At 64.8% G+C, this 113,110-nt stretch carries 102 protein-coding genes and 2 tRNA genes (1 of these 104 cut by a window edge); 81 read left to right on the top strand and 23 right to left on the bottom strand.

What is annotated here, in order from left to right; genetic code table 11:
- Positions 1-64: 64 nt before the first annotated feature.
- From ACW17U_RS10850 to ACW17U_RS10780, 15 genes are all read left to right on the top strand, one after another.
- Complete coding sequence (locus ACW17U_RS10850) at positions 65-409, top strand: DUF2190 family protein (RefSeq protein WP_492052405.1); 345 nt, start codon at positions 65-67, stop codon at positions 407-409.
- A gap of 67 nt (positions 410-476) precedes the next feature.
- Entirely contained in the window at positions 477-902 is a 426-nt protein-coding gene (locus tag ACW17U_RS10845; protein WP_492052404.1) for a hypothetical protein, read from the top strand.
- Positions 903-904: 2 nt separating this feature from the next.
- Complete coding sequence (locus tag ACW17U_RS10840) at positions 905-1,228, top strand: head-tail joining protein (RefSeq protein ID WP_492052403.1); 324 nt, start codon at positions 905-907, stop codon at positions 1,226-1,228.
- Between the two features lies 1 nt (position 1,229).
- Entirely contained in the window at positions 1,230-1,907 is a 678-nt protein-coding gene (locus tag ACW17U_RS10835; protein ID WP_492052402.1) for a DUF6441 family protein, read from the top strand.
- Between the two features lie 3 nt (positions 1,908-1,910).
- A complete protein-coding gene (locus ACW17U_RS10830; RefSeq protein ID WP_492052401.1) occupies positions 1,911-2,345 on the top strand; it encodes a hypothetical protein in 435 nt (144 codons plus the stop codon).
- 14 nt (positions 2,346-2,359) lie between these two features.
- The gene (locus ACW17U_RS10825; protein ID WP_492052400.1) at positions 2,360-3,649 is read left to right on the top strand and encodes a phage tail tube protein; all 1,290 of its coding nucleotides are present in this window, start codon (positions 2,360-2,362) and stop codon (positions 3,647-3,649) included.
- Between the two features lie 54 nt (positions 3,650-3,703).
- Positions 3,704-4,183 (top strand): hypothetical protein, encoded by a 480-nt coding sequence (locus tag ACW17U_RS10820; RefSeq protein ID WP_492052399.1) that lies wholly within the window; start codon positions 3,704-3,706, stop codon positions 4,181-4,183.
- A gap of 29 nt (positions 4,184-4,212) precedes the next feature.
- On the top strand, positions 4,213-4,362 hold the full coding sequence (locus ACW17U_RS10815; protein ID WP_492052398.1) for a DUF7697 family protein: 150 nt from the start codon (positions 4,213-4,215) through the stop codon (positions 4,360-4,362).
- A 452-nt stretch (positions 4,363-4,814) separates the two neighbouring features.
- Positions 4,815-7,043: a phage tail length tape measure family protein gene (locus tag ACW17U_RS10810; protein WP_492052397.1), complete on the top strand. Its 2,229-nt coding sequence runs from the start codon at positions 4,815-4,817 to the stop codon at positions 7,041-7,043.
- Between the two features lie 2 nt (positions 7,044-7,045).
- The gene (locus tag ACW17U_RS10805) at positions 7,046-7,636 is read left to right on the top strand and encodes a DUF2460 domain-containing protein (protein ID WP_492052396.1); all 591 of its coding nucleotides are present in this window, start codon (positions 7,046-7,048) and stop codon (positions 7,634-7,636) included.
- Positions 7,633-8,520 (top strand): phage/gene transfer agent baseplate hub protein, encoded by an 888-nt coding sequence (locus tag ACW17U_RS10800; protein WP_492052395.1) that lies wholly within the window; start codon positions 7,633-7,635, stop codon positions 8,518-8,520. Before ACW17U_RS10805 ends, ACW17U_RS10800 begins: the two co-directional genes overlap by 4 nt.
- The gene (locus tag ACW17U_RS10795; RefSeq protein WP_492052394.1) at positions 8,517-8,954 is read left to right on the top strand and encodes an NlpC/P60 family protein; all 438 of its coding nucleotides are present in this window, start codon (positions 8,517-8,519) and stop codon (positions 8,952-8,954) included. The genes ACW17U_RS10800 and ACW17U_RS10795 overlap by 4 nt, the downstream gene beginning before the upstream one ends.
- A gap of 1 nt (position 8,955) precedes the next feature.
- Positions 8,956-12,864 carry a baseplate multidomain protein megatron gene (locus tag ACW17U_RS10790; RefSeq protein WP_492052393.1) on the top strand — a complete coding sequence of 1,303 codons (3,909 nt, stop codon included), beginning with the start codon at positions 8,956-8,958 and terminating at the stop codon, positions 12,862-12,864.
- A 344-nt stretch (positions 12,865-13,208) separates the two neighbouring features.
- Positions 13,209-14,066, top strand: coding sequence for a hypothetical protein (locus ACW17U_RS10785; RefSeq protein WP_492052392.1), 858 nt, complete (start codon positions 13,209-13,211; stop codon positions 14,064-14,066).
- A 134-nt stretch (positions 14,067-14,200) separates the two neighbouring features.
- Positions 14,201-15,283 (top strand): hypothetical protein, encoded by a 1,083-nt coding sequence (locus ACW17U_RS10780; RefSeq protein WP_492052391.1) that lies wholly within the window; start codon positions 14,201-14,203, stop codon positions 15,281-15,283.
- 64 nt (positions 15,284-15,347) lie between these two features.
- Here ACW17U_RS10780 and ACW17U_RS10775 read toward each other — a convergent pair whose 3' ends face one another.
- A complete protein-coding gene (locus ACW17U_RS10775; protein ID WP_492052390.1) occupies positions 15,348-16,868 on the bottom strand; it encodes a DUF2779 domain-containing protein in 1,521 nt (506 codons plus the stop codon).
- A gap of 184 nt (positions 16,869-17,052) precedes the next feature.
- Here ACW17U_RS10775 and ACW17U_RS10770 point away from each other — a divergent pair, with 184 nt between their 5' ends.
- From ACW17U_RS10770 to ACW17U_RS10760, 3 genes are read left to right on the top strand one after another with little or no spacing between them, the layout of a single operon-like run.
- Positions 17,053-17,757 carry a DUF2793 domain-containing protein gene (locus tag ACW17U_RS10770; protein WP_492052389.1) on the top strand — a complete coding sequence of 235 codons (705 nt, stop codon included), beginning with the start codon at positions 17,053-17,055 and terminating at the stop codon, positions 17,755-17,757.
- 46 nt (positions 17,758-17,803) lie between these two features.
- Entirely contained in the window at positions 17,804-18,163 is a 360-nt protein-coding gene (locus tag ACW17U_RS10765; RefSeq protein ID WP_492052388.1) for a hypothetical protein, read from the top strand.
- Positions 18,160-18,453, top strand: coding sequence for a hypothetical protein (locus ACW17U_RS10760; protein WP_492052387.1), 294 nt, complete (start codon positions 18,160-18,162; stop codon positions 18,451-18,453). The genes ACW17U_RS10765 and ACW17U_RS10760 overlap by 4 nt, the downstream gene beginning before the upstream one ends.
- Before the next feature lie 91 nt (positions 18,454-18,544).
- On the opposite strand, the gene ACW17U_RS10755 is transcribed toward ACW17U_RS10760, so the two are convergent.
- Positions 18,545-18,832, bottom strand: a complete 288-nt coding sequence (locus ACW17U_RS10755; RefSeq protein WP_492052386.1) for a hypothetical protein — start codon at positions 18,830-18,832, stop codon at positions 18,545-18,547.
- 515 nt (positions 18,833-19,347) lie between these two features.
- On the opposite strand from ACW17U_RS10755, the gene ACW17U_RS10750 reads away from it, so the two are divergent.
- The 12 genes from ACW17U_RS10750 to ACW17U_RS10695 all read left to right on the top strand — a co-directional run bounded on the left by ACW17U_RS10750 (position 19,348) and on the right by ACW17U_RS10695 (position 36,959).
- Complete coding sequence (locus tag ACW17U_RS10750; RefSeq protein ID WP_492052385.1) at positions 19,348-19,479, top strand: hypothetical protein; 132 nt, start codon at positions 19,348-19,350, stop codon at positions 19,477-19,479.
- Positions 19,480-19,892: 413 nt separating this feature from the next.
- The gene (locus ACW17U_RS10745; protein WP_492052384.1) at positions 19,893-21,161 is read left to right on the top strand and encodes a DNA cytosine methyltransferase; all 1,269 of its coding nucleotides are present in this window, start codon (positions 19,893-19,895) and stop codon (positions 21,159-21,161) included.
- Between the two features lie 2 nt (positions 21,162-21,163).
- Positions 21,164-23,278 (top strand): DEAD/DEAH box helicase family protein, encoded by a 2,115-nt coding sequence (locus ACW17U_RS10740; RefSeq protein ID WP_492052383.1) that lies wholly within the window; start codon positions 21,164-21,166, stop codon positions 23,276-23,278.
- A complete protein-coding gene (locus ACW17U_RS10735; protein ID WP_492052382.1) occupies positions 23,275-24,789 on the top strand; it encodes a hypothetical protein in 1,515 nt (504 codons plus the stop codon). Before ACW17U_RS10740 ends, ACW17U_RS10735 begins: the two co-directional genes overlap by 4 nt.
- Entirely contained in the window at positions 24,786-30,254 is a 5,469-nt protein-coding gene (locus tag ACW17U_RS10730) for an ATP-binding protein (protein WP_492052381.1), read from the top strand. The genes ACW17U_RS10735 and ACW17U_RS10730 overlap by 4 nt, the downstream gene beginning before the upstream one ends.
- Before the next feature lie 221 nt (positions 30,255-30,475).
- Positions 30,476-32,176, top strand: coding sequence for a DUF6538 domain-containing protein (locus ACW17U_RS10725; RefSeq protein ID WP_492052380.1), 1,701 nt, complete (start codon positions 30,476-30,478; stop codon positions 32,174-32,176).
- A 12-nt stretch (positions 32,177-32,188) separates the two neighbouring features.
- Positions 32,189-32,917 carry a hypothetical protein gene (locus ACW17U_RS10720; RefSeq protein ID WP_492052379.1) on the top strand — a complete coding sequence of 243 codons (729 nt, stop codon included), beginning with the start codon at positions 32,189-32,191 and terminating at the stop codon, positions 32,915-32,917.
- Between the two features lie 782 nt (positions 32,918-33,699).
- A complete protein-coding gene (locus tag ACW17U_RS10715; RefSeq protein WP_492052378.1) occupies positions 33,700-34,260 on the top strand; it encodes a recombinase family protein in 561 nt (186 codons plus the stop codon).
- A 144-nt stretch (positions 34,261-34,404) separates the two neighbouring features.
- Positions 34,405-34,776, top strand: a complete 372-nt coding sequence (locus ACW17U_RS10710) for a hypothetical protein (RefSeq protein ID WP_492052377.1) — start codon at positions 34,405-34,407, stop codon at positions 34,774-34,776.
- Between the two features lie 96 nt (positions 34,777-34,872).
- Positions 34,873-35,271 (top strand): BRO-N domain-containing protein, encoded by a 399-nt coding sequence (locus tag ACW17U_RS10705; RefSeq protein WP_492052376.1) that lies wholly within the window; start codon positions 34,873-34,875, stop codon positions 35,269-35,271.
- Between the two features lie 949 nt (positions 35,272-36,220).
- A complete protein-coding gene (locus tag ACW17U_RS10700) occupies positions 36,221-36,487 on the top strand; it encodes a hypothetical protein (RefSeq protein WP_492052375.1) in 267 nt (88 codons plus the stop codon).
- Positions 36,488-36,569: 82 nt separating this feature from the next.
- The gene (locus ACW17U_RS10695) at positions 36,570-36,959 is read left to right on the top strand and encodes a hypothetical protein (RefSeq protein WP_492052374.1); all 390 of its coding nucleotides are present in this window, start codon (positions 36,570-36,572) and stop codon (positions 36,957-36,959) included.
- A 333-nt stretch (positions 36,960-37,292) separates the two neighbouring features.
- Here ACW17U_RS10695 and ACW17U_RS10690 read toward each other — a convergent pair whose 3' ends face one another.
- Positions 37,293-37,988 carry a hypothetical protein gene (locus ACW17U_RS10690; protein ID WP_492052373.1) on the bottom strand — a complete coding sequence of 232 codons (696 nt, stop codon included), beginning with the start codon at positions 37,986-37,988 and terminating at the stop codon, positions 37,293-37,295.
- A gap of 921 nt (positions 37,989-38,909) precedes the next feature.
- Complete coding sequence (locus ACW17U_RS10685; RefSeq protein WP_492052372.1) at positions 38,910-39,698, bottom strand: hypothetical protein; 789 nt, start codon at positions 39,696-39,698, stop codon at positions 38,910-38,912.
- A 350-nt stretch (positions 39,699-40,048) separates the two neighbouring features.
- Between ACW17U_RS10685 and ACW17U_RS10680 the strand changes: the two genes are divergently transcribed.
- Entirely contained in the window at positions 40,049-40,219 is a 171-nt protein-coding gene (locus tag ACW17U_RS10680; RefSeq protein ID WP_492052371.1) for a hypothetical protein, read from the top strand.
- Between the two features lie 13 nt (positions 40,220-40,232).
- Here the strand turns inward: ACW17U_RS10680 and ACW17U_RS10675 are convergent, their stop codons facing one another.
- The 4 genes from ACW17U_RS10675 to ACW17U_RS10660 all read right to left on the bottom strand — a co-directional run bounded on the left by ACW17U_RS10675 (position 40,233) and on the right by ACW17U_RS10660 (position 43,401).
- Positions 40,233-40,598, bottom strand: a complete 366-nt coding sequence (locus ACW17U_RS10675; protein WP_207205015.1) for a MazG-like family protein — start codon at positions 40,596-40,598, stop codon at positions 40,233-40,235.
- 1 nt (position 40,599) lies between these two features.
- Positions 40,600-41,208: a TetR/AcrR family transcriptional regulator gene (locus ACW17U_RS10670; protein ID WP_492052370.1), complete on the bottom strand. Its 609-nt coding sequence runs from the start codon at positions 41,206-41,208 to the stop codon at positions 40,600-40,602.
- Positions 41,209-41,272: 64 nt separating this feature from the next.
- The gene (locus ACW17U_RS10665; protein WP_492052369.1) at positions 41,273-42,295 is read right to left on the bottom strand and encodes a glutathione S-transferase N-terminal domain-containing protein; all 1,023 of its coding nucleotides are present in this window, start codon (positions 42,293-42,295) and stop codon (positions 41,273-41,275) included.
- 11 nt (positions 42,296-42,306) lie between these two features.
- Positions 42,307-43,401, bottom strand: a complete 1,095-nt coding sequence (locus ACW17U_RS10660) for an MBL fold metallo-hydrolase (protein ID WP_492052368.1) — start codon at positions 43,399-43,401, stop codon at positions 42,307-42,309.
- A gap of 106 nt (positions 43,402-43,507) precedes the next feature.
- Here ACW17U_RS10660 and ACW17U_RS10655 point away from each other — a divergent pair, with 106 nt between their 5' ends.
- Positions 43,508-44,413, top strand: a complete 906-nt coding sequence (locus ACW17U_RS10655; protein WP_492052367.1) for a haloalkane dehalogenase — start codon at positions 43,508-43,510, stop codon at positions 44,411-44,413.
- A gap of 160 nt (positions 44,414-44,573) precedes the next feature.
- Here ACW17U_RS10655 and ACW17U_RS10650 read toward each other — a convergent pair whose 3' ends face one another.
- On the bottom strand, positions 44,574-46,241 hold the full coding sequence (locus ACW17U_RS10650; protein WP_492052366.1) for a sulfatase-like hydrolase/transferase: 1,668 nt from the start codon (positions 46,239-46,241) through the stop codon (positions 44,574-44,576).
- A 123-nt stretch (positions 46,242-46,364) separates the two neighbouring features.
- Here ACW17U_RS10650 and ACW17U_RS10645 point away from each other — a divergent pair, with 123 nt between their 5' ends.
- Positions 46,365-46,778, top strand: a complete 414-nt coding sequence (locus ACW17U_RS10645) for a hypothetical protein (RefSeq protein WP_492052365.1) — start codon at positions 46,365-46,367, stop codon at positions 46,776-46,778.
- Here the strand turns inward: ACW17U_RS10645 and ACW17U_RS10640 are convergent.
- Positions 46,735-47,388 (bottom strand): 2-hydroxychromene-2-carboxylate isomerase, encoded by a 654-nt coding sequence (locus tag ACW17U_RS10640; protein ID WP_492052364.1) that lies wholly within the window; start codon positions 47,386-47,388, stop codon positions 46,735-46,737. The genes ACW17U_RS10645 and ACW17U_RS10640 overlap by 44 nt on opposite strands.
- 95 nt (positions 47,389-47,483) lie before the next feature.
- Here ACW17U_RS10640 and ACW17U_RS10635 point away from each other — a divergent pair, with 95 nt between their 5' ends.
- From ACW17U_RS10635 to ACW17U_RS10625, 3 genes are all read left to right on the top strand, one after another.
- The gene (locus ACW17U_RS10635) at positions 47,484-48,623 is read left to right on the top strand and encodes a glutathione S-transferase C-terminal domain-containing protein (protein ID WP_492052363.1); all 1,140 of its coding nucleotides are present in this window, start codon (positions 47,484-47,486) and stop codon (positions 48,621-48,623) included.
- An 82-nt stretch (positions 48,624-48,705) separates the two neighbouring features.
- Positions 48,706-49,089: a DUF4345 family protein gene (locus tag ACW17U_RS10630; protein ID WP_492052362.1), complete on the top strand. Its 384-nt coding sequence runs from the start codon at positions 48,706-48,708 to the stop codon at positions 49,087-49,089.
- Positions 49,090-49,105: 16 nt separating this feature from the next.
- Positions 49,106-51,490 carry an arylsulfatase gene (locus tag ACW17U_RS10625; protein ID WP_492052361.1) on the top strand — a complete coding sequence of 795 codons (2,385 nt, stop codon included), beginning with the start codon at positions 49,106-49,108 and terminating at the stop codon, positions 51,488-51,490.
- Here the strand turns inward: ACW17U_RS10625 and ACW17U_RS10620 are convergent.
- The 3 genes from ACW17U_RS10620 to ACW17U_RS10610 form a co-directional block, all read right to left on the bottom strand.
- The gene (locus tag ACW17U_RS10620; protein ID WP_492052360.1) at positions 51,487-52,602 is read right to left on the bottom strand and encodes a hypothetical protein; all 1,116 of its coding nucleotides are present in this window, start codon (positions 52,600-52,602) and stop codon (positions 51,487-51,489) included. The two genes, ACW17U_RS10625 and ACW17U_RS10620, sit on opposite strands and share 4 nt — an antisense overlap.
- Before the next feature lie 140 nt (positions 52,603-52,742).
- Positions 52,743-54,260, bottom strand: a complete 1,518-nt coding sequence (locus tag ACW17U_RS10615) for a tryptophan halogenase family protein (RefSeq protein WP_492055722.1) — start codon at positions 54,258-54,260, stop codon at positions 52,743-52,745.
- Between the two features lie 99 nt (positions 54,261-54,359).
- On the bottom strand, positions 54,360-57,128 hold the full coding sequence (locus ACW17U_RS10610; RefSeq protein ID WP_062145455.1) for a TonB-dependent receptor: 2,769 nt from the start codon (positions 57,126-57,128) through the stop codon (positions 54,360-54,362).
- Between the two features lie 312 nt (positions 57,129-57,440).
- Here ACW17U_RS10610 and ACW17U_RS10605 point away from each other — a divergent pair, with 312 nt between their 5' ends.
- Positions 57,441-59,276, top strand: coding sequence for an alpha-amylase family glycosyl hydrolase (locus tag ACW17U_RS10605; RefSeq protein ID WP_492052359.1), 1,836 nt, complete (start codon positions 57,441-57,443; stop codon positions 59,274-59,276).
- Positions 59,252-60,895 carry an alpha-amylase family glycosyl hydrolase gene (locus ACW17U_RS10600; RefSeq protein ID WP_166504324.1) on the top strand — a complete coding sequence of 548 codons (1,644 nt, stop codon included), beginning with the start codon at positions 59,252-59,254 and terminating at the stop codon, positions 60,893-60,895. The genes ACW17U_RS10605 and ACW17U_RS10600 overlap by 25 nt, the downstream gene beginning before the upstream one ends.
- Positions 60,896-61,073: 178 nt before the next feature.
- On the opposite strand, the gene ACW17U_RS10595 is transcribed toward ACW17U_RS10600, so the two are convergent.
- Complete coding sequence (locus ACW17U_RS10595; RefSeq protein WP_062145460.1) at positions 61,074-62,087, bottom strand: LacI family DNA-binding transcriptional regulator; 1,014 nt, start codon at positions 62,085-62,087, stop codon at positions 61,074-61,076.
- Between the two features lie 113 nt (positions 62,088-62,200).
- Here ACW17U_RS10595 and ACW17U_RS10590 point away from each other — a divergent pair, with 113 nt between their 5' ends.
- From ACW17U_RS10590 to ACW17U_RS10530, 13 genes are all read left to right on the top strand, one after another.
- Complete coding sequence (locus tag ACW17U_RS10590; RefSeq protein ID WP_492052358.1) at positions 62,201-64,243, top strand: glycoside hydrolase family 97 protein; 2,043 nt, start codon at positions 62,201-62,203, stop codon at positions 64,241-64,243.
- 277 nt (positions 64,244-64,520) lie between these two features.
- A complete protein-coding gene (locus ACW17U_RS10585; protein WP_492052357.1) occupies positions 64,521-66,023 on the top strand; it encodes an MFS transporter in 1,503 nt (500 codons plus the stop codon).
- Positions 66,023-66,967 (top strand): alpha/beta hydrolase, encoded by a 945-nt coding sequence (locus tag ACW17U_RS10580; protein WP_492052356.1) that lies wholly within the window; start codon positions 66,023-66,025, stop codon positions 66,965-66,967. The genes ACW17U_RS10585 and ACW17U_RS10580 overlap by 1 nt, the downstream gene beginning before the upstream one ends.
- Positions 66,968-67,002: 35 nt before the next feature.
- The gene (locus ACW17U_RS10575; protein ID WP_492052355.1) at positions 67,003-69,381 is read left to right on the top strand and encodes a glucan 1,4-alpha-glucosidase; all 2,379 of its coding nucleotides are present in this window, start codon (positions 67,003-67,005) and stop codon (positions 69,379-69,381) included.
- Positions 69,382-69,488: 107 nt separating this feature from the next.
- Entirely contained in the window at positions 69,489-71,819 is a 2,331-nt protein-coding gene (locus ACW17U_RS10570) for a methyl-accepting chemotaxis protein (RefSeq protein WP_492052354.1), read from the top strand.
- A 316-nt stretch (positions 71,820-72,135) separates the two neighbouring features.
- Entirely contained in the window at positions 72,136-72,591 is a 456-nt protein-coding gene (locus ACW17U_RS10565; RefSeq protein WP_492052353.1) for a helix-turn-helix domain-containing protein, read from the top strand.
- A 146-nt stretch (positions 72,592-72,737) separates the two neighbouring features.
- Positions 72,738-73,232 carry a GAF domain-containing protein gene (locus tag ACW17U_RS10560; protein WP_492052352.1) on the top strand — a complete coding sequence of 165 codons (495 nt, stop codon included), beginning with the start codon at positions 72,738-72,740 and terminating at the stop codon, positions 73,230-73,232.
- 67 nt (positions 73,233-73,299) lie between these two features.
- Positions 73,300-74,445 (top strand): GNAT family N-acetyltransferase, encoded by a 1,146-nt coding sequence (locus ACW17U_RS10555; protein ID WP_492052351.1) that lies wholly within the window; start codon positions 73,300-73,302, stop codon positions 74,443-74,445.
- 17 nt (positions 74,446-74,462) lie between these two features.
- Entirely contained in the window at positions 74,463-75,365 is a 903-nt protein-coding gene (locus ACW17U_RS10550; RefSeq protein ID WP_492052350.1) for a glycosyltransferase family 2 protein, read from the top strand.
- The gene (locus ACW17U_RS10545; RefSeq protein ID WP_492052349.1) at positions 75,320-76,285 is read left to right on the top strand and encodes a hypothetical protein; all 966 of its coding nucleotides are present in this window, start codon (positions 75,320-75,322) and stop codon (positions 76,283-76,285) included. The genes ACW17U_RS10550 and ACW17U_RS10545 overlap by 46 nt, the downstream gene beginning before the upstream one ends.
- Before the next feature lie 38 nt (positions 76,286-76,323).
- Positions 76,324-76,848, top strand: a complete 525-nt coding sequence (locus ACW17U_RS10540) for a flavin reductase family protein (protein ID WP_062145483.1) — start codon at positions 76,324-76,326, stop codon at positions 76,846-76,848.
- Between the two features lie 76 nt (positions 76,849-76,924).
- Positions 76,925-78,421 carry a CoA-acylating methylmalonate-semialdehyde dehydrogenase gene (locus tag ACW17U_RS10535; RefSeq protein WP_492052348.1) on the top strand — a complete coding sequence of 499 codons (1,497 nt, stop codon included), beginning with the start codon at positions 76,925-76,927 and terminating at the stop codon, positions 78,419-78,421.
- Between the two features lie 38 nt (positions 78,422-78,459).
- Entirely contained in the window at positions 78,460-79,434 is a 975-nt protein-coding gene (locus ACW17U_RS10530) for a M15 family metallopeptidase (protein WP_492052347.1), read from the top strand.
- A gap of 64 nt (positions 79,435-79,498) precedes the next feature.
- Here the strand turns inward: ACW17U_RS10530 and ACW17U_RS10525 are convergent, their stop codons facing one another.
- The gene (locus ACW17U_RS10525) at positions 79,499-79,801 is read right to left on the bottom strand and encodes a DUF6506 family protein (RefSeq protein WP_492052346.1); all 303 of its coding nucleotides are present in this window, start codon (positions 79,799-79,801) and stop codon (positions 79,499-79,501) included.
- A 166-nt stretch (positions 79,802-79,967) separates the two neighbouring features.
- Here ACW17U_RS10525 and ACW17U_RS10520 point away from each other — a divergent pair, with 166 nt between their 5' ends.
- Positions 79,968-80,855 (top strand): LysR family transcriptional regulator, encoded by an 888-nt coding sequence (locus tag ACW17U_RS10520; protein WP_492052345.1) that lies wholly within the window; start codon positions 79,968-79,970, stop codon positions 80,853-80,855.
- A gap of 48 nt (positions 80,856-80,903) precedes the next feature.
- On the opposite strand, the gene ACW17U_RS10515 is transcribed toward ACW17U_RS10520, so the two are convergent.
- Together ACW17U_RS10515 and ACW17U_RS10510 are read right to left on the bottom strand one after the other, a co-directional pair.
- Entirely contained in the window at positions 80,904-81,635 is a 732-nt protein-coding gene (locus tag ACW17U_RS10515; RefSeq protein WP_492052344.1) for an endonuclease III domain-containing protein, read from the bottom strand.
- A gap of 66 nt (positions 81,636-81,701) precedes the next feature.
- On the bottom strand, positions 81,702-82,259 hold the full coding sequence (locus ACW17U_RS10510) for an NUDIX hydrolase (protein WP_492052343.1): 558 nt from the start codon (positions 82,257-82,259) through the stop codon (positions 81,702-81,704).
- A gap of 361 nt (positions 82,260-82,620) precedes the next feature.
- Here ACW17U_RS10510 and ACW17U_RS10505 point away from each other — a divergent pair, with 361 nt between their 5' ends.
- The 3 genes from ACW17U_RS10505 to upp all read left to right on the top strand — a co-directional run bounded on the left by ACW17U_RS10505 (position 82,621) and on the right by upp (position 85,997).
- Positions 82,621-83,082, top strand: coding sequence for a (2Fe-2S)-binding protein (locus ACW17U_RS10505; protein ID WP_492052342.1), 462 nt, complete (start codon positions 82,621-82,623; stop codon positions 83,080-83,082).
- A 2-nt stretch (positions 83,083-83,084) separates the two neighbouring features.
- Entirely contained in the window at positions 83,085-85,262 is a 2,178-nt protein-coding gene (locus ACW17U_RS10500; protein ID WP_492052341.1) for a xanthine dehydrogenase family protein molybdopterin-binding subunit, read from the top strand.
- Between the two features lie 105 nt (positions 85,263-85,367).
- Positions 85,368-85,997, top strand: a complete 630-nt coding sequence (upp, locus tag ACW17U_RS10495; protein ID WP_492052340.1) for a uracil phosphoribosyltransferase — start codon at positions 85,368-85,370, stop codon at positions 85,995-85,997.
- Here upp and ACW17U_RS10490 read toward each other — a convergent pair.
- The gene (locus tag ACW17U_RS10490) at positions 85,994-86,896 is read right to left on the bottom strand and encodes a 5'-methylthioadenosine/S-adenosylhomocysteine nucleosidase (RefSeq protein WP_492052339.1); all 903 of its coding nucleotides are present in this window, start codon (positions 86,894-86,896) and stop codon (positions 85,994-85,996) included. The two genes, upp and ACW17U_RS10490, sit on opposite strands and share 4 nt — an antisense overlap.
- A 220-nt stretch (positions 86,897-87,116) precedes the next feature.
- Here ACW17U_RS10490 and ACW17U_RS10485 point away from each other — a divergent pair, with 220 nt between their 5' ends.
- On the top strand, positions 87,117-89,927 hold the full coding sequence (locus ACW17U_RS10485) for a PAS domain S-box protein (RefSeq protein WP_492052338.1): 2,811 nt from the start codon (positions 87,117-87,119) through the stop codon (positions 89,925-89,927).
- Between the two features lie 9 nt (positions 89,928-89,936).
- Here ACW17U_RS10485 and ACW17U_RS10480 read toward each other — a convergent pair whose 3' ends face one another.
- Positions 89,937-90,317, bottom strand: a complete 381-nt coding sequence (locus ACW17U_RS10480; protein WP_492052337.1) for a DUF423 domain-containing protein — start codon at positions 90,315-90,317, stop codon at positions 89,937-89,939.
- Positions 90,318-90,427: 110 nt separating this feature from the next.
- On the opposite strand from ACW17U_RS10480, the gene ACW17U_RS10475 reads away from it, so the two are divergent.
- The 3 genes from ACW17U_RS10475 to ACW17U_RS10465 are packed head-to-tail and all read left to right on the top strand — an operon-like array spanning position 90,428 to position 92,972.
- A complete protein-coding gene (locus tag ACW17U_RS10475) occupies positions 90,428-91,534 on the top strand; it encodes an Rv3169 family protein (protein WP_492052336.1) in 1,107 nt (368 codons plus the stop codon).
- Complete coding sequence (locus tag ACW17U_RS10470; RefSeq protein ID WP_492052335.1) at positions 91,531-92,541, top strand: phosphotransferase family protein; 1,011 nt, start codon at positions 91,531-91,533, stop codon at positions 92,539-92,541. The genes ACW17U_RS10475 and ACW17U_RS10470 overlap by 4 nt, the downstream gene beginning before the upstream one ends.
- Positions 92,538-92,972 (top strand): hypothetical protein, encoded by a 435-nt coding sequence (locus ACW17U_RS10465; RefSeq protein WP_492052334.1) that lies wholly within the window; start codon positions 92,538-92,540, stop codon positions 92,970-92,972. Before ACW17U_RS10470 ends, ACW17U_RS10465 begins: the two co-directional genes overlap by 4 nt.
- A 3-nt stretch (positions 92,973-92,975) precedes the next feature.
- On the opposite strand, the gene ACW17U_RS10460 is transcribed toward ACW17U_RS10465, so the two are convergent.
- From ACW17U_RS10460 to rlmB, 3 genes are all read right to left on the bottom strand, one after another.
- Positions 92,976-93,719, bottom strand: coding sequence for a TerC family protein (locus ACW17U_RS10460; RefSeq protein WP_492052333.1), 744 nt, complete (start codon positions 93,717-93,719; stop codon positions 92,976-92,978).
- A gap of 41 nt (positions 93,720-93,760) precedes the next feature.
- Positions 93,761-95,869, bottom strand: a complete 2,109-nt coding sequence (gene stpX / locus ACW17U_RS10455) for a stalk-specific protein StpX (protein ID WP_492052332.1) — start codon at positions 95,867-95,869, stop codon at positions 93,761-93,763.
- A 122-nt stretch (positions 95,870-95,991) separates the two neighbouring features.
- On the bottom strand, positions 95,992-96,816 hold the full coding sequence (rlmB, locus tag ACW17U_RS10450; protein WP_062145516.1) for a 23S rRNA (guanosine(2251)-2'-O)-methyltransferase RlmB: 825 nt from the start codon (positions 96,814-96,816) through the stop codon (positions 95,992-95,994).
- A 169-nt stretch (positions 96,817-96,985) separates the two neighbouring features.
- Between rlmB and ACW17U_RS10445 the strand changes: the two genes are divergently transcribed.
- From ACW17U_RS10445 to tuf, 3 genes are all read left to right on the top strand, one after another.
- Positions 96,986-97,071, top strand: a tRNA-Tyr gene (locus tag ACW17U_RS10445).
- Positions 97,072-97,151: 80 nt separating this feature from the next.
- A tRNA-Gly gene (locus tag ACW17U_RS10440) sits at positions 97,152-97,225 on the top strand.
- A 54-nt stretch (positions 97,226-97,279) separates the two neighbouring features.
- Positions 97,280-98,470, top strand: coding sequence for an elongation factor Tu (gene tuf / locus ACW17U_RS10435; RefSeq protein ID WP_492052331.1), 1,191 nt, complete (start codon positions 97,280-97,282; stop codon positions 98,468-98,470).
- Between the two features lie 71 nt (positions 98,471-98,541).
- Here tuf and ACW17U_RS10430 read toward each other — a convergent pair whose 3' ends face one another.
- Positions 98,542-99,909, bottom strand: coding sequence for a serine hydrolase (locus tag ACW17U_RS10430; protein WP_492052330.1), 1,368 nt, complete (start codon positions 99,907-99,909; stop codon positions 98,542-98,544).
- A 200-nt stretch (positions 99,910-100,109) separates the two neighbouring features.
- On the opposite strand from ACW17U_RS10430, the gene fdhD reads away from it, so the two are divergent.
- The 19 genes from fdhD to rplE form a co-directional block, all read left to right on the top strand.
- Positions 100,110-100,925 (top strand): formate dehydrogenase accessory sulfurtransferase FdhD, encoded by an 816-nt coding sequence (gene fdhD / locus ACW17U_RS10425; protein ID WP_492052329.1) that lies wholly within the window; start codon positions 100,110-100,112, stop codon positions 100,923-100,925.
- Positions 100,925-103,201 (top strand): FdhF/YdeP family oxidoreductase, encoded by a 2,277-nt coding sequence (locus ACW17U_RS10420; protein WP_492052328.1) that lies wholly within the window; start codon positions 100,925-100,927, stop codon positions 103,199-103,201. Before fdhD ends, ACW17U_RS10420 begins: the two co-directional genes overlap by 1 nt.
- Before the next feature lie 54 nt (positions 103,202-103,255).
- Positions 103,256-104,404, top strand: a complete 1,149-nt coding sequence (locus ACW17U_RS10415) for a GNAT family N-acetyltransferase (protein ID WP_492052327.1) — start codon at positions 103,256-103,258, stop codon at positions 104,402-104,404.
- Between the two features lie 9 nt (positions 104,405-104,413).
- Entirely contained in the window at positions 104,414-105,340 is a 927-nt protein-coding gene (locus ACW17U_RS10410; RefSeq protein WP_492052326.1) for a transcriptional regulator, read from the top strand.
- 92 nt (positions 105,341-105,432) lie between these two features.
- Positions 105,433-106,272, top strand: a complete 840-nt coding sequence (locus ACW17U_RS10405; RefSeq protein WP_492052325.1) for a GIN domain-containing protein — start codon at positions 105,433-105,435, stop codon at positions 106,270-106,272.
- 640 nt (positions 106,273-106,912) lie between these two features.
- Positions 106,913-107,221: a 30S ribosomal protein S10 gene (gene rpsJ, locus ACW17U_RS10400; RefSeq protein ID WP_004616952.1), complete on the top strand. Its 309-nt coding sequence runs from the start codon at positions 106,913-106,915 to the stop codon at positions 107,219-107,221.
- Positions 107,222-107,235: 14 nt separating this feature from the next.
- Positions 107,236-108,006 (top strand): 50S ribosomal protein L3, encoded by a 771-nt coding sequence (rplC, locus tag ACW17U_RS10395; RefSeq protein WP_062145530.1) that lies wholly within the window; start codon positions 107,236-107,238, stop codon positions 108,004-108,006.
- Positions 108,006-108,644 carry a 50S ribosomal protein L4 gene (gene rplD, locus ACW17U_RS10390; RefSeq protein WP_492052324.1) on the top strand — a complete coding sequence of 213 codons (639 nt, stop codon included), beginning with the start codon at positions 108,006-108,008 and terminating at the stop codon, positions 108,642-108,644. The genes rplC and rplD overlap by 1 nt, the downstream gene beginning before the upstream one ends.
- Complete coding sequence (locus ACW17U_RS10385; RefSeq protein WP_062145534.1) at positions 108,644-108,940, top strand: 50S ribosomal protein L23; 297 nt, start codon at positions 108,644-108,646, stop codon at positions 108,938-108,940. Before rplD ends, ACW17U_RS10385 begins: the two co-directional genes overlap by 1 nt.
- Positions 108,941-108,944: 4 nt before the next feature.
- The gene (gene rplB / locus ACW17U_RS10380; RefSeq protein ID WP_062145536.1) at positions 108,945-109,784 is read left to right on the top strand and encodes a 50S ribosomal protein L2; all 840 of its coding nucleotides are present in this window, start codon (positions 108,945-108,947) and stop codon (positions 109,782-109,784) included.
- 3 nt (positions 109,785-109,787) lie between these two features.
- Positions 109,788-110,066, top strand: coding sequence for a 30S ribosomal protein S19 (rpsS, locus tag ACW17U_RS10375; RefSeq protein WP_062145538.1), 279 nt, complete (start codon positions 109,788-109,790; stop codon positions 110,064-110,066).
- A gap of 3 nt (positions 110,067-110,069) precedes the next feature.
- Complete coding sequence (rplV, locus tag ACW17U_RS10370) at positions 110,070-110,450, top strand: 50S ribosomal protein L22 (RefSeq protein WP_012285670.1); 381 nt, start codon at positions 110,070-110,072, stop codon at positions 110,448-110,450.
- Positions 110,450-111,199, top strand: coding sequence for a 30S ribosomal protein S3 (gene rpsC, locus ACW17U_RS10365; RefSeq protein ID WP_062145540.1), 750 nt, complete (start codon positions 110,450-110,452; stop codon positions 111,197-111,199). Before rplV ends, rpsC begins: the two co-directional genes overlap by 1 nt.
- A gap of 12 nt (positions 111,200-111,211) precedes the next feature.
- On the top strand, positions 111,212-111,652 hold the full coding sequence (gene rplP / locus ACW17U_RS10360) for a 50S ribosomal protein L16 (protein ID WP_035049360.1): 441 nt from the start codon (positions 111,212-111,214) through the stop codon (positions 111,650-111,652).
- Positions 111,649-111,843: a 50S ribosomal protein L29 gene (rpmC, locus tag ACW17U_RS10355; protein WP_035049361.1), complete on the top strand. Its 195-nt coding sequence runs from the start codon at positions 111,649-111,651 to the stop codon at positions 111,841-111,843. Before rplP ends, rpmC begins: the two co-directional genes overlap by 4 nt.
- A gap of 10 nt (positions 111,844-111,853) precedes the next feature.
- Positions 111,854-112,093, top strand: a complete 240-nt coding sequence (rpsQ, locus tag ACW17U_RS10350; protein WP_062145542.1) for a 30S ribosomal protein S17 — start codon at positions 111,854-111,856, stop codon at positions 112,091-112,093.
- An 18-nt stretch (positions 112,094-112,111) separates the two neighbouring features.
- On the top strand, positions 112,112-112,480 hold the full coding sequence (gene rplN, locus ACW17U_RS10345; RefSeq protein WP_035049365.1) for a 50S ribosomal protein L14: 369 nt from the start codon (positions 112,112-112,114) through the stop codon (positions 112,478-112,480).
- Positions 112,480-112,794: a 50S ribosomal protein L24 gene (gene rplX / locus ACW17U_RS10340; RefSeq protein ID WP_062145544.1), complete on the top strand. Its 315-nt coding sequence runs from the start codon at positions 112,480-112,482 to the stop codon at positions 112,792-112,794. The genes rplN and rplX overlap by 1 nt, the downstream gene beginning before the upstream one ends.
- Positions 112,787-113,110, top strand: the 5' portion of a protein-coding gene (gene rplE, locus ACW17U_RS10335; RefSeq protein WP_062145545.1) for a 50S ribosomal protein L5. Its footprint extends 234 nt past the window's final position; 324 of the gene's 558 nt are visible here — the first part of the coding sequence; it begins with the start codon at positions 112,787-112,789; the stop codon falls past the right edge of the window. Before rplX ends, rplE begins: the two co-directional genes overlap by 8 nt.

The following is a 113,110-nucleotide window of genomic DNA, read 5'->3' as shown; positions in this document are numbered from 1 at the left end:
CCGCTCCAAGCGATTGGGCGGCCCTTCGTGTTTCTGCGGCTCCAGCCAGAGAGGACCATGAGCCATGAAGACCATGATTTCCGAAGACCACGTCATTGAAGTCACCGCCCCTTCGGGTGGCACGACGTCCGGCCTGGGCGTGCTGATCGGCTCGATCTTTGGGATCGCCGTCACCACCAACCTGGTGGGCGAGATGGTGGCCCTGCGGACGCGCGGCATTTTCGACCACACCAAGGAAGCCGCCGGCTCCGGCCAGGCCTTCGTTCCGGGTGACACGATCTACTGGGACAACACTAACAAGCGTCTGACCAAGACGTCGGCCAGCAACACCAAGGTCGGCTATGTCACCGCCGCCGCCCTGACCACGGACACCGTCGCGCGGTTCCGCCTGGTCCCCTTCGCGCTTTAGCGGCCCGTCAGGCGGCACGGGGTCCCTGCCGCCACCCCTTCTTCCATTATCAATGCGGAGGCCCGCAATGCGCGCCCATCTGGCCTTGGCGGCTTGCACCGCCCTCACCACCCTGTCACCGCCCAACGACCAGGGCGGCCCCGATCTGCTGTCTGGCCCCGGCGGCAACCCCGACCCGGCCCAGGCCGAAGCCGACGGCGACGCGAAGGCCACCGCCGAAGCTGCCGCAGCCGAGGCGGAAGCCGCCCCCAAGGCTACCGCCACAGCCGCCGCCGCGAAGCCCGCCAAGCGGGCCAAGGCCGCGAAGGCGACCACTGCCCCGACCGAAGACGCGCCGGACAAGCACACCGCCATGATCTGGGTCCAGCCGGGCCACGACCGGTTCGCGATCGGGGAACTTATCTGGGCGGCGGATGCCGACGCCGAAGGCCTGCGGGCCGCTGGCCGCGCCCGTGAAGCCACGGCCGAAGAGCTGAAGGCGCGGGTCGGCTAGCCATGACCCCGCTTGCCGATCGTCGAGCCCGTCTTCTGGACGCGGTTTACCGCGCCTATGGCGAAGCGTCGGATTGGACGCCGGTGGGCGGCGGGGTCTCTTCGACTCCCGTCGTCCGCCGGCAGGCTGGCGACCAGGTGGTGAGTTGGGGCGATAACGAAACGGTTATGCGGACCCTCGTCTTGCGCGTGCGGCGGTCTGAAGTTGCTGAACCCGCCGAAGGCGACTTGGTCGCCATCGCGTCGGATGTCTTCAAGGTGATCGCGGAGCCCAGACTCGAGCCTATCGGGCTAGAATGGCTTTGCGAGGCTGCGCCGACGTCCTGACATGCGCCACCAGCTCGAATTCACCGACGTGGTGGGCCTGCTGAAGGGCGAGGAAGAAGAGATCGCCAAGACGGTCACGGAAGCCATGGGCGAGGCCACCCAGCTTCTGAAATTGGACCTTCGCGACGATGTAGAGGCGGCGGGTCTGGGCCACCGCCTTGGCATGGCGTGGCGGTCGAACGTCTATCCGCAGGGCCACAACAGCATCGATGCGGCGGGCTACGTCTGGACCAAGGTCCCCAAAATCATCGACGCCTTCGACCGGGGCGTGACCATCCGGTCCAAGGAAGGCCGCTGGCTGGCGATCCCGACCGACGCGGCGGGCAAGCGGGCGCCGATCGCTGGCGCCGCACCGGCCTTCGGATCTGGACCGGGAAAAACCGCCCGCGTCACACCTGGCGGCTTCGAACGCCGCACCGGCCTGAAGCTTCGCTTCATCTATCGGCCCGGGAAACCCAGCCTTCTGGTGGTTGACGCAGCCCAGCGCGACAGGCTGGGCCGGGCCGCGCCCTACCTGGGTCGGGGGCGCGGGGCCAAGCTCTACGGACCCAAGGGAATGACCATCGTGGTCTTCATCCTGGTCCCGCAAATCACGCTGCGGAAGCGGCTGAAGGTCGAAGCGCTGGCGCACGTCGGCGCCGATCGCTTCACGGCCATCCTGGGCCGGCGTTGGAGGTAGGCCATGGCCAGCAAGCGCGAACAAGTCCTGGACGCGGTGAAGGCCTTGGTGGCGGCGGTCCTGCCGAACGCCGAGGTGAAGCGGAACAAGCCCAAGCCGGACCGCATCCCGCCTGGTGGAATGGCCATCATCCGCGACGGCGACCCGGGCGAACCGGACGTGACGCTGTCGCCCCTAACCTACACCTATAGCCACCGGATCAGCGTGGAGCTGGCGACCTACGAGTCGGCCAGCCAGACGCGGGAACAGGTCCTGGATGGCATGCTGTCCGTGATCGGCGTGGCCGTCGCAGCCAACCGTACCCTGGGCGGGCTTTGCGAATTCCTGGAACCCGAAGCGCCGTCCCCGGATGACATCGAAGTCGTCGGCGCTGTTGCGGCCCGCTGGGCCGATTGCGTGATCACGGCGGTCTATTCGACCCGCAACCCCCTGACCTAGACCGGAGGACTATCATGGCCCGCGCGCGTGGGGCCAATGCCGTCATGGCGTTGGCCTATGAGACTACTTACGGCGTTCCGCCGGGTGCCGGCGGTTATCGCAAGCTCCCCTTCGTTTCGGCCGCCTTGGGTGAGGAACAGGGCCTGGTGGAAAGCGATCTGCTGGGCTACGGCCGCGACCCGCAGCAGCCTTCGCGCGATGTCATCAACAATGAAGGTGACGTCGTCGTCCCGCTGGACCTGCGGAACTTCGGCTATTGGCTGAAGCTACTGCTGGGCGGCCCGACGTCCACGGTCGGGCTTCCCGCCGTGGGCAGCTACACCTTTTCCGCCCTGCCGGTGACGAATTCGATCCTCACCGTAAACGGCCAGGCGATCACCCTTGTTACCGGCGTTCCCACGGCAAACCAGGTGAAGATCGGGGCGACGCTGGCTGAAACGGTCGCGAACATCGTGATCGCGCTGAACACCAGCGTGGTCGCGGGGGTCGCCGCCGCGACCTACGCGGCCGACCTGGCGGGGACCACGGTCCTGATCACCCACGACACGATCGGGACGGCCGGGAACACTTTCACGATCGTCGCCGGCAGCGCGCCGGCCACGAACGCGGTCGCCTCGGGTGCGACCCTGACCGGCGGCCTGGCCAGCGGTCCGACGAACCACGTCTTCGTCGCCGGTGCCCAGACCTTGCCGTCCGCCGCCATCGAAATCGCCATGCCGGACGTTCCATCGTTCGGTATGAACTTCGGCGCCATGGTCAACACGCTGGCGATCCAACTTCAGCGGTCGGGATTGCTGAACGCTACGCTCGGGATCATCGCCCAGGGCGAAACTCGCGCCGGGGCCACGGGAGTAGGCACGCCTGCCGAAGCCGCGATCGAGCGCTTCGCCCAGTTTTCCGGGCTGATCGCCCGCGACGGCGTTCCGATTGGCAACGTGGTTTCGGGCCAGTTCAACCTGTCCAACAACCTGGACAAGGTCGAAGTGATCCGCCCGGACGGACGGATCGCAGGCGCAGACCCGGCCATGCTGGCCGTGACTCTCGAAATCGGGGTCCGTTTCGCGGACACCACCTTCCTCGACCTTGCGACGTCCGGAACGCCGATCGAGGTGGTGGTTCAATGGCAGATTTCGGCCACCAAGTTGCTCCGTATCGTGGTCCACAACGTCTATCTGCCGAAGGTCAAGTTTCCGATTACCGGTCCCGCCGGTGTCCAGGCCTCCTTCCCGGTGCAGGCCTCGGAACACCCGACCCTGGGCAAGACCGCCACCCTCATCCTCATCAACGACGTCGCCAGCTACTAGCCGGCCCGCAAATGACCGATGCGAACGGCGTTCGCATCGGTGCGGAGGTCCATCATGCTCAACCTTGCTCCCGATTTGACGCCGACCTGGCTAGAGGTGGCTCCAGGCGTCCGAATTCACCTAAAAGCGGCGGAGTCGGCCATGCTGTTGGCGGGGCGCGCCGCCACAGGCGCCGTGATCCTGGAAGGCGGTTCCCAAGAGGACGCCGAATTCGCCTTTACTGCGGCGTGCGTGGTTTGGGGCGCTTTGGAGTGGGAAGGCGTCGGCGATGAGAACGGCCGGCCCGCCGACTTGACCGCCCAGAACCTGAAGCGGCTCCTGAAGCAGAACTTCACCGTGTTCGAGAAGGTGGACCGGTCCTACGTCCTGCCGATCCTGCTGCGGGACAACGAAAAAAACGGATTATCGCCCTCGCTGAATGGCACTACGGCGGCGGCGAAACCTACTGCGAAGCGTGCCCGCAACGCTGCGAAAAGTGTCCCTACGACGAGAACCGGTGCGAAACGGACGAAGGCGCGCGCGTCTGGGAAGTAGTCCGCGACTGCACCGGCCAGGTTCGGGCCGTGTCGAAGGGCGTGATCGGATTGGACTTCGGCGCCGTGATCCTGACGGCCGCTCTGACCGGCGCGGCTGGCCCGCTGCTGGCTGAAGTCCTCCGCCCCATCGAAATCCTGCTGTTGAACGCCTACGCCAACCGGAGGGGGGACGGATGACTGCCAAGCAAGTCGCCATCCGCCTGAAGAGCGAAGGCAAGGCCGAAATCGTTCGCGACTTCGGCGATATCGGCAAGGCCTCGCAACAGGCCTATGGCGCGGCGGAGGCGGCGGCGAACGAAGCCGGCGCCGCCGCCGATCGGCAGGAACAGAAGCTGCGGCGTCTCGCCAAGGCGGCCAGGGACGCCGCGTCGGCAAATGACAACCAGGCGAAGTTCAACGCGGTCTTGGGCATTGGCTCCGATGCGGGGAAGAGCGCGCGGGACTCGGCTGACTTCTTCGAAGAACAGTTCCGGGCCATGGAACTGGTGGAGAAGAAGGCGACCGCGCTTCGGGCGGTACTGGACCCTTCGGCGGCGGCCCAGCAGCGGCTGAACCTTGAGCTGGCCGAATACAAGGCCCTCGCCCAGAGCGGAGCCATCACCACCCAGGAACTGGCCGCCGCCCAGGCCATGGCGAAGAAGCGCTTCGATGAAACCGCCGTCGCGGTCGATCGGACGGGACGTGGGATTTCGGCGGCCCAGGCGCGCTTTGCCAAGCTGAACCTGGCGCGCCAGGGCGCGGACGTTTTCACAACGGCCGCCATGGGCATGAACCCGGGGATGATCGCGATTCAGCAGGGACCGCAGTTCCTCGACGCCCTGGCCATGTCCGGGATCAAGCTAACGCCGATCATGGTGGCGGTCGGCGGCGTCGTGGCGGCTGTGGCCGGCGCCGTCATCGGCCTTGGCGTGGCGACCGAACAGCAGGCCGCCGCCCAGAAAAAACTGGAAGTGGCGACCGAAGGCGTCGGCCGCGCCGCTGGCCTCACGGCTGGCCAGCTTGGCGAGATCGCGGCCCAGGGGGCCGAAGCGGGGAAAGTGTCCGTCGCCGCTGCCCGCGAGATGGGGGCGGCCTATGTCGAGTCCGGCCGGATCTCCGGTGAAACCATCCTGACGCTGATCGGTCTGACCAAAGACTACGCCAAGACCATGCGGATGGACGCCAAGGCGGCGACCGCCGAACTGGCGGGCGCTTTCGCCGATCCCGCGCGCGGCGCCGACGTGCTGAACCAGAAGCTGGGTTTTCTGGACGACAAGACCCGCGCCTATATCCAGAAGCTGGTCCGCCAGAACGACTATACCGGCGCCCAGAAGGTGCTGGCCGATGCGCTTTCGCGCAGCCTGGTGAACGCGGCCGACAAGACCACGAGCCTGGGCAATGCCTGGGACTATGTCGCGCGTAAAGCGTCCAATGCCTGGGACTGGATCGGCAAGGCGTCGGCGCGGGCGATCGGCCAAGGGACCAAGTTGGACCGGCTGCGGGAATTGCAGCATGCCCGGGCGACCTATTCGGGCTTCGGCATGGCCCCCAAAACGGCCGAAGAAATCCAGCTGGAAAAGGATATCGCGGCCGATAACGCCAAGGCGGAGGCAGAAGCGGCCCAGGCGCGCGCGCGCCGGCTTTCGACGTCCGCAGGCGACATCACGTCCCGGATGCTTCCGAACGAAACGCGGCTGAAGGAGCTGAAGGGGGACAAGACCACTCTGGAAGAGGCGTTGAAGAAGCCCGGCCTGCTGTCTGACCCTACCGCGACCCGGCGCGCGCTTGAGGCGACGAACCGTGAAATCCGCGCCCTGGGCGCCGGATATAGTTCGGCGAGCAGCCAGGCTTCCGCCCTTAGCCAGGTCGAGAGAAAGCGCGCCAAGGACGCGCGCGACGACGCCCGCGACGCCGAAGAGGCGGATCGGAAGGCCGACGCGCTGGTGGAGCTGCGGCTGCGGAACGAAATGTCCGTGGCCAAGCTGCGGGACGACAGCACCGACCTGTTCGAACGGGAATTGCACTATCGGGAGCTGATCGCGCAATTCGAATCCACCGGCTTGACCGAAGCCCAGGCTCGCCTGGAAGCTCAGCGTCAAGTCACTCTGGAAGTCGAAGCGGAAGCCGTCGCCCGGAAGCGCGCGATCGAGGCCGCCACCGGTCCTGGATCCGGCTTCCAGTCGTCCGAAGAGCGCGCGAAGGCCTGGGCGAATTTCGAGCTGGACACGTCCGGCAATGGCCGGGCGTTCGACGTGCTGAAGGCGAAGGGCGAAGACACCTTTGACCGGTTCGCCGACCTGATCGCCCAAGGCAAGATGGACTGGGCGAGCTGGGGCGACGCGGCCAAGTCGGCGGCACAGGACCTCTTTGCCACCTTCATGAAGCTGGCCGCGCTGAACCCGCTGAAGAACCTGCTGTTCGGAACCGACGAGGCTACGTTGTCGTCCGGTGGCCTGTTCAGCAAGTTTTTCAGCGGCGGCGGTGCGAGCGGCGGAGCATCGGCGGGCGGCTTCTTCAGCAAGCTGTTCGGCGGCGGCGCGAGCGGGGGCGGGGCCAGCGGGTGGGGCGGCATCCTGTCCAGAATCGTGACCCCGTTCGGGATCAACATCGGCACAAACGCCCAGGGCGTGAGGGGCTGGCGTGGCGGCCTGACCTGGGTTGGTGAGCGTGGGAAGGAGCTGGTCAACTTGCCGGGCGGGTCGGACGTCTTTGACCATTCCAAGTCCATGCAGATGGCCCGTGAGCGGGCGGAAGTTGTCCGCGCGCCGCCGGTTCAGGTGATTATCAACACGCCTAACCCGCAGGCCTTCCAGTCCAGCAAAAGCCAGATCGCGGGTCAGCTCTCGCGCCTGGCGCAACAAGCCGCCCGGGTGTCCTGACCATGCCCACTCCCTTCATGGACATCACGTTTCCCAACGCCGTGGGGCGGGGCGCGACGGGCGGCCCGGGCTTTTCCACCACCGTGGTGACTCTGGCGTCCGGCGACGAAAACCGGAACAGCAACTGGGCCAAGGCGCGCGGAAACTGGGACATCTCCACCGGGATTCGCACACGCGCCCAGATGGCGGACGTAATCGCCCACTTCTACGTCGTCGGCGGCAAGGCCTATTCCTTCCGGTTCAAGGACTGGTCGGACTATGACGCCGCCGACGTCACCATGGTGGCGATCAGCACCACGGTGTTCCAGATGGTGAAGCGTTACGTGCGCGGCGCCGGAGAATACGTCAGGACGATCACCAAGCCGGTGGCGGGAACCGTCGTGATCAAGGTGTCCGGCTCGCCCGTCACCCCGTTGTCGATCGACCACCTGACCGGCCGCGTCACCTTCGCCGCCCCGCCGGCCGCGACGCCGAAGGCCACCTTCCAGTTTGACGTCCCGGCCCGTTTCGACACCGACAAGCTGCCCGTCCAGACGAACACCCATGACCAGATGGTGGTTTCACAGATCGACCTTATCGAGGTGCGCGAATGAAGGCCCTGGACGCCGGTCTGGCGGCCCATGTCGCCCAGGGGCTGACCACCCTGTCCAACTGCTGGAAGGTGGAGCGGAAGGACGGCGTCGTCCTGGGTTTCACGGACCATGACCTTGACCTAGTCTTCGACGGCGTGACCTACGCGGCGTCGTCGGGCTTCACCGCCACGGCGATCGAGGATCAGCTAGGGCTGGCGGTGTCCAACCTGGACGCCGCCGGGGCCTTGAGCGCCGACGCCATCACCGAAGCCGACCTTTCGGCGGGGCGCTACGACGACGCCGCGGTGACGGTCTATCGGGTGAACTGGTCCAACGTCAGCCAGCGGACGATCATGCGGCGTGGCTGGCTTGGCCAGGTGACGCGCGGCAAGGTCGCGTTCTCCGCCGAACTTCGCGGGCTCGCCACCCGGCTGGACCAGTCCGCCGGCCGTGTCCTTCAGCGGACGTGCGGCTGGACCCTGGGCGACGCGCGATGCGGGGTCGACCTGACGGCTGCCGGCCGCCACGGGTCGGGCGTCGTGGCGTCGCTGACCAACAGCTTCGAATTCACCGCCACCGGCCTGGCGGCCTTGGCGAGCGGCAAGCTTTCGCGCGGGAAGCTGACTTGGACGTCCGGCGAAAATGCGGGCCTTTCGGTCGAGCTGAACAGCCACAGCCTGTCGGGGTCGATCGCCACCCTGACGCTCATGCTTCCGATGGGGCGGCCCGTCCTGGTGGGCCACACCTTCGACGTGTCGGAAGGTTGCGACAACAGCTTCGCGACCTGTTGCGACCGCTTCGCCAACGGCCCCAACTTCGGCGGTTTCCCCGATATTGCCGGGAACGACTACGCCGTGGCCTATGCCGGGGCCGGTGAAGTGAACGATGGCGGAAGCCGGCGATGATCCGGCGGGCTGAGATCGTCGCCGCTGCCATGACGTGGCGCGGTACGCCCTACCATCACCAGGCCAGCCTGAAGGGCGTGGGCTGCGATTGCCTGGGCCTGGTCAGGGGCGTCTGGCGCGACCTGTATGGCGAAGAACCGGAATCCCCGCCGGCCTATAGCCGTGACTGGGCCGAAGCCCTCGCCTTGGAAACCCTGGCCGAGGCGGCCGGTCGTCACCTGATCCCCATCGTCCTGGAGACGGCCCGGGCGGGCGATGTCGTGCTGTTTGCCCATTCGCCCGCCGTCCCGGCCAAGCATTGCGCCATCCTGACGGCCCCGGACCGGATGATCCACGCGATCGAGACCCATCCCGTCGAGGTGGTTGGGCTGGTTCCGTGGTGGCGACGCCGGATGCGCTTTGCCTTCGCCTTTCCCAATCTCGCGGCAGACTGATATGGCCACGGTTGTTCTTCAGACGGTCGGGACTGCCCTGGGCGGCCCGATTGGTGGCGCTATCGGCGCGGCCATCGGGGGCGCGATCGACTCGTATGTCGTCACTCAACTGTTCGGGACCACGATCAAGCAACAGGGGCCGCGTATCGACTCGGTCCAAATCCAGACATCGACCGAAGGCGCTGCCCTGCCGGAGGTTGCGGGCGGTGTTCGCATCGCTGGTCAGATCATTTGGGCGGCGAGCTACAAGGAAACGGCCACCACCGAACGTCAGGGTGGCAAGGGCGGCCCGAAGGGCGTCGAAGCCACCAACTACAGCTATGCCGCCAGTTTCGCGGTCGGCCTTTGCGAAGGCGTGATCGACCAGGTGGGCCGCATCTGGGCGGATGGAAAGCCCCTGGACCTGACGTCGGTGACGATGCGTGTTTATCGCGGCACGGCCGACCAGCTCCCGGATTCGCTGATCGAAGGGATCGAGGGCGCGGGAAAGGTCCCTGCCTATCGCGGAACAGCTTACGTCGTCTTCGACAACCTGGCCTTGGCCCCGTTCGGCAATCGCATTCCGCAGCTCACGTTTGAAGTGTTCCGCAAGGTTGGCATGTCGGCCAGCCTGGAAGACCTGGTCACGGCCGTGTCCGTGATCCCCGGCGCCGGCGAGCGGGCCTATGACCCGGTGATCCAGGTGCGGAATGTCACCCAGCTTCAGACGGCCCCGGAGAACAACGCCACCGGAAAGCCCGTCGCCGACTGGACGGTGGCGATCGACGATCTTCAGGCCTCGCTTCCCAATGTTGACACCGTGCTGCTGGTGGTCGGCTGGTTCGGCGACGATCTGCGGGTAGGGAACTGCACTGTCCGGCCGAAGGTGGAATACACCTTCAAGAACACCGCCCCCGACGAATGGGGCGTCCACGACCTGGACCGGGCCGCCGCTCTGGTGGTCAGCGACGTGGACGGTCGCCCCGCCTATGGGGGAACCCCGTCCGACGACTCGATCGTCCGTTGCATCCGCGACCTGAAGGCTCGAGGTCTGGCGGTGATCTTCTATCCGTTCCTGTTCATGGACGTCCCGGCCGGGAACACCCTGCCCAACCCCTATGGCGGAACCGGCCAGCCGGCCTATCCATGGCGGGGCCGGATCACCTGCAATCCCGCCCCCGGGCTGGGCGGCACGGTGGACAAGACGGCGACGGCGGCCACCCAGGTGGCCAACTTCTTCGGGACGGCCGCCGCGTCGAATATCGCCATCACGGTGAACCCGACGTCCGGCGCAGTGTCCACGGCCTATTCGGGGCCGGCTGAGTGGAGCTTTCGCCGTTTCATCCTGCATTACGCCAAGCTTTGCGCGGCCATCAACGCGATCGACGCGGGGGCCATCGCCGGCTTCCTGGTCGCGTCGGAGCTGCGGGGGGTTACCCAGGTTCGGGACAGCGCGACCAACTTCCCGGCCGTCGCGCGCCTGAAGACCCTGGCCGTGGACGTGAAGGCCGTGGTCGGGACGGGCGTGAAGGTCAGCTATGCGGCCGACTGGTCCGATTACAACGGCTATAAGCCGGCCGACGCATCGGGGGACTTCTTTTTCCACCTTGATCCGATTTGGGCGGATTCCGCCGTCGATTTCGTGGCCGTGGACAACTACATCCCTTTGTCAGACTGGCGGGGCGGTAGCGGCCACTTGGACGCCGCCGCTGGCTGGAAGACGATCTATGACCCGGCCTATCTTCAGGACAACGTTGAGGGCGGCGAATATTTCGATTGGTTCTATGCGGACCAGGCGGCCCGCGACGCCCAGACGCGCACGCCGATCGCGGACGGGGCCTATTCCAAGCCCTGGATGTTCCGCAGCAAGGATTTCCGGAACTGGTGGCTGAACAGCCATTATAACCGGCCGCTTGGCGTGCAATCGGGCTCGCCCACGGCCTGGGTCCCGCAAAGCAAGCCGATCTGGTTCACCGAGTGGGGCGTGCCCTCCGCCGATAAGGGCACGAACCAGCCCAACGTCTTCTATGATCCGAAATCCAGCGAAAGCGTCTTCCCCTACTACAGCAAGGGGACGCGGGACGATCTGATCCAGCGGCGCGGCAATGAAGCCCTGCTGTCCTATTGGGCGGAGCCGGCGAACAACCCCAATTCGGCGGTCTATGGCGGGCCGATGATCGGGAAGATTTCAGTCTGGACCTGGGACGCCCGACCCTTCCCGGCCTGGCCTGCCCGCGCCGATATCTGGGCGGACGGCGACCTTTGGCCCTTGGGCCACTGGATAAAGGGCAAGATCGGATTTGGCGACCTGGCGGCCCTGGTGGCGGAACGGTGCGCCCGCGTGGGCTTCCTGGACGTGGACGTGTCCGGCCTGAATGGCGTGGTCCAGGGCTACCTTCGCGACCGGCCCATGAGCCCGCGCGCGGAAATAGAAATGCTCATGGCGGCCTATGCCTTCGACGCCGTCGAGAGCGGCGGCGTGATCCGCTTCCAGCATCGCGGCGGCGCACCCGTTGCGACCTTCGACGCCGACGATTGCGTGGAAGGGGACTCGGGAGACTCCGAAGCGATCACCCTGACCCGGGGCCAGGAAACCGATCTTCCCGACGTCGTCACGGTCGCCTTCACGGACGTGAACAAGGACTATCAGCCGGGGACGGTCTCACGCGCGCGCCTGGCGGGCTATTCGGACCGGGTATCGAACACCGGGCTGGCCCTGGCCATGGACGAAGCCAGCGCCCAGTCGATCGCGGACCGCATGCTTCCGGAGGCCTGGATCGGGCGGGAAGCCGCCCAGCTCGCGCTTCCTCCCTCCCAGATCGCGATCGAGCCTTGCGACGTCGTCGGCCTGGTGGTCGATGGCCTGACCCTGCCGTTCCTGATCCGCCGGATCCTGGACGCCGGGTCGCGCAAGGTGGAAGCCGTGCGGGTGGAGTCGGCGCTTTATGGGCCGGTCCTGCCCGGCTTCAATCCGCCGACCCTCTCTGTCCCGCCTGTGTTCGGGCCTGCTGTCCTGGCGATCATGGACCTGCCGCTTCTGCTGGATACCGATCTGGCCCAAGCACCCTACGTCGCGGCCGGGACCAGCCCGTGGGCGGGCGTCACGGTCATGGACAGCCCCACGGGGACGGACTTCGGCTTGGACACCGTCGTGGCTCTGTCGGCGGCGATCGGCGTCACGGTGGGGACGTTCGCGCGCGGCCCCTTGGACGTCTGGGACTTCGCCAATGTGCTGACGGTCACGCTGGGCGGCGGCGAGCTGTCCAGCCGTACGGCCGACGATATCCTGGCGGCGCGGGTCAATGCCCTGGCCATCCAGACCGGCCAGGACTGGGAAATCATCCAGTTCGTCACCGCGACCCTGGTCGGGCCGGGAACCTATGAACTGCGGCAGCTTCTTCGTGGCCGGCTGGGCACGGAACCGGCCATGGTGGCCAGCCTGGCGGCCGGCGCGGCCGTGGTCGTCCTGGACGGCGCGGTCCAGCAACTCGACGTCCTGCTGTCGGAACGAAGCATTTCCCGCGTCTACCGGTGGGGACCGTCGCGCCTACCGCCTACCGATCCGGCCTGGCAGCAGACCACCTTCGTCCCCCGGTGTGTGGGCCTGATGCCCTGGGCACCGGCCCAGATCGCCGGGACGCGCGCCGCAGGCGGTGACCTGACGATTACCTGGGTTCGCCGGACCCGTTTCGGTGGGGTCTGGGCGGATGGCACGGACGTTCCGCTTAACGAGGAAAGCGAGCGGTACGAGGTGGACGTCATGAACGGTGCGACTGTCGTTCGCACGATCGTCGCTACCACAACGGTGGCGGCCTATTCGGCGGCCCAGCAGGTGGCGGACTTTGGGGCGGTGCAGGGGGCGGTGGCGGTTAGGGTTTATCAGCTGTCCGCGACGGTGGGGCGGGGCAAGGGTGGGGTGGGTGTTGTTTAGGGGTGGCTTGTTTGATTGTTCAGTTATGGGGAGCTGCTCAGGTGGACGGTGATGCTCTTCTAGGTCTTGTTCGCGCCAAGAGCGGAGCTTGGGATCGCTCCAGGACCTCGAGGTTCGCGAGGTGAAGTGGCGCGCAGATACGGATGCTCTGAAGTACTATGAGCGGCCGCTAGCGATCTGATACGCAAGCTGGGCGCCAACGACGAATATCCGCGAGCACCAAGGGAAGGTCCGCGGACCAGCCGTCATAAACGTCGCCTTTGGGGGAAATCATACTTACCCACTCCCACTGGCCCGGTTAGCGCGCTACACGCGGAAGGTTACATATGTTGTCGGGGGGCGAGATGGGAGAGGCCAAGCGTCGGAAGCTGCACGCCGCTGCGAACGGCGTGCATGGACAACAAGCTGTCTTCCAGTCCTTGGGCATCGACACCAGTTCTCCTGGCTTCTACGACCATCCCGCGTTTCAGGCGCGAGAACGTATCGATGCTCGCTTCCTGGAAACCTACGCTCGCTATGTCCGCGAGCGTAGCTATTCTGCTGATTACGTCGCCCGTGCGCGACGCGTGATCCCAGCGATCGCTGAAAAACTCCAAGCCGAGATGGACGCGGGAGATCGGCGGCGAGCCTGCATGGATGGTGCGCTTGCGCTCTCAAAGATGCTTGAGGCGGCAGGCATTTGGAATTCGGTGATGCGCGGGGCATTTTCTGCAGAAATTGAGGGCCAAGAGGGCAGCCGACGGTATTTTCATGCATACGGCCCAATGGACGCGGGTGCTGGCGTGCATGGTCACACCTGGATCTTAGCACCGCCGTTCGATGTGGTGGATGTCGCGGCCAAGCTCCAACCGTGGGACGTTGTAGGCCTCGCTAGCGGTATTCCTGCTGTTGTTCTTGCCGAAGGACGAGGCGGCGTCGTTCCCACTGAGGAGTTGCTGATCGATCATGACGCGATGATCGCTGCTGCAATCCGAGGCCGCCCGATGACGATCGGCGGCATTGTCCCGGCGGAAGCCCGCAGGTTCATGCGGGACTTCCCAGGCACGAAGGAAAATGTCGGCGGTGTGACGCTGATTTACCAACCCACCGCGACTACGGCGCCAGATTGCCCGTTCGAAGACATAGGTTCCGGGCTGGGCGGTCTTCGCGCCCACGCCCTCTGGACCGAGAAGATCCGCCCTGCCGTTGAGCAGATACTTTAGTCATGCGCCCCACATTTGGTCAGGCACTACGCCCTGCTGTATCGAACCATGCGTGCCACCTCTGTCGTCGTGGCGCACGGGGTCTCACGGGTGCCCCTGAAAACTGAGCATCTCGTCCGAAACCGAGGGATTTCATGCGCTTCAATCGCGTCGAAGAAGAGCGCTTTCTGGTGAAGCCGGCCATTCTGGAGATGGCGCGCACGGTGAGCGAGTACGCCAAGAAGGCCTACTCTGAGCGCCACTATACAGGACGCGAAATCGACCTCCGAATCTTGTGGCAGCCCACAGAAGCATTTCGGGCCGGTGCCTTCGTCGCCGCGAACGGCGACCATGAAATTCGGCTCAGCTACGGAACTGCAATTGAGATCTATCGAGATGCGTTCGTGCTGCCAGAGACATGCCGCCGGGTCCTGACCGACGCCGCGTTCGACCCGATCTTCAATATTCTCAGCTATGGCAACGCCCGCGAGGACGTGCTCCCGGCCGGTCTAACTCCCGTCGAAGCGAAGTTGACGATCATCCGAATGATGACCGTCTGGCTGTACCTTCATGAACAAGCCCATCTCCTTCAGCGTCACGGTGCCGTTGCAACCGCGCATGGACTAAGCGGCCTTGCGAGCAACAGCGGAGAGATCGTTGATGCAGTGTCGGAGGCGGAGGGGTTGGTAGAGGACCATGAGGCACCAACGCGCCATGCGTTCGAACTCGCGGCAGACTACGAAGCGACCACCAGCTTGATGTTGGTCGAAGCGGCAAGCGGGATGTCGGAGGCTGACGTGTGGTGCCTCGGTGCCGGGCTAATGTGCATGTTCTACCGCTTTTACGGGATGTCGCCGGCGACGATTGATGCCAGCCCGCGCGGAACGCATCCCCATCCTGCGGTTCGGATGCGTATGGCAATGAACAGAGCTCAATCCGTACTTGCCATAGCAGACGTTGCGAAAGTGGCGGGCTGGACGAAGGGGCCGGCTCACGTCCGTGCCGTCATGGATCATGCCGTCTACGCGACCGACGTGTACTGGCATTTGAGGTATCTCGGGTTCAAGGCCCGGCCGGAATATTTCAATACGCTTGTAACTCCGCGATCCATCCCTTCAAGCTATCAAGCTGCGATCTACTCGACGTGGAGGCACCTGCGACCCGAAATCGTGAAGGGGCATCTTGGGCACGGTGAGGGCGTCGTGATGTTCCTACGGGACCCAAGCGCGGTCGGTTAAGCCGTGTATCTCGTCGATCGCGGGAGCGCCCTAGCGTCCGTTGTCCGCCCTCAACGGCCAAACGCTAACCCTCCTCCTGTCCAGCACAAAGCTTCCGCGCCAAAACAATCATCGCTTCGGTATCGCGCGCGCAATAGATGCGCAGTCCATCCGACAGCGCCTGCAGGCGTTCAGGGTTCGGCCCTGAGATGGCTTCAAGATAGGCGTCTTGTGCTTGGCTGCCGTTGCCCACGGCGAGGTCGCCATAGTCCATGTGCGGCGCCACGGTGGGTAGCACCGCTTTGATGGACCAGCTGCCCCGCTGGTCTCTATGGTACCAATTGGCCCTGGCCACTGGCAGCAAGTCGACGACCCGCGCCTCCAGCGCTAAGAGCGCTGGCGCAAGATCGTCAAACGCTGCAGCCAGTTCGCGCAGGCGGGCCCGCTCGAAACTGGCGCTGTAGGCGATGACGGCGCCTTCCGATGGCAGGGTCACAAGCGCTTCAGCACAGGCGCGCCTGGGGTCTGAGCCGTCGAGGCTGAGAAACTCCTCGTGGGTAATGGCACCGTCCGGTGTTTCAATGTGGGCTGAAAACTGGAACGGGATGGCTTCATAGGGGCGGGTTCCAATCCACCGGGGCGCAGCAAAGGCGATCGTTTCAAAATCAAGCCAGGTGCGTGGCCAGGCCCATTGATTAATCGCCGCCTTGGCCCCGGCCACATCGTGATAGGGCTCTCCGCTGCGCGTTGCGCGCAGGACCACCCGATGGACGTCACGCGTCAGCTCTTCCTCGGGCACGGCGAGCAGGTCTTCAATCCCTTTTGCGAGCCAGGGCTTTCCGCCGCCATGCGGCAGGATTGTGACTGGCCATTCGGGCCCTTTGGGCACGTCGCGCGAACAATAGTTGAGGAACGGGCAGTCGAACGGCTCACTGCAGTGATCGCCGGGATCGCGCACGGGTTCGTCTGACGAGAGTATCTGCAAGGCTTCGCCCACGATGTGCGCACGGCCGGCGATGATGGGTTGCAGCGCATCGAGCAGATCCGCGTCCGTGAACAGGCCCTGATAGGCAGACGGTTCAGCCAGAACAAACTTGGTGTCGATGTGACGGATCACGGCGCCGCCGACATCGAGGCCAGTGCCCTGGGCGGCCCAGATTTGGGTGGCTAGGTCGGGCCCATGATAGGGCTTGGCGCTGGCGGTGCTTTTCACCTCAGCTAGGCGCCAACGCCCGCTTTCCATGGGCTCAAGCACATCGATGCGAACCAAGACGCCCTGATGTTCGAAGGTGGCCTCAAAGATGGGCCGATCAAATCCGCTGCGCAGCAGGTCTGCGGTGATCTCAACGGCCCTGGCCAGGCCGTCGGCGTCACTGACCATGTACCCGCCAGGATGCAGGTCGCGGGCGATGGCGCCGACCTCTTCGCCCGCTGAAAGGCGCTGTTGGGCCGTGGCCTCGTTATCAGCGAGTTCAGGCCGATGGACCGATAGCCAGAGACGCTTGGGGCATTGCTCAAAGGCGGAAATGCGTGACTTGGAGAGGCCGTGGGCTCGCCGATCGCTATGCCTTGCCGATGCCGGCAGGCCCGATTGCGCCTGGCTCATCTTGTTCCCCGTACACAGCGGCACGCCGGCCAGCAGCCCGCAGCAAGCCTGGACGGGCGTGATCAGCCTTGGGTGACCAGTCGGACCTGTTTCGACCCTTGGTAGCGCCGACCATCGCTTTCCAGGGAGCTGGCCGCAACCCTCTGCGATCCATAGGTCGGATTTCAATCCTTCGGAGATCCCCATGACTTTGACGCCAAATCTCCTTCTCCCCTTCATCGCCCAGTCCCAGGCTCAGAAGGAAGTCACCCATAATGCCGGTCTGACGGTGCTCGACGCCCTGGCCCAGATCAGCGTGAAGTCGCGGGCCATCGTGGCCCCGCCTGGAAGCCCGGTCGATGGCGACCGCTATATTGTGCCCACCGGCGCGACCGGGGCGTGGGCGGGGCAGGCGGGTAAGGTCGCCGCCTTCCAGAATCTGGCCTGGGTGTTTTACGCGCCCCGGGCGGGGTGGCTGGCTTTCGTGGAAGACGAACGACTGGTGGCCACCTATTCGGACGCGGCGTGGCAGACCCGGGCGGCGGGAACAGCGCGCGGCGGCGCGCTGGGCCTGTTGTGCGTTGAGGAGGAAATTACCCTGACGGGGGCCTTTGTGGACGCCGTGGGCCTGGGGATCATCCCGAACCGTTCCGTGGTGTTCGCCGTGGCGTCGCGGACGACTTTGGCGATCACCGGGGCGACGAGCTACAGCGTCGGGGTTAATGGCAACACCGGGCAGTTTGGCGGATCGCTGGGGATTGGCCTGGGGTCCACCAATGTGGGCGTGATCGGCCCGACGGCCTTCTATGCGGCGACGCCTATCCGGATCACGTCGGCGGGCGGCAACTTCACCGGCGGCAAGGTGCGGGTGATCCTCTACGCCATGACCTTCAGCGCGCCCAACAGCTAGGCGCGGACAAACCCGCTCTCGATCCCCTTTGCTGAAAGGATTGGCCATGGCCGATCAAATGCCCGGCGAACCGCAGGTAGCGGCGCTGCTGGCCAAACTCGCCTCGTTCACGCCGGGCTTTGCCGGCGCCGTTCTGAGTCTGGCGTTCGTGGAAAAGCTGACCCTGCGCGGGCGGGTGATCACCGTGACGGTTGGCATCGCTGCCGCCGCTTTTCTGGCTCCGGCCCTGGCGGACGCCGCGGATCTGGTGTGGCCCGGGGACATGCCGCGCTCGGTGCGCAGCGCCATTCAATTCCTAGTGGGTCTGTGTGCCATGGGCTGCATTCCGCCGTTGCTGGGCTTCCTGAAGCGACTCGCCGGCGATCCGCTATCCCTGATCAAGCGGGGCTCGGGGGACGCGTCATGATCGTTATCCTGTCCATGGTATTGGGCGGACTGGTCGTGGCCGTCGTCCTGATGGTCGCCCTCCTGGGATGGGGCGGCAAGGTCGGGCCAATCCAACGGTACGCCCTGTGCGCGCTTGCGGCGGGCCTGGCCTGGGCCGGGCCGGCGAGGGCGCTTGGCGTGTCCCCTGGACTGGGGGACCTTCTCTTTCTGGCCGGACTGCTCATCTATCTGCTGGCAACCTATGGGCCGCCGATCTTTCGCCATGTCGACGCCTTGGACGGCAAGCGAGATGGGCAAATCGGGCGGTAGATTGTCCGCCATTCTCCCGGTGGGGGCGGGGCAAGTTTTCGGACGAGCAGGACAGCCATGCGAACGGCGTTTGCAGCACCTCTCTAGCTGGTCAGTCCAATTTTTCGCGATACAGCATGCGCGTCGCAGTGTCCGCCCTCGGCAGATACCCACACCAGCGCAGGCGCAAGACGTCGCGGACCTTCAAGTAAAAAATAAAGCCTCTTTCGTTCTTTCGATACTTTGCCAGTGATCGGGCGATTTCACGGGCTCTGTCATAGGCCAGGTAAGCGCTACCCAATTCGCTGACTAAGCGGTCTGCTTCATCGTTGATAGCCGCTGTTGCGGCGTCCGCCTTGGCGCGGATTTTCTGACGAAGCGACTTCAACCAGGCGAACATAATCGTCCCTCCAGTTTGCTGCATCCTAGGCAGCTGATTGAACCCGCTGCGGCTATGCGATCACGCTTGCTTGCCCTTCGGTACCTGGGTGGGAGGGCCTTTTCTGCTTTTTTGGCGTCCTGCGCTCATCCAGCTCTACCGCCAGTCAGGCCAGCGAAATTCTTAAAATGCTACTTTTTCGGGATTGACTGATCAAGCACAATTTAGAGGGTTGTGAATATGGAGCTTCAGCACTCCACGGTCATCGGCGATCGCGTTCTGGCTAGTATTTTTGCTTTCCCAGTCCAGGGTCCCGTCGGGCATGTCCAGGGCGTCAGCCTAAAGCCGCCGGGGCGTGACCTGTGCCGCGTGTTGAAACCCTGGGCGCGGGCCGTCTTCAACAGCGGGGTCGATGCTCTCCACTCGCAAAGCATAGGGAGCTCAAGATGACGAATTCAGCTTCGGACCCGCAGCAAGTGCCGGCGGGCTTAGACGCAACACTCGGCGCTGTGGAGGCGCTGGGGGCGATATTCGCAATGATCGACCCGGAGGCCTGGGACTCGGCGGCGCGGCCAAGTCCGCAACAGGTGGCGCAGCTGTTCTGGCTGGTTGGGGCGCGGCTGGACGATGTCCGCGAGGAGCTAGTGGCGGGCGGAGCGCGGCACTGAGGTGGCGGGGGCGGCGTTGGGCATTAGGCCGCGTCGCCCCGGTTGGAGCGGGGGAAGCTCCGATCGCTGGTGCCAGCGCCTCGACCTCGAGAATTGTCCGATCCTGCGGCTTGAAGGCGCGAATGCGCTGCGCCGCAACCCCCAGAGGTTAGTCACGTCGTTCGGACGAGCCGACCAGCGGTCGTATTATTGGAGGGTCCTTAATTTTCACTGGGCTTGGCTAGGTAATATCCACAGACATTGAAATCCATACTCTGCGGCAAATGGAGGTTTTGTATTGCCTACCCGATTTGTCCAGCGCATGGATTACATCCATAGCGTCAGCGTCGAAAGCCTCAGGTGTTGGCAGTCGGGCCACTGGCGATGATACATTTCCCAGCTCGAATCAGCGAGGGAGCGAACTGGGGACGAGCGTGCAAGCCAGCGGGAACAGTCCGGTCTTTGTCGACGCCTTCGCGGGCTGCGGTGGCCTGAGCCTAGGTCTGCTGCGGGCCGGGTGGCGAGGCTTGTTCGCTATTGAAAAGGACGCATTCGCGTTCAGCACCTTGAAAGTGAACCTCATCGATCGTGGGGCTCGCCATCGCTACGTTTGGCCCAACTGGCTAGAACAGAAGCCCTGGACAATCGAGTCGCTCGTTGAGGCGCACGGCGACCAGCTTGCAGCCCTTAAGGGAGCCATCGACTTGCTTGCTGGCGGCCCGCCTTGTCAGGGGTTTTCCAGCGCTGGTCGGCGCAAAAAGGGTGATCCTCGCAACCAGCTTGTCGAGCGTTATCTAGAGTTCGTTGAGCTCGTCTTGCCGCGCATGGTTTTGATAGAAAACGTCCGGGGCATTACTTACGATTTCATTGGCGATGAGGAAGCCGACCGTCGCAATTTCGCGAGCGAATTGGTGTCTAGGCTCAGTCCGCGCTATCACGTCTACACCGATACGGTGCGGTGCGCTTCTTACGGCGTGCCACAACAGAGACCCCGCTTTTTCGTCGTTGGCATGCTGAAATCGGACTTCAAGAGAGTTCCCAAGGGCGACGACCCGTTCGCGCGCTTCCGGGCATCTAAGGTGCGCTTTCTCGACAGCCGGGGCTTGAAGTCGAAGGTCAGCTGCAAGCAGGCGATCTCCGACCTTGAGCGAGGCCACGCGGGGACCGAGCCTTGCCTTGATTCGAAGGGCTACGAGGCTCTCTGCACTACGAAGCCGCGCACCCCGTATCAGCGTCTTATGAGGGATGGTTTCGAGGGAGCAGTGCCCGACACCCGGCTCGCGAAGCATCGGCCCCATATCGTCGAACGATTTGGTCAGATTATCGAGGCTTGCCGCCTCGAGGATCGGCTCAACGTGCAGCTCAACCGAGAAATGCGCGAACGGTTCGGCATCAAGAAGATGGCGACACGTGTGCTTGATCCAGACAAGGCGGCCCCGACCATCACGAGCATGCCGGATGACCTCCTACACTACACTGAGCCACGCACACTTACGGTTCGGGAAAACGCCCGACTACAGACCTTCCCTGATTGGTTCGCCTTCCAGGGTAAATACACGACTGGAGGCGAGCGGCGCGCTCGTGAAGTGCCTCGGTTCACCCAGGTCGCGAATGCGGTCCCGCCGCTGATCGCGGAGATGTGGGGTGAAGTGCTGCTGAAGTACATTTCGGCAAGTCGTGCCTCGCAGCGCTTAGCTGCATAGCTATGGACCCGGAAACCGAACACGCTGTTACCAGCCCAGATTATCCCGCAGGCTTGCTCGACTGGGCGGGCAATCGCAGCGGCGGGGTCCGGCGTCTTTTCGACAAGGACAGCGGCCGTCCTGCTGCAGAGATTTTTGAGACAAACCTCCTGCAACGGCTGCGGGCCTGGTCTATGGAGATCGCTACCTCTTCGCCTTCCGTACCACGCGTCGTTCTGCTTGTCGGTGGCCCAGGGAATGGAAAGACCGAGGCCGTTGAGACCACGATAGGAGAACTGGACCGTACTCTTGGTTGTGCGGAGCAATTGACCCAACGTCTCAACGCCGCCTTCCATCCGGCTGCCGGCGAGCCGGTCCCGAGACTTGTGACCATTGAGGCAGGGAGCCTCGCAAGCAAACCTCGTGCGCTTGTTTTGGAGATCGTCCAGGATGCGTCGGTCGGCGGGACAGGCGGCAGGTCGGCGGCTATGGCGCTGGTCGACGAACTTGAGGTTATGGCAGCCGATACGTCGCCACGTGCCTACCTATGCTGTGTCAACCGAGGCGTACTCGACGACGCCATGATCTACGCGATTGACGCTGGACTTGTTCATTCCAGGAACTTGCTTGAAGGCGTAGCGCGCGCGGTTAGCCTCGCCCCGGATGCCCCGGCTTGTTGGCCACTGGAGGGCTTCCCGCTTGTTGCGGTCTGGCCAATGGACGCCGAGTCCCTGATCGAAAAAACGGACCATGGGGAGCCGGCGCCGGCGGCGGCCATCCTGCAGCTTGCGTTGGACGAAAACCGCTGGCCGGCGGCTAACGCGTGCCCTGCTGGTTCCGCATGCCCATTTTGCGCCAGTCGGAAGATGCTAGCCTCGTCACGCGAAAGCAGTTCGCTCTTGCGGATGCTGCGATGGTTCGAACTCGGTACGAGCAAGCGTTGGACATTCCGGGATCTATTTTCGCTGACGTCCTACCTGCTTGCAGGAAGTGGCACCGGGACGAAAGGCGAGGCCGCCGACCCCTGCAAGTGGGCGGCGAACCTTGTCGAGGCAGACAGGGCGCGTGGCAGACCGCGCCGGGAAAATTCTGCGGCGGTGTTCCACCTCGTGGCCGCCCAGTACCAGCATGCGCTTTTCCATCGATGGGACCGTGGCGTCGCGGCCTCCCTGCTCAGGGATATCAAGGACCTGGGGCTGCAGGATGTCGACAACACGGCGATGGGCCTCCACTACTTTCTGCAGTCCCGGTCAGGTCGCTACCTCCCGGAGATGATCGCTCCGCTGCTCGATGACCTTGTCGAGTTGCTCGATCCGGCGATGGCCTCGCCCGATACACCAGTCGCCCTATACGGCGGGCTAGTAAAACTGGGCGAATTCGACATTCGCTTTAGCCGGTCCGTCCGGGAAGGACTCGACTTCGCGATCAAGACTCGAGCCCTGCAGCCGGGCGAAAAGCTCCTGCTCGAGAGACTCGCCGAGCTTGACGAAATGCTAGCGACGCCGAGGCTGAGGAGGAAGCGGCCGACGTCAGCTACGCGTATCCAGCGGCTAGCGAGGGACTTCGCTTGCCGCGTGACCCGCCGAAGCGTCGGTGCACGCCACGGCCTAGTACCCGATGCCGTGACCCTTGAGTCTTTCCAAAGGGTTGTCGCGGATGCTGACGGACGGGGCCACGACCTCCGCGAGATCGCAATCCAGGTCGAGGACCTATTAAACAACGGGGACAACTTTGACGTCTCTTTGACGACAACCTTTGGCCAGCATCTGCCTCCTATCAGGAGCCGTGCGACCCTAGTCGTCCCTCGCCGCAAGGTTTATCCGCGAGAAGTACTAAGCGAGGGGCGGCCCCGCCCGTCAGTCTGCTTCCTCGACGTCGAGGCCGGAACCTCCCCGCAGCCGATCGCGGTGACGTATGATTTATTCAAGGCAGTCGTGGACCTTGAACAGGGACTCTCGCCAGCATCTCTTCCCCGGAGCGTACGGACGCTGCTCGACACCACGCGGGCGCGTATTGCGGGCGCTATCGTCCGCGATCGGCATGTCAGGGAGCGTCCCACGATTTACCTTGGCGACGGCCTCCTCGTTGAGCGCAATCGCGGGGAATTCATTTCGTCGAAACGCGGACGTCGTCGATGAGTCTGGCGGAATTCAAGGCCTCTCCATGGGGCAATTCACACCCTCGCTACCGGGTCTCGGCGCTTTCGATCATTCCTGCTCCCGAGTACGCAAACTCTGAGGTCCTGGTCGCAGGACTGTACCGGACCATCGGGCTGGAAGGAGTTACCGAACGCTTGGTGCACTCTAATGGCCGGGCTCTGGATGCAAACGTCATCAGGGCGCGGGACCGTGGGACCAAGCCTCTCGGAGCCGCCCTGGCGGGCGACGCAGTGCACTCCTTGCTTCGCGATGTTCTTGAGAGCCCCAAGCTGCAGAACCAGTCGAAGAAGCGGCACATTCAGGTGACGCCGCTGGTCGGCGAGACTGGCTGGTTTTCTGGGTCGGCTAGACTCACGGGCAACCCGTGGCCAGCTGGCTCGATTGTCCGGCGGATGGTTTGGCTCGGCTCGAACGACAACGTGGCTGCGGAAGCATGCTGGCGTGGCCTGTTCGATGCTCTTTCCGTCGATGACGACGATGATGTCTTCGCCAGATTCCTAAGGGACGAGCTTGGCGCGTGGACCGGCAAGCCGTTCGGCCCGGACTGCATCATGCCCTCTGCGGACGACGTCCAACAGTTGCCGCCAGGCGAGCTCGATGGGCTGGCGTTCCCCGCGCGCCAGTTCGTGACGGACCTAGCGGCCATAATCGAAGCAAAGCCGCTGATGACGCGCCGGCAGTGGACGAGCTTGCTTGAAGCGCTGATCCGCATTGCCTCCGTCGCCCACGTGGCGTGGCTTTGCCAGGTGCAGAGGCAGGTCTGGCAATGCCTTCGTCTTGCCCTCTTAGGCGAGCCTTTGCCTTCCGACCTCAGGGAGCGCATATACCCAGTCCGTCTGAGCTACCTCACCTATGGGACCGGCGCCGTCTCGGAGCTCAAGGATCGGACGTCGACCTACTTGCGGGCCCGCCTGGGCATCAATGCGGTGCTTTGGACCCTCGAGGACGCGGGTGCGCCCTTCGGCGGAGAGCTATCCTCGGCCGCCGGAGTCAGCGACCTCTACGCCCACATACTGGCCAACCTCGGAAAACTCGGGGCCGTGTTGTCCGACGTCGAGGACTTAGCAGAAGACGAGGCGAGGGCTTTGCTCTGCCGTAAAGGCATCGGCTCCAACGTCATGGAGTTCGCGCGTCACGTCCTCTACCAGCGCGTCGCCGCCAACCCGATCCTCCGGGGATACGACCAGGGCTATTTACTACGGAAGCGCTCGCCGTCGAAGACAAGCCCCTGGGTCTGCGCCCCGGGGCCACTGGCTGTCCTTGCTCTTGTGCATTGCTCGCTAGCGGGAGCAGCCGGTCCGCGTTCTGTCCATCGGCTCGCCCAGCACATGGCGGCGTACGGCATCAGCGTTGATCATCGCGACATCGCTCGCAATGATCTTGGCCATCAGCTGAGGATGCTTGGGCTCGTGCTGGATAGCCCGGATGCCGAGACCGGGATGCTTCTGGTCCAGCCCTTCTCGACAAACCGTCCCGAGGGCGCCCGATGACCAAACTCGCAACGTGGCTCGCCGAGACGGTCGCGTCCAGGATCACCGACGCTAGCGGCGCCGCCGCCGCGACGGAGTCCCGGCTCATCTTCCATGGCCCGCCGTTGGAGATCTTGGAGGATGTCTTCGCCGTCCTGATCGGTGCCGGCCCGGCACCGCCAGTGCCCGTGCTGCTGCAGGTCGATGTCCTCCAGCCGGGTGAATTTAACCCGCGGATCGGCGCCTCCGGAAGGTGCGATGAGACCCACCTGCTCGACCTCCGCAACTCACCCGAGGCATCGAGCTACCTCGCCCTAGTGCCACCGGGGCAGCGCGCCATCCGATCCGTATCGTCGACAACCGACGAGTTCGGCCTCGGCACGGCCAGCGATGGGGCTAACATCCCATTTGAGGACTGGTGGGCGGATTCCTTTATCCAGGCGGCGGTCGCGGCGGCGCTTGAGCAAGCCAGCCTCAAGCCTGAGGCGTATGTCCAGGCGTACGAGCTGGTCCAGAGGGCTGCCCGTGCCTTCGACGAAGTCGATCCGGCCCGGTCGAGCAGGCGTGGCGCGTGGCGCTTGATCTCCCGCCTGTTTTCGATTGGTGGGTCCGGCAAGAACGCGTCAGCAGAGGTCAGCCTCGCTTGCGGCGTCCCGCCGATGGACGGGGACGAGCTGTCGGCGAGCGAGCAACAGGCTACCCTCGACGGGATAGGTCTAGCCTTGTCCGAGGGCTTCCGGGCTGGTTTGGCGCACGCCCTTGAATCGGCATCCCCCGACCGGTCACCCTGGCTGCTGGCATTTCTGGACCACATTCGCGCGACGTGCGATGTGCCGACCGCGCTGGAACGGGCTCCTGAGGCCTTCTACCGCCCGGCGGATGGCCTCGAACTAGGTGCGCCGCCCGAATGGTGGGCTGGGCTGACGACTGAGACGTGGGCCGACCTTCTCGCCGACGAGCCAGAAATTGCAGGGGACATTGGGCTTGAGTGCTCGAACGCACTTCTACCATCCTCCAGAGGAACACCCCTCCTGGTCGAGCGAGACGTCGAAATTGTTGTTCGCGCGGGGGCAGGGGGGAGCCCCGTCGACGTACGGGTCGAACGCTCGCCGGGTAAGTCGGCGGGACTTTTCCCGGCCGAACTCACGGTTGAGGGCAACGAGCCGATAGCTGATACCGCACCGCCCAAGCATCGCTCCCCAATCACGTATAAGGCGACGGCCGAGCACCATCGGCCGGCGTCCATCAAGGTCATCTCGCTGGCGGAATGGCAGCCTGGGATCTTTGTCGCTTGCCGGCTCGCGCGGAAGCTCACGCCACCCAAGGCACCGGCTGGACGGACGCGCGGGGCCGACTTCGAGACCAGCCTCTCCCTGCCGGGGCCTGGTCGCTACGAGCTTCTGGTCTTCCACTCTCCAGATATCGTAGTCTCAGGGCGCGCAGATGGCACCGCCGGCGGCGAAGGGACCGGGTCGGATGTACCGCAAGCGCTGGCGGTACGCGAGATCCAGGCGGGCCGCCACCAAGTCGAGGTCGAGGTCGATGGCTCCTATCAGGTCGACCTCCACTTCGAACGGTCGACCGGCGGGACGAAGCCGAAACAGGAGACTTGCAGGGTCTTCCTGTCATGTGACGACATTGTCGAGGATGGCTGTCGCAGCGAGTTCGAGCGACTGATCAAGTTGAACCGCAGGCAGATCGACCCAGGCGGGTCGAAGCCGGTGGTACAGCTGAATCGAAGTGAGCGGACGAGCACGCTTCAAGGCTGGATCCTGCAGGAGTCAGAAGTCGCGCATTCTTACCTGCCCATCGTGCTGGCGGATGACTACGCGGACCATTGGGTCCAGCCCCGGTGGCTCGATGAGACCGGCAGGATCCTGTCTGCCGGCCGGTTCCTGAAGGATCCGCGCCCGCCGGCAAGTCAGTTCGTGCCGCCGGAAGCATTTGTGTCGGCCAGACGCGCGCTGGCTGAGCTGATCCGGGGCCTGGACGGCCAGTCGGGACTTATCGAGGCGTCGCCGCTTGGAGAGTGGCTTCGCCGAGACGATGATTTTCCCGAGCTCGTGGAGCGCTACCTCGATGCTTACAGCAGCTGGCTTGCAGCAAGCCCGGAGGTAGCCCGCTGGGTTGACGTCGTCGTTGTCACCTCCCTCGAGCCCGGGGGCAGGACGATCGCGCGGGTGCCCGACGCGATCCTGCTCTCGCCCCTTCATCCTGTCCGCCTAGCCTGGCACGCGGTCGCCCAAGGCGTAATGGATACCTCGGCAACTAGCAGCCGTCCGTGCCCCGCCGCAGGTATTCTCGATCCTGGCGTAGTTCCGGACGTCATGCGCATGCCCTTGGTGTCTCCTGAGGGCATCGAGGAGGTGCCGTTCCTGTCGGTCGAGTGCAACTCCGACTACTGGTCTGTGCTCTGGAACGGAGAGAAGCTTGGTAGCATTGCGCAGCGGTCGAAGCTCGCCCCCTTCGGCCCAGCCTTCGGCCTATCGGTCGGCGGAATCTCGACGGGCTTCAGCGCCGCGCAGGTGCGGCGCGCACTCGACGATGTCTCCAACGTACTTTGCGCGAAGCCTCGCCTAACCGTCCTTGTTACCAGCGCCGGTGGTGCGACTGATTCCTGTAACGAGGGATTGGTCTCCTGGTCCAGTGTGCGCTTCGCGGACGCGGACAAGCCTGACCGGCGCCAGACCGCGGGGCACCAGCGCCTCGATGTCTTCGACGACCGCGACGAGCCGGACAGACCAGATGAAGCTGCCATCGCGAATCTTTCCGAGGACACCAGGAACCACGTGCGATGGTTCGCCCGCCATCGGGAGGGTGTCGGCCTCGACCTCGGCATTATCGCGCAGCTAGATTCGTCCGAGCCAGAGGCGACGGAGACAAGCATCACCTCGCCGCTCGGAGCAGGCGGTCTTATCCGCCACCGAGTGCGACGGCAGCTACCTGACGCTTTCCTCAGCGAGTCGCGACAATCTCGTATTGCCGCGCACACCGGCGACCCGCTGGCTGACAAGCTCTCTTCGTGCATCGCCACTCTCGAGGGTGGCGACGACCAGCCAATCGGGCTTCGTTTCGCGCCTGACGTCCACGCGATCGGGGAGATGCTCGAAACGAAGGAAGCTGACTTCGTAGCGGTGTCTTCTGCCGCCGTCGACCCCGCATGCTTCCTTGGCGGCTGGCTGCCGCAGTCTTATCTCTGGGACTACGATCTACCTTCCTATTCGCAGCGCGCCGGCGATACGAACGGCTACTACCTTCTTTCGCGCGTGAAAAGCTCGGACCGCGATGGTCTTCGTAAGGTGCTTTCCCGCCTACCGGGTTGCACCACGCTCACGGACGAGCAGGTGGGTGTCATCCTCCTTGAGGTCGCGAGGCGAGGTATCCCAACGATCCGCGGCTTTGCTGGTGATGACACGGGCGCAACTGGCGACCTAGGGCTTTTCGTCGCGGCCCGTCTGCTACAGGACCGTTTCCGGCCCAGCGGGAGCGCCGACAGTCTGCTGCCCGTCCTCGGTGGAACGAAGGAACAAGCGGAGATCTCGCTCGTCATACCGGTTGACCCTTTCAGGGGCTACCTGGACGATCTGGCCAGGGCGCTCAATCGGGAGCGTCCTGACGCGACCCTCTCGCGACCCGACCTCCTGGTCGTTGGCATCTCGACCGGCCTGGGTGGGACAAGAATCCACCTGACGCCGGTGGAGGTTAAGTGCCGGCTGGGTTCAATATTCCCTCCAGGCGACATTGAGGATGCGCTTGGCCAGGCGAAGTCGCTAGGCAGCTTGCTTGGGGAGCTGGCGAGCGATCGCGATCCTCTTTGGCAACTGGCTTACCAGCACCTGCTGCTCGCCATCATCGGTTTTGGCATGAGAGTTTACAGTCAACACCCAGACCTCGCGGCGACGACAGGTGAGTGGGCCGGGTTCCATGAAAGCATCGCCGAAGCGATTCTCGGCGACCCAAGGGCCGTTACTGTCGACAGTCGTGGTCGGCTCGTAATCATCGACGACTCAGGGATCAGCAACGCCCTAGACAAGGACAGCGACGGATTCGATGAAGTGATCGTCATCGGGGCCGCCGATGCAGGGCGCATTGTGGCTGGGGATGCCCAGGCCCTTTATGACGGCATGCGAGGGAAGCTTGGCGACTGGGAGCTCGGGCCTCGTGGCCGTGAGCTGCCGGAAGAGATTGCGCCGATTTCGGATGAGGAGCCGGCACCGGCTACCGGCGGCGACCCAGGTGTTAATTCGACTACTGGTGAGCAAAGCCCACCCGCGTCGCCGGTCCCCACGGAGGCCGTGGACAAGCCGGCTGAGCTGCCCTCAACGCCAGGAGATCAGCTCCCGCCTGATTTATCGGGGATCCAGATCGAAGTAGGCACAACGGTCGACGGTTTCGAACGACGGGACGTATCGCTCGGCCTTTCCGACACCCGGCTCAACCAGTTGAACATGGGCGTTGTCGGCGACCTCGGCACCGGTAAGACCCAGCTGCTCAAGTCACTGGTGCACCAGATCGTGTCTTCAGCTCCGGTGAACCGGGGGATTCGTCCCCGCATGCTGATCTTTGACTACAAGCGTGACTATAGCAGTCCAGACTTCGTGGAAGCCACGGGCGCGCGCGTCGTACGGCCGCACAAGCTCCCACTAAACCTGTTCGATACTGCCGGCATGGAGGATGCGCCGGTGCCGTGGCTCGACCGCTTCAGGTTCTTCGCAGACGTCTTAGATAAGATCTATTCGGGCATCGGGCCGGTCCAGAGGGACAAGCTGAAAAAGGCGGTGAAGTCCGCATACGAGTCACAGCCGATAGGCGTGCCACCGACGATTTACGACGTCCATGCTGCATATGCAGAGTTGCTAGACGGGAAGTCCGACTCCCCGATGGCGATCATCGACGATCTGGTCGACATGGAGATCTTCGAGTCGGACCCTGCGAAGTGCGTGCCGTTCGACAAGTTCATGGACGGGGTAGTCGTCATATCCCTCGATGCGCTCGGCCAGGACGACCGCACCAAGAACATGCTCGTCGCAGTGATGCTGAACATGTTCTACGAGAACATGCTCCGAACGCCGAAGCGGCCGTTCGTGGGCTCAAATCCCCAACAGCGCGCCATCGACTCCTATCTCTTGGTCGATGAGGCCGACAACATCATGCGTTACGAGTTCACTGTTTTGCGGCAGCTCTTGCTCCAAGGCCGGGAATTCGGCTGCGGAGTAATCCTAGCTTCGCAATACCTTCGCCACTTTAAGGTCAACTCAACTGACTATCGCGAACCACTTCTGACTTGGTTCATCCATAAGGTTCCAAATGTTACGCCTACGGAGCTCGCTGCGCTCGGGCTAGCTGCGTCTGCCTCCGAAGTTGCAGAACGAGTGAAGGCGCTCGGAAATCACCAATGCCTCTACAAGTCGTTCGATTCGCCTGGCCAGATTGTAAGGGGGCTACCCTTCTATGAGCTGATCGCCCGAGAGCCTAAGCCGGCATAGTCGAGTTGATGCGAGCCGATAAGTGGGGGCGGCCCAAAAGGCCTAGAGGGTTTACACGCCGAACCTAACCCATTGAATCCGTTAGTGCGTGTCTGACCGAGGTTTACCGCGTATCCTATTGAAAGCGCTAGCTTTCTGTATCCCCTCCGGGCCTACCACTCCTTTCCTAAGGCCTTGGCCTTGCTGAAGAAGTAGCATTTTCAAGAGCTTATAGATCGCCTGTGGCACACAAGACTGTATCACATGAGGGCGAAAAGCGGGTGGCGAAGCAGTCCTATCTGGCGCGTCGCGGGGCCGTCTATTGGTTCCGCCGAAGGGTGCCGGGAGACCTCGTTCCGATCCTAGGGAAGACGTTCTGGTACGACTCGCTGGGCACCAAGGAGCCCCGCGAGGCGGCCCGGCTGGCGAGGGCGAGAGCCGCGCAGACGGATCATGAGATCGACGCGGCCTCGAAGCGGCTGCGGGGGATCGCCGCGCCGCCCCTGACCCAGGAGGAGGCGAAGGCGTATGCGCGCCAAGAGCTGTCTCGCTGGCTCATGGAGGACGCCGACGCGCGCCTGTCTCAGGGACGCAGCGCCAGCGCCAACGCCGATGTTGTCATTGAGGACTTCGAGAGCGAGGCGCGCGAGGCGCTGGCTTATGGGGATTGGAAGCCCAAGGCGCAGCAGGCGCATGACGTTCTATGTCGGGCGGGGCGCTGGTATCCAGAGGGCGACCCGAGCATCCGCATGATGGCGGCGGCGTTGCTCGTCGCCCAGGTCGAATGGATCGAGGCGCTGAAGGACCGGCAGGCCGGGAAGGTGGTCGAGGTCGTCGCGCCTACTGTGGTGACGACTCCAGCGCTTGTTATGGCGCGGCCGGGCGTAACCAGAATGGAAACGCTGGGCGAGCTGATTGACGAATACCGCCGAGAACGAGAGCGAGCCTTTGGGGGACCCTCCACCGCTAGGAAGTATGACCACATCTTCCGGGCGCTCGAAGCTGCCTTAGGGCGAGACCGCGCTATCGTTTCGATCACGCGTCAGGACGCTCGCAATGTGCGAGACCTGATCGAACGCATACCTGCACACATGGGAAAGAAGTACCCAAAACTCCTGTTCATGGAGGCCATCGCGGCCGGGGAGCGGGACGGGGCTACAAAGCTGTCTCCGAACACCGTGGCGACCTACCTCCATAACCTCGCCGCCGTCTTCAATTGGGCGGTGAAGGAAACGAAGATTGAAAGGAACCCAGCCGAAGGCCTCGCTGAAAAGGGGCGCGCCAGTGTCAGACGTCGCGGGTTCACGCCGGACGAGTTGGCGATAGTTTTTGCGCCGCTACCAGCAGAACGAAAGAGCAAGCCGTGGCGCTTCTGGGTGCCTGCCCTGGCTGCATATTCCGGGGCGCGCGCCAACGAGCTTTGTCAGTTGCGCGTGGAGGACATTATCGAGGTTGACGGCCTTACCTGCATTGATCTGTCCGTTTTCGGTGAGAACGGCGTCCGGATCGAAGGGAAGCGACTGAAGACTGAGGCGAGCGAGCGGGTGATACCGGTTCACCCCGAGGTCATCGCGGCGGGCTTCGATGAGTTTGTTGCGACGGCACGCGACAAGGGACAAGAGCGCCTGTTCCCGCAACTGAAGCCGGGGCCGGACGGCGGCTATTCCCACGACCTCTCCAAGTGGTTCGCGCGGCACCTCGACAGAGTCGGCCTGACCCAGCCATCGCTGGTCTTCCACAGCTTTCGGCACGGCTTCAAGGATGCCTGCCGCCTCGCCGGGGTGGACAGCGAGACCTCCGACGCTTTGGGCGGCTGGGCTGCGCGCGGGCAGTCGGCGAAGTACGGGCAGCGCGGGATGGTGCCGGTGCTGTATCGGGCTCTGGTGCGGGTTGGCCTTGGGGGTTTCCAACTGCCACGGCAATCACGCTCTATGCCGACATAGAAGGAGATCAGAGTGGATTGGAATTCTCTTCTGAAATCGGTGGTTCTGGCCGCGACCATCAGTGCGGTGATTGCGCTGATTGGCTTCTTCGTTTCGGCGGAGACAGCCAAAAAAATTAATAAAGACAAGCTCGCCCTTGATAAGGAACTCGCGGAGCAAAAGGCTGCTGCGGAACTCGCACTGGCTGAGCGCAAAGTCGAACTCGACAGACTTCTGGTCTTACAGAAGCGTCGGGCGGAAGTTGCTGAGAGGGTGCTCGCGGACTTCTACCGCGTCAGGAGGGCGTTCGAGATTATACGCTCGCCCATGATCTGGGCTGGGGAGATGGAGCAGGAAGAGGGGGTGCCAGACGATATCGTGCGGAACGATGGCTATGGCGTAATGCGGCGTATTCGAAAGAACAGCGGACTTTTTTCTGATCTCGAAGCGACCCGTTTTACGTTCGGCGCTCTATTTGGCCAAGATGCGGTGCAGCCATACGATGTCGTGACACGGAGCCACAATCAGGTCTTTCACGCCGCCGAGGCAATTAAGCGCTATCGGCACGATGTCGATCTCCCCCAAATGAGAGATCATCTGCGTGCGATGCGCCGGATAGCCTTTTCTATGGGCGTGGTTGAGGACGACGGGCTGGAGGTTCCAGATCGCATCACTGCTGAAATCGAGGCGGCTGTGGCTGCAGTAGAAGCGACCTGCCGCCCGGTGCTGGAAAGCCCTTTGGCGGCTCCAGCCGGTGGTTAGGTGAGTCCCGATGCTTTTTGGGGTCACCTATCCGAAGCCCCTACCTTCTACGTCCGCGCGGGACATTCCCCCCATAGGGGGTGCTTCCGGTAGGGAGGCAGCAAGGCCCGCCTTCCTGGGCTAAACCCCCGGTCACTTGAGGCCGCGCGGGGCGTTCCTGGGGCGATGGACCGTGAGTAGCGGAGGAGGCCCCAAGGTTTCCCCTGAGGCCTCGCCGGTTAGAGAGTCACCGCCACTAGCGGAGACTGAACGGTGACGGTGATCGGAACATCGTGGCCCAACAGGATGTGGGCGATGATGCAGATCGCGATGTCCCGCCATTTGTGCCGGGGCGGCTTGGCCGGGGTCTGCCGGTCTCGCTCGATGGCGAGGCTCCTTCTGCAGTGCCCGATTGAACATGGGCCCGCCCGGCTATATCGTCAGGGGAGGTCCAGCCCAAACAGGCTGGGTTATGCGACCAAGACCCCTCAGTTTCCTACGCCGGGAGGGTCTTGGTCGCCGCGATGTTCGCAGGTCATGTACGGGGACGAGAGAACAGCCCCAAGGATCGCCGAATCGTGGCCCCACTTCTAGTGGCGCATGGTCCCGTTATGTTCGCGCCTGTGGACGGACGCTGAATGATGAAAACATTCAGCCTGACCGGCGCTCCGGGTTTCCCATTTAGGTATACCCCTGCGGACGCGGCGATGAGACGCCAGTGGCGTGTCCGATAGGGTTGACATCGGAATTTCGGACAGTCTATCCATCAAGGTCTAGACCCTATTGGACAGGACCGCCCTACCATGACGACCATCGGCTACGCCCGTGTCAGCACCGAGGATCAGGACTGCGCCATTCAGGAGGCCGCGCTGCGGGCCGCTGGGTGCGAGGTCATCCGCGCGGAGAAGCGCAGCGGCACAACCACGGACGGCCGCGAGGAACTGGAGACAGTGCTGGCCTTCCTCCGCCCCGGCGACACGCTGGTGGTGACCCGCATTGACCGGCTGGCGCGCTCGGTGCTGGACCTTGAGCAGATTGCCCAGGCGGTGAAAGCGAAGGGGGCGAGCTTGAGGGCGACGGAGCAGCCTATCGACACCTCGACGGCGGCAGGGACGGCATTCTTCCAGATGCTCGGGGTGTTCGCTCAGTTCGAGACGGCGCTCCGCCGGGAGCGTCAGGCGGAGGGCATCGCCAAGGCCAAGGCCGCAGGCGTCTACAAGGGGCGGAAGCCAAGCGTCCCCGTGGATGAGGTCAGGGCTATGCTCGCCGCCGGGGCCAACCCTTCCGAGATCGCCAAGACGCTGAAGATCGGCCGGGCGAGTGTCTACCGGATCAGGGACGGGGCGGAAGCTGGGGCGGTCTAGGAAGCTTGACCGGGCGCACGCCTCCGCTCAGGCTCCCGCTGCGGTCCAATCCCAGCGGATGCGGGGTCCCAACAGATCGTCATGATCCCCGGAGGCGGCTCTCGCGGGGGTCACCCCTAGGGGTGCTGCTGGACTGGAGAGGACATGCAGGCGATTGGCCTGATACCGCTGCTCATAGTTTCGATGGGTCTCGCCGCCTGCGGTGGTTCGTCGCCAGAGGCTGCCGCTGAGACGACCTATCAAGAGTTCGACGCCAGCGCGGCGCGCGAAGACGCACAAGCTGATCTCGAAGGCACCACCTACGCCGACGCCGGGGAGCCGTATGGCTGCACCGAGGATTGCTCGGGGCACGAGGTCGGGTTCCAGTGGGCCCAGGACAATGAGGTCACAGACGCGGGGGAGTGCGGCGGGAACAGCGAGTCATTCCGCGAGGGCTGCGAGGCGTATGCTGAGGCTCTAGAGGAGAGGGTGGACGAGGCGGAACAAGAGGCGGAGGAGTCGGAAGAGGGCACCTAGCCCGAGACCTTCACCTTCCAGCCCGCCGGACGAGACGAGCCGGTCAACATCAGGACCACCCAGATCAACGGCGAGCCGTGGTTCGTGGCGGTGGATGTGGCCCGCGCCCTCGGCTTCAACGTCGAGAAGGGCATCGGGAAATACCTGAGCGCCGTCGAGAAGGATGAGCGCCGGGTCATCGAACTGCCTACCCCCGGACGGATCGGGGGTAAGGGTCCAGTGACCGTCTTCGCAGAGTCCGGCCTGTACGCACTGATCAACCGCTCGGACAAACCCGAGGCCAAGGTCTTTCAGCGCTGGGTCAACCGCACCGTCCTCCCGTCCATCCGTAAGACCGGCGGCTATCTGCTCAACGAGAGCGCCCGCGCGACGGCCCAGGCCGACACCCGCGAAGCCATGCCGCTGCCGCTGGACTTGGCTGAGGCGATGGCCGTGGCCGAGATTCGGGGTCGCCCGTTGCCTCTAACCTTCGTCCCTGATGCCAAGCCTCGCTAGCCGCTTCCTAAACTCCGTCACCGAAGTTCGCACCGGACTGTCTGCCGGATCGCCGGTGATCCCCTTCTCCACTAGCTCGGGGCGGAGGCCCATCTTCCTCAAACGCTCGCGAAACGCTGCGACCTGCTGAACGGCGAAGTCCGCCCGGTCCATAGTCCGTTGGTAACCCATCATGTCGCTCCCGATGTGCCTTTGTGGCGGCCTGATGATTTGAACGTCTGATCTTAGTAATCAAGAAAAAAGGCTACGTTATCAGTAGTTTACCGCCTTCAGTTGGGAATTTCAGGGGCTCTGCCGAGCGGCTTTCCCCAGCGCCATAAGGGCCGGGGACGTCTTACGTCTGCCCGAAATCCTGTGGATTATTTTCGCACGGCTGCAGGGCCGGATTTACACGCACCCTTGGGACGGCGCGCGGCTCCGCTCGAAAACCCTCACCCTTGGAAACCGCGCTGGGCCTCCGAATAAAGTGCCACCCTCGGAACTGTGCCGCCCGGCTGGCTGAAAAACCCATACCCTTGGAAGCCGCTCCAGGGTCTCGCGAATAAAGTTGCACCCTCGGAGCCCGGCACGCCGCTCCCGCCGTCGATCCTGCCCCTAGGTCGCTCGGCGTCCACCTCCGGTCGCCTCTGGCGCTCCCCCCCCCCCTTTCTCCCGGTCCTGGCCGTGGTGATGCGACGGGGGCGGCCGGAGGCCTTGTCTTCAGATCACGCCACCGTTCTGCGGTGAGCGTCTGATCTGCCCTGCCTTTTCCGCTTGTGCAGCGAGCCCAGGCGGAAGGTCCCCAAACACCATTCCTGAACACCCCCGCCACGGTCGATCTGACCGGGGCTCCAGACCCATGAGCTATATGTCCGCTACCCAACTAGCCCCCGCGCCGAATGGCCGGAAATCCCCGGTCAGTTCGCCGTTCCTAAACAGCCCCCAACGTCGTCGCGTCAGCGAGGCCGAGATGGGGTACGCCATCGCCGACTGGTTCGCCGGTAAGCCCTGGTCACTCGAAGACGCCCAGTGGCCCGGCAATGACAGACAGTCGATCCGCCTCCGCCAACAGGGTGAGAAGCTGACCCTGCACGGCGTCACCATCGCCACCCGCAGCCCGCCGGGCGTTCCCGATGCGGAGCCGGGGACCAACCTGCCGCACTTCTCCGACGCCCGCGCCGTGGCCCGCGTGGCGCTTCGAGGGGACCACGGGCGGCTCTATGGGCCGCGCCCGTAGCCGTCCACCGCCACTCGCCATCTCAACACTCCGGCCCCCGTCAGCCTCCCGCTGCGGGGGTCTTTTCGTTTCAGGACCCCTCATGAACCGTCAATCCAATGACATCGCCGTTGTCCCGCTGGAGTCGGACAACACCACCGCCCGCGTCGGGCTTGGCAACCACCCCGAGCGCCCGGCTCGCGTGGACCTGACAGACCTCCTCCGCATCCGAGCCGAGGGCTATGGCGGCGCGTGGTTCGTCGCCACCAATGGGCGAGGTCGCACCTACGTCCGCATGAATGGCAAGCCTGGGGACGCTCCGCTCGTTCAGGTCGCTCGTCTTGTCGCCCAAGCCCGGCGCGACCAAGTCGTCCGTTACATCGACGGCGACCACCTCAACCTGACGCGCGAGAACCTGCGGCTGATCCCGAGGGCGAAGCATCTGCGGGAGATCGGCGTCCCGAACACCGAGGGCCGTGGGGCGGTGCTTTGAGCGAGCCATTGTCGGCCGTCTACGCGGGGGGCGGCCCCGCGCTCGTCCCTATCAGCAACAGGCCGGGCCTCTTCGCCACCGTCGATCCCTCAGACCTCCAGAGGCTCCGCTCTGCTGGTCACCTGGGGGCGTGGTTCGTGCATGCTAACACGGCGGGCAAGCGGTACGTGCGAACCCGGTGCGGTGCGACGGGGCAGGGGACAGCCCAGGTCGCGCGCCTGATCACCGAAGCCGGGCCGGGCGAGATGGTCCGCCATCGGGATGGCGACCACCTCAACCTGACTTTGGGTAATCTTCAGATGGTCCCAAGGCGGTCTCGGCGTTCCGCTAGGCCTATACCCCGGTCTCCGTCCGGGGCAGGCCCTTCGCCAGTATAGTCACGTGCCCCTGCACCTCATGCGCCACCGAGGCCTTTGCAAGATCTAGTTCTGTTACCCTCTCGGCGACCATCTCCTTAAGGGCAGACAGCAGCATGTAGTTTCCACTGAGAGCAGAGATGGCTCGAACGGCGGTTATCTGGCGCTGCGAACCAACTATCACTCCTGGCGAGAGAGGGGCCGCTCTTAGAACCTCTGCGAGGGCCTCAGAAGTTTCGGTTGCCAAAAGCGCGACCCCACTATCCATTCTACCCTGGTGGCCGACGCCGGTAAAAGCTTCCTCTAGGCAGAGGCTGTTGAGGAGAGAGTCCACGAGCTTCTCGCAAGTTTCGACGTATTGGTTCGCGGCATCGATTTGCCTTTGGATCTCGCGCTCAAGCGCTCTTCGCTCTGCTTCCGCCCCCGCCGCCCGTTCTCGCCGCTCCGCCTCCAAGGCGAGCGCGCGCCGCTCATTCTCTAGCGCGAGGTCGGACCTTACACGCTCGGCTTCGGCCAATGCCGCTTCAGCCCGCGCTCGGTTGGCAGATTGCTGCTCGATGAGGAAGAGGAAGAGCGCCGCGATAAGCGCAAGAACGGACAGGAAGCCTTGGTTTGCTTCCGCCCAGGGCCACCAAGACCCCCACCAAGCTTGCGTGTACTGATCGCCTGACATGTGCCCCTCCAGTTGCGCTCCTTTATAGCGACCTGCAGGTCTTGGCGGGAACTGTGTGGTGGAGTTGGAAGTGACCGGGGAAAAAGGGGGTGGAAAGGTCGGGGGCTACTACCCCAGCCGTGACCCTCGCTTCGCCCGTCCTGCCCCCTTCAGAGAGTCGGCATATGGACGCTGGGGATAGGGGAGCGGGGGAGCAGTCACTCCTGACAAGCTCGGGTTCATCATCAAGTCAGCATCAGGTGGTCTTCAGGTGACCATATGATCAGTCTTAGATTACTACCTACCTCTTACCTGTCTAATTCTCTCTAAGATAACTCTAAGTTATTACGTAGCGAGTTGGTCTCCCCTTTCAAGGGGTCCCCTTCGCGAAAACTTCCGCGTGGTCTCCACGCCCGTAGCCGATGCTCGGCCCACCCAGAACATCATCACATTCAGCATCCGTGCCCTGTCTGCGCCAGCAGGCGCTACGGCGTCAGCCGCACGGACGCCATAGCGGAGATCGAGTAAATGCGGAGCGCGCTCGACCTCGACGAATAGGCGGCTCTAGTCGCCCTGAGACGACTACCGGCCCTCGTCAGCAATCCCGCTGGCGGGGGCCTTCTGTTTGGAGACGACATGCGGAAATCGAACAACGGGAACCCGCCGACCCTTGTCCAGCAGGGCCGGGCGGCGCGGACTACCTATGGCCGGTGGGCGCTGGATGACGCGGCGAACGAGGTCATGGACGACGGGGCGGAGCTTGGCGTCCCAGTGCCGAGCGAGTTGGTGGAAACGGTGAGCGAAGAGCGCGCTGCGGAGTTGCTTGGGGTCAGCCTGAGGTCTCTTCGGGACCGCCGGAGGCGGGGGACCGGGCCTGTGGCAGTCAGCTATTTGGGCGAGCCCCGCTATCGCCCTGAGGACTTGCAGATTTGGGCGATCCAATCAGGGATTGCTCATTGAGGGAGTCTCTGGATTAACTCGGTTTGACGCGGCGATTTGCTCGGCTTGTCGGATAATGACGTTCGCTCGTTCGAGACCGCGCTCGTCAATATCCTTCCCTTCTAAACAGGAGCGGATGGAGTTCAGCAGCCGTTCTTCCAGCTCGTCAATCAGGCCGTAAACGCCGCTCTCCCCGACCTTGTCAATGTAGGCAGCCCTGTCGGGGGCCAAGTTCTTTATCATCTCGAGAAAAGGCCCTGCGTCGGCCATGAGCGTCTCTTCTAGTCCGTGCTGAATGAGCGTTAATTTAAGCACGGGCCGGGTGAGGGTGGTCGTGTAGGCTAGATAGTGGGCCCACACGTCTGCAGAAACGAAAGGCCGCTCATAGCTGACGGCCGCAGTTTCTTTATACATTTCTACGAGAGACCAGTTCTCAATAAGCGACTTGGCAAACGACCTGATTTTTTCGGCATCGTTGCCTGACCGTGAGGCTCTATCGAAAAATACTTCGAATTTCATGGATCGGGCCATGGCGGCCATTGATTTGAACTTGGACCATTTAACTGCCCCAATCCAAATCCTTTCGGCGGCCTCCAATCTACGCTTGTCGAGAGCTGCGTGGCGGGAGTTGAGGGTCGCTAAAGGGCCCGTCCGGAGTTCTTCTATGGCTTGTGCTTGCGACCGGAGGTCAGTCTTGTGCTGTTCTTCCTGCTTTCGGAGGTCGCTACGCAACCGTTCAATCTTTGCGTCGAAGGCCGTGAGGGCCCACTTTTCCACAGCGCTCTTCAACATGGGCCAGAGCGCCGCCGCACCCAGAAGAAGCGCCCCATTGGAAAGGATCGCAGGCCACCAATTCCAAGCCGTCATCTCGCCCCCGCTCGTCTTATGTAGGGGTTTTACCCTCGCTGGCTGGTGTGGCAAGCAAGCTGCTTGTGGTAATTGACTGTATCACAAGGCTGGTGCACAAGATGTGCGCGGGCGCGCATAAGTATTTGAAAATGCTCGGTTGAGGCGTCGAGTCAGGCGCTCCCTCCGGGCCTACCAACTTCCATTGTAACGTGACGCAGCGCCCTTGGTCGCCGACTCATGAGATCGTCACGGTATGGCGGCATGGTCCTGCCCGAACTGATCTGGGGAACCCGATGAAACCGCCGATCAAGCGCCTGGCCGATCTGAAGCCGGTGTCCGCCCAGACCGAGGTCTATGCCCGCGCCACGCCCAAGGCCTCACGCCGCAAGACCGCCAAGGTGCTGACGCCCGAGGAAAAAGCAGCCTTCCTGGCCTCGCGGCCGGATCTGGCGGGGAAGCCCTAGCCGAACTGTCGGCTTAGCGGTCGGACTCGCCGGAGGTCGCTTTGGTCAGCGCCATCCGCGTCTTCAGCCCCACCTTTTCCGAGGTCTTGTTGAACTTCTCCGCCACGGCGCGGTCGAGGTCGATGCCCAGTTGCATGGCGATCAGGTCGGCGCAGATTATCACGTCGGCCAGTTCTTCGGCCAGGTCCGCGACATTGGCGCGGGAGCCCCTGATGCCCATGCGCTCGCGTTCCAGCTTCTTGATCAGATTGCAGGCCTCGCCCACCTCGCCGGCCAGTTCGTTGCCACGATAGGACAGGGTGATCTGGCTATCGGTGTCCCACTCGGCCTGGCGGGCCAGGTTGGCCGCGCGCAGGGTGGGGAAGGGGGCGTCGCTCACCTCAGGCCTCGTCGAGTATACGGCGCACGGCGGCCCGCAGCACCGCGGCAGCGGCCTCGATGCTCAGGCCCTGTTCCCGGCGCAGTCGTGACCAGGCCTCAAAGCTGAGCAGCAGGTCCAGGGCCTCGACCTTGAGCGGATCGTCAGTCAAGGGCGGCCGCAGTTCGCGCACCAGGATCTGGCGCAGGGCCAGGACCAGATTGCTGCTGTCCTCGCTGAGGAAGCGCGAGCGGTGGCGATAGGCTTCGGAGGCGTGCTTGAACGGGGCGATCTTCTCGAAGGCGAAGGCTCGGCGGTCGACCAGTTCCAGCACGCGGTCCTTCCAGTCGACGGACTGGAACGGGGTGCCGACGACAGCGCGCAGTTCGTCGGCGATGGCGACCGACATCTCGCTATAGAGGCTGTCCATGTCCTTGAAGTGCCGGAACACGGTCCGAAGGCCGACATCGGCCCGGGCCGCCACCTGTTCGGCGCTGGGCGACATGTCGCCGGTGCGGATGATCTCGAGCATGGCCGTGACGATCCGGGCGCGGTTGTTCTGCCCCCGCCGCCGCCGGCCGTCGGCTTCCGGGGCCATGTCGTCCATCGCCTTGTCTGCTTCCTGAGTCACGCGGTTCCGCCCGATAAGTCTCTCCTCGATGTCCTTAAGGCGAGGCGACAGGCCGCGCCAGTGGTCAGGCAAACAGGGCGGCGCAGTCGGAGGCCTCCATGAGGGGATCAACCCTGGCCCGGTCGACCTCCGAAAGACGGCTCCGGGCCTCGCGCAGCCAGACCAGGCACTTGGCCTGGTAGGGGAAGGGTGGCTGGGTCCAGACCCGTCCGTCGACGACGGCATCCACGGCCTCCGCGCCGGACATCACCGCCCGGGCATTGGCGAGCATGACCGGAGGATAGACCCGCCCGATCTCGATCAGCACGGCCAGCAGGGTCGGGGGCGGTGCGTCCAGATTGATCCAGTCTGCAGCGGCCGGTTCCAGGCCCGACAGGTCTTCCATCTGGCTGACCCAGGCATAGACCCGGGGCGCGATTTCCAGGGTCAGGGCCATGGGGGTGGGATCGAACTGGGCCAGTTGGGTCAACTGTCCGTACACGGCAAAATCACAGGCCGCGGGACGGGTTCCGAGCAGGAACGGCTGGACGGTCAGATGCGCCTCGAAGGCCTCCAGAAAGCGGCGATAGCTGGACTCGATGACCGGGGCTGTCGTCGCATTGGACCCGACCACATAAAGGCGATCGATCTGCCGCCGGCTGAACCGGGTCGCGAGCTCGGCCAGGTCCGCATCGGAGATGACGCTTCCGCGCCAGCAGGGAATGATGGTGGCGGCGCGGGCAATATCGTCCGGAAAGCTCCAGCGATAGTGGAACATCGCCTTGGTCAGCCATTCATCGGCATAGTCCTCGATCAACTCATCGAGGAACGCCAGGGCGGGTTCCGTCGGGATCACCGACCGGCCGCTGTAATCGGCTTCCAGCCGACGGATGATCGGTGAGGAATCGACCACGGCTTCGAGCGCCCCATCCGGGCCCGGCAGATAGAAGGTGGGCAGCAGTTGCACCTTGGGGCGAGGCAGGCCCTCGAGGGCCTGTCCCGAACTGGTCAGGTAGCGATAGGCCAGCCGGCGATAGCGAAGAAGGGCCAGCATCTTGCGGGTATAGGGCGAGCCCGGTGAACCGCTGAGCGCTATGGGATCGGTCATGGTGGCCTCGGCTAGTGGAACATCTTCAGGCGGTCGCTGACCACGATCTCTTTCGAGCCGGCCGGCAGGCTGACGAAGTCGCCATCGCGACCGATCTTGATCTTGCCGGAATAGATCTCTGGCGACGCGCCCAGGAACGGACCCTCCAGGGCACCGAGCGGCAGGGCAGGGGTAATGTGGGTGAACAGCAGCATGCCGACCTTGTCACGCTGGGCCAGGCCCGCGACCTGTTCCGGCGAGGCATGATAGCCGGGGATGTCGCTGAAAATCTTGACCAGCCGTTCGCGTCCCGCGGCCTTGGCCGCCCTTTGCTGCATGGCCACTAGATTGGGGGCCAGGGCTTCATGGACCAGCAGGTCAGCCCCCTTGGCGGCGGTCTCGACCCGGGTCGACAGGGCCGTGTCGCCGCTGATCACCACGGTGCGGCCCTTATAGGCAAAGGCGTAGCCGACGGCGGGGCTGACGGGGTCATGCTTGACCGGGAAAGCCGTGACCTTGAGGTCCGGTTCATTGATCAGGACGACGTCGGGCTGGTCGGCCGCGGCGTTGAAGGTCAGGGCCTGGCCACCGAAGCCGGAGGGGGGCACAACGGCTGCGCCGTGGTGGGCGGTGCGATAGCCCTGGTCCAGGCGGTAGGCCGTCATGAACCCGCCGACCACCTGATCCACCCCTTGCGGACCATGCACGGGCACGGGGCTGGACGAGCCGCTGCCGGCCCAGCGCTGCAGCATGACCTCTCCGAGTCCGTCGATGTGGTCAGAGTGGAAATGGGTCAGGAACACCGCCTCGATGCGGGCGGGCGGCAGGTTCATCAGGGCCAGGTTGCGGGCCGAGCCCGAGCCGGCGTCGATGACAAACAGGCGCTTGCCCGCCAGGACCGCCGTGCAGGGTCCGGACCGCTTGGGGTCGGGCAGGGGACCGCCGGCACCGCACAGGCCGACATGCAGGCCGTCCACCAGGCCGTCATCGGGGGCGCGGGACAGGGCCTTCACATAAAGCTTTTCCATCGCCGTCTCGGCGATCCGGCCGCGCGCGAACCAGCCGCCGAGTCCCACGAGGATTGCGATGCCCAGCACGGCGAGTCCAACGGTTGTTCTGGTTCGCATGGTCGATCCTCCCGGTAGGACGGGCTTGACCCCGCCTCAATGTAGTGACACGCATATTGTCAGTATATGTCGCTCGTTATCGGGGCGAGTCAACGGGAGGGATGATATGCAGGTTCTGAGGACGCCGGATGAATGCTTCGCGGGTCTTTCTGATTGGCTGTTTGCGCCGCACTACGCGACAATCACCGACGCTGACGGAACCTCGCTTCGGCTGCACTATGTAGACGAAGGGCCGCGCGAGGCTCCGGTCGTGCTGCTGATGCATGGCGAGCCGTCCTGGGCCTATCTGTACCGCAAGATGATCACGGGTCTGGTCGCCAAGGGCTATCGGGTAGTGGCCCCGGACCTGATCGGCTTTGGCCGCTCGGACAAGCCGACCGTTCGCACGGACTATACCTATGAGCGCCATGTCGCCTGGATGAGCGCCTGGCTGACCCAGATCGATTTGAAGGGGGCGACCCTGTTCTGCCAGGACTGGGGCGGCCTGATCGGGCTGCGTCTCGTCGCGGCCTTCCCGGAGCGTTTCGCGGCTGTTGCGGTCGGCAATACCGGCCTGCCGATCGGCACAGGCTGGACGGACGGTTTCAAGGCCTGGCTCGAGTTCAGCCAGAACACGCCGGTCATGCCGATTGGTCTGATTGTCAATATGGGCACCGGGCGTGACCTGACACCGGAGGAGATCGCGGCCTATGACGCGCCGTTCCCCGACGAGAGCTTCAAGGAAGGCGCGCGTCAGTTCCCCACCCTGGTGCCGGTCACCCCCGAGCATGGCTCGGTGGCGGAGAACAAGGCGGCCTGGGAGGTCTTGTCGGCCTTCGACAAGCCGTTCCTGACGACCTTCAGCGACGGCGATGCGGTGACCAGGGGCGGGGAGGCGATCTTCCAGGCCAAGGTGCCCGGCGCTGCGGGCCAGCCGCATGTCATCGTTTCTGGCGGTCACTTCCTGCAGGAGGACTGCCCAGAGGTTCTGACGGATCTGATCGACGGCCTGGTCCGTCGCGCCCACGGCTGAAGGGCGAGCATCACCGCATCACGGGTCTGGCAGGGCAGTTGAACATCCGAACCAAGGAAGATCTCACCCCCTAGACGGCGGATGTTTCGCCACCTCCAGGCAGACAAAAGCCCCGCCCTTGCAAGAAGGGCGGGGCTTCTTCTTTGGAGCGGACCGGAGCCTAGTTATTCCAGAAGATGAACTCGTCGGACGGTTTATCGGGGGCATTCAAGGCGTGGTCGATGCTGATCGCGCCGCGTAGCAGCGAGGGCCACATCGCCTTGATGTTGGTCTTGTCGCGCTCGGCGATCAGGGCCTTCAGTTCGGCCACCTTGGCAGGATTGGCGGTCGCCAGGTTCCTGCGCTCGGTCGGATCCACGGCCAGGTCGAACAACCAGAGCTTTTCGGGTTGGTTGTCCGGCATGGCCAGGACCTGCAGCTTCCAGTCCCCCGCCCGGACCATCCGGTAGTCGCCGGAGCGCCAGAACAGGGCTTCGTGCGGGCGCGCCGGATTTTTGCCCGTGAGATGCGGGATCAGATTGACCCCATCAATGGCGCGATCGGTGGGCACGGCCGCGCCGGCGGCACCGGCCGCCGTCGCGAACATGTCGATGTGGCCGACCGGACTTGAGAACCGCGTCCCGGCCGGCAGGGCCTTGGGCCAGCGCATATAGTAAGGAACGCGGATACCGCCCTCGAAGAAGGTGGCCTTCCAGCCGCGATAGGGGCTGTTGATCTGCGGCAGGCCGACATAGTGCGCGCCGCCATTGTCGCTGGTGAAGACCACCAGGGTGTTGTCGTCCAGGCCCTGCTCCTTCAGCGTCTGCAGCACCCGGCCGACATTGCGGTCGAGGTTTCGAACCATGGCACCATAGACCCGCAGCCGGTGGTCCTTGATCTGGGGCAGGGCGTCATAGTCAGCCTTGGGGGCCTGCAGCGGCGTGTGGGGCGCGTTGTAGGCCAGGTAGAGGAAGAAGGGCTGGTTGCGGTTGGCCTTGATCGTAGCGATGGCCTGATCCGACAGATAGTCGGTCATGAAGCCCTTGGCCTTCATCATCGGCTGACCGTTGTACTGCACGGTGTAGGGCAGGTTGGCCCACAGGAACTTGTCGATCGGGTCGAAGTCCTGCTTGGAATTGACGACGCCCGGATCGTTTTCCGGCAGGAACATCGATGCACCCGCGATGAAGCCAAGGCTTTCATCGAAGCCCTGGTCTTCGGGGCGTGAGCCCTTGGACCCGCCCAGGTGCCACTTGCCCAGATGTACGGTGTGATAGCCGCGGGTCTTCAGCACCTCGGCAATGGTGGTTTCGGACGCGGGCACGGCCAGTTCGTCCATGGGCGGCATGTCCTTGGCCTGCTCGCGATTGAAATGCGGCGGATGCAGGGTGCCGGGCGTGCGGAAGCTGCCGACAAGACGTGAGAAGCCGACCGGTGTCGGGGTGAACTCGAAGCCGAAGCGGGTCGGATAGCGCCCGGTCATCATGGCTGCCCGTGACGGCGAGCAGGTGGCATTGCCGGAATAGCCGTTGGTGAGGTCGACACCCTGCTGGGCGATCGAGTCGATGTTCGGCGTCTTGACCACGCCGCCGACACCGCCGCCGTTCAGGCTGATATCGTTATAGCCCAGGTCGTCGGCCAGGATGAAGATGACGTTGGGCGGCCGTTGCTCCGCCGGTGCCGTGGCCTGTTCCGGGCCGGGCTGCCAGGCGATCTGCCGGTTGTCGGTGCCCTTGGGCACCATCAGACGCCCGATATGATAGATCAGGAAATCGCGACCAAGCCATGCGCCGGTCAGCAAAGCTGCCAGCACCGCCAACGCCACACCCGCCCACTTCAGAATTCGCATGCCGGAGGCTCCCTAGGGTCACCAGGCTTTTTCGCCCGTTCTTGTTGGGAGTATATATTGACATAATGCGTGCCGAAAGATGTGATCGTGCGACAATATCATTCTGGCCCGGTGAGTGACCCGATGCGATGGATTCCGACGGCGGTGCTGGCCATGATGGGGCTGATCAATCTGGGACGCGGCGCGATCCATACCTTCACCGCCGATGGTGGTGCCCGCTCGATTGCGGGTCTGGATCTGTCCACCAACCGCGAAACCATCGTGTCGTTTCTGGCGACGCTCGGCCTGGCCCAGATGGCCAAGGGTGTGTTCGAACTCTATGTCGTGGCGCGACGCCGGGATCTGGTGGCACTGTTCCTGGCCATGCAGACCGTCGATACCCTGCTGGCGGTGGTCAATCTGTACTTCTGGCGGCCCTTGCCCGTCACGGTGCCGGGACAGCCGTTCAACTTGGTTTTGCTGTTCGTCCAGATGGTCGCCCTGGCCCTGGCACTCAGGCCTTCGCCTTCAGCCCCTGCTGCTCGAGCCGCCATTTGAACTGATCGAAGCGGTCCTGGCCGAAAAAGGCTTCGCCATTGAAGGCGATCATCGGGACGCCATAGTGACCCGCTGTCCGCTGGGCGACTTGGCTGGCTTCCACGATGGTGGCCAGACGGTCGGCCTCCTGGTCCGCGATGGCGGACAGGGCGGCCCAGTCCAGACCGGCGCGCTCCGTCGCGCGCGCCAGATGGTCACCCTCGTGCCAGTTGTCGACTTCGCCGCTCCAGATCAGATGGCTGACCTCCGTCAGGAAAGGCAGGCCACGGCCGAGTTCGGCTGCCGCCACGCCAAGATGGGTCAGGCGATGGATGTGGGGCTGCTCCTTGGGATAGGTGCGGGTGGCAAAGTCCATCTTGACCGGGTCGGGGATCGGCCAGCGGAAGGGGAGGCCGAGAAAGGCCGCCTCGCGATGGATGTCCTGCATGAAATAGCTGAACCACAGCGGGTCGCGGGTCTCGAAAAACTCCGGGGTGCGAACGGCCAGCGGATAGACCGGGCGGATGTTTCCGACCACGTCGAACTCGCGCTCCAGCGCCGTCAGGCGATGGGTGATCATGTAGGAATAGGGCGAGCGGAAGGACCAGTAGAGGTCATAGGCCAGTGTCATGGTCTCAACTCCCGCCATCTTGAAATAGTGGCACTGTTAGTGCGATTATATCCGCAAAAAGGGCGCGGTCCACCGTTCCTGCAGGGGAGGCGCAATTGACCTACAAGCTCTATGGCACGCCGGGTTCGCTCTACACCGCCAAGGCGCGGTCCTATCTGATCAAGCAGGGCATCGCGTTCGAGAACCGGTCCGTCGGCGAGGCTCGGTTCCGGGCCGAGATCGTTCCCCGGATCGGCCGCTGGATCATGCCGGTCCTCGAGGCCCCCGACGGATCCCTGATCCAGGACGGCTCGAATATCATCGAGACGCTCGAAGCGCGGGGCGAGGGGCGCTGGGAAACCTATCCGGAGACGCCGCGTCACCGCGTGATCGGCCAGATCTTCGAGCTGTTCGGTGGAGAGGGCCTGCTGCGGCCGGCCATGCACTACCGCTGGAACTTCGACGATCTCAACCAGCCCTTTCTTCAGCGCGACTTCGTTGCGACCCTGGCTCCAGGAGCAACCCAGGAAGAAGGGGAAGCTGTCTACGCCAATGCCAGCCGGCGCATGCGTGCGGCGATGGCGTCATTCGGGGTTTGCGATGCTTCCATTCCGATGGTCGAGGCGGCCTATGAGCAGTTCCTTGCTCTGTTCGACGCCCATCTGGAACATGCACCCTATCTGCTCGGCGGAAGGCCGACGATCGGCGACTATGGCCTGATTGGCCCGCTCTATGCCCATCTGGCGCGCGACACCCATCCGGCCGGTTTGATGAAGCGGCGGGCCTATCGCGTCTGGCGCTGGGTCGAGCGCATGAACGCGCCCGACCTCGACGCCGGCGACCATGGCAGTCCCCCGCCGCAGCTCTTTGCCGATGACGGCGTACCGCAAAGCCTGATCGATCTCTTGCAGTTCATCGCCGAGGACTATCTGCCCGACATCAGCGCCCAAGTCGGCTTTGCCCGTCAGTGGCTGGAGGCGCGGCCGGAACTCGAGGCCGGGACCAATGGCCTGGCCCGTCCGGGCGACCGGGTCCTGGGGAAGGTCGCGTTCGACTGGCGCGGCACGCCCATTGAGGTCGCGGTCATGCCCTACCGACTGTTCCTGCTGCAAAAGGTCCAGGACGCGGCTTTTGGACCCGGAGAGGCGGAGATTCGCGCCCTGCTGCAGACGACTGGATTGGCGTCCCTGCTCACCCTGAAAACCCAGCGCCGGGTGGAACGTCAGGGGCATGTGGAGGTCTGGGGCGCGCCCTAGTCAGGCCTCCGACAGCGACGCCCCTTGCCACGCCAATAAAGTGGCAGTTATATTGCCACAATAATTCGAACAGGGCGGACCTATGCAAAAATTGACACGTGGCCTGGTTGGCACTGCGGGTGTTCTGGCCCTGCTGATGGCGGTAGGCTTCTGGCTTCGGCCGGCGGAACTGGGGGGCAAGCTGGGCCTCGAACCGGTTGGCGCGCTGGGCCTGGCGTCGCTGCGGGCTGACCTGGGGGGTTTCTTCGGCGCGGCCGGCGTCTTTGCCCTGCTCGCGGCCGTTCGCAACCGTCGTGACCTGTTGCTGGTGCCGATGACCCTGATCGGCATAGCCCTCGCCGGCCGGTTGCTGTCACTCGCCCTGACGGGCTTCGCGCCGCCCCTGGTCCAGCCGATCGTCATCGAAGCGGTCCTGCTTGTGATCATGGTCGCGGGCTATCGTGGCCTGAACAAGTCCTCGGTCTGAGCCTCGGAGACGGGTCATGGATGACGATAGCAAGCCGAAGATCGACCGCCGGTCGCTGCTGATCGGCGCAGGGCTGGGCGTCGTGGGTACGGCGACGGTCGCCGCCGGCGGAGCTGCGATCAAGTCGGCCACCAGCGGGATCATCACCCCCAAGGCGGTCGGCAAGGGCAAGCCAGCGCGTATCGGCCTCTCCTTCAAGGACTCGCGGCCCGCCCAGGCCGAAGAGCCCAAGGCTCCGGCCAATGCCCCCAATGTCGTGGTCATCATCCTCGACGATGTCGGGTTTGCGGACCTGGGCTGCTATGGCGGGGAACTGAAGACGCCGGCTCTTGACGCCCTTGCGGGCAGGGGGCTGCGCTACACCAACTTCCGCACCACGGCCATGTGCTCCTGCACCCGCGCGGCCCTGCTGACGGGGCTGAACCATCACTCCGCCGGCATGGGATGGCTGGCAGACATTGACAGCGGCTATCCGGGCTATCGCGGCGACCTGACCCGCCAGAACGCGACCCTGGCCGAGGTGCTGGTGGAGTCCGGCTGGTCGACCTTCCTGCTCGGCAAGTGGCACGTCAACAACGCCGATCACTCGGGACCGACGGGACCGTTCCACAACTGGCCGACCAGCCGGGGCTTCGAGCGGGCCTACTGGTATCAAGGCCATTCCAGCGACCATTTCCATCCCGGTGCCCTCTATGAGGGGACGGCCCAGGTCGAGGCCGGCGGCGAGGACTACTATCTTTCGGACGACCTGGCGCAGCGCGCCGTGACCTATCTGCGCACCCAGCAGTTGATGAGTCCGGACAAGCCGTTCTTCCTGCAGCTGGCCTTCGGCGCGGCCCATTCGCCCCTGCAGGCCAAGCCTGCCGATCGGGATCTGTACCAGGGCCAGTTCGAGGCCGGCTGGGACGAGATCCGCAAGCAGCGCCTGGAGCGCCAAAAGTCCCTCGGCCTGATGCCGCCGGAAACCCAACTGCCGCCGCTGTCACCGGGGGCAAAGCCCTGGGCCGAGCTGACCGCCGACCAGAAGCGCCTCTATGCCCGCTACATGCAGGTCTATGCCGGCATGGTTACGGGCGTTGACCGCGCGATCGGCACGGTGATGTCCGAGCTCGAGGCCATGGGCGTGCGGGACAACACGCTGGTGGTGGTGTTCTCGGACAACGGGGCCTCGGCCGAGGGAACAGAGACAGGCACGCCCAACCTGTTCGGGCCGGCCTTCGGGCGACCCGCATCGGAAGCCGATGCGCTGGCGCTGTACGATACCATGGGCGAGGACGGCACCTTTCCGCACTATCCGATTGGCTGGACCAATGCCTCCGGCACGCCTTACCGGCTCTACAAGCAGAACACCGCCCTCGGCGGTGTGGCCGATCCGCTGATCGTCTCCTGGCCCAAGGGCGTGAAGGAGAAGGGCGGGGTTCGGAAACAGTTTGTCCACGTGGTCGATCTCTATCCGACCCTGCTGGACGCCTGTGGCGTCAGCCGGCCGGAGCTCTACCGCGGCGAGCCGCAGAAGCCGCTGGAGGGGGCCAGCGTCGCGCCGACCTTCGCTTCGTCCGAGGCCGCGACCCGAACCGATCAGTATTATGAGCTCGGAGGCTATAGGGCCTTCCAGGAAGGCAACTGGCGGCTGGTCGCCCAGCACCAGAGGGGCAAGCCCTTCGAGGAGGATCACTGGGGCCTCTACGACACCGCCCGTGATCCCAACGAACTGCAGGACGTCTCGGCTGAACATCCTGAGGTCGTGGCGCGCCTCCGGGACAAGTGGGACAAGGCCGCCGTGGCCCATGATGTCCTGCCCCTGGATGACAGGCCGCTGCTGCTGAAGCTGGTTCAGACCCGCGCGGCCAAGCTGCGCAAGCGCTGGGAAATTCGACCGCCGATCGATCCGATCCCGACGGACGTCTCACCGATCGTCTGCGGGCTGAGCCACTCCCTCGAACTGGAGCTGTCCAGACCACAGGGGGACGAGGACGGCGTCCTGGTGGCGCACGGCTCGATGCCGGCCGGCTATGTGCTCTATATCGACAAGGGGCGTTTGATCTACGAGACCAGCCTCGTGCCCTGGCGGGAGATCATTGCCTCGCCGGCCCGGCTCCCGCGGGGCGACATCAAGGTCAAGTACGAGCAGACCATGACCTCCCGCCCGTTCGATGGTCGCGGCGCGCTGTTCGTGAACGGCCGCAAGGTCGCTGAACGCAAGTTTGACCGTGTGCTGTTTGCCCCGGGCTATGACGGCTTCTGCGTCGGAGCCGACCACGGCAACCGGGTGTCGCGCACCTATGAGGGGCCAAACCCCTTCAAGGGGCAGATCCGCCGGGTTCTGATTGATGTCGACACCGCCGCCATGAAACCGCTGGAGATCATGCGGTTCATGAAGGCCATGAGCATCAGGGTCTAGAACTGCGAGGGATAGACCTGCTGGGTCTTGCTCGGATTGTAGGATGAACCCGGGCAATCGACGGCGTAGCGGGTCGCCGTTTCACGCAGATAGGGACCTCTGCCGGTGACGCCGTTCAGAGCAGCGCAGGATACGGCGGTCTTGTAATTGACCGACCCGTCTTCGCTGAGCTCGGCCATGAACTGGTCGAAGGCCAGATCCAGGAGGCCGCGCGTGGCAGCCAGGCGCCGGGCATGACCCGACAGGGCGCTGGTGGTTTCACCATTGGCGGAGGTCGGGCGGGCGATGGGCGCGGGCCCAGCGGCGGCACCGGCCGCCGTGATGGCTCCACCGGCCAGCATGGCTTCGAGATCCGTGAAGCGCCCGCTGGCTCCGCCGACGGCAACTGCGGTGGCAAAGGCGCTGGCGAAGCCGGCGGGCGCGCGCTCAGCGCCGCCGATCTGGCCAGCCTCCACGGCACCGACCAGGCCGGCATAGGGTGCGTCGGCGATGGAGACAGCCAGGTTCTGGTTCACATAGTAGCCCAGGGCGACGCCCTTGAGCACGCCGCCGACCGGCGCGATGACCGCGTCCTTGGAGCTGGCGATCGGACCGCCCAGGACCGTCCGGGCCAATTCCGGCGTTATCCCGGTCCAGGCCGCGCGATAACTGGTCTCGACGGTGGATTCCTTGACTAGTTCGCCTGTACGCCAGCGCACCAGCCGGAAGGTCACCCTGGCGGAGGCCAGCTTGTCGGTGCCCAGCCAGAGGCTCGGGCCGCGCAGGTCATCGAAGCGGATATAAAGCATGTAGTCCCCGTCCAGACGACTCGGGGCCAGCATCTCGGCGCGGTCCAGATGCCGGGACAGGGCTTCGACCACCTGTACGCGGGTCGGGCGGGTGGTGACCACGGCTCCGCCGTCGAACCAGCGGAATTCCGGAGCGCCTTCGACTGCCTGCAGTGAGACATTGCGGAAATAGGGCTTGTGCGGAGAGGCCTTGGCCACGGCGACCGGCGGCATGGCCGGTTGGCGCAAGGCCCGGACATCGTCCGCGCTGGCGCAGGCACCCAGCAGGAGGGCTCCGCCGGCCAAACCGAGCAGTGCCTTGTAGGGCTTGGACGTCGTCGCCATCGGAGGTCTCCAAAATCGCTTCGGAGCATGCCTCGACAACCTTAATGGGCCCTTGCGCCCGAAAGGAGCGCCCGAGGCAAAAAACGGCCTCCGTCGGGCAGGTCCGGCGGAGGCCTCAGGGGAGCCGAAGTGAACTTGGATCAGCCGGCCGATTGCGCGCCGGAAGCACAATGGCGCGCGATGAAGTCTGCCTGATCTGGCAGGCTGTCGACGGCGCGGGCCATGATCTGGCGCAAATTGGTCATGTAATCGTTGAGCTGGGGATCGGTGACCTGGCGGGTCAGCGGATGCACGGCGCCCGGAAGCACGCCCTGTCCGATCAGGACCTGGATCCAGCTGGCCTCCTTGAAGAGGTCATCCTCCTGGCTGAACACCCGGCCGGACTGGGCGAAGAGCTCCATCCTGGCCTTCAGGGTGTCAGGGATGTCCATGGCCTTGCAGGCGCGCCAGAACGGCGTGTCCTCGCGGGAGGTGGCCTTGTAGTGCAGGATCAGGAAGTCGCGGATGTACTCGTATTCCAGGGCGGTCTGGCGATTGTATTCTGCGATCTCGACCGCGTTGAAGTCCCTGTTGGGGAACAGCGCGATCAGGCGGCTCAGAGCTGACTGGACGAGATGGATGCTTGTCGATTCCAGGGGCTCCATGAACCCGCTGGCCAGGCCCATGGCCACGACGTTCTTGTTCCAGAACCGCCGGCGCCGACCGGTGGTGAAGTTGAGCTGACGCGGCTCGGCCAGGGGGGTGCCATCGAGATTGCGCATCAGGACGTCGGTCGCCTCGGCCGCGCTGATGTGTTCGCTGCAGAAGACATGGCCATTGCCGGTGCGGTGCTGCAGCGGGATGCGCCATTGCCAGCCCGCCTCGCGAGCCGTCGCGCGGGTATAGGGCAGAAGCGGTGTCGCGGAAGCGCAGGGCACGGCGATGGCACTGTCCATCGGCAGCCAGCCGCGCCAGTCGTCATATCCGGTCTTCAGGGTCTCTTCGATCAGCAGGCCACGAAAGCCCGAGCAGTCGATGAAGAACTCGCCTTCGACGCGGCGGCCGTCCTGCAAGGTCAGATCGGTGACAAAACCTGTCTCGGAGTGCTGATTGATGCCGACGATACGGCCCTCGACCCGCCGGACGCCCTGGGCCTCGCTGTAGCGCCGCAGATACCTGGCATAGAGCGCGGCATCGAAGTGAAAGGCGTGGACAAGGCCTTCCAGATAGCCGCCGCCGGCCTGCTGCAAGCGGTCGAACTTGCCGGCCCGGGCCGCCCGCGCATTTAGGGAATAGTCCCAGAGGCTTTCGTCGTGCCCCTGCAGACGGCGTCGGTTCCAGTAGTGATGGAAAGCCGCCATGCCCAGGGGACGGCCCACCGGACCAAAGGCGTGCAAATAGGACTGGCCGACCGTGTGCCAGTCCACAAACTCGATACCCAGCTTGATGGTGCCGTGGGTCGCCGCGAGAAAGTCGTTCTCGTCCAGGCCGAGAAAGCCGTTCAGCAGCTTGATGGCTGGGATGGTGGCTTCGCCGACGCCGACCGTGCCGATCTCGTCGGATTCGACCACAGTGATCGCAACCGTCGAGCCCAGGGCGCGGGAGAGCATGGCGGCGCTCATCCAGCCGGCTGTGCCGCCGCCGACAATGGTCAGGGACTTTAGCCCGCCGTCCGTCATCACTGTCCCGCCCGGTTCGCCCCTGGTGGGGTCTCTCATAAAAAAGCCCCCGCCAGATCGCTCTGGCGGGGGGCTCGCAAGTTGGGGATGGATTACAGACTAGTACCGGTAGGAAACGCCGAACATGTAGGTCGCGCCGTACTTCTGATAGTCGATGGTCTGGCGCTGATCGTTGTTGTCGTAGGTCTTGAAGGGCTCGTTGGTGATGTTGTTGGCTTGCACCAGCAGCGACAGGCCGTTCAGGGGACCTTCACGGAACTCGTAGCCGATCTGGGCGTCGAGGACCGACTCCTCATTCACCGTCCGGAAGATGCGCGCGGCGCTCAGGCCGGCCACTTCACCCAGGAACTTGCCGCGATAGCGGTTGCTGATCCGGGCGTTGAAGCCGTCCTTCTCGTAGTAGAAGGTCGTGTTGATGACCTTCTTGGACAGGCCCGGGATGGTGATCGGCTTCTGGCCCTTTTCCAGTGTGACTTCGCTGTCGGTGAACGAGCCGCTGATGATCAGGCCGAAGGGCTTCAGCGGTTCCCAAAGCAGGTCACCCTGCAGCGAGGCCGAAAGTTCCAGGCCGCGGATGAAGCCGCCGTCGCCGTTATCCGGACCCGAGACCAGGCCGATCTTGGTGCCCAGTTGCGACTGCTGGGCGCTGCTCAGCAGGAACAGGTAGTCCGAGAAGTCCTTGTAGGACGAGGAGTTGGAGTTGACGAAGTTCGACAGCTCCTTGTGGTAGACGGCGGCCGAGATATAGGCCGAACGACCGAAGTACTTCTCAACCGAGACGTCGACGCCGTCAGCGATATAGGGCCGCAGGTTCGGGTTGCCGCCGTTGGCGCTGAAGAACGAGTTGTTCGGATCGGTCGAGGCCAGACGCGAGGTGTTGAGGTTGAACGACTGGCTGGCGCGCAGTTCGTCCATCCGGGCGCGGGCCAGGGTGCGGGCAGCACCCAGACGCACGTACAGCTCGTTACCCATGTCGAACGTCAGGTTCAGGCTCGGCAGGGCGTAGGTGTACTTGGAGCCGTCATCGGTCACGGTCGGAGCGGCCGGATTGGCCGGGTTGACTGCAACACCCTTCGAGAACTGGTCGGTGCGAACGACCTGCAGGCCGAAGTTGCCCTTGACCGGGATGGAGCCGGCCTGGGTGTCAACGTCGAACTTGGCATAGGCCACCTGGACGTCTTCACGGACCGACCAGTTACGCGTCTGAACGGCCGGGTTCTGGTCGGCGATCAGGGTGTAGAAGCCGTTCTTCAGCAGGTAGGTCGGATCATAGGCCAGCATGGCCTTGATGCCGATCAGATCCAGATTGGCCACGCCAACGATCGCAGCTTCGGGGATGGCGCGGCTGAGCGGCGCGCCCTGGGCGATACGGCCACCAAGGGTCAGGAAGCTTTCGTGGACTTGCTTGTCCTTTTCGCGACGGCTGAAGTTTACGCCGACCTCGACGTGGCTCAGCGGACCCCATTCGAGATCATGTTCAGCCGAGAAGCGGGCCGCCGACAGTTCGTCGGTGATCGAAGGGGTGTTGTAGAAGCCGGCCTGGGTCAGGGCACCGCCGGCAGCACCACCACCCCAGCCTTGCGGGTCGGTCAGCACGAACAGGTTGCGGTTGGTGTAGTCCAGGGTCGAGGCGAAGGTCGTGCCGGCGCCGGGCGTGGTCGTGAAGCCCAGGGTGTCGGTCGCGCCGACGCCGTTGGGGCCCGTACCCGAATAGGATTCGAAGATCACGTCGGTGCGTTCGGCCGACGAGTAGCTCAGGTCAGCAACCAGGCCCCAGCCGTTGTCGGTCTGGTAATCGACGTTCCAGCCGGCCGACTTGAGGGTCGTGTCCCGGGTGTTGAGGTCGTTACGCATCACGCCCTTGACGCCCGCGAAGGTGCCCTTGGTGATCAGGCCGGCTTCGGTGGTGCGGGTGGGCTGCAGCGAAGCCGACGACCACTGCAGGGGCAGTTCGATGCCGCGCAGGATCTGCTTTTCCGCGAACTCTGAATAGTACAGGTCCAGCGACGTGCTCAGCTTGTCATTGGGCTTGTATTCCAGAACGCCGATGACGCCGGTGCGCTTCAGGTTGTTGGACTGGTTGTACGGCTTTGCGCCGCCAATTACGCGGTCGTTGGCCGCATTGATGGTCGGATAGCCCCAGGCGTTGAAGCGGCGGCTCTGGGTCGGGGTCGAAATGTCCGAGACGGCCACGGCCACGCCGACCGTGTCATTGGCGAACTGGTTGACATAGGTGGCGCTGATCCGGTGGCCGGTGTCCTTGGCGTCCGGGTTCAGCTTGTCTTCGCTGTTCATCTCGTAGCGGGCATTGGCCGACAGGATGCGCTTGCCGTACTTCAGCGGACGGATCGTCTGCAGGTCGGCGGTGCCGGACAGGCCCTGGCCGATCAGCGAGGCGTCCGGGGTCTTGTAAACGACCACGCCCGAGAGGATTTCCGAAGGATACTGGTCGAATTCGACGCCGCGGTTATCGCCGGTCGAGACCTGCTCGCGGCCGTTCAGCAGCGTGGAGGTGAAGTCCGGGCCAAGGCCGCGGATAGAGATGACCTGGGCGCGGCCGTCGAGGCGCTGTGCGGTCAGGCCGGGCAGGCGGGCCAGGGATTCGGCGATCGAATTGTCCGGCAGCTTGCCGATGTCTTCGGCCGAGATCGCTTCGACGATCGAGGTCGAGGTCTTCTTCAGTGCGATGGCGTTTTCGATACTGGCGCGAATACCGGTGACGACAATGGCCTCGACGGCGGTGTCATCGGCCGGCTTGGCAGCGGCTTCTTGTGCCTGGGCCATTCCGGCCGAGGCGAGCGCCAGAGCCAAGCTGGTGGCTGCGCTGCTCATCAGACGCGCACGATTGCGCTGAGTTCTAGAGTTCATGGTCTCACCCTCCCTGTATCGGCTCTGCGCGTTTCTGACGCTGCGGTCGGAGCCGTTGTCGCAAATTACTGCAAATTAACGCGGTGTAATCAACACAAAAAAACGCAAACCTGTCATCAGCGCAAGTCCGGGCGACGTGTTTGTGGCCGTCAGTGATGCAAAATTGCAGCGGGTGGGGACTGCCTTGCGGCCTTTCCTGCAAAGGCCTGGCACGCTTGCGATTGACAGTCGGTCAAGTCGGCTGCAAATTTATGCAAATTATTGCAATGATCCTGACCGGAAATGGCGGGATCATGCGGATAGGGGGAAGCGATGTCTGCCTGGGGATCCCGGCGACTCCGGCTGATCGCCATGGCGGCGGGGTCAGTCATGACGGCGATTGCCGGCGGTGCCGCGGTGGCTGCCCCTGTGTCGGCCGGCTATCTGCAACGCAAGGCTTCCGATGAAGTGATCTACTTCGTCCTGCCTGACCGCTTCGCCAACGGCGATGTCCTCAATGATCGCGGTGGTCTGTCCGGCGGTTCGCTGGTCACGGGCTTCGACCCTGCGCGCGCCGGGTTCTACCATGGTGGCGATCTGAAGGGCCTGACCCAGCGCCTCGACTACATCCAGGGGCTTGGCGCGACGGCGGTCTGGCTGGCCCCCATTTTCCGCAACAAGCCGGTGCAGGGCGCGCCCGGCCGCGAATCGGCAGCCCATCACGGCTACTGGATCACGGACTTCACCGACGTGGATCCGCACTTCGGCACCCGCGCCGAGTTCAAGGCCCTTGTCGATGCCGCCCATGCTCGCGGGATGAAGGTCTATATGGACATCATCGCCAACCACACGGCGGACGTGATCCAGTATCGCGAGTGCCCGGCCAATGACTGCGCCTATCGCAGCAAGGCAGACTATCCCTATTCGACCCGGGGCGGCGTCTCGGGAGCGGCGATCAATAGCGGTTTTGCCGGCGACGGCGTCGGCACGAAGCCGAACTTCGCCCAGCTGACGCGACCGGACTATGCCTATTCCCCCTACGTCCCGGCCTCTGAGAAGACGGTCAAAAAGCCCGACTGGCTCAACGACCCGGCCTACTATCATAACCGCGGCGAAAGCACGTTCGCGGGCGAGAGCTCGCAGCAGGGTGATTTCGCCGGTCTGGACGATCTCTTCACCGAGCACCCCCGCGTGGTTCAAGGCCTGATCGATATCTACGGTCAATGGATCGACGACTTCGGGATCGACGGCTACCGGATCGATACAGCTCGCCATGTCGAGCCGGCCTTCTGGCAGGCCTTCATTCCAGCCATGCAGGCCCGCGCCCGGGCCCGCGGCATCGAGAACTTCCATATCTTCGGCGAAGTGTTCGACACTGATGTTGCCGCCCTGGCCCGCCATACCCGTGTCGACGGCTTTCCGGCCGTGCTGGATTTCGCCGTGCAGTCGGCCATCACCGACATGGTCGCCGGCAAGGCCGGCACAGACCGGCTGGCCCGGGTCTTCGCAGGCGATGTCCTTTACGAAGGCGGTGCGGCGACCGCCCTGCAATTGCCGACCTTCCTGGGCAATCACGACATGGGCCGCTTTGGGTACTTCGTGCTGAAGGCCAATCCGGGGATATCGGATGCCGAACTTCTGGACCGCGTGACCCTTGGCCATGCCTTGATGATGTTCTCGCGCGGCGTGCCGACAATCTATTATGGCGACGAGCAGGGCTTTACGGGCGACGGCGACTATGCCGACAGCCGCGAGGACATGTTCGCCAGCCAGGTCGCCAGCTACAATGACAACCGCCTGGTCGGTACGACTTCGACCGGCCCGTCTGATCGCTTCCGCACTGACGGCGCGCTCTATGGCCGGATCGCCGGCATGGCTGGGATTCGCAAGGGACATCCGGTCCTGCGGTCCGGCCGTCAACTGGTTCGTACCCAGGGTGACAAGCCAGGCCTGCTGGCCTTCTCGCGACTGGCGGACGGGGTCGAGTACCTCGTGGTCTACAATACGGGCTCCGTACCGGTCACAGCCCAGGTCGAGGTCGAGACGTCCTCTGGCCTCTGGCAGTCCGTGCATGGCGTCTGCGCCGGGGCGTCCAGCGCCCCCGGCAGCTATCGGGTCGAGATCGGCCCGCTCGACTACAAAATCTGCGTTTCCAAGGGGCTACAGTGACGGTCAAGGTTCTCTCACGTCCGGCTGTGGAGTCTGCGTTGGACGCCGAATGGTGGCGCGGCGCGGTCATCTACCAGGTCTATCCGCGCAGCTTTGCCGACTCGAACGACGACGGCGTCGGCGACCTGCCGGGCATCACGGCGCATCTCGAGCACATCGCCTCCCTGGGCGTCGACGCCATCTGGCTGTCGCCGTTCTTCAGGTCGCCGATGAAGGACTTCGGATATGACGTGTCCGACTATCTGGATGTGGATCCGATTTTCGGCACGCTCGCCGATTTCGATCGCCTGATCGACAAGGCCCATGCCCTGGGCCTGAAGATCATCATCGATCAGGTGTTTTCGCACACCTCCGACGAACATGCCTGGTTTGAAGCCAGCCGCCAGAGCCGCACCAACCCCCATGCCGACTGGTATGTCTGGGCCGACGCCAAGCCGGACGGGTCTCCGCCCAGCAACTGGCAGTCGGTTTTCGGAGGTCCGGCCTGGACCTGGGATGCCCGGCGCGGCCAGTACTACATGCACAACTTCCTGGCCTCGCAGCCACAGTTGAACGTGCATCTGCCGGCAGTGCAGGACGCTTTGCTGGCGTCAGCCAAGTTCTGGATGGATCGCGGCGTGGACGGTTTCCGCTTCGACGCCATCAATTTCTCGATGCACGACCCCGAGCTCAGGGACAATCCTCCCCTGCCGCCGGGCGGCAAGCGGACCCGGCCGTTCGACTTCCAGGACAAGATCTACAATCAGGGACATGCCGAAATCCCGGCCTTCCTCAGCCGGCTGCGGGCCCTGACCGATGCTCACGGTGGCCGGTTCTCGGTGGCCGAGGTGGGCGGCGATCATGCCGACCGCGAAATGAAGCTGTTCACCGCCGGCGAAGACCGGCTCAACAGCGCCTATGGCTTTCTCTATCTCTATGCGGAGCGGCTGACGTCCGAGATGATCCGCCGGGGCGAGGCCATGTGGCCTGGCGAGCCCGGCGAAGGCTGGCCGTCCTGGACCTTCTCCAATCACGATGCGCCCCGTGCCGTCTCACGCTGGGCGGAGGGCCGCGATCGCAAGGCCTTTGCCGAAATGGCGATGCTGCTGCTGGTGTCCCTGCGCGGCAATGTCTTCGTCTATCAGGGCGAGGAACTGGGCCTGCCCCAGGCCCATGTGCCGTTCGAGCGTCTGGTCGATCCCGAAGCTATCGCCAACTGGCCGCAAACCCTGGGGCGCGATGGTGCCCGCACGCCCATGCCCTGGTTGTCCGCAGCACCGAACGCCGGCTTCTCGGCTGTCGAGCCGTGGCTTCCCGTCGATCCCGTCCATCTGCCGCTGGCCGTGGATGCGCAGGAGGCCGATCCGGCTTCGACCCTGCAATTGGCCCGCCGGCTGATCGCCCTGCGCCGGGCCTATCCCGCCCTGCGGACCGGCAGGTTGGGCTTCGTCGAGACGAATACACCCCTGCTGATCTTCGAACGCGGTGAGGGCGGCCAGGCGCTGCTCTGCGCCTTCAATCTGGGGCAGGAGTCCGTCGCCTGGTCGCTGCCGGAAGGCTGGGTGATGGTCGAGGGGGTCAACCTGGCCCAGGATGGCGTCATGCCGCCTTGCGGTGGACTGCTGGCGCGGCGCGTCTAGTGGGCTGTCTGGTGTCTATCAAAACCCGCTCTCACCGGCGAAAGCCGGGGCCCAGATCCCGCCTGAGCGTCCTGGGATGATGCGCCTTCGGCCTCGGCTCAATTCTACCACCCCTCCGGGTTGGATCGGGGTCCCAGCTTTCGGCGGGATGAGCGGAGAAAACCACGGTCTTGCAGGGTCAGCCCCCGCAGCTCTCGCGGATGATCAGATCAGTGGGAACCCGCTCGGAGCGACTGGCCTTGTCCCCACTGGCGTCGAGCAGCTTGGAGACCATCAGTCGGCCGGCCTTGGCAGTGTCCTGGGCAATGGTGCTGAGGGCCGGGCTGCTGTAGCGGGCGAAGGGCACGTTATCAAAGCCGACCACCGAAACATCGCCGGGCACCGACAGGCCGGCGAGCTTCAGGGCGCGAATGGCCCCCAGGGCGATCAGGTCCGATGCGGCGACCACGCCGTCGAACGGCACGCCGCGATGGATCAGGGAGTCGATCGCGGCCTCAGCGGACTCGACCTCGAAATGGGCCGGGACGATCAGGTCCGGATCGATGCTGAGCTTCTGGTGCTCGAGGGCGTCCAGATAGCCACGATGGCGCTGCATGGCTTCGGGCGCTTCGGTGTCGCCGAGGAAGACGATGCGCTTGCGGCCCAGACGCGCCAGATGCAGCGTCGCCCGGCGTCCACCCATCGGGTTGTCGGAGCCGACCGAGCAGTAGTTCTGGTCCGGAAGCTGAGCGCCCCAGACCACGAAGCGTCCTTCGGTCTCGGAGAGGCGGTTGAAGGCCGCGTGCAGCGAGCTTTGCCCCAGGAAGATCACGCCCTCGGCCCGGCTGGTGGTCATGGCCACCGACAGGTCCTCGAAATTGGCCGGCGCGATATGGCTGAGCAGGACGTCGCAACCCCGTTCGCTGGCCGCTTCGCCGACTCCGGCCAGCAGTTCCAGGAAGAAGGGGTCGGACATGCCGCTGTCGCGGCCCTGGGGGCGGGGAACCACGATAGCGATCGTCGCCTCGGCTCCGATCGGGCCCGCAGGCATGTAGCGGCGGAACGGGTAGTCCATCTCGCGCGCCAGCTTCCAGATCGCCTGCTTGGTGCGCTTGTTGACGGCCGGACTGTCGTTCAGGGCCCGCGAGGCGGTCGAGATCGAGACGCCAGCCATCTTGGCGAGGTCTTCAAGTCGGGTGACGCCCTTGCTCATGCGGGGGACTCATCGCCTGCAAAATTTGCCGCAAAAGTTTTCATAAGCCCCTTTAGGCCTCGCCAGCCCAGCTTGGCAAGTCCGGGCCGGGCCCCGAGTCACGGAGTGTTCTGATGCTGTTTCGACTGGCCCTGGCGGCCTGGCTTCTCGTCATTGCGCCCGCCGTTGCGGCTCCATCCGTCAAGCTCGAGTCGCCCGACAAGGTGCTGTCGGTCGAGGTGACCACCGATGGCGATGGCCGCCCCAGCTATGCGATCAGCCGCCTCGGCAAGCCCGTGATTGCGCCATCCCGTCTGGGCTTCATTCTGGTCGATGCGCCGAAGCTGGAGAGGAACCTGACCCTGGCCGGCGAGGCGACCCGGCGCTTCGACGAGACCTGGGAGCAGCCTTGGGGTGAGCGGCGCTTCGTGCGCAATCGCTACAATGAACTGCGCGTGACCCTGGCCGAGAAGAACGGCCTGCAGCGCCGGTTCGACGTGGTGTTCCGGCTCTATGATGATGGTGTCGGCTTCCGCTACGAGTTCCCCGATCAGACCAATCTCAAGACCGTGAAGATCGGCGAGGAACTGACCGAGTTCAGCCTGGCCGAGCCGGCGACGGTCTGGTGGATCCCCGCCTATGAATGGAACCGTGAGGAATACCTCTATCACCGCACGCGGGCGGAGGAGGTCGGTGACGCCCAGACCCCGATGACGGTCCGAACCGACAATGGCCTCCACATCGCCTTTCATGAAGCGGCGCTGGTCGACTATTCCGGCATGAACCTGACTCGTGTCGAGGGGCGGCGCTTCAAGGCCGCCCTGACGCCGGGCGTGGGCGGGGCCAAGGTCGAGCGCACCGCGCCGTTCCCGACCCCCTGGCGGACCCTGCAGATCGCCGACACGGCCGGCGGGCTGGTGACCTCCAACCTGATCCTCAATCTGAATGAGCCCAATGCCCTGGGTGACGTCTCCTGGGTCAAGCCGATGAAATATGTCGGTGTCTGGTGGGAGATGCACCTCGACAGGAAGACCTGGGCCTCGGGGCCAAAGCACGGGGCCACGACGGAGAATGCCCTCAAGCACATCGATTTCGCGGCCAGGCATGGTCTCGGTGGTGTGCTGGTCGAGGGCTGGAATGTCGGTTGGGACGGCGACTGGTTCGGCAACGGCCAGGACTTCAGCTTCACCCAGCCCTATCCGGATTTCGACCTCAAGCGGGTCACGGACTACGCGCGCGACAAGGGCGTCGTGTTGATCGGGCACCACGAAACCTCGGCCAACGCCGCCCACTATGAAAGCCAGATGGAGGCCGGGTTCGACCTTTACAAAAAGCTCGGCGTCACCGCCGTGAAGACCGGCTATGTCGCCGATGCGGGTCAGGCCAAGGTGATGGGCCTGGACGGCAAGGTTCACTTCGCCTGGCACGAGGGCCAGGACATGGCGCGCCACCACCTGAAGGTCGTCACCGAAGCCGCCGAACGCCAGATCGCCATCAATGCCCATGAGCCCATCAAGGACACCGGCCTGCGCCGCACCTATCCCAACTGGATCTCGCGGGAAGGCGCGCGCGGCATGGAGTTCAGCGCCTGGGGCCAGCCCGGCAATCCGCCCGAGCACGAGACCAACCTGATCTTCACCCGCATGCTGGCCGGCCCGATGGACTATACGCCCGGCATCTTCGGCATGAAGACCAAGTCCCCCGACGGCGTCGCCACCACCTGGGCCAAGCAACTGGCGCTGTATGTCACGATCTACAGCCCCATCCAGATGGCCGCCGATCTGCTGGAGAACTATGAGGTCAATCCCAAGCCCTTCAAGTTCATCGAGGACGTGCCGACCGACTGGGCCGAGACCCTGGTCCTGAACGGCGAGATCGGCGATTTCGTCACTATCGTCCGCAAGGATCGCAAGAGCGACGACTGGTATCTGGGCGCGATCAGCGACGAGGAGGGGCGGGTGCTGACGGCATCTCTGGGCTTCCTGGAGCCCGGTCGGCGCTACAAGGCCCAGATCTATCGCGATGGCGACAAGGCCGACTGGAAGACGGCGCCGCAGGATATCGTCATCGAGGAGCGCGAGGTGACCGCAACGGATGTCCTGACCCTGCGTTTGGCACCTGGAGGCGGTCAGGCGATCCGCTTCATGGCGGCCAGCAAGGGCAAGCCGCGCCAGTAGGGTGCCCCCCGGACTTCCCGACTGGAGACGGGAAGTCCGGGCGATGCGATGCAAATTTATGAGAATTTTTGCAGTTTGCGCCGGGATCCGGAGGCGGGGAGCCCTGGCTTGAACCACAAGAGGCGTTGACGGCAACCTCGATTGCGCTTGAAAAGCCTCGCAGTATGGGAATTCTCGATTGCGCGGGGCAGGGTGCCGTGCGCAAATATGCAGACTGACGACTTATGAAAAAACTTGCGCATCATCGGCACGAACCGGTGGGCGGGTGGGGAAGCGGATGACCAAGGCCAAGCTGAGTTTCTTCCAGATCTGGAACATGTGCTTTGGATTCTTCGGGATCCAGATCGGCTTTGGTCTGCAGAACGCCAATACCAGCCGAATCTTCCAGACCCTGGGCGTCGATGTGAACCATCTGGCGATCCTGTGGATTGCCGCACCGGCGACAGGCCTCCTGGTCCAACCCATCATCGGTCACTTCAGCGACAAGACCTGGGGAAGGCTGGGTCGCCGCCGGCCCTACTTCTTCTGGGGCGCGATCCTGACGACGGCCGCCCTGGTGGTCATGCCCAACTCGCCCACCCTGTGGATAGCGGCCGCGGCGCTCTGGATCATGGACGCCTCGATCAACATCACCATGGAGCCGTTCCGGGCCTTCGTCGGCGACAACCTGCCCGATGAGCAGCGCTCGACCGGCTATGCCATGCAGAGCTTTTTCATCGGCCTGGGCGCGGTTCTGGCCTCGGCCCTGCCCTGGATGCTGACCAACTGGTTCCACATCGCCAATACCGCGCCGGCCGGCGAGATCCCGGACTCCGTGCGCATCGCCTTCTACGCCGGCGGGGCCGGCCTGCTGCTGTCGGTGCTCTGGACGGTGTTCACGACCCGCGAATACAGCCCCGAGCAGTTGGCGGCCTTCGAGGTCGCGGCCAAGGGAGAAGCGGCGGTCAAAGCGGCTGAAGCACCCGAAGGCGGGTCCTTCGGGCTGATCGGTGGCCTGGGTCTTGCGTCCGGTATTGCTCTGGCAGCCCTGGTCTTTGCCACCGGCCTGGAGAAGGAGCTCTATGTTCTGGCCGGCCTGCTCGGCGGTTTTGGCCTGGCCTGTCTCGCTGCCGGCGCTCTGAAGGGGCGGGGCGGTGGCTTCTCCGAAGTGATGGGCGACTTCATGGCCATGCCGACCACCATGCGCCAGCTGGCGGTGGTGCAGTTCTTCTCGTGGTTTGGCCTGTTTGCCATGTGGATCTACACCACGCCGGCCGTGGCGGCCTTCCACTTCCATGCGACCGACGCCAGCTCGAAGGCCTATAACGAGGGCGCTGACTGGGTCGGGATCCTGTTCGCCGTCTATAATGGCGTTGCCGCCCTGGCCGCCCTTTTGATCCCGTTCATGGTCCAGGCCACCAATCGCCGGGTCAGCCATGCGGTCTGCCTGGTCCTGGGCGCGCTGGGCCTGCTGTCGTTCCTGCTGATCCGCGAGCCGGGCCTGCTTTGGATCGGCATGATTGGTGTCGGTTTCGCCTGGAGCTCGATCCTGTCGGCACCCTATTCGATCCTGGCTGGGGCGCTGCCGGCCCGGAAGATGGGCGTCTTCATGGGCATCTTCAATTTCTTCATCGTCATCCCCCAGCTGCTGGCTGCCACCGTGCTGGGCCTGCTGCTGAAGACCTTTTTCGACGGTCAGGCGATCTATGCCCTGGTGCTCGGGGCGGCGGCTTTCCTCGCGGCCGCCGTCGCCGTATTCGCCGTCACGGATCCGGACGAAGCCAGGTCTAAGGCCGGCTGATGGACCGTCGTCACTTCCTGACCTTGACCGCAGGCGGGCTGTTGACGGCCGGAGCCAGCCAGGCCCGGGCGCTGTCCAGCGGCCGGCTGGTCGAGTATCCCGCCTTCGCGTCAAAGCACGTGGATGCCCGTCGCGTGACCGTATGGCTGCCGGAGGGCTATGACGCCTCGGCCGAGCCCTTCGGCGTGCTCTACATGCACGATGGGCAGAACCTGTTCGAAACCACCCACGCCCCTTTCGGCGAATGGGGCGTGGATGAAGTCCTGTCGGGGATGATGGCGCGCGGCGAGGCGCCCCGAACCCTGGTGGTCGGGGTCTGGAACACCCCGAAGCGCTATGTCGAATACGGCCCGGCCGCCCTGGTGGATGCCGTGCCAGAGCCGACGCGCTCCGTCCTGAAGGCCCAGGCCAGGGCTCCCCTGGAATCGGACGCTTACCTGGCCTTCCTCGTCGAGGAGCTCAAGCCGTTCATCGACCGGACCTATCGCACGCGGCCTGGCCGTGAGCACACCAGCCTGATGGGCTCCAGCATGGGCGGTCTGATCTCGCTCTATGGCGGACTGACCTATCCCGAGGTGTTCGGTGCGGTGGGTTGCGTCTCGACCCATTGGCCGCTCGGCAGTGGCGAAGGGCCCGGGGTCAGTCGCGACCAGTGGCGAGCCGATGTCCTGAGCGGGCTGACCACCTATCTGGAGCGGACCCTGCCGAAGCCGGCAGGGACGCGGTTCTATTTCGATCACGGCGACCAGAACCTCGATTCCAACTACGCGCCCTATCAGGCCCGGGTGGATGCGATCTTTGCCGCCAGGGGCTATCGGCGTGGGCGGGATGTCGAAAGCCTGGCCTTCCCGGGTGCCGATCACAACGAGCCGTCCTGGAACCGTCGCCTCTCCATTCCGCTCAAGTTCCTGCTCAATGCCCCCGCCGTTTCGGCGGCCCCCTGACACACACCGTCCCATCGTTTCGTGAGATCCCCAGCATGCGTTCCGTAAAGATCCTCGCCCTCGCCACGACCGCGGTTTCGATGCTGGCGGGTGCCGCTGCGGCTCAGTCGGCCCCCGGCGCGCCCGGCGCGCCCTCAACCTGGGCCTATGCGGCCAAGACCGGGGTCGGTGCCTCTTACGAGGCCTATGTCAACGGGGCCTACAAGGACGGCGGCCCTACGGGTACGGTGTCCAAGGTCTGGTTCTCGATCGCCGACGGCGTCCTGACCGAGACCATGTACGGCCTGATCCACCAGGCCCAGATCAAGCAGCTGCGGTTTGCGGTCCAGACCTCGACGGGCCTCGCCATCGAGGGACCGGATACGGTCGCCAAGACCGAATACCTGCACGTGGACGCCGCCGGTCGTCCGCTGTCGCCGGCCTACAAGATCACCACCACTGACCGGCAGGGCCGCTTTGTCATCGAGAAGCGGATCTTCACTGACGGCGACCGCCAGAGCCTGTTCATGCGGGTCACGGTGCGGGCCCTGAAGGGGTCGGTCACGCCCTATCTGCTGCTTGAACCCCATATGGCCAATACCGGGGCCAATGACGCCGGTGCGGCCACCCGGACGACCCTGACGGCCAATGAAGGATCGACCTTCCTGACCTTGAAGGGCTCCAAGCCCTTCGCCGCCGCCAGTGCGGGCTTCATCGGGACCTCGGATGGTCTCACCGACCTGAAAGCCGATGGAAAGCTGGACGCCCTCTATGCCGACACCGGAGCCGCGCGCGGTGCGATCCTGCTGACCGGCCAGCTGCCCGCCACCGACAAGGCGATCACGGTCGACTATGCGATCGGCTTTGGCCCGACAGCCGCCGCCAGCGCCGCCTCGGCGGAGGGCTCGCTGAAGACCGGCTATGACAAGGTCCTGGCCCGTTACAATGGCCAGGGCTCTGCGGTCGGCTGGGAGGACTATCTGGCCTCGCTGACCGAACTGCCGCGCCTGCGCGAAGCGGCGATGGACGGCGGCAAGCTGGTCCAGGCCAGCGCCCTGATGCTGAAGGTGCAGGAGGACCGCACCTATGCCGGGGCCCTGATCGCCTCGCTGTCCAACCCCTGGGGCGACACGGTCGACGCCAGCAAGCCCTCGACCGGCTACAAGGCCGTCTGGCCACGCGACTTCTACCAGTGCGCCATGGCCCTGGCGGCGCTGGGCGATATCCAGACGCCCCTGGCGGCTTTCCACTACCTGCCCACGGTCCAGGTCGGTCCCAAGACCAAGGGCAATACCGGTGCGGGTGGCTGGTTCGCGCAGAAGTCCGAAGTGGATGGCACGCCCGAATGGGTCGGGGTCCAGCTGGACCAGACCGCCATGCCGATCATGCTGGGCTGGAAACTGTGGAAGCAGGGCTGGCTGCCCGAGGCCGAGCTGAAGGCCTATTATGCCAGCATGATCAAGCCGGCGGCAGACTTCCTGGTCGATGGCGGCAAGGTCGGTCTGGGTTGGAACACCGCGACCATCACGCCCCCCTTCACCCAGCAGGAGCGCTGGGAGGAACAGGCCGGCCATTCTCCCTCGACCACGGCAGCCGTGATCGCGGGCCTGGTTGTGGCGGGCGACATCGCCGAAGCCTCCGGCGACGCAGCCTCGGCCGTGCGCTACCGCGCCACGGCCGACGCCTATTCGGCCAAGGTCGAGAGCCTGATGGTCACGCGCAAGGGCTCGCTCGGCGACGGCCACTATTTCCTGCGGCTCAACAGCGATCAGGATCCGGACAACAAGAGCCCGGTCGAGGTGCGCAATGGCCAGGAGGCCGTGGCGGAGGACAAGATGCTGGACGCCGGCTTCCTGGAGCTGGTGCGGTATGGCGTCCGGCAGGCGGACGATCCGGCCGTGCTGGCCAGCCTGCCCGAACTGGATGACGAGGCCCTGCAGGACCTCTACCGGGTGCGCTACAGCTTCAGCTTTCCCGGCGTGGACGGCACCTTCCCGGGCTGGCGGCGCTATGGCGTCGACGGCTATGGCGAAGACACGGCCACGGGGGCCAATTACGGGGCCGGCGACCAAATGCGCCCGGGACAGCGCGGCCGGGTCTGGCCGATCTTCACCGGCGAGCGCGGCCACTACGAGATCGCCCGCATAACCTTGCGCGGAAAGCCCGCGCCGGGGGCCCTCGAGCCCGTGCGCCAGACCTATGTGAAAGCGATGGAGCTCTTCGCCAATGACGGCCTGCTGATCCCCGAACAGGTTTGGGACGGCGTCGGGACCGCGCCGGACCGTGGCTATGTGCGCGGTGAGGGGACGGACTCGGCCACACCCCTGGCCTGGTCGCATGCCGAATACATCAAGCTCCTGCGCTCGGTCGCCGACGGTGTGGTCTGGGACAGCTACCAGCCCGTAAAGGCGCGCTTTGCCCTACCCAGGCCCTGAGGCCCCGATTTGAGGGGCTCAAGGTGTCGCACCTCTCGCGGGTTAACGCCGGATTAGGATTCGTTAGCGATGACTAGTCGACGCCTCTTGCGTCCGGAGGTTCGAGTATGTCCGCGTTTCGCCGTCTGACGATCGCCTGGAAGCTCATCCTGGTCGCAGGCCTCGCTATCGGGTTGCTGCTGATCGCAGCCGCTGTGGCGGTCACGTCTCACACCAGCAGCATCGTCTCGAGCCTGACCAACCAGTACGCCGGCGCGGTGGCCGACGAGGCCATCGAGCAGGTCCGCAACGACATCAACTCCGCCGCCGCTGCGGCCGGGGCCATGCGCGGCTCGATCGCCTCGGCCCATGAGGCGGGACTGGTCGAGCGCGACAAGTTCACGGCCCTCGTCAAGCCGAACGCCCTGGTCACCAAGAGCGTCATGGGGGCCTGGTTTATGGCCGAGCCGAACGCTCTGGATGGGCGGGACGCCGATTTCATCGGCAACCAGGCCATGGCGTCCAACAAGGACGGTCGGTTCTCGGTCTACTGGGTCAATCAGAACGGCGCGCCGGCTCTGGAACTTCAGGCGGACGGGTCGGACTTTGCTGAAGCCTACTACAAGGACACCGTCAGTTCCGGAAAGCCGAACCTCACTGAGCCCTATTTTGACACCGTGGCAGGCGCTGAGGTCGCCATGTCTTCGATCGCGCTTCCCGTCACGTCGGGCGGCAAGCTGATCGGCGTCGCCGGTCTGGATATGTCGCTGGACAATCTCTCGGCGGCCCTTGGAGCTCTGAAGCCGCTCAAGGGTGGCCGGGTCATGCTGGTCTCGGCCGGCGGCCAGTGGGTGGCCCACCCCGATGCCGGCCTGCGCATGAAGGCCTATGGCGACGAAGGTGCAGAGGCCGTGCGCGGCGTCCTGGCCGGCGGCAAGGCTCTGGAAATCAAGGGGATCAAGGCCGGCGATGTGCCGATGATCCGTATTGTCCGCCCGATCGCCATGCCGGCCCTCAACACCACCTGGGCCCTGATCATGGATGTGCCCGTCGCCGCCATCACCGGACCGGCCGACACCCTGGCCCACATCCTGTTTATCGGCGGGGGTCTGATCACCGTCGCTGTCCTGGCCGCGCTGTTCTTCGCCAGCACGACCCTGGTTCGCGCACCCCTGGCCGGCCTGACCCGTTCGGTCGACAGCCTGAGCGCGGGCCGTTACGACCAGCCGGTGGCCGGTGTCGCCGGCGGGGACGAGATCGGTGCCATCGCGCGCGCTCTGGAAGGCTTCCGGCACGACCTGGCCGACGGCCAGCGCCGGCGAGCCGAGCAGGAATCCGAGCGGGCTGTCGCCGAGGCTGCGCGTTTGCGGCATGAAGCCGAAGCCCAGGCCTTTGCCCGGTCGCAGGCCACGGCCGTTGCGGCCCTCGGCGAGGGCATGGAAAAGCTGGCCGATGGGGATCTGATCTGGCGGATGCGCGAGGACAGCTTCGCCGCTGATGCCCGCAAGATGCCGAACGACTTCAATGCCGCCGTGGAAAGCCTGCAGGCGACCATGGCCGGCATCCTCAACGCGGCTCGCAGCATCCGCGCTGGTTGCGCCGAGATCAGCAAGGCCTCGGATGACCTGGCCCAGCGGACCGAACGCGGTGCGGCAGGCTTGGAGCAGACCGCCGCCGCGCTCGACCAGATCACCTCCACCGTCAAGCGCAGCTCCGAAGGGGCTGAGCGGGCTCGCCAGGTGACCCAGAGCGCCAAGGCCAATGCCGAGCGCAGTGGCGCGGTGGTCAAGGAAGCCGTCCAGGCCATGGGCGGGATCGAGAAATCCTCGCGCGAAATCACCAACATCATCGGCGTGATCGACGAGATCGCCTTCCAGACCAATCTGCTGGCCCTGAATGCCGGGGTCGAAGCGGCGCGGGCCGGCGAAGCCGGTCGCGGCTTCGCGGTCGTCGCTCAGGAAGTCCGGGCCCTGGCCCAGCGCTCCGCCGACGCCGCCAAGGAGATCAAGTCCCTGATCGGCGCTTCGACCGAGCAGGTGGGCAAGGGTGTGCGTCTGGTCGGCGAGACCGGTGAGACCCTTGAACAGATCCTGGTTCAGGTCGCGGAAATAAACGACCTGGTCGGCGAGATTGCTGCCTCGTCCAAGGAACAGGCCGTGGGCCTGGCCGAGGTCAATCAGGCGGTCAATCAGATGGACCAGGTTACCCAGCAGAATGCGGCCATGGTCGAGCAGTCGACGGCCGCCAGCCATGCCCTGGCCAGCGAGGCTGCCGAGCTGGAGCGCCTTGTCGGACGCTTTAAGGTAGGCGCCGAGGTTCGTGAAATGCGGTCTCCGGTTGCGGCCCCGCGCCCGACCGCCGCCCCGTCCCGCGAAAGCTTCCGCCAGCGCTATGTACAGGGGGCCAACGCCCTGAAGGTCGAGCCCTCGTCGCGTCCCGGCGAATGGGAAGAGTTCTAGGGTCCTTTCCGCCCTGATGGCTGCATGAGGGCAGGCGGCGCTGGAGGCGGAACGCGGGCTGACGGAAACTTTTCGAGGCCAGTGATTTCACTTCGCCTCGATGGATAGCGGTCGCCCGGGGGAAGATGGTCACCCCGTCGCGGATCATCACGACGAGCCGCTTCAGGCCTGCAACTGCCTCCCTTGTTTCTGGAAGAGACCCTTGTCAGGGATGTGGCGGGCAACTGGCGGGCCGGTGGCGCAAGCCTGACGTGGCGCCGGGGTCGTCCTTGGGGTTTCCCTCAGACCTCTGATAGCCAGGGCGTGGGAGCCAAGAATGTTCTTCAAGACGGATACGGCAAAGATCAAGCGCTGGCGTGAGGAGCGTCACTGGTCCCAGGAGCACCTCGCCCAATTGGCCGGCGTAGGCCTGCGGACGCTGCAGCGGATCGAGAACGGACAGAAGGCCTCGGGCGAAACGCTCAAGGCGCTGGCGAACGCCTTCAACGTCGATGTCGTCGCCCTGTGCGTTGACCCAGAGATCGAGGCTGCGCAGATCGTCCAGAGCCGTCAGAAGAAGGTTGTCCGGGACCTGCGTCTGTCCTTCTGGATCCACGGAGCCTGCTACGTCGTCGTGGCCGCCGTCTTCATCACCATCAGCGTTGGGCTCGGTGCCTTCGTCATGAAGTGGTCCCTGATGTGGGTGACCGTCGCTCTGCTAGGCCACGGCGCGGTGCTCGCCATCGTCGAATTGGTCGTGCGCAATGACGGACAGCGCGACTATGGATCGTGACCGCTGGGTGAGGCCTGTCGCCCTAGTCGAGACAGTCCTCCCCCATCGGCATGGCCGCCGCCGCCCCCTTCAGGGGGAGGGCCTGGGAGCGAGCCCGTGTCCGCCAGGCCCCTCGCAATCGCCCGCGAAAGCGCTATATCCCCGCCATGGCTGAAGCTTTCAACGACAAAACCCTCGCCGCCGACAAGGCTGTTCGCTACGCCGAAGTAGCCGCCGAGATCGCCTCGGTGCTGGACGGCGAACCCAATGTCACGGCCCGTATGGCGACGGTGACCTCGATGCTGGCCAACAGCTTCGATCACTATTTCTGGACCGGCTTCTATGTAGTCGATCCGACCCGCGAGCGGGAGCTGGTCGTCGGCCCCTATCAGGGGACCCTGGGTTGCCTGCGGATCGCCTTCGGCCGCGGCGTCTGCGGCGCGGCGGCCCAGAGCGGACAGACCCAGCTGGTCGCCGATGTCCATGCCTTCCCGGGCCATATCGCCTGCGATAGCCGGTCCCAGAGCGAGATCGTCCTGCCGGTCTTTGACCGGGCCGGGCAATTGATCGCCGTTCTGGATGTCGACTCCGACAGGCCCGCAGCCTTTGATGCTGTTGATCAACAGGGCCTGGAGCGGATCCTCAAGTCCACCTTCGGGTAAACTGGCGCAACGGTTGCAGCCTGTTCTCCATCATTCCCTAACCGCTTCGGTTTAGGACAGGTGGAACATGCTCAACGTCCTGAACCTGCATCCCAGCCTTCTGTCGCCCGAGGATATAGCCTTGTGGCGCAGCATGGCTGCCGCTGAACCGGCCTTTGCCAGCCCTCTGCTGGGGCCGGATTTCGCCCTGGCTGTCGGACTTGTCCGCGAAGATGCGCGGGTTGCGGTCATCCGTCAGAGTGAGGCCACGGTCGGCTTTCTGCCGCATCATCGCCGCCCGGGTCGGATGGCGCGCGCGATCGGATCGCCGCTGTCGGACTATCACGGCATCATCACCCATCGCACCCCAGGGTTCACGGCGGAAGACGTCCTGCGCGCCGCCGATCTGGGCGTGTTCCGGTTCACCGGCCTGGTCGATCCCTACGGCCTGTTCGGCGGGCTGGGCGAGCCCCAGGCGGCGTTCGTGATCGCGCCGGAAGGGCCTGTTGACGACTATCTGGAGGCCGTGCGGTCGGCCAGCCCCAAGAAGATCAAGAATTACCGCCGGCTGGACCACAAGCTTGAGCGCGAGAAGGGCGAGGTTCGCCTGGTTGCGCCCGACCGGTCGCGGGACTCCTTTGACCAGCTGATTACCTGGAAGCGGGAACAGCTGCAGCGCACGGGCCTGCATGATTTCCTCCGCCCGGCCTGGACCAGCGGCCTGCTCAGCGACCTGTTTGAGCGTCAGGACGGCGACTTCCAGGGCCTGATGATCGGGCTCTATGCTGGCGACGATCTGGTCGCGGGGCATTTCGGCGTGCGGCTGGGCGGCGTCTATCATCCCTGGATCGCCTCGACCCATCCGGACTATGGGGCCTGGTCGCCGGGGCAGCTGTTCTTCCTGAGAGCGATCGCGGCCATGCCGGCCCTCGGCCTGACCCATTATGATCTTGCTCCGGGCCATGACCACTACAAGCGGGCCTATGCCCTGACCCAGACGGTGGCCCTCAACGGTTCCGTCACCGCACCCGGCATGGGGGGGCTGGTGGCCAGTTCCGTCGAAGGGGCCTGGACCCTGGCCGGTGGGCGCGGATCAGGCGTGGTCGCCCGGCTGCGTCGCCGGGTGGACACTATTGCCAGTGTCGAACTGACCGTCGCCGGCCGCATGCGGGGTCTGGTCGATGCGGTCGCCGGACAATCGCGCCGTCGCGTCGGCGCGTCCGAGGGCGGCTGACCGTGCAGGTGACGGTGATGATCCCGACCCAGAGACGGCTCGGCGGTCTTGCCGTGGCCGTGCGCTCGGTTCTGGCCCAGCAGGCGGTGGATTTCGCTGCGCTGGAGATCATCGTCGTAGACAATGACCAGGCCCCTTCGGCTAAGGCCACGATCGAGGCCTTGGCCGAAGGCGCGGCCTGTCCGCTGCACTATGTGCACGAGCCCCGCGCCGGGGTGGCCAATGCCCGCAATGCCGGCATGGCCAGGGCGACGGGCGACTTCATTGCCTTTCTGGATGATGACGAAGAGGCCCCGGCGGGCTGGCTGGCTGCCTTGCTGGCGGCACAAGTCCGTTACAGCGCCGATGTGGTGTTCGGACCGGTTAGAGCCCGGGCCCCTGACAGCGTGGCCGCCCATCGCGACTATCTGGAGCGTTTCTTCTCGCGCCTCGGCCCGGCCGAAGCGGGCGTCATCGATCACTATTACGGCTGCGGCGACAGTCTGCTGCGCCGCTCGGCCCTGCCGGATCCGGTGTCGCCCTTTGCCGCCGAGCGCAATCAGATCGGCGGCGAGGATGACATGTTGTTTGGCCAGATGCAGGCCGCCGGCGCGGTCTTCGCCTGGGAACCCGCCGCCTGGGTCTGGGAAGATCCGGTGCCGGACCGCCTGACCCTGGACTACACGATCGCCCGCGCCTTTGCCTATGGCCAGGGCCCCTCGGCCCACTGCGCCGCCGCCAGCCCGCCTGACAGGGTCGGCGTGGCCCGCTGGATGGCCATTGGCCTGGCCCAGGCCGCTGTGTTCGGGGCCGTGGCCGGGCTGAAGTGGCTGACCCGCGCCCGCGACCGCGCCGATTGGCTTGACAAGGCCGCGCGTGGCCTCGGCAAGACCCTGTGGTGGGGCCCCTTCAAGATCCAATTCTATGGACGGACGGCATGACGATCATCCGCGACTGGACGCCGGACAAGGCCGGGGCCTTCGGCCAGGAGAACCTGGTCTTCGACCATGGCCTGCATGAGCGTCCCATGTTCGACGACGAGGGCTTGGCGCGACTGCTGGACCAGTATCCCCGCGAGCAACTGGGGGTTTTCACCATGGGTGAGGATCCCAAGGCCTGGACGACCTGGCGCAAGGGATCGGCCGGCAATCTGACCGGTGACCAGTTGCTGGAAGCGGCCCAGACTGGCCGCATCTGGCTGAACCTGCGCCACACCAATGACTACCTGCCGGACTATGCAGCCCTGGGCGACGAGATCTTCGCCGAGAAGCAGGCGAAGGTTCCCGGCCTGCGCACCTTCAAGCGTGACCTCGGCATGCTGATCAGCTCGGCCAACGCCCAGGTGTTCTACCATCTGGACGTGCCGCTGGTGTCGCTGTGGCAGCTGCGCGGGCAGAAGAAGGTCTGGGTCTATCCGGTCGCCGACCCCTATGTCGGCGAGCTGGATCTCGAGAAGATCGTGCTGAAGGAAACCGCCGAGCAGTTCGCCTTTGATCCTGATTGGGACAAGGGGGCTACGGCCTATGACCTGACGCCGGGCAAGATGGTCACCTGGCGGCAGAACGCGCCTCACCGCATCGAGAACGGACCGATGCTGAACGTGTCCCTGTCGATCGAGTTCATGACGCCGGCCGCCCTGATGCGGGCCAATGTCATCTATGCCAATGGCGTTCTGCGCCGCCGCATCGGGGCCAGGCCGCGGATTCAGAACGGCTTTGGTCCTGCGGCGCTCACCAAGCTGGCCGTCGCCCGGGGCGCCAAGGCCCTGAAGCTGCAGACACCGCATGTGCGTCACCTGCCGGTCACTTTTGGCCTGGATGCCGGACAGCCCGGCGTTCTCGTCGAGGGAATGTCCGCCTAGCGCTTGCTCCCGCCGACGCTTCATCGCAGAACACGTCGATGAGTCAGGCAGTCACGATTGAACTGGGCGAGGGGGCGGAACACGATGCCCGCGCCCTGCGGAATGCCTTCGGGTGCTTCACCACCGGCGTGACGGTGGTCACGACCGTGGAGGCCGATGGCCGCCGGATTGGGCTGACGGCCAATTCTTTCACCTCGGTTTCGCTGGATCCGCCTCTGGCGCTGATCTGTGTCGACCTGAAATCCAGCAGCCTCGCGGCCCTGGACCAGGCGGGGGTCTTTGCCGTCAATGTTCTGCCAGCCGAGCAGCAGGACGTCGCCAACCAGTTCGTGCGCAAGGGAGTCGACCGGTTCGCAGGGCTGGAGACCGAGGTCTGGCGTACCGGGGCCCCGATCCTGCCGGATTGCATGGCCAATTTCGAATGCGAGACCCATCACGTCTTCGATGCCGGCGATCACCGCGTCTATGTCGGTCGGGTCGTGAAGCTGCGCTATGATCCCGATCACGAACCGCTGGTCTATCTGCAGGGCCGGTTCCGGCGGGTTCACGTCGACGCGGAATAGTCTGGCAGGATTTCGCGCGATACGGCGTGATCTCGGGATGCTATCGACGCGCAAAACAAGATCCAGGGAGCGCTTCATGCGAGACATCGCCCATTTCGTGAACGGTCAGACCTTCGTGGGTGCCTCCGGGCGCTTCGGCGATGTGTTCAATCCCAATACCGGTGAAGTTCAGGCGCGGGTGCAGCTGGCGACCGATGCCGAGCTCGATGCTGCGGTTCAGGCCGCTGCCCGGGCCCAGATCGGCTGGGCCATGACCAATCCCCAGCGTCGCGCGCGGGTCATGTTCGAGTTCAAGCGCCTGATCGAGCGCGACATGAACAGCCTGGCTGAGATCCTCTCCTCCGAGCACGGCAAGGTCATTGCCGATTCCAAGGGCGATATCCAGCGTGGCCTGGAAGTGATCGAGTTCGCCTGCGGCATCCCCCACATCCTGAAGGGCGAATATACCGAAGGGGCCGGACCGGGCATCGACGTCTATTCGATGCGCCAGCCCTTGGGCGTTTGCGCGGGTATCACCCCGTTCAACTTCCCGGCCATGATCCCGATGTGGATGTTCGGCATCAGCATCGCCGTCGGCAACACCTTCATCCTCAAGCCGTCGGAAAAGGATCCGACCGTGCCAGTGAAACTGGCCGAGCTGATGATGGAAGCGGGCGCGCCCGAGGGTGTTCTGAACGTGGTGCATGGCGACAAGAGCGTGGTCGACGCCATCCTGACCCATCCGCTTATCCGTGCCGTCAGCTTTGTCGGCTCGTCCGATATCGCCCACTATGTCTACCAGACGGGTACGGCGCACGGAAAGCGCGTCCAGGCCATGGGCGGGGCCAAGAACCACGGCATCGTCCTGCCCGACGCCGACCTCGACCAGGTGGTCAAGGACCTCTCAGGGGCCGCCTTCGGCTCGGCCGGCGAGCGCTGCATGGCCCTGCCGGTTGTCGTGCCGGTGGGCAAGGCGACGGCCGACGAACTGCGCGAGCGCATGGTCGCCGAAATCCAGACCCTGCAGGTCGGCGTCTCCAGTGACCCGGCGGCCCATTATGGCCCCGTGGTCTCCAGCCAGCATCGCGCCAAGATTGCCGACTACATCCAGATCGGCGTCGACGAGGGCGCGGAACTGGTGGTCGATGGTCGGGACTTCTCGCTGCAGGGCTTCGAGAAGGGCTTCTTCATTGGTCCGTCGCTGTTTGATGGCGTCAAGAAGGGCATGAAGACCTACCAGGAAGAGATCTTTGGTCCCGTTCTGCAGATCGTCCGGGCCGAGAGCTTCGAGGAGGCGCTGAGCCTGCCGTCCGAGCACCAGTACGGCAACGGCGTCGCCATCTTTACCCGCAACGGCCGCGCGGCCCGCGAATTTGCCAGCCGGGTCAATGTCGGCATGGTGGGCATCAATGTGCCGATCCCGGTGCCGGTGGCCTATCACACCTTCGGTGGCTGGAAGCGTTCGGCCTTCGGCGACACCAACCAGCACGGTGTCGAGGGCGTGAAGTTCTATACCAAGGTCAAGACCATCACGGCCCGCTGGCCCGAAGGCGAGGTCGAGGATTCGGCCTTCGTCATCCCGACGATGAAATAGGCCAAGGCCAGTCAGGGCTCAGGGCAGGGAGACAAGACATGCTGTTCAGGCCCTCAGCCCTTCTCGCTGCCCTTGCCCTGGCCCTGGCGGTTTCGACCGCCGGGGTCACCGCTCCGCGGGCACCCGACCTGAAGCCGGTGGGCCAGTATGGCGACGTCTCTGCGCCGGTGACTCTGTTCGAGCGGGATGGGGCACTGTTCCTTGACCGGGCCGGACGCGTCGCTGCCCGTCTCGATCCGGTTGCGCCGGGGCGGTTCAGGGTCGAGGGCGGCGGCGAACTGGTCGTCCGCAAGCGGGCCTTGCAGCTCGACGGTGCTGTTCTGCCCCGCCGGGACTTCGGGGCCGAGGTCGAGGCCGGCATCCGCCGGGGCGTTCGCGCCGATCCGGTGACCCTGCGGACCCGCGCCCTGGCCGCGACACCGCCCGTTGAGACCGCCGACCATCGCCCCGCCGACCTTGTGGACCTGGCCGGCCTCGATCCGACCATCCGTTTTGATATCCGCTATGCCGGCCGCAACAATTTCATGGGCCTGAAGCTCTATGAGCGTCCGGCGGCCTATCTGCAGCGTCCGGCCGCCGAGGCCCTGGGACGGGTACACAGGGCCTTGGCGACCAAGGGCTATGGCCTGCTGATCCATGACGCCTATCGCCCGTGGTTCGTCACATGGATGTTCTGGGAGGCCACTCCGGCCGAGAGCCACAGCTTCGTGGCCGATCCCGCCAAGGGCTCACGTCACAACCGCGGCTGCGCGGTGGACCTGACCCTTTATGATCTGAAGACCGGCAAGGTCGTCGAGATGCCGGGACGGTATGACGAGATGTCGGCACGCTCCTATGCCGATTTCGTGGGCGGCACGACAGCCCAGCGGGCCCGTCGGCAGATCCTGCGCGGGGCCATGGCCGCCGAAGGCTTTGAGGTCCTGCCCGAGGAATGGTGGCACTTCGACTACAAGGACTGGCGGAGCTACGGCATCGGCACGAGGACGTTCACGGAGCTGGCGTCGGGGCACTGAGGTTTTCTGCCGTCCGCCGCAGGCAGGGCGTCCGAATCTCCTCGATCCGCTCCGTCTGCCACCTCTAGTCCTTGAAGAGTGCATGCATGGCGTCGATGGACTCTGGGCCATAGGCAACGGAGCCAACGGGGATCTTGCCGTCGATGGCTTCAATTACCTTCGCGGTCCAGATCGGCCCAAAGCCACCACACAGTTCAAGGAGTTGAATGCCCTCGGCAACCAGTCGCTTTGCGGCTGCCGGACCCTGGGACGCCTTTTCGACGCCAATGGTGATCATCTCAAATGCGCCGGACCGCATGACCAACCGATGCTGAGCAGGCTCCAGACCCGCGCCGGTGACGATGAAGCCGAATTTTGTGAGGGCCATGTGTGCTCGTCCTGCTTTCGGAATAGGCGCAGCGAGCGTTTCTGCGACGCCAGCCTGCCGGAATGCCAAGTCCAGAAATGGCGTTTGGCATGTCGACGAGTTTGCCAAGTCGGGTCAGACCTGAAAAATGCTAATTTGGACAATGTTCAGTCCTAAAAGGCATGAAATGTTGGACCTGAAGCAGTTGAGCTATTTCGTGATCGTGGCGGAGCTGGAGAGCATCAGCCGTGCCTCGGTGGCGTTGAACATCACTCAGTCCCCGCTTAGCCGGCAGATCCAGGATCTGGAGGATCGGCTGCAGCTGAAGTTGTTCGACCGGGTGAAGCAGCGCGTGCGGCTTACAAGCGACGGGCGCAAATTCCTCGTCCAGGCGAAAGCGCTTCTGGAGGCGAGCAATCGATGTGAAGCCGCAGCTGCAGCGCTAGCGGTCGGCCAGGTGGGGCCGCTCAGGGTCGGGTACGTGGACGCTGCCGTCCATGCCGGCCTGGTCACCAGACTCCTCCACGATCTGAGCGTCAGTTCGCCTGCCCTGCGGGTTGAGCTCAGGTCCCTACGTTCAGCAGCGCAGTTGGAGATGTTAGACGACGGACGGATCGATCTTGCGCTGACCCACTCGGTGCCAGCAAGGGCTCCTGAGTTGCTGACCACATACAGGTTGATCGAGGAGCCATTTGTCCTTGCTGTTCCCAGCGGCTGGCGTCCGTCGATCAGGGGACCTGCTGCAGTTGACCTAGCTGAGATGCCCTTCATTGCGCCCCCTGTGGACGAGAGGAACACATGGCGAATGAATGTACTCGACGCCTGTCGCGCCGCCGGGTTCGAACCCGACATTCGGATCGAAGCCTCCAATTTAGCGACTGTACTGGAGCTCGTACGAGGCGGAGTAGGAGCGGCTATCGTCCAGGAGTCCGTTTCCCTTTCGGGGCGGGAAGGCATTCGCTTCTACCCCTTGCCCCCACCGTTCAGGCTTAGACTGGAGATCTACGCCAGCCTGAGAAAGACCGATGAGCGTTCTCAGGTCCTACGCAGTTGGGTTCAGTCTGCCTGCCTCTGATCTCATTGAGAGGCAGGCGCTTACAAGCCGAACAGGCGAAGCCTGTTGCTAGGCCGTTGTGCGAGGCCGCCAAACCAGCACATCCGCTGAATGCCCCACCCCAACCTTGGCGCATATCGTCTTCACGGAACATGACCCGCACTTCGGCCGCTCATCCGGACAGAGCATCTGGCCCAGGCCGCGCTTCAACAGCCAGTGCACCTCGAACAGATCGTCGGCGGTCCAGGTTCCGGGGGCCATCCGCATCAGTGCCTGATAGGTCTCCGTGGCGTCGCCGGGCCCGACCAGCCCGATCCTTTTCGCCACCCGGTGGACATGGGCGTCGACCACGAGCGCGCGCATGGCCAGGGTGCTGAAATTGAGCACGCTGGCGGCAACCTTGATCCCGACCCCCGGCAGGCTCTGCAGCTCCCAACGCGCCTCGTCGACGGTGCGGCCGGAAAGATGGTTGAGCGACAGCCAGCCGACCTTTTGCTGGATCAGCCTCAGGGCGTGGGGCAGGTGACGTGCCTTGTCTTCGGCATGATTGACGTCGCCGAGGGCTTCGAGCACCTCACCCTCTGAGGCCTGGGCCAGGTCCTCCCAGCAGGTGAAGCAGCCACGCAATCGCAGGAAGGCGGCCCAGGAGGTCGCGTCTGGGGTTGCACCGCTGATCGAGGCCTTTACCAGTTGCGAGATCGGATCCATCCGGGCCACGGGCCGCTGTGGACCAAATTCGCAGAGCAGGGCGTCGCGGACGGATTCGAGGGGCGATCGGGACAGGCTTAGGGAGAGCTGCATGGAACCTCGCGCCGGAACATAATGAGAACATTATGTGCGGCGGGTCTGTTTGTCCACCCCAGAAGCCTAGCGCCGGGCGCGACCCCACAGGGCCGTCACCCGGCGGCGCAGGCGGTTCCAGGCGACCTTGACCGGGGTCGGGGCGCGGGCCGGAGCAGGACGTTCCTCGGTCGGCAGTTCGACGCCCGCAAAGCGGACGATCAGGTCACGCAATTCCGGTTCCTGTACGCCAAGGGCGGCCTCGACCGGGGTCATCCATTGCAGGGTACGCTGTCCCTTCTCCGGCCAGGTGGCATGCTCGCCTGTCACCTCGAGACCATAGACATCGACCTTGACCTTGCGGGCCGCGCCGCTCTTCAGGCGCTTGAGATATTCGTACTCACCAAGCGGCCGCTCAGCGATCACGCCATCCAGCCCGGCCTCTTCGAAGGCTTCCTGGGCTGCGGCGGCCGGATCACTGCGGTCCTTCATCGGCCAGCCCTTGGGGATCACCCAGCGCTTGGTTTCGCGCGATGAGACCAGCAGGATCTGCAGGTCCGCACCCGAGCCGCGCCAGGGCAGAGCTGCCACCTGACGGCGCTTTTTCTCAGCTTGCTTGACCGGCTTTTCCGTCACTTTTTCCAATGTCCAAGGCTCGCAGTCGAACAGGTGGCGCGCGCGCACGCCTATAGCGCGCGTACCGGGCTGAGTCGTCGAGGGCGGATCCTGAAACAGCGCCAGAAAAGCGCTGTCAGCAGTTGCATACCGCCAGGTCGGGCTATCGGAGACATCAGCCGGGACAGGCCGGCCTGTGAAACCCAGATCCAGGGCCGGGGCGGGCCCCAACGAATCATAATCCGTGTTCGGATTATTGCCCGGTTTGCGGCACCGCAATGGCGCCGGAAATCTTTTTGCAGCTGTTGGCGTCTTGTGGGCACCAGGGCTCTCGTCCTTCGCTGGCGACTGAGGCATGGTCATGGCGCAAGGAAATGATCGGGAGCCGGGCATGGCGTTCAAACTGATGATCAATGGGGAAACCCGTGAGGTCGAGGTCGAGGGCGATACGCCGCTCCTGTGGGTCCTGCGCGACAGCCTGGGTTTGGTCGGGACCAAGTTCGGCTGCGGCGCTGCACAGTGCGGAGCCTGCACCGTGCATCTCGACGGCACGCCGGTCCGGGCCTGCATGACGCCTGTCCGCCGCGTGGGCGAGAAGGCGGTCGTGACGATCGAAGGGGTCGGCAAGGACCCGGTCGGGGCGCGGGTGCAGGAGGCCTGGAAGGCCATCGATGTTCCGCAGTGCGGCTACTGCCAGGCAGGCCAGATCATGTCGGCGACGGCCCTGCTGACGGCCAACCCCAAGCCCGACGATGCCGCCATCGATGCGGCGATGAACGGCAATCTCTGCCGCTGCGCCACCTATATCCGTATCAAGGCGGCCATCCGGGCCGCCTCCGGCCAAGGAGTCTGATCATGGACGGCGAAACGCTCCGCGATCCCACCCGCCGGCTGGTCCTGCAGACCGGGGCGGCGCTTGGCGGCGGCCTGATGCTGTCATTCAGCCTGACCCCCACCAGCCAGGCCAGCGGAGCCAGCCCGCTGAGCGCCTATGTCCGGATCGCGTCAGACGGCGGCGTGACGATCGTCTCCAAGGTTCCGGAAGTGGGGCAGGGGATCAAGACCTCCCTGCCGATGCTGATCGCTGAAGAGTTGGACATCGACTGGTCGGCCGTCACGGTCGAACAGGCCATTGCCGATACCAAGGTGTTCGGCCGACAGGTGGCCGGCGGCAGCATGGCCACGACCCTTGAATATGACGGCCTGCGCCGCGTGGGAGCTGCCGGCCGGGCGATGCTGATCGCCGCTGCGGCCACCCGCTGGGGCGTTCCTGCCGAGGCCTGTTCAACTGAGCCGGGCGCAGTGCTCCACGCCCCCAGCGGTCGCCGCCTGGCCTATGGCGCGCTCGCCGAGGCCGCTGCGGCCTTGACGCCACCGGATCCCAAGACGCTGGTCCTGAAAGATCCCAAGACCTTCCGGATCATCGGCCAGCGCAAGCCGGGCCAGGACCTTGACCGCATCACGACCGGTCAGCCCCTGTATGGCATCGATACCCGTCTGCCCGGCATGTTGTACGCGACCTTCGCCAAGGCTCCGACCTTCGGGGCCAAGGTGGCCAGTGTCGATCTGGCCCCGGCCCGCGCCGTCGCCGGCGTCCGGGACGCCTTTGTGGTCGAGGGCGGGACCAACCTGCAGAGCCTGATGCCCGGGGTGGCCGTGCTCGCAGACACCTGGTGGGCGGCCAGCAAGGGTCGCAAGGCGCTCGACATCAAGTGGGCCGATCACCCGACTGCCGGTCAGAGCAGTGCCGGCTTCGCCGCCAGAGCCGCCGAGCTGGCCAAGGCCCCGCCTCACCGCACCCTGCGGGCGGACGGCGATACGGAAGCGGCCTTCAAGGGCGCAGCCAAGGTGGTCAGCGCCGCCTACAGCTATCCCTTCATCGCCCATGCCAGCCTGGAGCCGCAGAACTGCACCGCCAGTTTCAAGGATGGCAAGGTCGAGATCTGGGCTCCGACCCAGAACCCCGAGAGCGGCCGCAAGCTGGTGGCTGCGGCGCTCGGGATCACCGAAGCCGACATCAACATCCATCTGATGCGCATCGGCGGGGGCTTTGGCCGGCGGCTGATGAACGACTACATGGTCGAGGCCGCCGTGATCTCGAAACAGGCCGGGGCCCCGGTCAAGCTGGTCTGGACCCGCGAAGACGACACCCAGCATGACTTCTACAGGCCGGGCGGCTGGCACAATTTCACCGCAGGTCTCGACGCCAAGGGCGATCTAGTCGGCTGGCGGGATCACTTTGTGACCTTTGGCGAGGGCGAGCAGTTCGCTACGGCCGCCGGCATGAACGCCACCCAGTTTCCCTGCCGGGCAGTGGCCAATTATCGGCTCGATGTCTCGGTCATGCCCCTGGGCGTCCCGACAGGGTTTCTGCGGGCACCGGCCAACAATGCCTTTGGTTTCGTGATCCAGAGTTTCATCGACGAACTGGCGGTTGCGTCCAGGCAGGATCCCGTCGCCTTCCGTCGCAAGCTGCTGGGCGAGCCGCGCCTGCTGGGCGAAGCCGGGCAGGGCGACGCCTTCCACACCGGCCGCATGCGTGGTGTGCTGGATCTTGTCGCCGAAAAGTCCGGCTGGGGCCGCAAGACGGCCAAGGGGACCGGCCTCGGCGTATCCTGCCACTACAGCCATCTGGGCTATGTGGCTGTGGTCATGGAGGTTTCTGTCGCCAAGGGCGGGGCGCTGAAGATCAAGAAGGTCTGGGCGGCGGTCGATGTGGGCTCGCAGATCGTCAATCCGGGCGGGGCCGAGCAGCAGGTCCAGGGCTCGATCCTCGATGCCATTGGCAGCACCCTGCACCAGGCGATCACCTTCGAAGGCGGCGCCACGGTCCAGGGCAACTATGCCGACCATCCCCTGCTGCGCATGACCGAGGCCCCGCCGATCGAGGTGCATTTCAAGCTCAGCGACAACCGGCCCACCGGTCTGGGCGAGCCGGCCTATCCGCCGGCTCCGGCCGCTCTGTGCAATGCGATCTTCGCGGCCACAGGCAAGCGCATCCGCTCACTGCCGATCGGGGATCAACTGGCCTGAGCGCCAGGCGTCCGCGCGACGTTTGCAGGTCCGCCTGAAACGGCTATCGGGTGACTGGAGGCTCAAGATCCTTGGGTCCTGAGCCGCTTACAGCAAGGTCATGCCATGTCGACAGTCACGATCGTCAGCCATCCGCTGGTGCAGCACAAGCTGACGCGGATGCGGGACAGGACAACCTCGACCAAGACCTTCCGCGCCCTGATGCGCGAGACGGCGACCCTGATCTGCTATGAGGTGACCCGCGACCTGCCGATGGACGAGGTACAGATCGAGACCCCGGTGGCACCGACCACGGCTCGCGAAATCGCCGGCAAGAAGCTGGTCTTCGCGCCGATCCTGCGGGCGGGTCTCGGCATGGCCGAGGGCATGCTGGACCTGGTGCCCTCGGCCCGCGTCGCCCATGTGGGCCTCTATCGCGATCCGGAGTCGCTGGAGGCGGTCGAGTACTACTTCAAGGCCCCCCAGGACATCGCCGGCCGTCAGGTCATCGTCGTTGATCCAATGCTGGCCACCGGTCATTCGGCCATAGCCGCCATTTCGCGGCTGAAGGCGGCCGGAGTCACGGACTTGCGGTTTGTCTGCCTGCTCTCAGCCCAGACCGGCATCGACAATCTGAGCGCCGCCCACCCGGACGTGCCGATCTGGACGGCGGCCATCGATCCCGAACTCAATGACCATGGCTATATCGTCCCCGGTCTCGGCGATGCAGGCGACCGGACCTTCGGTACCCGCTAGTTCGGCAAGGCCTTGACGAAGGCCTTCACGACGCTGGCCGAATTGTCTGAGGCCAGCTGCAGGAAGGTGTGCATCTCGTTGGCCTCATCGCCGCCGCCCGCCAGGTCCGACAGGCTCCGGAAGGCGATGAAGGGCGCGCCATTGGCATAGGCCACATGGGCGACGGCAGCGCTTTCCATATCCACGACCCGGGCCTGGAAGGTCGCGCGGGCATATTTGCGGTAGGCGGCATTGTCGAGGAAGACCGGCGCAGAGATGCCATTGCCACCGACCACCACCTTGGGGGCATGGACAAGGCACTGGCTGGCCACGCAGCGGGACAGTGGCGCGGTCGGGGCGATCGCGCGTGCCGTTTCCAGCATGGTCTTGTCGACCGGGAACCAGCGACGCCGTTCGGGCGGCGCGTCACCGCGGGCAATCATGATCGAGCGGGGGATCATCATGCCGAAGGCCGGCAGGTCGTCATTGCGCATGGACGCCGAGAGCTGGAAGCCGCTCTCGGTCTCTCGGGCAAAGGCCGTCTCCAGGTTCTGGCTCCACTGGTCGGCGACGATCACGTCACCGATGTCGAGGCTCTCGTCGACCCCGCCGGCGATCCCGGAAAAGACGATGCGGCTGATATTGAAGCGGTCCAGGGCCAACTGGGTGGTCATGGCGGCATTGACCATGCTGACGCCGCTGAGGAACAGCACGATGGGCTTACCCTCCAGGTCGCCGGTCACGAAGGTGACGCCTGCCGCCGTATAGCGCTTCTGGTTCTGGGTGGCCGAGGCCAGGGCCGTCAACTCGGGCGGAAAGGCGGACATCACGGCGATGCGTGGAGCTTCATCGAAGCGCTCGGCGGCTGAAGCCGGCAGAACGGCGATCAGGCATAGGGCCACGGCGGCAAGCAGGCGCATTTCGAAACTCGCTGGGACCAAAGGGCTTACGCCAGCATGGCGTTGAAGACCTGGACATAGCCGGTCGTGGGTTCCGGGCCAAATGCCGATGGACTGACCTGGCCCTAGGCACAGGCGCAGCCCGCTTGCGCGGTACACCAGCGCCGAACGACTGAGATAGAACTCCCGGCATCAAACAGTGCTTTAGTGGGAGGTGTCAGTGTGATTCATAATGGTTCGAATGCCATCCCGTCCAACTTGGAATCCCCTGGTCCTTCAGGTCGCCGCCGCCGCCGCCCTGGGTCTGGTGGTGGCCTTCCTGGCCTTTGTCTGCATCGAGCTTCCCCGTGATCTGAAGCAGATCGCGCCGCTCTGGTTGGCCAATGCCGTCGTTCTGACGGTGTTGCTCCGAACGGATCGCCGGCGATGGCCCCTGTTGATCGCCTTTGCCCTGGCGGGAAACATCGCCGCCAGCCTGCATGCCGGCGGCCGGATTCCCGTGGTGCTGGGACTGAGCGCCGCCAACGGCCTGGAATATCTGCTGGCGGCCACGGTCCTGCGCCATAAGCTAGGCCGCGACCTGGATGTCAGTCGGCCGCGTGACCTGGCCTGGATCGCCCTGATCTGCGGCCTTGTCGCGCCCCTGGCCTCAGGTCTGGTCGCTGCCACGGTCCTCTTTATGGGCCGCGCCGTCGATCCCGGACATACCCTGATCAATTGGGGCCTGGCCAACGCCCTGGGCCTGATGCTCCTGACGCCCTGCCTGCTCGCCACCCGCCAGGCGCGGGCCTTGCTGGCCGAGCGGCCGATCACCCGCAATGGGGTGATCGCGCTGGTGGTGTTGGTCCTCACCGTCCTGCTGGTCTTCACCCGACCCCGCTATCCCTTGCTATTCATCATTCCACCGGTACTGGCCTTTGTGGCTCTGGAGATGGAATTGCTCGGCGCGGCGGCGGGCATTGTGATCCTGACCCTTCTGTCGATCGGCTTCACGGCCATGGGCCTTGGCCCCATCGCGCAGTTTGCCCAGGCACCTGCCGAACGGTCGCTGCTTCTGCAGATCTTCCTGGTCGTGGCGGTTTTCGCCGCCCTGCCTCTGGCCACGATCAATGCCCAGAGGCGTCGCCTGCGCGATGTGGCCCAGGAGCAGAAGCAATGGGCGGAAATGGCCGAAACCCTCGCCGGCGTCGGCTATTGGCGACATGATCTGGCCACCGATGCGATCACCTGGTCAGAACAGATGTACGTGATCTTCGGCGTCGAGCACGGCACGTCGGTTTCTGGTGGCCAGTGGCTGGAGTCGATCTATCCGGATGATCGCACCGAGGCCCAGAACCAATACTTGGCGCTCCTACAGTCTAGGTCACCGAGCACGACGATCCTGACCCGGATCATGCGCCCGACCGGCGAAATCCGTTATCTGACCGGCAACATGGTGCTCGAGCGCGATGCCGATGGTCAGCCTGTCACCATCTTCGGCGTCCTGAAGGATGTCACCCTGCAGAGAGATGCCGATCGTGCCATCGTGGAAAGTGAAGCTCGCTTCCGGATGCTGGCCGAAAATGGCAGCGACGTTCTCGCCCACTCCGGCCTGGACGGCCGGTTCACCTATGTGTCGCCGTCGGTGGAGCTTCGTCTGGGCTACCGGCCCGAGGAACTGATCGGCAGAAGCACCTTCGAGTTCATTCATCTCGAAGATGTCGACGCCGTTCAGCAGGCCGTCCGGACCCAGATTGAAAGCCGCGGGACAGCCCAGCCCGAACGGGTCGAATACAGATCCCGACACAAGGACGGGCGCGAGATCTGGTTCGAGGCTCGCCCAACCCTGGTGCTGGATCCGGCCACGGGCAGGATCGACGGGGTCACCGACATCATCCGGGACATCACCCATCGTAAGCGCCTGGAACAGGAGTTGCGTCAGGCCCGTACCGATGCCGAGGCGGCGGCCACCGTGAAGGGCGAGTTTCTGGCCAATATGAGCCACGAACTGCGGACGCCGCTGACAGCGGTTCTCGGTTTCACCCAGCTGGTCGAGGCCCAGCCGGAACTTAGCGAGACGACGCGGGCCTATGTCGATCGGGTCTCGAATGCGGGCAAGGCCCTGCGCGCGACCGTCAACGACATCCTGGACTTCTCCAAGCTCGAGGCCGGCCAGGTCGATATCAAGCCCCGCCCCATATCGCCGGCGGAACTGGCCCGTGAGGCCATGGAGCTCTTCGAGGCCCAGGCCCGCAGCAAGAACCTCGTCCTGACCCTCTCTGGTCTCGAGCGGACGCCCGAGCGGGTGCTGGTGGATCCGGACAGGCTCAGACAGATTCTGCTCAATCTGATCGGCAATGCCGTGAAGTTCACTGAGCAGGGCGGGGTTGAGGTCGTTGCGAGCTTTGAGCCGCTCCGCGAGCGCCTGGGCTTCTCGATCATCGATACCGGGCCCGGCATGCCGGCCGATCGGGTGGGCGCGCTCTTTCAGAGATTTTCCCAGGTCGATGGCTCCCTGACACGAAAGCATGGCGGAACGGGCCTGGGATTGGCGATCTGCAAGGGCCTGGCCGAGGCCATGGGCGGCCAGATCGGTGTCGACAGCCGCGAAGGCGAAGGGTCGCGGTTCTGGTTCGAGATCCCCGCCCCGGAAGTCGATGCGGAGGAGGTCGAGGGCTATGACAGCGAGCAGAGCCTGTTCCTGCCCGACAACTGCCGGGTCCTGATCGTCGATGACAACCGCGCCAATCGTGAACTGGTCCGGGCCATTCTGGGTCCCTTTGGTGCCCAGATGACCGATGCGGCCGACGGCGACGAGGCTATCTCGAGCGCCAGTGAGGCTCCCTTCGACGTGATCCTGATGGACCTGCGCATGCCCAGGGTCGATGGCCGCTCGGCCGCCGTCCGGATCCGCCAGGGGGGGCGCAACGCCAGAACGCCGATCCTGGCTTTTTCAGCCGATGCCTCGACCCTGGCGGTTGACGATGTCTTCGACGGCCAGATCGTCAAGCCGGTCTCGACCCAGGGCCTGATCGTGACCCTCGCCAAAACCCTGGCGACCGGCCGGGTGTGACCGCGCGGGCTAGTCGGACTCTGGCAGGCGAAAGGCGCGCCAGGCCAGCAGGGCCCAACCCACCAGGAAGGCCAGGCCGCCCAGAGGTGTTATGGCCCCCAGCAACCGGGGCGCGCCCAGGGCCATGGCATAGAGGGATCCCGAGAAGATCAGGGTCCCGACCAGGAACAGGCCGGCGACCAGGCCCATGCTCCGGGCCCCCGCGCGGCCGAGGCCATAGGCGGCGAACACCGCCAGGGCGTGGACCATCTGATAGTGAGCTCCGGTCCTGAGCCATTCCGCCGGCTTCGCCGCTTCGACTCCGTGGGCGGCAAAGGCACCCAAGGCGACCGCACACAGGCCGCTCAGGGCCGCCAGGCCGGTCCAGGTCTTGGGGGTCCAGCCCGGCATCGGCTTACGCTCCGTCACGGTTGCAATCGCTGGCCGCGACCTTAACGTTGTTCACCTGCCCGTAAAGCCGCTCCCTGAGAGAGCCAGGCGCGGGCAGTCGGGAGGACGGCATGGCGCTCACTTGGGGCGACGACTATCCGATTCACCAGACGCCGGAGCCTGTGGCCTATGCCGGTACGGATCGGAACTTCTATGACCGCTATTTCTTCAACGGCTACGCCCTGGACGGGGACGGTAGCGACCTGTTCTTCGCTGCCGCGTTCGGCATCTATCCGCATCTGAACATCGCTGATGCCGCCTTCTGCGTCATGAAGGACGGCCGGCAGGTCAATCTCCATGCCAGCCGCTGGCTGAACATGGAGCGCATGGACCTCAAAGTCGGCCCCATCCGCATCGAGGTTCTGGCTCCGTTGCAACGCCTGAAGCTGTCGGTTGATGCCCCTGATGAGGGGATCCGCGCCGAGATCGTCTTCGAGGGCCGGGCCTTTCCGATTGAGGAGCCGCGGTTCATCCGGCGCAATGGCCCGCGCACCTTCATGGACTATACCCGCCTGACCCAGAACGGCCGTTATAGCGGCTGGATCGAGGTCGACGGCGTCCGTTCCAGTGTCGATGGCCATGTCGGGACGCGAGACCGCTCCTGGGGTGTGCGCCCGATCGGCATGCGCGACCCCCAGGAGGCCGCACCGCCCCTGCCCATGCAGTTCTTCTGGCTATGGTCGCCCTGCAATTTCGACGATGGCGGCCTGTTCTTCCATACCAATGATGACGACCTCGGGCGTCCCTGGAACCGCAGGGCCCTTTGGCTGGGCGACGGCGGCCGGGAGGACGGGGAGGGCGAGTTCGAACAGTCGGTCTGTGCCATCGACTGGCGCTCAGGGTCCCGCCACGCCCTTGCTGCGAGCCTTGATCTGGGCGCGGGCGGGCAATTGTCCATCGCGCCCCAGGCCGAGTTCTACATGCTGGGTCTCGGCTACGGCCACCCGGTCTGGGGGCACGGCCTCAATCATGGGGCGCTGAAGGTGGCGCGCGAGGACTTCGTGACCGCCGACCTTGACCGGCGCATGCCCCATCACCTGCATGTCCAGGCTCTGAGCCGGGTCACCTTCACCGACGCCGAGGGGCGCACCCGGATCGGGCGCGGCGTCTTCGAGCAGCTGGTCCTGGGACCCCACGCGCCTTCGGGCTTCAAGTCGATCCTGGATCTTGCCCCATGACCCTGGCCGAGCGGCTCGAAGCCTATCTGACCCGCCATTTCGCGACACCGACCGTCGTGCGGGATCTGTCCCGCATACCGGGCGGGGCCAGTCGCGAGACCTATCGCTTTGATGCGATTGTCGACGGGCAGGTCCGTCCGCTGATCCTGCGGCGCGATCCCCCCGCCAGCCTGATCGAGACCGATCGCAGCCTGGAATATCTGGCCTTTGAGTCCTTCCATGACCGCGCACCGGTGCCCAAGCCCATCGTTCTGGAATCGGAAGGCGCTGAGCTGGAGCGTCCCTTCTTCATCATGACCCGTATCGACGGCGGTGCGGCGGCCTCGCCCTTCACCGTCCAGCCCTACGGCCCCCACGCCCAGGCCATCGGGGAGGCCTTTTTCGGGGCCCTGGGAGCCATTGCAGCAACCGAGCCGGCGGGGCTGCCCCTGGCCAGGGCGGCGATCGCCCCGGAGGCGGAAGATTGCTGGCGTGTGGCGCTGGATCACTGGTCCGCCGTGATCGAGGCCGATGAGCAGCATCCCCAGCCGATCGTGCGGGCGGCGATCCGCCGTCTGCGTCGGGCACCGCCGCCGCCGGCCGCCGCTGTTCGGGTGGTGCATGGCGACTATCGCACCGGCAATTTCCTGCATGACGGCGAGGGCAGGATCCTGGCCATCCTCGACTGGGAAATGGCCCATCTGGGGGATCCGCTGGAGGACCTGGCCTGGGCGATCGATCCACTCTGGGGCCATTATGACGAGGGGCGGGTCGCCGGGATGATCCCGCGCGCCGAAGCCCTGGCGATCTGGAGCCGAACCAGTGGCCTGGCCGTCGATCCGGCGGCCCTGGCCTGGTGGGAGCTATTCAGCGCCGTAAAGGGTCAGGCGATCTGGACCTCGGCGGCGCGGGAGTATCGCGACGGCGGTTTCAAGGACCCGGTTCTGGCAATTTCCGGCTGGTACACCGCCCGCCGGCACGATCAGATCCTGGCCGCTGGCCTCATGCGACTGGAGGGCCTGTCATGACCCCGAGCCTGCCCGATATTCTGGTCGGCAACTTCCTGTGCGTCGCCGAGCCGCCGCCGCCGGAGTCTGCCGGTGAGTTCATGGCCGGCAAGGTCGCCGTGGTGGCCCTGCTGTCGCTGCTGGCGGCCCAGGAGGCCGAGCGCGGGCTCGCGGCCAGGGTCTGGGAAAACGCCACCCTGCGCGCCGTGCTGAATGAGGCTGCGCCGGTTTATGGTCAAGCCTTTGCCGCAGCCGCCTCTGACGCCCCGGACGGTGATTTCACCCTGGCGGCCCTGGATCGCAGCAATGCGGTCCTGCGGCGGTCGCTGATCGCCCTGCATGAAGCCGTCGAGGACGCCCGCGATACCGCAAGGGACCAGGCCATCCTGCGCCTCTATCAGGACATGGCCCACGCTCGGCGACTGGACATGCCGCCCTTGCCGGGGCGCTAGGCTCTATTTCTTGTGCTTGAGGTGTTCGGCCTGTTCCTCGGGACCGATGTCGAGGAAGGCCGGCGCGGCGGCGTTGTACTGGCCGGTCCCGTTGAGATCCATGACCACGCTGCGGTGGCCCTGCCAGATCATGTGCACGGCCACATAGAGCACGATGGCCAGGCCGACGAAGCCGATCCAGCGATGCTTCTGCAGCAGGCTGGCGATGGCCGAGGCGGCGACGCCCATCAGGATGATCGAGAGCAGCAGGCCAAAGACCAGGATGCCGGGATGTTCCCGGGCAGCCCCGGCCACGGCCAGGACATTGTCGAGTGACATCGAAACGTCCGCGATCAGCACCTGGATGAAGGCCTGCTTGAAGCTCTTCACGGGCTTGGCGCGGGGCTCGGTCGTGGGGTCGTCATCGATGGACGCCACCGCGTCGGCCTGATCGTGGGTGGCCTGCTCGCGCAGTTCCCGCCACATCTTCCAGCAAACCCAGAGCAGCAGGACCCCGCCGGCCAGGAGCAGGCCGATGACGCCCAGCAACCAGGTGGTGATCAGGGCGAAGCCGATCCGCAGAACGACCGCCGCCCCCAGACCATAGAGGATGACCTTGCGGCGATCCTTGACCGGCAGGCCCCCGGCCGCGAGGCCGACTGCGACAGCATTGTCGCCGGCCAGCACGAGGTCGATCATCAGAACTTGCAGGAAGGCCATGAACGGGCCTTCCAGCCCGCCCGCCTGGGCGATCAGAGTGTCAAACATGACCCCTCATGCGGCAGGGCGGGCGGCGTTGCAAGTCCGACCTAGTGGTGGGCGGGCTCCAGTTGCTTGCCGTGGTGCGCGTCGTGGCCGTGATCGGCCGCAGCGTGACCGTCATGCGCATGGGCGTCGTGGCCGTGGTCATCGTGGCCATGATCGTCGCCATGAGCCTCATGGCCGTGAGCGTCATGGCCATGGTCGTCGTGGTGACCATGATCATCATGACCCGAAACCGGGGTAGCGGCGGCCACAGGCGTCACATGGGCGACGTGTGCGGCCGGGGCATGCGGATCCGGATGGGCAGCAGCATGCGGATCGGCGGCGTGGCCGTGATCGTCGTGGGCATGATCATCATGACCATGGTCGTCATGGCCGTGCTCGCCATGGGCTGCATGGTCATCATGATGGCCGTGGTCATCATGGCCGGACACCGGCGTCGCAGCGGCGGGGGCTGCAGCGACAGGGGCCACATGGGCGACGTGATGGGCCGCGCCATGGTCGTCATGGCCATGGGCGTCGTGACCATGGCTGTCGTGGCCGTGTTCGTCATGACCGTGGGCCGCGCCGTGGTCGTCGTGTCCGTGGTCGTCATGGCCATGCTCGCCGTGGTGAGCATGATCGTCATGGTGGCCGTGATCATCATGGCCGGAAACCGGCGCGGCAGCGACTGGCGCGACATGGGCGACGTGATGGGCGGCACCGTGATCATCATGACCGTGGCCGTCATGGCCGTGATCGTCATGACCATGCTCGTCGTGCGAGGGGGCAGCATGACCATGGTCGGCGTGGCCGTGATCATCATGGCCATGGGCGTCGTGGCCATGGTCATCGTGAGCATGGCTGACCGCCGTGGCCACAGCCGCACCGGTGGCCGCGGCGACCATCGGATTGACATAGGACACATGGGCCGTGGTCGGGCCGCTATCGGCCTCCATCTCGTTGCGGCCATAGTCGGTGAGCGTGCGGAACTTGCGGCGCTGTTCGGCCTTTTTGCGGCCGGCGGCGGCATTGCGCGAGATGATCGCCAGGATAAGCACGGCGAGCAGAACCAGGGCACCGCCCAGAACCGACTTCAGAGGCGTCGCACCCAGGCCGGGCAACGTCACCTTGCCGTCGAGGCCCGGGAGATTGAGCTTCGCCAGCAGACCGCTGGTCTTGGCCTTGGCTTCTTCCTTAAGCGGGGCGACCCGCTTGACGATCTCACCCAGAGAGAAGGCCTGGCTCGGCTTCACGCCGTTCAGTTCGACGCCGAAGTCCGACTTCAGTTCGCCCTTGGCATCCGCACCGGGCTTGACCTGCCAGGCAAAGCTGGTCGGTTCGCCGGGCTTGATCACCGCAGTCTGCTGACCGCTCGGGGTGACCTCATAGCCTTCGCCTTCCAGCTTGGCATAGGCGCTGGTGGACTTGGCGGCCTTGCCGAGGCCGAGTTTCGCGGCCTGGGCCTTGATCAGGTCGCCGAGGGTGGCGGGCAGGGACAGGGTGACCTGTCCCGCCTCGCCCTTGCCCAGGCTGTCTCCAGCAACCAGGACTGCACCCTTGGTGGCTTCCGGGGCCACGGCGGACTGAAGCTGATCCAGCTTGGTGACCGGCTTGGTCGCGACGGCGGCCGGGATGGCCGGGGTCGGAGCCTTGGCCAGCGGCGCGGCCGGCTGGGCCGGTGCGGCGGCCTTGATCACCGGCGCGGGGGCGGCGACGGTCGCCGGCTTGACTGCGGCGATGGTGGTGGGCTTGGCGGCCGGCTTCGCGGCGGGAGCCGGCGACGATGCGGTGCGGTTGGCCGGTGCTGCGGCAGGGCGCGGGGCGTAGCGAACCGCGCGACGTTCCTTGGGATTGGCGATCGGACGCATGGCCGTGACCAGGGTGCCGTCCGGGCGACGCCAGGTCTTGAGGTGGGCGTTGGAGCTGGGCGGGATCACGGTGGCGGACGGAGCGGCCTTGGGCGCAGAGGCCGTGGCCCCCAGCAGACCGTCCGGCGCGGCTCCGGCGTCCGGGGCCGGTGGAGCCCCCATCAGATCCGGCGCGGTCGCCGCACCCGATCCGGTCTGGGCCGAGGGCGTTGTGGTGTCCACATCGCCCGCGCCACAACCAGCCAGTACCAGGACGCTGAGTGCCGAAGCACTCAGAGCCGCCAAACGCGTATGTCGTCCAAACATCGGGTCCCCCGATCCCATGCTAGATTCCCCCCACCGAGCAGCGCTCGCGGAACACTAGTCCGTGAGGAAAGCATGAGCTTGCGACGAAATCAAAACGGTTAAGCGAGATTCACGAATTGAATTCACCCCCGACGGGAAATTCGCGACGTCTCATAGAGTGCAATCGCCGCCGCGGCCGATACATTCAGGCTTTCAAACCCGCCCGGCATGGCGATTTTCCCCATAGCATCACAGTGTTCAGCCACCAGTCGGCGTACACCTTCACCCTCCGAGCCCAAAACGAGTACGGTCGGGGTTCCGTCCAGAACCACCTCGAGGGTTTCCTCGGCTTCGCCGGCCAGGCCGATCGCGCGCCAGCCGAGCTCGGCCAGCTCTTCGAGGGCGCGGGAAAGATTGACCACGCGCGCGTAGGGCGTCTTGTCGATGGCCCCGACGGCCGTCTTGGCCAGCACGCCCGAGAGGGTGGGGGCGTGTCGGTCCTGCAGGATCACCCCCCGCGCACCGAAGGCGGCGGCCGACCGGAAGATGGCACCGACATTCTGCGGGTCGGTGATCTGGTCCAGCATGACCAGAAAGCCCTCGGCAGGCGTGCCCAATTCAAAGATCGAAAGGGGTTCCGGCTCGTCGATCTTCAGGGCCAGGCCCTGGTGTGCCGCGCCCTGGGGCAGCTGACGTGCGATGTCGGGACCTTCCAGGATCTGCAGACAGGGCAGTTTGGCTAGGTGGGGCGCGAGTCGTTTGGCCCGGTCAGGGGTGGCCAACAGACGCTTCGGCGCGGGGCGCGCGGGGTTGGCCAGGGCCGCCTCAACGGCGTGAATCCCCCAAATCCAGTCCTTTTCGTCGTTTCCGCCCTTCGAAAAGCCCTGTTTATTCCGTGACTTGTGAGGAAAATCACGTCCTGACGCAGAAGGCTTCCGGCGGTCGTTGCGTTCGGAATGAGAGGACACTATAAGACGCGCTCCGATTTGGGGCCCTGAGGGTTTCCGCGAGCCAGGACGGCGCTGCTTTAGCACTGACCGTCCGAGTTCAAGGAGGCCTTTGTTCCTTTTTCGTGACGACCGGTTCGCCGGGCGTGGCGCAAGAGGAGGGTCGCATCGCGGTTGCTCAACGCGCGCTGGGGGAATGTCCCGAGTGGCAAAGGGGGGGGACTGTAAATCCCCTGGCGTACGCCTTCGTAGGTTCGAGTCCTACTTCCCCCACCACGCGCGTTGAACCGCTGTGAAGCGATCGCCACAGGACGCCAAAGCCAGAGACCGGGAGCCGACCGCGACCCCGCAGCTAGGCGGGTATAGCACAGTGGTAGTGCAGCAGCCTTCCAAGCTGAGGATGCGGGTTCGATTCCCGCTACCCGCTCCAAGCTCCCTCAATAACGACATTCATTCATAGCCGCCGGCGCGCAAGGTAGAGACCATGGCCAAGGAAAAGTTCGAACGCACTAAGCCGCACTGCAACATCGGCACCATCGGTCACGTTGACCATGGCAAGACGACGCTGACGGCTGCGATCACCATCACGCTGGCCAAGGTCGGCGGCGGCAAGGCGATGAACTACGCCGACATCGACGCTGCGCCGGAAGAAAAGGCCCGCGGCATCACGATCAACACCGCGCACGTGGAATATGAGACGGCCAACCGTCACTATGCCCACGTCGACTGCCCCGGCCACGCCGACTATGTGAAGAACATGATCACCGGCGCGGCGCAGATGGACGGCGCGATCCTGGTGGTTTCGGCCGCTGACGGCCCGATGCCCCAGACCCGCGAGCACATCCTGCTGGCCCGTCAGGTCGGCGTTCCGGCCCTGGTCGTCTACATGAACAAGGTCGACCTGGTCGACGACGAAGAGCTGCTTGAGCTGGTCGAGATGGAAGTGCGCGAGCTGCTTTCGTCGTATGACTTCCCGGGCGACGACATTCCGATCACCAAGGGCTCGGCCAAGGTCGCCATCGACGGTGGCAACCCCAAGATCGGCGAAGAGTCGATCCTGGCGCTGATGCAGACGGTTGACGACTACATCCCGCAGCCGGCCCGTCCGCTGGACCTGCCGTTCCTGATGCCGGTCGAAGACGTGTTCTCGATCTCGGGCCGCGGCACCGTGGTCACCGGCCGTATCGAAAAGGGTATCGTCAAGGTCGGCGAAGAAGTCGAAATCGTCGGCATCCGTCCGGTTCAGAAGACGACCTGCACGGGCGTCGAAATGTTCCGCAAGCTGCTGGACCAGGGCCAGGCTGGCGACAACGTCGGCGTTCTGCTGCGCGGCACCAAGCGCGAAGACGTCGAGCGCGGCCAGGTTCTCTGCAAGCCGGGTTCGATCACCCCGCACACGAAGTTCGTGGCTGAGGCCTACATCCTGAACAAGGAAGAAGGCGGCCGTCACACCCCGTTCTTCACCAACTATCGCCCGCAGTTCTACTTCCGCACGACGGACGTCACCGGGATCATCAAGCTGCGCGAAGGCGTGGAAATGATCATGCCGGGCGACAACGCCGAGCTGGACGTCGAGCTGATCACCCCGATCGCCATGGACCAGGGCCTGCGCTTCGCCATTCGCGAAGGCGGCCGTACGGTCGGCGCCGGCGTGGTTGCCAAGATCGTCGAGTAATCGACCGGTCTTCAGCGACAAGCTGATCTAATGCGAAGGCCCCGGCGGAAACGCCGGGGCCTTTTGCTGTTCTAGGGCTTGTCGGCCACGCGGGGCGCTTCCATGTCGCGACCGCCCTGGTGGAGCACGAGCGCCGTGGCCGGCTTGTCACCGGTCTGCTTGAAGCTGATCCGGGCGTCGAGGCCCACCGCCTGGAACTCGCCTGGGGCGGTGGCGACGATCTGGATCGGCCCCTGGCCGGTGGCCTGGGTGATCAGCCTGTCCCCGTCGCGGAACACCTTGAGAATGAAGTTCGGTGCCAGGGCGTAGGACCCGACATAGGTGTCCACGGTCGCCTTCGGTACGGCTATGGCCTTGGGGAGCGCGTAGGTCCCGAAGCACAGGCCCGCCAGGTTGTTGGCCATCGGCGTCGAGGGTGCGGCCTGGAAGTTCGACAGCACAATCGTGACCAGGCCATCCTTGGGGTATCGGTTCATCGCGGTGCTGAAGCCGTTGATGCCGCCATTGTGCGACACCCGCTCATGGCCGTCCTGCACGGCGATGCCCCAGCCGAAGCCGTAGTGCTCGAGGTTCTCGGTCCAGGCGGCCTTACGCGAGGCCTCGGTCAGGATCTTGCCGTCCGTCAGGGCGGTGTTCCAGATCAGCAGGTCATCGACGGTCGAATAGAGCGAGCCCGCCGCATAGGGCAGGGTCATGTCCAGATAGTCGGCGTTGCGCCAGCCGCCCTTGCCCGGCTCATAGCCCGAGGCGCGTTTGGGCAGGACATCGCCGCTGACATCGTAACCGGTGCTCTTCATGCCAAGCGGCTGGAAGATGTGCTGGCTCAGATAGCTGGCATAGGTCTGGCCGGAAGCCTTTTCGATGATGTAGCCCAGCAGGATGTAGCCGGTGTTGTTGTAGGCGAACTTGCTGCCCGGCACGAACTCCAGCGGCTTGTCCTGGGTAAGCCTGACGATCTCCTCGGGCTTCAGCGGCTTCTTGGACGCACCGTTCTCGAAGAAACCCGGGAGGCCGGTGTAGCTGGGAATGCCCGAGGTATGGTTCAGCAGGTGTCTGATCGTGATCTTCGACCAGGCGGCGGGGGCCTGGGCGTAAAACGTCGAGACCGGATCATCGATCGACAGCTTGCCGGCCTCGGCCAACTGCAGGATCGCAGTCGCGGTGAACTGCTTGGTGAGCGAGCCGAGGCGGAACTTGGTGTCGGGCGTGTTGGGAATATCCCATTCGCGGTCGGCGGCTCCGTAGCCTGCGCGCAACAGGGGGACACCGTCCTTGGCCACCAAGACGGTGCCGCTGAATACCCCGTTGTCCACTTGCTGGACGACCAGAGCCTGGGCCTGGCTGGCGAAATCAGGTGTCGCGCAGCCTGGGCCGGCGGCCAGGGCAGGTCCGGCCATCAGCAGGCCCGTCGCGCCGAGCGCCAGCATCGAGATTTTCATGAGATCGTCCCCTGGGTTGAAGCCCAAGCATCACCTTGCGGCAGCTGCGCCGCAATTTAAGGATGTGTAACCTTGGGTACCCTCTCATCCCTGACCCGTCCTGCGGCGCTTTGAGCTCTCCAGCCTCGCCTTGACACGGCCGACCTCGCGGCCAGCAATTGTCGTGACGGGGAGCCGCGCGGCGCGATAGGCTGGTGATCATGCCGATGCCCTCCGTCACCCGCCGCGCCGCCGCCCAGTGGCGCGCCGGCGCCGAGATCCAGTCCATATTCCGCGCCGTGCCCGACGAGGTCGCGGTGGGGCTGTCGTTCAACGGCCGGCCCCACACGGTGCTGATGGCGACGCCGGCCGATATCGAGGATCTGGCGCGGGGCTTCACTCTGACCGAGGCCATCGCCGGGGCGGGCGATATCCTGGCGATCGAGATCACCGAGGCAGAGCTCGGACTGATGGCCGACGTGCGGCTGGCTCCTGCAGCCGCCCCGCGCAAGGCCCGGCCGCGCACCCTTGAGGGGCGGTCCAGCTGCGGGCTGTGCGGCGTACAGCGTCTGGCCGACGCGGTACGCCCCCTGCCGCAGGTCGGCGAGGGCAGGGCGGTAGCGCATTCGGCGATCCAGCGGGCACTGGATGCCCTGGCCGAAACCCAGACCCTGGGCCGGCTGACCCGGGCGACTCACGCCGCCGCCATCGCCGATAGTGAGGGTCGCATCCTTCTGTCGCGCGAGGATGTCGGCCGTCACAACGCCCTGGACAAGCTGGCCGGGGCGATGGCGGCGAGCGGTCTCGACGCTGATGCCGGCTTTGTCCTGGTCACCAGCCGCTGCTCATTCGAGATGATCGAGAAGACCGTCCGTATCGGCTGCCCGATCCTGGTGGCGGTGTCCGCGCCCACCGATCTGGCCATCCGCAAGGCGGAGGAGGCGGGTCTGACCCTGGTGGCCCTGGCCCGGTCTGACGGCCACACGGTGTTCACCCGCCCCGACCGCCTGGTCGAAGTCGCGTTGGAGAGCGCCTGATGGCTGATTCCAAGATCCCGGGCGTTCGCGCCTATGACGGCCCCGCCGGGGGCTGGGGCGCACTGAAGGCCGTCGCCGGCGCCCTGGGCGATCAGGCCACGGTGATTGAGGGCGGACGCACCCTGCTGTCAGCCAACCAGCCCGAGGGCTTCGACTGCCCCGGCTGCGCCTGGCCCGACCCCAAGCACACCAGCTCGTTCGAGTTCTGCGAAAACGGCGCCAAGGCCGTGGCCTGGGAAGCGACCAGCAAGCGCGCTTCGCCCGAGGTATTCGAACTTCACACGGTCAGCGAACTGCTGACCTGGAGCGATCACGCCATCGAGGACCTGGGCCGGTTGACCGAGCCTATGGCCTATGACGCCGCCAGCGACCGCTACTCGCCGATCAGCTGGGACGAGGCCTTTGCCCGCACCGGCGCGGCCTTGCGGGCCCTGGACCATCCGGGCCAAGCCGAGTTTTACGCCTCGGGCCGGGCCTCGAATGAGGCGGCCTTTCTCTATCAGCTGCTGGGCCGGCGCTTCGGGACCAACAATTTCCCCGACTGCTCGAACATGTGCCACGAGCCGACCAGCGTCGGCCTGCCGGACTCGATCGGCATGGGCAAGGGCTCGGTGACGCTGGAGGACTTCGACCATGCCGACCTGATCCTGTGCTTTGGCCACAATCCCGGCACCAACCATCCCCGAATGATGGGAACCCTGCGCGAGGCGTCAAAGCGCGGCGCAGCGATCCTGGCCTTCAATCCGCTGCGCGAACGTTCATTGGAAAAGTTCGCCTCGCCGCAGGATCCGGTCGAGATGGCGACCCTGTCGTCCACCCCGATCGCCTCGGCCTACTACCAGCTGACCATCGGCGGCGACGCCCTTGCGGTGCAGGGCATGATGAAGGCGGTTCTGGCCCTGCAGGCCGTGGATCGCGACTTCATCTCCGAGCACACCGCCGGCTTCGAGGCGCTGGTCGAGGCGCTGGAGGCTCTGAGCTGGGCCGAAATCGAGGCGGGCTCAGGCCTGTCGCGCGCCCAGATCGAGGAGGCCGCCGGCGTCTATGCGCGGTCCAAGGCCACGATCCTCTGTTACGGCATGGGGCTGACCCAGCACCGGGACTCCTCGGGCACGGTGCAGCAACTGGTCAATCTGCTGCTGCTGAAGGGCAATATCGGCCGGCCGGGGGCGGGGATCTGTCCTCTGCGGGGTCACTCCAACGTTCAGGGCGCGCGCACGGTCGGGGTGGCCGAGAAGCCGGTGCCAGCCCTGCTGGACTCCCTGCGCGACGTGTTCGGCTTCGAGCCGCCGCGCGCTCACGGCCACACGGTGGTCGAGGCCATCGAGGCGATGGAGCGGGGCGAGGCGAAGGTGTTCCTGGGGCTTGGCGGCAATTTCGCGGTGGCGGCACCCGATCCGATCCGCACCTTTTTCGCCATGCGCCGGCTGGATTTCGCCGTCCATATCGCCACCAAGCCCAACCGCACCCATCTGCTGGTCGGCCGGGAGAGCCTGCTGCTGCCGTGTCTGGGCCGGACCGAGATCGACATCCAGGCCGGCGGCCGCCAGGCGGTGACGGTTGAGGACTCGATGTCCATGGTCCACGCCTCGAAGGGCCTGAACGCGCCAGCCTCGGACCAGCTGAAGTCGGAGCCGGCCATCGTCGCCGGCATCGCCAGGGCCGTTCTAGGCGGGGATGACGCCGTCGACTGGTCGGGACTGGTCGCCGACTATGACCGCATCCGCGACCTGATCGCCCGCGTTTTTCCGGGCACCTTCGATAACTATAATGAGCGCATCCGCGTTCCCGGCGGTTTCCGTCTGCCGGTGCCGCCGTCGGACCGGATCTGGAAGACCGCCTCGGGCAAGGCCAACTTCATGGCGCATGCGCCGAAGGCCGGGGATCCCCGGCAAGGCGATCCCGATGTGATGATCCTGACCACCCTGCGCAGCCACGACCAGTACAACACCACGATCTATGGCCAGAATGACCGTTATCGCGGGGTGTTCGGCCGGCGCGACGTGGTGTTTGCCCATCCCGACGACATCGCCGCGCGGGGACTGTCTTCCGGCGACCGCATCGATCTCGCCGCCGCCTTCGACAGTAGCGGCGAGCGGATGGTGCGCGGCTTCACCGTGGTGGCGCGTGACCTGCCCCGGGGCTGCCTGGCCGCCTACTATCCCGAGACCAATATCCTGGTCGATCTGGAGGATCGCGACACACGCAGCGGCACCCCGGCATACAAGTCCGTGCCGGTCCGGCTGCGCGCTGCGCGGGACGGGGCCTGCAACTAAAGCGGTTGTTAGGAAAGGTCGCTGTAACCTCCCGCAACTTTGGAGGAGCGGGCTTTGCGCGACGGGGTTTCCGTGGAGGCGGTAAAGGTGTCAGAGCTGAGCGCGCTCGAACGCGCCCGGTGGAACGCCCTGCGTCTGGCCAATCCCTTGCTGGGCAGCCCCTATTTCGACCTTCGCTACCTTGACGTCGCCGGCCAGATCGCGCCCGGCGCGGCCATCGCCGTGATCCGGCGGGGCGACCAGATCGAGGGTTTCCTGCCGTTCCAGCGGCGTGGCCTACTGATCCAGCCCCTGGCCGCGCCGATGAGCGACAGCCATGGCCTGGTCGCGTCCGCAGACACCAGCCTGGACCTGGCTGACATCCTCAGAAAGCTCGGTGCCGACCGCGCCCGTTTTGGTGGATTGATCGGTCCAGGAACGAACGAGGGGCGCGGTCTTTCGGTGCGCCACGCCATGGCCGCCGACCTCTCTGACGGTTTCGCGGCCTATGAGGCCGGTCGGAGCGCGGGGTTCCTCAAGGACAAGCGCCGGCGGCTTCGGGCGCTCGAGCGTGACCACGGGGCCGTGAGCTTCAGCTTCAGTGCCCCCACCGCCGCGATGCTGGACCGGATTATCGCCGGAAAGCGTCAGCAGTTTCGTCGGACCCACCAGTACGACATCTTCGCCTGCGGCTGGACCGGCACCCTGCTGCACCGCCTGGCCGGGGCTGGGGAAGCCGACTTTGGCCTGAAGCTGGCGGTTCTGCGCGCCGGAGACGCGATCGTCGCGGCCGAGCTGGGCCTGACCAGCGGAGATCGCCATCACCTGTGGTTTCCGATCTACGATACGGCCTATGCGCGCTATTCGCCGGGCAGTCTGATGACCCTGGAAACCCTGCGCGTCGCTGCGGAGCAGGGGATTGCCAGGGTTGATTTCGGACCCGGCGGCGAAGCCTACAAGCGCGATTTTGCCGAGCCGGCCGAGCCGGTGTTCGAAGGCATGATCCATACACGTCCCCGAGCCGTCGGACGGACCGGCATTTCTGGGCTGACACGCCTGTCGCGACGTTTTGACAGCATCACCGGCTGTGAGCCGGGGCTGGTGGGGCAGGTGCGGGGCGCTTCCTCCTTTGTCACGGCCATGTCGCGGCGCCATCCGCGCGTCGGGGCGGGCGTCGGCCTTGGGGTCGGCATTGGTCTCAGCCTCTCTCTTTTGGCCGAATAGGGAGCTTTCGTGCCCGATCTGATCGCCGCCTGGTCGCCTGAGCAAAAGAACGCCTTCGGCAAGACGCCAATCACCTTTCAGCACAAGCTTCCGGAGTCGCGTCTGTTTGAGGACGAGGCCCTGGCGCGGGTGCTCGACGCCTATCCGGCCGAACTCTACGACATCAACCTGTTCGACTTCGACGCCGACGGCCAGCACACCATGCGCACCGGCGCGCGGGGGCGGCGTTCGGGGCGGGAGGTGCTTGAGGGCGTCAAGGAAGGGCGCATCTGGGTGCAATTGCGGCGGGCCGAGTCCTGGTATCCGAAGCTGGGCCCGCTGATCGAGGAGGCCTTTGTCGGGATTTCAGCACAGGCGCAGGGCTTCAGGCCGATCCAGCTGAATGGCCAACTGATCCTTTCGGCACCTGGTGCCAAGGTGCCGTTTCACGCCGATGCGCCCGGGGTGGTGTTGTTCCACCTGCGCGGCCGCAAGCGGATCTGGATCTATCCGCCGGACGAGACTCACATGCCCCAGAAGGGCATGGAGAACATCCTGCTCAGACAGCAGACTGAGGACTTGCCCTACCGCCGCGAGATGGACGCCGCCGCTCAGGTCTTCGACCTGGAGCCCGGCCTGGCCGCCGCCTGGCCGCTGCACGCGCCGCACCGGATCGAGAACCTCGGGACGTTCAATGTCTCATTGTCGGTGGACTATCAGACCTGGGAGTCCCGCCTGATCAATGGTGCGCACTATGCCAACGGCGTGTTCCGGCGCTGGGGCCTGCCCGTGGCGGCGATGGGCAAGACCCCGGCCTTGGCGCGGGCCGCCCTGTGGGCGGCGTCTCTTGGCTTGAAACGCGCGCGTCTGGTCGAGGACCGGATCAAGGGCTTCGAGCGCAGTTTCGAGCTGGGAATGGACGCTCCGCCTGAAACGCGACTTCGGGCCGAAACATGACAACGCGCTCATGACGACTAATTAAGTCGTCTCGCCCGACCTGCGCCGTTAGCTTTCCCTCATCAACGCCATCCGACAGGGGAAATATCTCGATGCGCGCACTTCTTGTTCTGGCCGCCGGCGCGGCCGCACTGGGTTTCGCGGGTGCCGCCTCGGCCGCCCCTTCGGTTCGGATCAAGGACGCCGTCGCCCGCGTCGTGGTGATCCCCGAGGCCCGCACGGACATCAAGGTCGAGTTTCTCACCACCAACAAGAGCCTGCCGCTGACGCTAAGGCAGAACGGCGCGGATGTGACCGTCGATGGCGATCTGCGCCTGAACCGGATCCATGCCTGCAACACCGCCATGGGCAAGACCACGGTCAAGGTGCGCGGGGTTGGCGAAGTGAACTGGGATGACTTCCCGCAGATCGTCATTCGCACCCCCATGCAGGCCGAAGTGTCCGCCAGTGGCGCGGTCTTCGGTAGCGTCGGCCGCAGCGACAGGCTCGAACTGGCCAATGCCGGCTGCGGTGACTGGGTGGTGGCCAATGTGAAGGGCGGCCTGGAAGTCAGCCAGGCCGGCTCCGGCGACACCAGCACCGGGACGGCAGGCTCGGCGGAAATCAATATTGCCGGCTCCGGCAATGTGCGGACCCAGGAGGTCGCCGGTGATTTCACCGTGGCCATCGCAGGCTCCGGCAATGCGGGCGCGGCCAGTGTCGGCGGCAAGGTGGATATCAGCATCGCCGGGTCGGGTGATGTGTCGATCTCCGGCGGTCGGGCCAAGTCCATCGATGTCAGCATCATGGGCTCCGGCGACGTGAACCATGACGGTGAAGTGGGCGATGTCGATGTCTCGGTGGCTGGATCGGGCGACGTGCGCATCGCCCGGGCCACAGGCCGGGTCAGCAAGTCGGTTGCCGGGTCAGGCGACGTCTTTATCGGCCATTAGGGCCTCCGGCCGCAGGGCCTTACTCACACTCTATATACAGCGTGCACGTTCTCAGGTCCCGGGGCTCCCCTCCCGTGGACCTGAGGGCCATGCCAGGGGAGGCGGCTTCCCGGATCGATAGAGCGCCATGCGCCAGCGATCCAAGACGCCCGGGGTCCAGCCCCAGTCACACACGCTCTATCTATCAATCAATCCCTCCCTCCCTCACTCAGCTGGCTCGGCATGAGCCCGGTACGGCCTGCCAGGACCAGGCGCGCGAAGGCTTTTGACAGCGCCATGACAGTTCAGGGGTTGCGGCCCGGGGGCTGGGTGCCTATCCAGAAGCGGCTCGCCGAGTCGCCCCACATTGTGGTGCGGAAAGGCAAGCGGAGCGCTTGACGAAACCGGATTCGGAACGTACAAGCGCGCCTCTGTTGGACCGGCTGTGAACTTTCGAGTTCAAACGCGGTTCGCGAGACGCCCGGACATAGCGCCAGCAACCCACTTTCGAGCGGGGGCGCAATATCTGGTCATCAACCCCCACGGGCAACCGTGAGGGTCATTTGTTTTGCGGACGCTGCGTGCGGACTCTTTCGGGAGTTCGAGTTGGTCTTTGAAATGGTTCGAGACGCGGGCGCAGCCCACTAGGAAACCGAGCGATATGGATCGTCAGAACATCCGCATCCGGCTCAAGGCCTTTGATCACCGCGTGTTGGATCATTCCACGCGCGAGATCGTCAATACGGCCAAGCGCACAGGTGCGACGGTACGGGGCCCGATCCCCCTGCCCACGCTTATCGAGAAATTCACCGTCAACCGTTCGCCGCACGTCGACAAGAAGTCGCGCGAGCAGTTCGAGATCCGTACGCACAAGCGCGTTCTCGACATCGTTGACCCGACTCCGCAGACCGTGGACGCGCTGATGAAGCTCGACCTGTCGGCCGGCGTTGACGTCGAAATCAAGCTGTAAGGAGGGCCCGCTTTATGACTCTCCCCGCACAACGCACCGGCGTGATCGCCAAGAAGCTGGGCATGACCCGCTTCTTTGACGAAGCTGGTCAGCACATCCCGGTCACCGTCCTGTCGCTCGACGGTTGCCAGGTCACCGCTCAACGGACCCAGGAGAAGGACGGTTATACCGCCCTGCAACTCGGTGCCGGCGCCAAGAAGCCCAAGAACACCTCCAACGGCATGCGTGGCCACTTCGCCAAGGCCTCGGTCGAACCCAAGCGGGTCGTCGCCGAGTTCCGCGTCGAAGAAGCTGCCCTGATCGAAGTGGGCGCGGAAATCACCGCAGACCACTTCCTGGCCGGCCAGAAGGTCGACATCCAGGGCGTCACCGTCGGTAAGGGTTTTGCCGGCGCCATGAAGCGCTGGAACTTCGGCGGTCTGCGCGCCACCCACGGCGTCTCGGTCTCGCACCGTTCGCACGGTTCGACCGGTCAGCGTCAAGATCCGGGTCGTACGTTCAAGGGCAAGAAGATGGCTGGCCACCTCGGTCAGGAAACCGTCACCACCCTGAACGTCACCGTCTGGAAGGTCGACGTCGAGCGCGGTCTGATCCTGGTCAAGGGCGCTGTCCCCGGCCACGAAGGCAGCTACGTGAAGGTTCGCGACGCGATCAAGAAGGCCGCTCCGGCCGACCTGCCGCGTCCGGGTGCCTTCCGCAAGGCTGGTCAGGCTCCGGTCGCCGCTGCTGCTGAAACCCCCGCTGAGGAAGCCCCTGCGGCGACGACCGAAGAGGGCGAAGGCTAATGAAACTCGATGTCATCAATCTGGACGGCGGCAAGGCCGGTTCCGTTGATCTCGACGACGCCATCTTTGGCATCGCCGACATCCGCGGCGACATCCTGCAGCGCGTCGTCACCTGGCAGCTGGCCAAGCGCCGCTCCGGCAACCACAAGATTCAGGTCCGTAACGAGGTCTCTCGCACGGGCAAGAAGATGTACAAGCAAAAGGGCACCGGCGGCGCCCGTCACGGTTCGCGCCGTGCGGCCCAGTTCGTCGGCGGCGCCAAGGCTCACGGCCCTGTCGTCCGCAGCCACGCGTTCGATCTTCCCAAGAAGATCCGCGCCATGGCCCTGCGTCACGCCCTGTCGTCGAAGGCCAAGTCGGGCTCGATCGTCGTGCTGGACAGCGCCGTTCTGACCGATCCGAAGACGGCCGCCCTGCGCGCCAACTTCGAAAAGATCGGCCTGAAGAACGCTCTGGTCATCGCGGGTCCGGAAGTGGACGGCAACTTCAAGCTTGCCGCCCGCAACATTCCGAACATCGACGTGCTGCCGAACGCCGGCCTGAACGTCTATGACGTGCTGCGTCGCCACACCCTGGTCCTGACCAAGGACGCGGTGGATGCGATCTCGGCCCGTTTCGCTGAGAAGGAAGCCGCGTAATGGCCGCAACCGCCCGCCACTACGACACGATCCTGTCGCCGGTGATCACCGAAAAGGCCACCCTGCTTTCCGAGCAGAACAAGGTTGTCTTCCGCGTGGCCGCCGATGCGTCGAAGGACGAAATCGCCGCCGCAGTCGAAGAGCTGTTCAAGGTCAAGGTCACCAAGGTCAACACCATGGTCACCAAGGGCAAGACCAAGCGCTTCCGCGGCATCATCGGACGTCGTTCCGATGTCAAAAAAGCCATCGTGACCCTGGCCGAAGGCCAGTCGATCGACATCACGACGGGGCTCTAATCAGATGGCCTTGAAGCACTTTAATCCGACCAGCCCGGGCCAACGCGGCCTGGTCCTGATCGACCGCAGCGAGCTCTACAAGGGTCGTCCCGAGAAGAAGCTCGTTGAAGGCCTGACCAAGTCGGGCGGTCGCGGCGGCAATGGCCGTATCGCTGTCCGCTTCCGCGGTGGCGGCGCCAAGCGCCTCTATCGTCTGGTCGACTTCAAGCGTCGCAAGCAGGGCGTGGCTTCGGTGGTTCGTATCGAGTACGACCCCAACCGCACCGCCTTCATCGCCCTGATCAAGTATCAGACCGATGGCGAACTGGCCTACATCCTGGCTCCGCAGCGCCTCAAGGTTGGTGACGAAGTCGTCACCGCCGACAAGGTCGACGTGAAGCCGGGCAATGCCTCGCCGCTGCGGACCATGCCGATCGGCACGATCATCCACAACGTCGAGCTGAAGCCCGCCAAGGGTGGTCAGATCGCGCGTTCGGCTGGTGCCTATGCCCAGCTGGTCGGTCGTGACGCCGGCTATGCCCAGATCCGCCTGAACTCGGGCGAGCTGCGCATGGTTCTGGACACCTGCATGGCCACCGTCGGTGCGGTCTCCAACCCCGACCACATGAACGAGAACCTCGGCAAGGCCGGTCGCGCTCGTCACATGGGTCGTCGTCCCCACGTTCGCGGCGTCGCCATGAACCCGGTCGACCACCCCCACGGTGGTGGTGAAGGCCGGACCTCGGGCGGCCGTCACCCGGTGACCCCGGCTGGTAAGCCGACCAAGGGTGCCAAGACCCGCGTCAACAAGGCCACGGATAAGTTCATCATCCGTTCGCGCCACAAAGCGAAAAAGGGCCGCTAAGCCATGACCCGCTCCGTCTGGAAAGGCCCGTTTGTCGACGGGTACCTCCTGAAGAAGGCCGACGTCGCTTTGTCGTCGGGCCGCAAGGACGTCATCAAGACCTGGTCGCGTCGTTCGACGATCATGCCGCAGTTTGTCGGTCTGACCTTCGGCGTCCACAACGGTCTCAAGCACGTCCCCGTAATCGTGTCGGAAGACATGGTCGGTATGAAGTTCGGCGAGTTCGCTCCGACCCGTAACTTCCCCGGTCACGCCGCCGACAAGAAGGCGAAGAGGAAGTAGGCCATGAGCCAAGCTAAACAACCTCGCCGCCTGCCGGCCAACGAAGCGATGTGCAAGGTTCGCACCCTGCGCACCAGCGCTCGCAAGCTGAACCTGGTTGCTCAGTCCATCCGTGGCCTGAACGTCCAGCGCGCTCTGAACGAGCTCGAATTCAGCCACAAGCGTATCGCTCAGGACGTCCGCAAGGCGCTGTATTCGGCGATCTCCAACGCTGAAAACAACCACAACCTCGACATCGACTCGCTCGTCGTCGCCGAGGCCTATGTGGGCAAGAACCTGGTGATGAAGCGCTTCTCGCCGCGTGCTCGCGGTCGGGCTACGCGCGTTGAAAAGCCGTTCTCCGAGATCACCATCGTGGTCCGCGAACTGGGTGAGGCCGCCTGATGGGTCAGAAAGTCAATCCGGTCGGGCTTCGGCTCGGCGTAAACCGCACCTGGGACAGCCGTTGGTTCGCCGACGGCGACCAGTACGGCAAGCTCCTGCACCAGGACCTCGCGGTCCGGGCGATGCTGAAGAAGCGCCTGTATCAAGCCGGCGTCTCGCGCATCATCATCGAGCGTCCGCACAAGAAGTGCCGCGTCACGATCTATGCCGCCCGTCCGGGCGTCATCATCGGCAAGAAGGGCGCTGACATCGACAAGCTCCGCAAGGACCTGTCGGTGATGACGGAGGGCGAGGTTCACCTGAACATCGTCGAAATCCGCAAGCCTGAAACCGACGCCCAGCTGGTGGCCGAGTCCATCGCCCAGCAGCTCGAGCGCCGGATCGCCTTCCGTCGCGCCATGAAGCGGTCGATCCAATCGGCTGTCCGTCTTGGCGCCAAGGGTATCCGCATCAACGTGTCGGGCCGCCTCGGCGGCGCTGAAATCGCGCGTATGGAATGGTATCGCGAAGGTCGCGTGCCGCTCCACACCCTGCGTGCCGACATCGACTACGGTTTTGCGGAAGCCAAGACCACCTACGGCATCATCGGCGTGAAGACCTGGATCTTCAAAGGCGAAGTGCTGGAGCATGACCCGATGGCGCTCGACAAGCGTCTGGCCACTGAGTCCGGTCCTGCCGGCGAAGGTGGTGGACGCGAGCGCGGCGATCGTCCCGACCGGGGCGACCGCGGCCGTCGCGATCGGGGCTAAGGATAGAGCGCTATGCTGTCACCGAAAAAAACCAAGTATCGCAAGCAGTTCAAGGGACGCATTCATGGCGTTTCCAAGGGCGGCACCCTGCTGAACTTCGGCTCCTACGGCCTCAAGGCTGTTGAGCCGGAACGCATCACCGCTCGCCAGATCGAAGCGGCTCGTCGGGCGATCACTCGCCAGATGAAGCGCCAAGGTCGCGTGTGGATCCGCATCTTCCCCGACGTGCCGGTCACCGGCAAGCCGGCCGAAGTCCGGATGGGTAAGGGCAAGGGCGCCGTGGATCACTGGGCCGCGCGCGTTGCGCCGGGCCGGATCATGTTCGAAATCGACGGCGTGCCGGACGATATCGCTCGCGAAGCCCTGCGCCTCGGCGCGGCCAAGCTGCCGATCCGTACCCGTGTCGTCACCCGCATCGACGCTGGTGCGGCTCTGGAGGCCGAAGCGGCATGACCAAGATTGCTGACATCCGGGGTATGACGCCCGACCAACTCGCCGAGCAGCTGCTCAGCCTCAAGAAGGAGCAGTTCAACCTGCGCTTCCAGGCCGCGACCGGTCAGGTGGAAAAGACCCACCGCGTTGGTGAGATCCGCAAGGATATCGCCCGCATCAAGACCGTGCTGCGCGCCAAGGCCGCGGCTTAAGGAGAACGATATGCCCAAGCGTATCCTCGAAGGGGTTGTCGTCTCCGATAAGGGCGACAAGACCGTAGTGGTAAAGGTTGAACGGACCATCGTTCACCCGCTGCTCAAGAAGATCGTGCGCCGCTCCAAGCGGTACCACGCTCATGACGAGTCCAACGCGTACAAGACCGGCGAATCCATCAAGATCGTCGAGTGCGCTCCGAAGTCCAAGCTGAAGACCTGGGAAGTCCTTCCCAAGGTCTCGGCTTAAGTCTGGAAGGTTTAAACCATGATCCAGATGCAAACTAACCTGGAAGTCGCCGACAACTCCGGCGCTCGCCGGGTCATGTGCATCAAGGTGCTGGGTGGCGCAGGTCGTCGCTACGCCAGCGTCGGTGACGTGATCGTCGTGTCCGTGAAGGAAGCCATTCCTCGCGGTCGCGTGAAGAAGGGTGACGTGCTTCGCGCCGTCGTCGTTCGTGTCAACCAAGGCATGAAGCGCAAGGACGGTTCGCTGATCCGCTTCGACAAGAATGCTGCGGTCATCGTCAACAAAGCGAGCGAGCCGGTCGGCACGCGGATCTTTGGCCCGGTTCCCCGTGAACTGCGCGCCAAGAACCACATGAAGATCATCTCCCTCGCCCCCGAGGTGCTGTAATGGCTGCCAAGATCAAGAAGGGCGACCGCGTTGTCGTCCTGGCGGGCAAGGACAAGGGCAAGCAAGGCGCTGTGTCCCAGGTTCTCCCCAAGGAAAACCGCGTTGTCGTGGAAGGCGTGAACCTGGTTCAGCGTCACACCAAGGCAACCCAGGCCGATCCGCAAGGCGGCATCAAGAGCAAGGAAGCCGCGCTGCACGTCTCGAACGTCGCCATCGTGGATTCCAACGGCAAGCCCACCCGCGTCGGCTTCAAGATTGAAGGCGACAAGAAGGTGCGCGTGGCCAAGACCACGGGCGAGGTGATCAATGGTTGATCAAGCTTACGAGCCGCGGCTGAAGTCCGAATATCGCGCCCGCATCCGCGCCGCGATGAAGGAACAGTTCGGCTACACCAACGAAATGCAGATCCCCAAGCTGGACAAGATCGTCCTGAACATGGGTATCGGCGAAGCTGTTGCGGACTCCAAGAAGGCCCAGACGGCCATCAAGGACCTCACCCTGATCGCTGGTCAGAAGCCGGTCGCCACCAAGGCCCGCAAGTCGATCGCCGGCTTCAAGCTGCGCGAAGGCATGATCGTGGGCGCCAAGGTGACCCTCCGCAAGGACCGGATGTACGAGTTCCTCGACCGC

This window comes from Caulobacter sp. AVps16, from assembly GCF_058681455.1.
This window is presented reverse-complemented; position numbering and strand designations above follow the sequence as displayed.

What these genes read in the sequence shown, in the direction of transcription:
- ACW17U_RS10850 (WP_492052405.1), top strand. Translation starts at nt 65, where the DNA reads ATGAAGACCATGATTTCCGAAGACCACGTCATTGAAGTCACCGCCCCT.
- ACW17U_RS10845 (WP_492052404.1), top strand. Translation starts at nt 477, where the DNA reads ATGCGCGCCCATCTGGCCTTGGCGGCTTGCACCGCCCTCACCACCCTG.
- ACW17U_RS10840 (WP_492052403.1), top strand. Translation starts at nt 905, where the DNA reads ATGACCCCGCTTGCCGATCGTCGAGCCCGTCTTCTGGACGCGGTTTAC.
- ACW17U_RS10835 (WP_492052402.1), top strand. Translation starts at nt 1,230, where the DNA reads ATGCGCCACCAGCTCGAATTCACCGACGTGGTGGGCCTGCTGAAGGGC.
- ACW17U_RS10830 (WP_492052401.1), top strand. Translation starts at nt 1,911, where the DNA reads ATGGCCAGCAAGCGCGAACAAGTCCTGGACGCGGTGAAGGCCTTGGTG.
- ACW17U_RS10825 (WP_492052400.1), top strand. Translation starts at nt 2,360, where the DNA reads ATGGCCCGCGCGCGTGGGGCCAATGCCGTCATGGCGTTGGCCTATGAG.
- ACW17U_RS10820 (WP_492052399.1), top strand. Translation starts at nt 3,704, where the DNA reads ATGCTCAACCTTGCTCCCGATTTGACGCCGACCTGGCTAGAGGTGGCT.
- ACW17U_RS10810 (WP_492052397.1), top strand. Translation starts at nt 4,815, where the DNA reads ATGGCGAAGAAGCGCTTCGATGAAACCGCCGTCGCGGTCGATCGGACG.
- ACW17U_RS10805 (WP_492052396.1), top strand. Translation starts at nt 7,046, where the DNA reads ATGCCCACTCCCTTCATGGACATCACGTTTCCCAACGCCGTGGGGCGG.
- ACW17U_RS10800 (WP_492052395.1), top strand. Translation starts at nt 7,633, where the DNA reads ATGAAGGCCCTGGACGCCGGTCTGGCGGCCCATGTCGCCCAGGGGCTG.
- ACW17U_RS10795 (WP_492052394.1), top strand. Translation starts at nt 8,517, where the DNA reads ATGATCCGGCGGGCTGAGATCGTCGCCGCTGCCATGACGTGGCGCGGT.
- ACW17U_RS10790 (WP_492052393.1), top strand. Translation starts at nt 8,956, where the DNA reads ATGGCCACGGTTGTTCTTCAGACGGTCGGGACTGCCCTGGGCGGCCCG.
- ACW17U_RS10785 (WP_492052392.1), top strand. Translation starts at nt 13,209, where the DNA reads ATGGGAGAGGCCAAGCGTCGGAAGCTGCACGCCGCTGCGAACGGCGTG.
- ACW17U_RS10780 (WP_492052391.1), top strand. Translation starts at nt 14,201, where the DNA reads ATGCGCTTCAATCGCGTCGAAGAAGAGCGCTTTCTGGTGAAGCCGGCC.
- ACW17U_RS10775 (WP_492052390.1), bottom strand. Translation starts at nt 16,868, where the DNA reads ATGAGCCAGGCGCAATCGGGCCTGCCGGCATCGGCAAGGCATAGCGAT.
- ACW17U_RS10770 (WP_492052389.1), top strand. Translation starts at nt 17,053, where the DNA reads ATGACTTTGACGCCAAATCTCCTTCTCCCCTTCATCGCCCAGTCCCAG.
- ACW17U_RS10765 (WP_492052388.1), top strand. Translation starts at nt 17,804, where the DNA reads ATGGCCGATCAAATGCCCGGCGAACCGCAGGTAGCGGCGCTGCTGGCC.
- ACW17U_RS10760 (WP_492052387.1), top strand. Translation starts at nt 18,160, where the DNA reads ATGATCGTTATCCTGTCCATGGTATTGGGCGGACTGGTCGTGGCCGTC.
- ACW17U_RS10755 (WP_492052386.1), bottom strand. Translation starts at nt 18,832, where the DNA reads ATGTTCGCCTGGTTGAAGTCGCTTCGTCAGAAAATCCGCGCCAAGGCG.
- ACW17U_RS10750 (WP_492052385.1), top strand. Translation starts at nt 19,348, where the DNA reads ATGATCGACCCGGAGGCCTGGGACTCGGCGGCGCGGCCAAGTCCGCAA.
- ACW17U_RS10740 (WP_492052383.1), top strand. Translation starts at nt 21,164, where the DNA reads ATGGACCCGGAAACCGAACACGCTGTTACCAGCCCAGATTATCCCGCA.
- ACW17U_RS10735 (WP_492052382.1), top strand. Translation starts at nt 23,275, where the DNA reads ATGAGTCTGGCGGAATTCAAGGCCTCTCCATGGGGCAATTCACACCCT.
- ACW17U_RS10730 (WP_492052381.1), top strand. Translation starts at nt 24,786, where the DNA reads ATGACCAAACTCGCAACGTGGCTCGCCGAGACGGTCGCGTCCAGGATC.
- ACW17U_RS10715 (WP_492052378.1), top strand. Translation starts at nt 33,700, where the DNA reads ATGACGACCATCGGCTACGCCCGTGTCAGCACCGAGGATCAGGACTGC.
- ACW17U_RS10710 (WP_492052377.1), top strand. Translation starts at nt 34,405, where the DNA reads ATGCAGGCGATTGGCCTGATACCGCTGCTCATAGTTTCGATGGGTCTC.
- ACW17U_RS10700 (WP_492052375.1), top strand. Translation starts at nt 36,221, where the DNA reads ATGGGGTACGCCATCGCCGACTGGTTCGCCGGTAAGCCCTGGTCACTC.
- ACW17U_RS10695 (WP_492052374.1), top strand. Translation starts at nt 36,570, where the DNA reads ATGAACCGTCAATCCAATGACATCGCCGTTGTCCCGCTGGAGTCGGAC.
- ACW17U_RS10690 (WP_492052373.1), bottom strand. Translation starts at nt 37,988, where the DNA reads ATGTCAGGCGATCAGTACACGCAAGCTTGGTGGGGGTCTTGGTGGCCC.
- ACW17U_RS10685 (WP_492052372.1), bottom strand. Translation starts at nt 39,698, where the DNA reads ATGTTGAAGAGCGCTGTGGAAAAGTGGGCCCTCACGGCCTTCGACGCA.
- ACW17U_RS10680 (WP_492052371.1), top strand. Translation starts at nt 40,049, where the DNA reads ATGAAACCGCCGATCAAGCGCCTGGCCGATCTGAAGCCGGTGTCCGCC.
- ACW17U_RS10665 (WP_492052369.1), bottom strand. Translation starts at nt 42,295, where the DNA reads ATGACCGATCCCATAGCGCTCAGCGGTTCACCGGGCTCGCCCTATACC.
- ACW17U_RS10660 (WP_492052368.1), bottom strand. Translation starts at nt 43,401, where the DNA reads ATGCGAACCAGAACAACCGTTGGACTCGCCGTGCTGGGCATCGCAATC.
- ACW17U_RS10655 (WP_492052367.1), top strand. Translation starts at nt 43,508, where the DNA reads ATGCAGGTTCTGAGGACGCCGGATGAATGCTTCGCGGGTCTTTCTGAT.
- ACW17U_RS10650 (WP_492052366.1), bottom strand. Translation starts at nt 46,241, where the DNA reads ATGCGAATTCTGAAGTGGGCGGGTGTGGCGTTGGCGGTGCTGGCAGCT.
- ACW17U_RS10645 (WP_492052365.1), top strand. Translation starts at nt 46,365, where the DNA reads ATGCGATGGATTCCGACGGCGGTGCTGGCCATGATGGGGCTGATCAAT.
- ACW17U_RS10640 (WP_492052364.1), bottom strand. Translation starts at nt 47,388, where the DNA reads ATGACACTGGCCTATGACCTCTACTGGTCCTTCCGCTCGCCCTATTCC.
- ACW17U_RS10630 (WP_492052362.1), top strand. Translation starts at nt 48,706, where the DNA reads ATGCAAAAATTGACACGTGGCCTGGTTGGCACTGCGGGTGTTCTGGCC.
- ACW17U_RS10625 (WP_492052361.1), top strand. Translation starts at nt 49,106, where the DNA reads ATGGATGACGATAGCAAGCCGAAGATCGACCGCCGGTCGCTGCTGATC.
- ACW17U_RS10620 (WP_492052360.1), bottom strand. Translation starts at nt 52,602, where the DNA reads ATGGCGACGACGTCCAAGCCCTACAAGGCACTGCTCGGTTTGGCCGGC.
- ACW17U_RS10615 (WP_492055722.1), bottom strand. Translation starts at nt 54,260, where the DNA reads ATGACGGACGGCGGGCTAAAGTCCCTGACCATTGTCGGCGGCGGCACA.
- ACW17U_RS10610 (WP_062145455.1), bottom strand. Translation starts at nt 57,128, where the DNA reads ATGAACTCTAGAACTCAGCGCAATCGTGCGCGTCTGATGAGCAGCGCA.
- ACW17U_RS10605 (WP_492052359.1), top strand. Translation starts at nt 57,441, where the DNA reads ATGTCTGCCTGGGGATCCCGGCGACTCCGGCTGATCGCCATGGCGGCG.
- ACW17U_RS10595 (WP_062145460.1), bottom strand. Translation starts at nt 62,087, where the DNA reads ATGAGCAAGGGCGTCACCCGACTTGAAGACCTCGCCAAGATGGCTGGC.
- ACW17U_RS10590 (WP_492052358.1), top strand. Translation starts at nt 62,201, where the DNA reads ATGCTGTTTCGACTGGCCCTGGCGGCCTGGCTTCTCGTCATTGCGCCC.
- ACW17U_RS10585 (WP_492052357.1), top strand. Translation starts at nt 64,521, where the DNA reads ATGACCAAGGCCAAGCTGAGTTTCTTCCAGATCTGGAACATGTGCTTT.
- ACW17U_RS10580 (WP_492052356.1), top strand. Translation starts at nt 66,023, where the DNA reads ATGGACCGTCGTCACTTCCTGACCTTGACCGCAGGCGGGCTGTTGACG.
- ACW17U_RS10575 (WP_492052355.1), top strand. Translation starts at nt 67,003, where the DNA reads ATGCGTTCCGTAAAGATCCTCGCCCTCGCCACGACCGCGGTTTCGATG.
- ACW17U_RS10570 (WP_492052354.1), top strand. Translation starts at nt 69,489, where the DNA reads ATGTCCGCGTTTCGCCGTCTGACGATCGCCTGGAAGCTCATCCTGGTC.
- ACW17U_RS10565 (WP_492052353.1), top strand. Translation starts at nt 72,136, where the DNA reads ATGTTCTTCAAGACGGATACGGCAAAGATCAAGCGCTGGCGTGAGGAG.
- ACW17U_RS10560 (WP_492052352.1), top strand. Translation starts at nt 72,738, where the DNA reads ATGGCTGAAGCTTTCAACGACAAAACCCTCGCCGCCGACAAGGCTGTT.
- ACW17U_RS10555 (WP_492052351.1), top strand. Translation starts at nt 73,300, where the DNA reads ATGCTCAACGTCCTGAACCTGCATCCCAGCCTTCTGTCGCCCGAGGAT.
- ACW17U_RS10550 (WP_492052350.1), top strand. Translation starts at nt 74,463, where the DNA reads ATGATCCCGACCCAGAGACGGCTCGGCGGTCTTGCCGTGGCCGTGCGC.
- ACW17U_RS10540 (WP_062145483.1), top strand. Translation starts at nt 76,324, where the DNA reads ATGAGTCAGGCAGTCACGATTGAACTGGGCGAGGGGGCGGAACACGAT.
- ACW17U_RS10535 (WP_492052348.1), top strand. Translation starts at nt 76,925, where the DNA reads ATGCGAGACATCGCCCATTTCGTGAACGGTCAGACCTTCGTGGGTGCC.
- ACW17U_RS10530 (WP_492052347.1), top strand. Translation starts at nt 78,460, where the DNA reads ATGCTGTTCAGGCCCTCAGCCCTTCTCGCTGCCCTTGCCCTGGCCCTG.
- ACW17U_RS10525 (WP_492052346.1), bottom strand. Translation starts at nt 79,801, where the DNA reads ATGGCCCTCACAAAATTCGGCTTCATCGTCACCGGCGCGGGTCTGGAG.
- ACW17U_RS10520 (WP_492052345.1), top strand. Translation starts at nt 79,968, where the DNA reads ATGTTGGACCTGAAGCAGTTGAGCTATTTCGTGATCGTGGCGGAGCTG.
- ACW17U_RS10515 (WP_492052344.1), bottom strand. Translation starts at nt 81,635, where the DNA reads ATGCAGCTCTCCCTAAGCCTGTCCCGATCGCCCCTCGAATCCGTCCGC.
- ACW17U_RS10505 (WP_492052342.1), top strand. Translation starts at nt 82,621, where the DNA reads ATGGCGTTCAAACTGATGATCAATGGGGAAACCCGTGAGGTCGAGGTC.
- ACW17U_RS10500 (WP_492052341.1), top strand. Translation starts at nt 83,085, where the DNA reads ATGGACGGCGAAACGCTCCGCGATCCCACCCGCCGGCTGGTCCTGCAG.
- upp (WP_492052340.1), top strand. Translation starts at nt 85,368, where the DNA reads ATGTCGACAGTCACGATCGTCAGCCATCCGCTGGTGCAGCACAAGCTG.
- ACW17U_RS10490 (WP_492052339.1), bottom strand. Translation starts at nt 86,896, where the DNA reads ATGCGCCTGCTTGCCGCCGTGGCCCTATGCCTGATCGCCGTTCTGCCG.
- ACW17U_RS10485 (WP_492052338.1), top strand. Translation starts at nt 87,117, where the DNA reads ATGCCATCCCGTCCAACTTGGAATCCCCTGGTCCTTCAGGTCGCCGCC.
- ACW17U_RS10480 (WP_492052337.1), bottom strand. Translation starts at nt 90,317, where the DNA reads ATGCCGGGCTGGACCCCCAAGACCTGGACCGGCCTGGCGGCCCTGAGC.
- ACW17U_RS10475 (WP_492052336.1), top strand. Translation starts at nt 90,428, where the DNA reads ATGGCGCTCACTTGGGGCGACGACTATCCGATTCACCAGACGCCGGAG.
- ACW17U_RS10470 (WP_492052335.1), top strand. Translation starts at nt 91,531, where the DNA reads ATGACCCTGGCCGAGCGGCTCGAAGCCTATCTGACCCGCCATTTCGCG.
- ACW17U_RS10465 (WP_492052334.1), top strand. Translation starts at nt 92,538, where the DNA reads ATGACCCCGAGCCTGCCCGATATTCTGGTCGGCAACTTCCTGTGCGTC.
- ACW17U_RS10460 (WP_492052333.1), bottom strand. Translation starts at nt 93,719, where the DNA reads ATGTTTGACACTCTGATCGCCCAGGCGGGCGGGCTGGAAGGCCCGTTC.
- stpX (WP_492052332.1), bottom strand. Translation starts at nt 95,869, where the DNA reads ATGTTTGGACGACATACGCGTTTGGCGGCTCTGAGTGCTTCGGCACTC.
- tuf (WP_492052331.1), top strand. Translation starts at nt 97,280, where the DNA reads ATGGCCAAGGAAAAGTTCGAACGCACTAAGCCGCACTGCAACATCGGC.
- ACW17U_RS10430 (WP_492052330.1), bottom strand. Translation starts at nt 99,909, where the DNA reads ATGAAAATCTCGATGCTGGCGCTCGGCGCGACGGGCCTGCTGATGGCC.
- fdhD (WP_492052329.1), top strand. Translation starts at nt 100,110, where the DNA reads ATGCCGATGCCCTCCGTCACCCGCCGCGCCGCCGCCCAGTGGCGCGCC.
- ACW17U_RS10420 (WP_492052328.1), top strand. Translation starts at nt 100,925, where the DNA reads ATGGCTGATTCCAAGATCCCGGGCGTTCGCGCCTATGACGGCCCCGCC.
- ACW17U_RS10405 (WP_492052325.1), top strand. Translation starts at nt 105,433, where the DNA reads ATGCGCGCACTTCTTGTTCTGGCCGCCGGCGCGGCCGCACTGGGTTTC.
- rpsJ (WP_004616952.1), top strand. Translation starts at nt 106,913, where the DNA reads ATGGATCGTCAGAACATCCGCATCCGGCTCAAGGCCTTTGATCACCGC.
- rplC (WP_062145530.1), top strand. Translation starts at nt 107,236, where the DNA reads ATGACTCTCCCCGCACAACGCACCGGCGTGATCGCCAAGAAGCTGGGC.
- rplD (WP_492052324.1), top strand. Translation starts at nt 108,006, where the DNA reads ATGAAACTCGATGTCATCAATCTGGACGGCGGCAAGGCCGGTTCCGTT.
- ACW17U_RS10385 (WP_062145534.1), top strand. Translation starts at nt 108,644, where the DNA reads ATGGCCGCAACCGCCCGCCACTACGACACGATCCTGTCGCCGGTGATC.
- rplB (WP_062145536.1), top strand. Translation starts at nt 108,945, where the DNA reads ATGGCCTTGAAGCACTTTAATCCGACCAGCCCGGGCCAACGCGGCCTG.
- rpsS (WP_062145538.1), top strand. Translation starts at nt 109,788, where the DNA reads ATGACCCGCTCCGTCTGGAAAGGCCCGTTTGTCGACGGGTACCTCCTG.
- rplV (WP_012285670.1), top strand. Translation starts at nt 110,070, where the DNA reads ATGAGCCAAGCTAAACAACCTCGCCGCCTGCCGGCCAACGAAGCGATG.
- rpsC (WP_062145540.1), top strand. Translation starts at nt 110,450, where the DNA reads ATGGGTCAGAAAGTCAATCCGGTCGGGCTTCGGCTCGGCGTAAACCGC.
- rplP (WP_035049360.1), top strand. Translation starts at nt 111,212, where the DNA reads ATGCTGTCACCGAAAAAAACCAAGTATCGCAAGCAGTTCAAGGGACGC.
- rpmC (WP_035049361.1), top strand. Translation starts at nt 111,649, where the DNA reads ATGACCAAGATTGCTGACATCCGGGGTATGACGCCCGACCAACTCGCC.
- rpsQ (WP_062145542.1), top strand. Translation starts at nt 111,854, where the DNA reads ATGCCCAAGCGTATCCTCGAAGGGGTTGTCGTCTCCGATAAGGGCGAC.
- rplN (WP_035049365.1), top strand. Translation starts at nt 112,112, where the DNA reads ATGATCCAGATGCAAACTAACCTGGAAGTCGCCGACAACTCCGGCGCT.
- rplX (WP_062145544.1), top strand. Translation starts at nt 112,480, where the DNA reads ATGGCTGCCAAGATCAAGAAGGGCGACCGCGTTGTCGTCCTGGCGGGC.